This is a genomic window from Azonexus sp., from assembly GCF_049652925.1.
GTDB lineage: Bacteria > Pseudomonadota > Gammaproteobacteria > Burkholderiales > Rhodocyclaceae > Azonexus.
In genome coordinates this window covers 112,709-227,276 of the sequence record NZ_JBASFI010000012.1, presented here as the reverse complement: position 1 = coordinate 227,276, position 114,568 = coordinate 112,709, and the positions used below count along the sequence as shown (strand labels likewise).

The 114,568-nt window shown below is 59.4% G+C and carries 106 protein-coding genes, 4 tRNA genes and 1 riboswitch (2 of these 111 cut by a window edge); of the genes, 66 read left to right on the top strand and 44 right to left on the bottom strand.

Going from position 1 to position 114,568, the window contains the following annotated elements:
• The 3 genes in view from WBK19_RS05220 to WBK19_RS05210 are tightly spaced (each overlapping or abutting the next) and all read left to right on the top strand, a layout consistent with a single transcriptional unit that may run on beyond the window.
• Positions 1-642, top strand: partial view of an HAD family hydrolase gene (locus WBK19_RS05220; protein WP_511287603.1) — the 3' portion only. Its footprint begins 9 nt before the window's first position; the window shows 642 of its 651 coding nt (coding positions 10-651); the start codon falls outside the window, past its left edge; the stop codon is at positions 640-642.
• Complete coding sequence (locus tag WBK19_RS05215; protein ID WP_511287601.1) at positions 621-980, top strand: Rieske (2Fe-2S) protein; 360 nt, start codon at positions 621-623, stop codon at positions 978-980. The genes WBK19_RS05220 and WBK19_RS05215 overlap by 22 nt, the downstream gene beginning before the upstream one ends.
• Positions 973-1,935 carry a S49 family peptidase gene (locus WBK19_RS05210; RefSeq protein ID WP_511287599.1) on the top strand — a complete coding sequence of 321 codons (963 nt, stop codon included), beginning with the start codon at positions 973-975 and terminating at the stop codon, positions 1,933-1,935. Before WBK19_RS05215 ends, WBK19_RS05210 begins: the two co-directional genes overlap by 8 nt.
• Positions 1,936-1,938: 3 nt before the next feature.
• On the opposite strand, the gene WBK19_RS05205 is transcribed toward WBK19_RS05210, so the two are convergent.
• Both WBK19_RS05205 and WBK19_RS05200 read right to left on the bottom strand, forming a co-directional pair.
• A complete protein-coding gene (locus WBK19_RS05205; protein WP_511287597.1) occupies positions 1,939-2,646 on the bottom strand; it encodes an SAM-dependent methyltransferase in 708 nt (235 codons plus the stop codon).
• A complete protein-coding gene (locus tag WBK19_RS05200; protein WP_511287595.1) occupies positions 2,646-3,227 on the bottom strand; it encodes a Maf family nucleotide pyrophosphatase in 582 nt (193 codons plus the stop codon). Before WBK19_RS05200 ends, WBK19_RS05205 begins: the two co-directional genes overlap by 1 nt.
• Between WBK19_RS05200 and WBK19_RS05195 the strand changes: the two genes are divergently transcribed.
• The 9 genes from WBK19_RS05195 to WBK19_RS05155 all read left to right on the top strand — a co-directional run bounded on the left by WBK19_RS05195 (position 3,222) and on the right by WBK19_RS05155 (position 9,835).
• A complete protein-coding gene (locus tag WBK19_RS05195; protein ID WP_511287593.1) occupies positions 3,222-3,827 on the top strand; it encodes a YceD family protein in 606 nt (201 codons plus the stop codon). The two genes, WBK19_RS05200 and WBK19_RS05195, sit on opposite strands and share 6 nt — an antisense overlap.
• Before the next feature lie 18 nt (positions 3,828-3,845).
• Complete coding sequence (gene rpmF, locus WBK19_RS05190; protein ID WP_226405540.1) at positions 3,846-4,025, top strand: 50S ribosomal protein L32; 180 nt, start codon at positions 3,846-3,848, stop codon at positions 4,023-4,025.
• Positions 4,026-4,079: 54 nt separating this feature from the next.
• A complete protein-coding gene (gene plsX, locus WBK19_RS05185; protein WP_511287591.1) occupies positions 4,080-5,108 on the top strand; it encodes a phosphate acyltransferase PlsX in 1,029 nt (342 codons plus the stop codon).
• Positions 5,109-6,068, top strand: a complete 960-nt coding sequence (locus WBK19_RS05180; RefSeq protein ID WP_511287589.1) for a beta-ketoacyl-ACP synthase III — start codon at positions 5,109-5,111, stop codon at positions 6,066-6,068.
• 16 nt (positions 6,069-6,084) lie between these two features.
• Complete coding sequence (gene fabD, locus WBK19_RS05175; RefSeq protein ID WP_511287587.1) at positions 6,085-7,011, top strand: ACP S-malonyltransferase; 927 nt, start codon at positions 6,085-6,087, stop codon at positions 7,009-7,011.
• Positions 7,012-7,014: 3 nt separating this feature from the next.
• Positions 7,015-7,755 carry a 3-oxoacyl-ACP reductase FabG gene (gene fabG / locus WBK19_RS05170; protein ID WP_511287585.1) on the top strand — a complete coding sequence of 247 codons (741 nt, stop codon included), beginning with the start codon at positions 7,015-7,017 and terminating at the stop codon, positions 7,753-7,755.
• Positions 7,756-7,828: 73 nt separating this feature from the next.
• Entirely contained in the window at positions 7,829-8,065 is a 237-nt protein-coding gene (acpP, locus tag WBK19_RS05165; protein ID WP_066883607.1) for an acyl carrier protein, read from the top strand.
• Positions 8,066-8,137: 72 nt separating this feature from the next.
• Complete coding sequence (gene fabF / locus WBK19_RS05160; protein WP_511287583.1) at positions 8,138-9,373, top strand: beta-ketoacyl-ACP synthase II; 1,236 nt, start codon at positions 8,138-8,140, stop codon at positions 9,371-9,373.
• A gap of 24 nt (positions 9,374-9,397) precedes the next feature.
• Positions 9,398-9,835 carry a hypothetical protein gene (locus WBK19_RS05155; RefSeq protein ID WP_511287581.1) on the top strand — a complete coding sequence of 146 codons (438 nt, stop codon included), beginning with the start codon at positions 9,398-9,400 and terminating at the stop codon, positions 9,833-9,835.
• On the opposite strand, the gene nadB is transcribed toward WBK19_RS05155, so the two are convergent.
• Positions 9,810-11,390 (bottom strand): L-aspartate oxidase, encoded by a 1,581-nt coding sequence (nadB, locus tag WBK19_RS05150; protein ID WP_511287579.1) that lies wholly within the window; start codon positions 11,388-11,390, stop codon positions 9,810-9,812. The two genes, WBK19_RS05155 and nadB, sit on opposite strands and share 26 nt — an antisense overlap.
• Before the next feature lie 170 nt (positions 11,391-11,560).
• Here nadB and rpoE point away from each other — a divergent pair, with 170 nt between their 5' ends.
• Genes rpoE through nagZ form a run of 13 tightly spaced genes read left to right on the top strand, consistent with a single transcriptional unit; the run spans position 11,561 to position 21,705 of the window.
• Positions 11,561-12,160: an RNA polymerase sigma factor RpoE gene (rpoE, locus tag WBK19_RS05145; RefSeq protein WP_494649077.1), complete on the top strand. Its 600-nt coding sequence runs from the start codon at positions 11,561-11,563 to the stop codon at positions 12,158-12,160.
• A gap of 2 nt (positions 12,161-12,162) precedes the next feature.
• Complete coding sequence (locus WBK19_RS05140; RefSeq protein WP_511287577.1) at positions 12,163-12,597, top strand: SoxR reducing system RseC family protein; 435 nt, start codon at positions 12,163-12,165, stop codon at positions 12,595-12,597.
• Between the two features lie 24 nt (positions 12,598-12,621).
• On the top strand, positions 12,622-14,043 hold the full coding sequence (locus WBK19_RS05135; RefSeq protein ID WP_511287575.1) for a DegQ family serine endoprotease: 1,422 nt from the start codon (positions 12,622-12,624) through the stop codon (positions 14,041-14,043).
• Positions 14,033-14,278: a glutaredoxin family protein gene (locus WBK19_RS05130; RefSeq protein WP_511287573.1), complete on the top strand. Its 246-nt coding sequence runs from the start codon at positions 14,033-14,035 to the stop codon at positions 14,276-14,278. Before WBK19_RS05135 ends, WBK19_RS05130 begins: the two co-directional genes overlap by 11 nt.
• 59 nt (positions 14,279-14,337) lie before the next feature.
• The gene (gene lepA / locus WBK19_RS05125) at positions 14,338-16,128 is read left to right on the top strand and encodes a translation elongation factor 4 (protein WP_511287571.1); all 1,791 of its coding nucleotides are present in this window, start codon (positions 14,338-14,340) and stop codon (positions 16,126-16,128) included.
• A gap of 8 nt (positions 16,129-16,136) precedes the next feature.
• Positions 16,137-16,925 carry a signal peptidase I gene (gene lepB, locus WBK19_RS05120; protein WP_511287569.1) on the top strand — a complete coding sequence of 263 codons (789 nt, stop codon included), beginning with the start codon at positions 16,137-16,139 and terminating at the stop codon, positions 16,923-16,925.
• Between the two features lie 6 nt (positions 16,926-16,931).
• A complete protein-coding gene (locus tag WBK19_RS05115; protein WP_511287567.1) occupies positions 16,932-17,285 on the top strand; it encodes a DUF4845 domain-containing protein in 354 nt (117 codons plus the stop codon).
• A 3-nt stretch (positions 17,286-17,288) separates the two neighbouring features.
• Positions 17,289-17,957, top strand: coding sequence for a ribonuclease III (gene rnc, locus WBK19_RS05110; protein WP_511287565.1), 669 nt, complete (start codon positions 17,289-17,291; stop codon positions 17,955-17,957).
• Positions 17,954-18,838 (top strand): GTPase Era, encoded by an 885-nt coding sequence (gene era / locus WBK19_RS05105; protein WP_511287563.1) that lies wholly within the window; start codon positions 17,954-17,956, stop codon positions 18,836-18,838. Before rnc ends, era begins: the two co-directional genes overlap by 4 nt.
• Complete coding sequence (gene recO, locus WBK19_RS05100; RefSeq protein WP_511287562.1) at positions 18,835-19,563, top strand: DNA repair protein RecO; 729 nt, start codon at positions 18,835-18,837, stop codon at positions 19,561-19,563. Before era ends, recO begins: the two co-directional genes overlap by 4 nt.
• Entirely contained in the window at positions 19,560-20,315 is a 756-nt protein-coding gene (locus WBK19_RS05095; RefSeq protein WP_511287560.1) for a pyridoxine 5'-phosphate synthase, read from the top strand. The genes recO and WBK19_RS05095 overlap by 4 nt, the downstream gene beginning before the upstream one ends.
• Positions 20,312-20,689, top strand: coding sequence for a holo-ACP synthase (acpS, locus tag WBK19_RS05090; protein WP_511287558.1), 378 nt, complete (start codon positions 20,312-20,314; stop codon positions 20,687-20,689). Before WBK19_RS05095 ends, acpS begins: the two co-directional genes overlap by 4 nt.
• Complete coding sequence (gene nagZ / locus WBK19_RS05085) at positions 20,686-21,705, top strand: beta-N-acetylhexosaminidase (protein WP_511287557.1); 1,020 nt, start codon at positions 20,686-20,688, stop codon at positions 21,703-21,705. The genes acpS and nagZ overlap by 4 nt, the downstream gene beginning before the upstream one ends.
• Positions 21,706-21,758: 53 nt before the next feature.
• On the opposite strand, the gene efp is transcribed toward nagZ, so the two are convergent.
• Both efp and earP read right to left on the bottom strand, forming a co-directional pair.
• Positions 21,759-22,316, bottom strand: coding sequence for an elongation factor P (gene efp, locus WBK19_RS05080; RefSeq protein WP_511287555.1), 558 nt, complete (start codon positions 22,314-22,316; stop codon positions 21,759-21,761).
• Between the two features lie 39 nt (positions 22,317-22,355).
• Positions 22,356-23,447, bottom strand: a complete 1,092-nt coding sequence (gene earP, locus WBK19_RS05075; protein ID WP_511287553.1) for an elongation factor P maturation arginine rhamnosyltransferase EarP — start codon at positions 23,445-23,447, stop codon at positions 22,356-22,358.
• A 15-nt stretch (positions 23,448-23,462) separates the two neighbouring features.
• On the opposite strand from earP, the gene WBK19_RS05070 reads away from it, so the two are divergent.
• The 9 genes from WBK19_RS05070 (at position 23,463) to WBK19_RS05030 (ending at position 27,994) form a co-directional block, all read left to right on the top strand.
• The gene (locus tag WBK19_RS05070) at positions 23,463-24,110 is read left to right on the top strand and encodes a uracil-DNA glycosylase (RefSeq protein WP_511287551.1); all 648 of its coding nucleotides are present in this window, start codon (positions 23,463-23,465) and stop codon (positions 24,108-24,110) included.
• A 10-nt stretch (positions 24,111-24,120) separates the two neighbouring features.
• Positions 24,121-25,932 (top strand): excinuclease ABC subunit UvrC, encoded by a 1,812-nt coding sequence (gene uvrC / locus WBK19_RS05065; protein ID WP_511287549.1) that lies wholly within the window; start codon positions 24,121-24,123, stop codon positions 25,930-25,932.
• Between the two features lie 3 nt (positions 25,933-25,935).
• Positions 25,936-26,514 (top strand): CDP-diacylglycerol--glycerol-3-phosphate 3-phosphatidyltransferase, encoded by a 579-nt coding sequence (gene pgsA, locus WBK19_RS05060; RefSeq protein ID WP_511287548.1) that lies wholly within the window; start codon positions 25,936-25,938, stop codon positions 26,512-26,514.
• A gap of 55 nt (positions 26,515-26,569) precedes the next feature.
• Positions 26,570-26,645: transfer RNA gene (locus WBK19_RS05055), tRNA-Gly, on the top strand.
• A 55-nt stretch (positions 26,646-26,700) separates the two neighbouring features.
• Positions 26,701-26,774, top strand: a tRNA-Cys gene (locus WBK19_RS05050).
• 7 nt (positions 26,775-26,781) lie between these two features.
• Positions 26,782-26,857, top strand: a tRNA-Gly gene (locus WBK19_RS05045).
• 70 nt (positions 26,858-26,927) lie between these two features.
• Positions 26,928-27,013: transfer RNA gene (locus tag WBK19_RS05040), tRNA-Leu, on the top strand.
• 11 nt (positions 27,014-27,024) lie between these two features.
• Positions 27,025-27,486, top strand: a complete 462-nt coding sequence (locus tag WBK19_RS05035) for a DUF1178 family protein (RefSeq protein WP_511287546.1) — start codon at positions 27,025-27,027, stop codon at positions 27,484-27,486.
• 160 nt (positions 27,487-27,646) lie between these two features.
• A complete protein-coding gene (locus WBK19_RS05030; RefSeq protein WP_511287544.1) occupies positions 27,647-27,994 on the top strand; it encodes a phage protein NinX family protein in 348 nt (115 codons plus the stop codon).
• Here WBK19_RS05030 and WBK19_RS05025 read toward each other — a convergent pair.
• The 6 genes from WBK19_RS05025 to WBK19_RS05000 all read right to left on the bottom strand — a co-directional run bounded on the left by WBK19_RS05025 (position 27,988) and on the right by WBK19_RS05000 (position 35,697).
• Positions 27,988-31,083: an error-prone DNA polymerase gene (locus WBK19_RS05025; protein WP_511287542.1), complete on the bottom strand. Its 3,096-nt coding sequence runs from the start codon at positions 31,081-31,083 to the stop codon at positions 27,988-27,990. The genes WBK19_RS05030 and WBK19_RS05025 overlap by 7 nt on opposite strands.
• Before the next feature lie 18 nt (positions 31,084-31,101).
• Positions 31,102-32,571, bottom strand: coding sequence for a Y-family DNA polymerase (locus WBK19_RS05020; protein WP_511287540.1), 1,470 nt, complete (start codon positions 32,569-32,571; stop codon positions 31,102-31,104).
• A complete protein-coding gene (gene imuA, locus WBK19_RS05015) occupies positions 32,504-33,235 on the bottom strand; it encodes a translesion DNA synthesis-associated protein ImuA (protein ID WP_511287538.1) in 732 nt (243 codons plus the stop codon). The genes WBK19_RS05020 and imuA overlap by 68 nt, the downstream gene beginning before the upstream one ends.
• Positions 33,232-33,837, bottom strand: coding sequence for a transcriptional repressor LexA (gene lexA / locus WBK19_RS05010; protein ID WP_226405612.1), 606 nt, complete (start codon positions 33,835-33,837; stop codon positions 33,232-33,234). The genes imuA and lexA overlap by 4 nt, the downstream gene beginning before the upstream one ends.
• 67 nt (positions 33,838-33,904) lie before the next feature.
• A complete protein-coding gene (locus WBK19_RS05005) occupies positions 33,905-35,251 on the bottom strand; it encodes a deoxyguanosinetriphosphate triphosphohydrolase (protein WP_511287536.1) in 1,347 nt (448 codons plus the stop codon).
• 35 nt (positions 35,252-35,286) lie between these two features.
• Positions 35,287-35,697, bottom strand: coding sequence for an acyl-CoA thioesterase (locus WBK19_RS05000; RefSeq protein ID WP_511287535.1), 411 nt, complete (start codon positions 35,695-35,697; stop codon positions 35,287-35,289).
• Between the two features lie 87 nt (positions 35,698-35,784).
• Between WBK19_RS05000 and WBK19_RS04995 the strand changes: the two genes are divergently transcribed.
• Positions 35,785-37,431, top strand: coding sequence for an electron transfer flavoprotein-ubiquinone oxidoreductase (locus tag WBK19_RS04995; protein ID WP_511287533.1), 1,647 nt, complete (start codon positions 35,785-35,787; stop codon positions 37,429-37,431).
• 89 nt (positions 37,432-37,520) lie between these two features.
• The gene (gene fabI, locus WBK19_RS04990; RefSeq protein WP_511287531.1) at positions 37,521-38,318 is read left to right on the top strand and encodes an enoyl-ACP reductase FabI; all 798 of its coding nucleotides are present in this window, start codon (positions 37,521-37,523) and stop codon (positions 38,316-38,318) included.
• An 82-nt stretch (positions 38,319-38,400) separates the two neighbouring features.
• Here the strand turns inward: fabI and WBK19_RS04985 are convergent, their stop codons facing one another.
• From WBK19_RS04985 to WBK19_RS04975, 3 genes are all read right to left on the bottom strand, one after another.
• Positions 38,401-41,454 carry a PAS domain S-box protein gene (locus WBK19_RS04985; protein WP_511287529.1) on the bottom strand — a complete coding sequence of 1,018 codons (3,054 nt, stop codon included), beginning with the start codon at positions 41,452-41,454 and terminating at the stop codon, positions 38,401-38,403.
• Between the two features lie 190 nt (positions 41,455-41,644).
• The gene (locus WBK19_RS04980; RefSeq protein ID WP_511287527.1) at positions 41,645-43,531 is read right to left on the bottom strand and encodes a SurA N-terminal domain-containing protein; all 1,887 of its coding nucleotides are present in this window, start codon (positions 43,529-43,531) and stop codon (positions 41,645-41,647) included.
• Between the two features lie 93 nt (positions 43,532-43,624).
• Entirely contained in the window at positions 43,625-45,046 is a 1,422-nt protein-coding gene (locus tag WBK19_RS04975; RefSeq protein ID WP_511287525.1) for an aminotransferase-like domain-containing protein, read from the bottom strand.
• Positions 45,047-45,190: 144 nt separating this feature from the next.
• Here WBK19_RS04975 and WBK19_RS04970 point away from each other — a divergent pair, with 144 nt between their 5' ends.
• Positions 45,191-45,481, top strand: a complete 291-nt coding sequence (locus tag WBK19_RS04970) for a DUF2917 domain-containing protein (RefSeq protein ID WP_511287523.1) — start codon at positions 45,191-45,193, stop codon at positions 45,479-45,481.
• A gap of 6 nt (positions 45,482-45,487) precedes the next feature.
• On the opposite strand, the gene WBK19_RS04965 is transcribed toward WBK19_RS04970, so the two are convergent.
• A complete protein-coding gene (locus WBK19_RS04965; RefSeq protein WP_511287521.1) occupies positions 45,488-45,700 on the bottom strand; it encodes a hypothetical protein in 213 nt (70 codons plus the stop codon).
• A gap of 148 nt (positions 45,701-45,848) precedes the next feature.
• Between WBK19_RS04965 and WBK19_RS04960 the strand changes: the two genes are divergently transcribed.
• Positions 45,849-46,013, top strand: coding sequence for a hypothetical protein (locus WBK19_RS04960; RefSeq protein ID WP_511287519.1), 165 nt, complete (start codon positions 45,849-45,851; stop codon positions 46,011-46,013).
• Positions 46,014-46,186: 173 nt separating this feature from the next.
• Here WBK19_RS04960 and WBK19_RS04955 read toward each other — a convergent pair whose 3' ends face one another.
• The 3 genes from WBK19_RS04955 to WBK19_RS04945 all read right to left on the bottom strand — a co-directional run bounded on the left by WBK19_RS04955 (position 46,187) and on the right by WBK19_RS04945 (position 53,467).
• The gene (locus tag WBK19_RS04955) at positions 46,187-46,753 is read right to left on the bottom strand and encodes a rhodanese-like domain-containing protein (RefSeq protein WP_511287517.1); all 567 of its coding nucleotides are present in this window, start codon (positions 46,751-46,753) and stop codon (positions 46,187-46,189) included.
• Between the two features lie 131 nt (positions 46,754-46,884).
• The gene (purL, locus tag WBK19_RS04950) at positions 46,885-50,814 is read right to left on the bottom strand and encodes a phosphoribosylformylglycinamidine synthase (protein WP_511287515.1); all 3,930 of its coding nucleotides are present in this window, start codon (positions 50,812-50,814) and stop codon (positions 46,885-46,887) included.
• A 145-nt stretch (positions 50,815-50,959) separates the two neighbouring features.
• The gene (locus WBK19_RS04945; RefSeq protein WP_511287513.1) at positions 50,960-53,467 is read right to left on the bottom strand and encodes a PAS domain-containing hybrid sensor histidine kinase/response regulator; all 2,508 of its coding nucleotides are present in this window, start codon (positions 53,465-53,467) and stop codon (positions 50,960-50,962) included.
• A 177-nt stretch (positions 53,468-53,644) separates the two neighbouring features.
• Between WBK19_RS04945 and WBK19_RS04940 the strand changes: the two genes are divergently transcribed.
• The 9 genes from WBK19_RS04940 to WBK19_RS04900 all read left to right on the top strand — a co-directional run bounded on the left by WBK19_RS04940 (position 53,645) and on the right by WBK19_RS04900 (position 67,915).
• Positions 53,645-54,418, top strand: coding sequence for a DUF3348 domain-containing protein (locus tag WBK19_RS04940; protein ID WP_511287511.1), 774 nt, complete (start codon positions 53,645-53,647; stop codon positions 54,416-54,418).
• The gene (locus WBK19_RS04935; RefSeq protein WP_511287509.1) at positions 54,415-56,772 is read left to right on the top strand and encodes a DUF802 domain-containing protein; all 2,358 of its coding nucleotides are present in this window, start codon (positions 54,415-54,417) and stop codon (positions 56,770-56,772) included. Before WBK19_RS04940 ends, WBK19_RS04935 begins: the two co-directional genes overlap by 4 nt.
• Positions 56,773-56,774: 2 nt before the next feature.
• Positions 56,775-57,419, top strand: a complete 645-nt coding sequence (locus tag WBK19_RS04930) for an OmpA family protein (protein ID WP_511287507.1) — start codon at positions 56,775-56,777, stop codon at positions 57,417-57,419.
• Positions 57,412-58,095, top strand: coding sequence for a DUF2894 domain-containing protein (locus tag WBK19_RS04925; RefSeq protein WP_511287505.1), 684 nt, complete (start codon positions 57,412-57,414; stop codon positions 58,093-58,095). Before WBK19_RS04930 ends, WBK19_RS04925 begins: the two co-directional genes overlap by 8 nt.
• A 235-nt stretch (positions 58,096-58,330) precedes the next feature.
• Positions 58,331-62,584 carry a response regulator gene (locus WBK19_RS04920; RefSeq protein WP_511287503.1) on the top strand — a complete coding sequence of 1,418 codons (4,254 nt, stop codon included), beginning with the start codon at positions 58,331-58,333 and terminating at the stop codon, positions 62,582-62,584.
• Positions 62,585-62,873: 289 nt separating this feature from the next.
• Positions 62,874-64,358 (top strand): protein adenylyltransferase SelO, encoded by a 1,485-nt coding sequence (locus WBK19_RS04915; RefSeq protein ID WP_511287501.1) that lies wholly within the window; start codon positions 62,874-62,876, stop codon positions 64,356-64,358.
• A 57-nt stretch (positions 64,359-64,415) separates the two neighbouring features.
• Complete coding sequence (arsC, locus tag WBK19_RS04910) at positions 64,416-64,772, top strand: arsenate reductase (glutaredoxin) (RefSeq protein WP_511287499.1); 357 nt, start codon at positions 64,416-64,418, stop codon at positions 64,770-64,772.
• 90 nt (positions 64,773-64,862) lie between these two features.
• On the top strand, positions 64,863-66,368 hold the full coding sequence (gene glpK, locus WBK19_RS04905; protein ID WP_511287497.1) for a glycerol kinase GlpK: 1,506 nt from the start codon (positions 64,863-64,865) through the stop codon (positions 66,366-66,368).
• Complete coding sequence (locus WBK19_RS04900; RefSeq protein ID WP_511287495.1) at positions 66,365-67,915, top strand: glycerol-3-phosphate dehydrogenase/oxidase; 1,551 nt, start codon at positions 66,365-66,367, stop codon at positions 67,913-67,915. The genes glpK and WBK19_RS04900 overlap by 4 nt, the downstream gene beginning before the upstream one ends.
• Positions 67,916-67,977: 62 nt before the next feature.
• On the opposite strand, the gene WBK19_RS04895 is transcribed toward WBK19_RS04900, so the two are convergent.
• The gene (locus WBK19_RS04895; RefSeq protein ID WP_511287493.1) at positions 67,978-68,730 is read right to left on the bottom strand and encodes a Crp/Fnr family transcriptional regulator; all 753 of its coding nucleotides are present in this window, start codon (positions 68,728-68,730) and stop codon (positions 67,978-67,980) included.
• Positions 68,731-68,878: 148 nt separating this feature from the next.
• On the opposite strand from WBK19_RS04895, the gene WBK19_RS04890 reads away from it, so the two are divergent.
• The 4 genes from WBK19_RS04890 (at position 68,879) to WBK19_RS04875 (ending at position 73,334) form a co-directional block, all read left to right on the top strand.
• Positions 68,879-70,507: a methyl-accepting chemotaxis protein gene (locus tag WBK19_RS04890; protein WP_511287491.1), complete on the top strand. Its 1,629-nt coding sequence runs from the start codon at positions 68,879-68,881 to the stop codon at positions 70,505-70,507.
• Between the two features lie 55 nt (positions 70,508-70,562).
• Complete coding sequence (locus WBK19_RS04885) at positions 70,563-71,675, top strand: PAS domain-containing protein (RefSeq protein WP_511287490.1); 1,113 nt, start codon at positions 70,563-70,565, stop codon at positions 71,673-71,675.
• Positions 71,676-71,696: 21 nt separating this feature from the next.
• Complete coding sequence (locus WBK19_RS04880) at positions 71,697-73,019, top strand: putative bifunctional diguanylate cyclase/phosphodiesterase (RefSeq protein ID WP_511287784.1); 1,323 nt, start codon at positions 71,697-71,699, stop codon at positions 73,017-73,019.
• Positions 73,020-73,172: 153 nt separating this feature from the next.
• Positions 73,173-73,334 (top strand): hypothetical protein, encoded by a 162-nt coding sequence (locus WBK19_RS04875; protein WP_511287488.1) that lies wholly within the window; start codon positions 73,173-73,175, stop codon positions 73,332-73,334.
• A gap of 79 nt (positions 73,335-73,413) precedes the next feature.
• Here WBK19_RS04875 and WBK19_RS04870 read toward each other — a convergent pair whose 3' ends face one another.
• The 4 genes from WBK19_RS04870 to WBK19_RS04855 form a co-directional block, all read right to left on the bottom strand.
• Positions 73,414-74,013, bottom strand: coding sequence for a DUF4202 domain-containing protein (locus tag WBK19_RS04870; RefSeq protein ID WP_511287486.1), 600 nt, complete (start codon positions 74,011-74,013; stop codon positions 73,414-73,416).
• Between the two features lie 76 nt (positions 74,014-74,089).
• On the bottom strand, positions 74,090-74,722 hold the full coding sequence (locus WBK19_RS04865; protein ID WP_511287484.1) for a glutathione S-transferase family protein: 633 nt from the start codon (positions 74,720-74,722) through the stop codon (positions 74,090-74,092).
• Positions 74,719-75,087 (bottom strand): hypothetical protein, encoded by a 369-nt coding sequence (locus WBK19_RS04860; protein WP_511287482.1) that lies wholly within the window; start codon positions 75,085-75,087, stop codon positions 74,719-74,721. The genes WBK19_RS04865 and WBK19_RS04860 overlap by 4 nt, the downstream gene beginning before the upstream one ends.
• The gene (locus WBK19_RS04855) at positions 75,084-75,422 is read right to left on the bottom strand and encodes a thiosulfate sulfurtransferase GlpE (RefSeq protein ID WP_511287480.1); all 339 of its coding nucleotides are present in this window, start codon (positions 75,420-75,422) and stop codon (positions 75,084-75,086) included. The genes WBK19_RS04860 and WBK19_RS04855 overlap by 4 nt, the downstream gene beginning before the upstream one ends.
• 226 nt (positions 75,423-75,648) lie before the next feature.
• On the opposite strand from WBK19_RS04855, the gene WBK19_RS04850 reads away from it, so the two are divergent.
• Entirely contained in the window at positions 75,649-77,016 is a 1,368-nt protein-coding gene (locus WBK19_RS04850; protein ID WP_511287478.1) for a helix-turn-helix domain-containing protein, read from the top strand.
• A 55-nt stretch (positions 77,017-77,071) separates the two neighbouring features.
• Here WBK19_RS04850 and WBK19_RS04845 read toward each other — a convergent pair whose 3' ends face one another.
• Positions 77,072-77,296, bottom strand: a complete 225-nt coding sequence (locus WBK19_RS04845; RefSeq protein WP_226399327.1) for a CsbD family protein — start codon at positions 77,294-77,296, stop codon at positions 77,072-77,074.
• 401 nt (positions 77,297-77,697) lie between these two features.
• On the opposite strand from WBK19_RS04845, the gene WBK19_RS04840 reads away from it, so the two are divergent.
• From WBK19_RS04840 to WBK19_RS04825, 4 genes are all read left to right on the top strand, one after another.
• Positions 77,698-78,555 (top strand): hypothetical protein, encoded by an 858-nt coding sequence (locus tag WBK19_RS04840; RefSeq protein ID WP_511287476.1) that lies wholly within the window; start codon positions 77,698-77,700, stop codon positions 78,553-78,555.
• Positions 78,556-78,656: 101 nt separating this feature from the next.
• Positions 78,657-79,901: an exonuclease subunit SbcD gene (gene sbcD, locus WBK19_RS04835; RefSeq protein ID WP_511287474.1), complete on the top strand. Its 1,245-nt coding sequence runs from the start codon at positions 78,657-78,659 to the stop codon at positions 79,899-79,901.
• Positions 79,898-83,371, top strand: a complete 3,474-nt coding sequence (locus WBK19_RS04830; RefSeq protein ID WP_511287472.1) for an AAA family ATPase — start codon at positions 79,898-79,900, stop codon at positions 83,369-83,371. Before sbcD ends, WBK19_RS04830 begins: the two co-directional genes overlap by 4 nt.
• Before the next feature lie 188 nt (positions 83,372-83,559).
• Positions 83,560-84,408 (top strand): restriction endonuclease, encoded by an 849-nt coding sequence (locus WBK19_RS04825; protein WP_511287470.1) that lies wholly within the window; start codon positions 83,560-83,562, stop codon positions 84,406-84,408.
• Between the two features lie 154 nt (positions 84,409-84,562).
• On the opposite strand, the gene WBK19_RS04820 is transcribed toward WBK19_RS04825, so the two are convergent.
• On the bottom strand, positions 84,563-84,934 hold the full coding sequence (locus WBK19_RS04820) for a type II toxin-antitoxin system VapC family toxin (RefSeq protein ID WP_511287468.1): 372 nt from the start codon (positions 84,932-84,934) through the stop codon (positions 84,563-84,565).
• A complete protein-coding gene (locus tag WBK19_RS04815) occupies positions 84,931-85,128 on the bottom strand; it encodes a type II toxin-antitoxin system VapB family antitoxin (RefSeq protein ID WP_511287466.1) in 198 nt (65 codons plus the stop codon). The genes WBK19_RS04820 and WBK19_RS04815 overlap by 4 nt, the downstream gene beginning before the upstream one ends.
• A gap of 182 nt (positions 85,129-85,310) precedes the next feature.
• Here WBK19_RS04815 and WBK19_RS04810 point away from each other — a divergent pair, with 182 nt between their 5' ends.
• Positions 85,311-86,111 carry an alpha/beta hydrolase gene (locus WBK19_RS04810; RefSeq protein WP_511287464.1) on the top strand — a complete coding sequence of 267 codons (801 nt, stop codon included), beginning with the start codon at positions 85,311-85,313 and terminating at the stop codon, positions 86,109-86,111.
• A 94-nt stretch (positions 86,112-86,205) separates the two neighbouring features.
• Here the strand turns inward: WBK19_RS04810 and WBK19_RS04805 are convergent, their stop codons facing one another.
• A complete protein-coding gene (locus WBK19_RS04805) occupies positions 86,206-87,330 on the bottom strand; it encodes a beta/gamma crystallin-related protein (protein ID WP_511287462.1) in 1,125 nt (374 codons plus the stop codon).
• A gap of 189 nt (positions 87,331-87,519) precedes the next feature.
• On the opposite strand from WBK19_RS04805, the gene pssA reads away from it, so the two are divergent.
• Entirely contained in the window at positions 87,520-88,113 is a 594-nt protein-coding gene (pssA, locus tag WBK19_RS04800; protein WP_511287461.1) for a CDP-diacylglycerol--serine O-phosphatidyltransferase, read from the top strand.
• 400 nt (positions 88,114-88,513) lie between these two features.
• Here the strand turns inward: pssA and WBK19_RS04795 are convergent, their stop codons facing one another.
• The 8 genes from WBK19_RS04795 to WBK19_RS04760 form a co-directional block, all read right to left on the bottom strand.
• Positions 88,514-91,012 carry a sensor domain-containing protein gene (locus WBK19_RS04795; RefSeq protein WP_511287459.1) on the bottom strand — a complete coding sequence of 833 codons (2,499 nt, stop codon included), beginning with the start codon at positions 91,010-91,012 and terminating at the stop codon, positions 88,514-88,516.
• Positions 91,013-91,662: 650 nt separating this feature from the next.
• Positions 91,663-91,998 (bottom strand): hypothetical protein, encoded by a 336-nt coding sequence (locus tag WBK19_RS04790; RefSeq protein ID WP_511287457.1) that lies wholly within the window; start codon positions 91,996-91,998, stop codon positions 91,663-91,665.
• 209 nt (positions 91,999-92,207) lie between these two features.
• Complete coding sequence (gene msrA / locus WBK19_RS04785) at positions 92,208-93,545, bottom strand: peptide-methionine (S)-S-oxide reductase MsrA (protein ID WP_511287455.1); 1,338 nt, start codon at positions 93,543-93,545, stop codon at positions 92,208-92,210.
• Between the two features lie 84 nt (positions 93,546-93,629).
• The gene (locus tag WBK19_RS04780; protein ID WP_511287453.1) at positions 93,630-94,181 is read right to left on the bottom strand and encodes a GNAT family N-acetyltransferase; all 552 of its coding nucleotides are present in this window, start codon (positions 94,179-94,181) and stop codon (positions 93,630-93,632) included.
• Positions 94,172-95,290 carry a ribonucleotide-diphosphate reductase subunit beta gene (locus tag WBK19_RS04775; RefSeq protein ID WP_511287451.1) on the bottom strand — a complete coding sequence of 373 codons (1,119 nt, stop codon included), beginning with the start codon at positions 95,288-95,290 and terminating at the stop codon, positions 94,172-94,174. The genes WBK19_RS04780 and WBK19_RS04775 overlap by 10 nt, the downstream gene beginning before the upstream one ends.
• Positions 95,291-95,314: 24 nt before the next feature.
• Positions 95,315-96,115 carry an ABC transporter substrate-binding protein gene (locus tag WBK19_RS04770; protein WP_511287449.1) on the bottom strand — a complete coding sequence of 267 codons (801 nt, stop codon included), beginning with the start codon at positions 96,113-96,115 and terminating at the stop codon, positions 95,315-95,317.
• 20 nt (positions 96,116-96,135) lie between these two features.
• The gene (locus tag WBK19_RS04765; RefSeq protein WP_511287447.1) at positions 96,136-98,904 is read right to left on the bottom strand and encodes a ribonucleoside-diphosphate reductase subunit alpha; all 2,769 of its coding nucleotides are present in this window, start codon (positions 98,902-98,904) and stop codon (positions 96,136-96,138) included.
• Between the two features lie 160 nt (positions 98,905-99,064).
• A riboswitch (cobalamin riboswitch) is annotated at positions 99,065-99,267 on the bottom strand.
• 102 nt (positions 99,268-99,369) lie between these two features.
• Positions 99,370-99,729 carry a hypothetical protein gene (locus WBK19_RS04760; RefSeq protein WP_511287446.1) on the bottom strand — a complete coding sequence of 120 codons (360 nt, stop codon included), beginning with the start codon at positions 99,727-99,729 and terminating at the stop codon, positions 99,370-99,372.
• A 136-nt stretch (positions 99,730-99,865) separates the two neighbouring features.
• On the opposite strand from WBK19_RS04760, the gene WBK19_RS04755 reads away from it, so the two are divergent.
• Genes WBK19_RS04755 through WBK19_RS04745 form a run of 3 tightly spaced genes read left to right on the top strand, consistent with a single transcriptional unit; the run spans position 99,866 to position 102,088 of the window.
• A complete protein-coding gene (locus tag WBK19_RS04755) occupies positions 99,866-101,254 on the top strand; it encodes a 3'-5' exonuclease family protein (protein WP_511287444.1) in 1,389 nt (462 codons plus the stop codon).
• Entirely contained in the window at positions 101,254-101,718 is a 465-nt protein-coding gene (locus tag WBK19_RS04750; protein ID WP_511287442.1) for a CreA family protein, read from the top strand. Before WBK19_RS04755 ends, WBK19_RS04750 begins: the two co-directional genes overlap by 1 nt.
• A gap of 1 nt (position 101,719) precedes the next feature.
• Complete coding sequence (locus WBK19_RS04745; RefSeq protein WP_511287440.1) at positions 101,720-102,088, top strand: cupin domain-containing protein; 369 nt, start codon at positions 101,720-101,722, stop codon at positions 102,086-102,088.
• A 21-nt stretch (positions 102,089-102,109) separates the two neighbouring features.
• Here the strand turns inward: WBK19_RS04745 and WBK19_RS04740 are convergent, their stop codons facing one another.
• Positions 102,110-102,877 carry a class I SAM-dependent methyltransferase gene (locus WBK19_RS04740; protein WP_511287438.1) on the bottom strand — a complete coding sequence of 256 codons (768 nt, stop codon included), beginning with the start codon at positions 102,875-102,877 and terminating at the stop codon, positions 102,110-102,112.
• Positions 102,864-104,105, bottom strand: coding sequence for a BtaA family protein (locus WBK19_RS04735; RefSeq protein ID WP_511287436.1), 1,242 nt, complete (start codon positions 104,103-104,105; stop codon positions 102,864-102,866). Before WBK19_RS04735 ends, WBK19_RS04740 begins: the two co-directional genes overlap by 14 nt.
• A gap of 254 nt (positions 104,106-104,359) precedes the next feature.
• Between WBK19_RS04735 and WBK19_RS04730 the strand changes: the two genes are divergently transcribed.
• Positions 104,360-104,671, top strand: a complete 312-nt coding sequence (locus tag WBK19_RS04730) for a hypothetical protein (RefSeq protein WP_511287435.1) — start codon at positions 104,360-104,362, stop codon at positions 104,669-104,671.
• 36 nt (positions 104,672-104,707) lie between these two features.
• On the top strand, positions 104,708-106,177 hold the full coding sequence (locus WBK19_RS04725) for a DegQ family serine endoprotease (RefSeq protein ID WP_511287433.1): 1,470 nt from the start codon (positions 104,708-104,710) through the stop codon (positions 106,175-106,177).
• A gap of 36 nt (positions 106,178-106,213) precedes the next feature.
• Here the strand turns inward: WBK19_RS04725 and WBK19_RS04720 are convergent, their stop codons facing one another.
• Both WBK19_RS04720 and WBK19_RS04715 read right to left on the bottom strand, forming a co-directional pair.
• The gene (locus WBK19_RS04720) at positions 106,214-106,633 is read right to left on the bottom strand and encodes a hypothetical protein (RefSeq protein ID WP_511287431.1); all 420 of its coding nucleotides are present in this window, start codon (positions 106,631-106,633) and stop codon (positions 106,214-106,216) included.
• Between the two features lie 242 nt (positions 106,634-106,875).
• A complete protein-coding gene (locus tag WBK19_RS04715) occupies positions 106,876-107,286 on the bottom strand; it encodes a carboxypeptidase-like regulatory domain-containing protein (protein ID WP_511287429.1) in 411 nt (136 codons plus the stop codon).
• 200 nt (positions 107,287-107,486) lie between these two features.
• Between WBK19_RS04715 and WBK19_RS04710 the strand changes: the two genes are divergently transcribed.
• The 3 genes from WBK19_RS04710 (at position 107,487) to WBK19_RS04700 (ending at position 109,810) form a co-directional block, all read left to right on the top strand.
• Positions 107,487-107,669, top strand: a complete 183-nt coding sequence (locus WBK19_RS04710) for a hypothetical protein (protein WP_511287427.1) — start codon at positions 107,487-107,489, stop codon at positions 107,667-107,669.
• A gap of 406 nt (positions 107,670-108,075) precedes the next feature.
• On the top strand, positions 108,076-108,972 hold the full coding sequence (locus tag WBK19_RS04705) for a DMT family transporter (protein WP_511287425.1): 897 nt from the start codon (positions 108,076-108,078) through the stop codon (positions 108,970-108,972).
• A complete protein-coding gene (locus tag WBK19_RS04700; protein WP_511287423.1) occupies positions 108,962-109,810 on the top strand; it encodes a methylated-DNA--[protein]-cysteine S-methyltransferase in 849 nt (282 codons plus the stop codon). The genes WBK19_RS04705 and WBK19_RS04700 overlap by 11 nt, the downstream gene beginning before the upstream one ends.
• Positions 109,811-109,972: 162 nt before the next feature.
• Here the strand turns inward: WBK19_RS04700 and WBK19_RS04695 are convergent, their stop codons facing one another.
• From WBK19_RS04695 to WBK19_RS04675, 5 genes are all read right to left on the bottom strand, one after another.
• Complete coding sequence (locus WBK19_RS04695) at positions 109,973-110,668, bottom strand: UPF0149 family protein (protein WP_511287421.1); 696 nt, start codon at positions 110,666-110,668, stop codon at positions 109,973-109,975.
• A gap of 72 nt (positions 110,669-110,740) precedes the next feature.
• Positions 110,741-111,340: a nucleotidyltransferase family protein gene (locus WBK19_RS04690; RefSeq protein WP_511287419.1), complete on the bottom strand. Its 600-nt coding sequence runs from the start codon at positions 111,338-111,340 to the stop codon at positions 110,741-110,743.
• Positions 111,337-112,332, bottom strand: a complete 996-nt coding sequence (locus WBK19_RS04685) for an XdhC family protein (RefSeq protein ID WP_511287417.1) — start codon at positions 112,330-112,332, stop codon at positions 111,337-111,339. The genes WBK19_RS04690 and WBK19_RS04685 overlap by 4 nt, the downstream gene beginning before the upstream one ends.
• 1 nt (position 112,333) lies before the next feature.
• Positions 112,334-114,532, bottom strand: a complete 2,199-nt coding sequence (locus tag WBK19_RS04680; protein ID WP_511287415.1) for a xanthine dehydrogenase family protein molybdopterin-binding subunit — start codon at positions 114,530-114,532, stop codon at positions 112,334-112,336.
• A gap of 11 nt (positions 114,533-114,543) precedes the next feature.
• Positions 114,544-114,568, bottom strand: the 3' portion of a protein-coding gene (locus tag WBK19_RS04675) for a (2Fe-2S)-binding protein (protein ID WP_511287413.1). It continues 434 nt past the right edge of the window; 25 of the gene's 459 nt are visible here — the last part of the coding sequence; its start codon lies beyond the right edge, outside the window — the gene reads right to left on this strand; its stop codon occupies positions 114,544-114,546.

Below are 114,568 nucleotides of genomic sequence, written 5' to 3'. Positions count from 1 at the left end.
GAACTGGTTGTGTTTGACTGGGATGGCACGCTGCTCGATTCGGCTGGTGCGATCGTTCATGCCATCCAGGCGTCTTGCCGAGATCTGAACTTGCCTGTCCCGGACGATGCCCGGGCGCGCCATGTTATTGGGCTCGGATTGGCCGATGCTCTGCGTCATGCGGTACCAGACTTGCCGCCCGAAAGTACTCAGGCGATGGTCGAGCGCTATCGTTTTCACTATCTGGCCGGTGACCAAAACCTGACGCTGTTCGCTGGTGTGCCAGAGATGTTGCAACGCCTCAAGGCAGCCGGCCACATATTGGCCGTAGCCACCGGCAAAAGCAGGCTTGGGCTGGAGCGAGCGCTCGATCATTCGGGGCTGCGTCCATTATTTCAGGCCTCTCGTTGCGCCGATGAGTGTCATTCAAAACCGCATCCGCAGATGCTGCAGGAGCTGATGGCCGAATTTGGCATCTCTGCCGAGTCGACCGTCATGATTGGCGATACCTCGCATGATCTGCTGATGGCAACCAATGCTGGGGTCGACAGCTTGGCGGTAACCTACGGCGCGCATCCGCATGACCATCTGCTGGAGCACAAGCCGGTGACATGCCTGCAAAGCGTTGATGAGCTCGACCGGTGGCTGCAGAATTTCGCCTGATCTGCTCCAGTCACGAGGTCGCAGACGCCGGGCATGGATTTCGTTTTACGGTTGACCGCTACGGACGCGCCACCCCGGCTTTTGTCATCCGTTTTCGCGGGCAGGTGCATGCCTATTTAAATGAATGCGGCCACGTTCCAGCCGAACTTGACTGGCAGCCTGGGGAATTCTTCGACGATTCCAAGCTATACTTGATTTGCTCGATTCATGGCGCGCTTTATGCTCCTGAATCTGGCAGATGTCTCGGTGGCCGCTGTCAGGGGAAGGGTTTGAAATCCCTGAAGGTACAAGAGATCGACGGACAGATTTTTTTAGAGCAAGAAAACAATCATGGATAGCCCCCAACAGCCCAACAATGACTCCGCCTGGGAGCGGAAAACCCTCGAAAAACTGGTGTTTGCCGCTCTTGACGAGCAGCGAGCCCGTCGACGCTGGGGAATCGCATTCAAGACGCTAGGTTTCGTTTATCTTCTCGTCGTGTTGATTGCGGTCGTTGATTGGGGGGCTAACGCCGAGCACCAGGAACGCCATACTGCCCTGGTTAACCTCAATGGAGTCCTTGAGGCCAAGGGTGAGAGCAATGCAGAAAATCTCGTCGCTGCACTGAATAGTGCCTTCGAGGAGAAAAATGTTGCTGGCATTATCCTGCGCATCAACAGCCCCGGCGGCAGCCCTGTCCAGGCGGGGATCATCAATGATGAAATTCGTCGCCTGCGTGGCAAGCATCCGGACAAGCTTCTATACGCGGTAGTCGAAGACATGTGCGCCTCAGGTGGTTACTACGTCGCTGCGGCAGCGGACAGCATCTACGTCAACAAGGCCAGCATTGTCGGTTCCATCGGCGTGTTGATGGATGGTTTCGGCTTCACCGGTACGATGGATAAGGCTGGCGTTGAGCGCCGCCTGCTGACAGCTGGCGAAAACAAGGGTTTTCTTGACCCGTTTTCTCCTCAGGCGCCGCAACACAAGGCTCACGCCCAGACTTTGTTGAATGACATACACCAGCAATTCATCGATGTCGTCAAAACCGGGCGAGGCAAGCGACTCAAGGAAACCCCTGACATGTTTTCAGGTTTGATGTGGACGGGTTCTCAAAGCATCCAGCTTGGGCTGGCTGACGATTTTGGTAGTGTCGATTCTGTAGCCCGTGATGTCATCAAGGCCGAGAAAGTCCTTGATTATTCGGTCAAGGACAATATCGCTGAACGTTTCGCGAAGCGCCTCGGTGCCAGCACCTCTGCCGGTTTCTGGAAAGGCTTCTCAGAAAGCGCCGCTGGCGTCAGCCTTCGCTAGAAATTACGCCAGCAGCAGAAAAACAGTGGGACGCCGCTCTATTTCGGGCGGCGTTTCCTTTTTCCAGGCTGCTATGGAGCGTGTTAGTACGGACTCGCCTGGCAAAGTTAGATCGGTAGCTACGGTCAGGCGGGTGGTTGGCAGGCAGGACTGAAGAATGGCGTCAAACATGGCCCGGTTACGGTACGGCGTCTCTATGAAAATTTGAGTCTGCTGACGCTTTTTCGATTCGTTTTCAAGATCGCGTAGATTTTTCGTCCGCTCCGCTTCTTTGGCGGGCAGATAACCCTGAAAAGCAAAGCGTTGCCCATTCAGTCCGGATGCCATCAAGGCCAGCAAGAGCGAAGAGGGGCCAATGAGCGGGACGACACGAATATTTTCTGCTTGCGCCAGCGCGACGAGATTGGCGCCAGGATCAGCAACAGCCGGACAACCAGCCTCAGAAAGCAAGCCAACATCGTGACCGGCGCGTAATGGCTCGAGCAGGTGATCAAGTTGATTTGACTTGGTGTGCTCATTCAGCTCCTGAAGAAGCAGTTCCTGTAGGGGTAAATCGGTTCCTGCTGCCTTCAGGAAGGCTCGTGCTGTCTTGGCCTGCTCGACGACAAAATGCGTTAGTGGGCGGACGGTAGCAAGCACATTCGCAGGCAAGGACTTTTGCGGCTCAGTCGGGCCAAGTGGCACCGGAATCAAATAGAGCGTTCCGGTCATCAGAGGACCGCCACGCCCTGGTTGCGCAACATGTCGCACAGGGCAATCAACGGTAGCCCGACCAGGGCATTGGGGTCGTCACCACGCATGCTGCTCAGCAACGCAATCCCCAGGCCTTCCGACTTGGCAGAGCCCGCGCAGTTATAGGCTGGCTCACGGCGCAAATAATTTTCTATTTCTTGATCGTTTAACTGCCTGAAAGTAACGAGCGTTGGCACACCCCTAACTTCGGCCTCGCCAGTCCTGGCATTGAGCAGACAGAGTCCGGTAAAGAAATTGACAGTCTTTCCGGACAGGGCGCGCAACTGCTCAATGGCGCGTTCATGGGTGCCCGGTTTTCCATATATTTTCCCGTCGACCGTGGCAACTTGATCGCTTCCGATAATCAGTGCGTCGGGATATGCCGCGGCGACTGCCTTCGCCTTGGCTACTGAAAGTCGCAAGGCAATTTCCTCGGGGGTTTCTCCGGGGTGAGGACTTTCGTCTGTTTGAGGGTCGGCAACGTCGAATGGCAGTCCCAGTCGGCTGAGCAGTTCACGGCGAAATGGCGAAGTTGAGGCGAGAATGAGGTTCTGGTGCATGAAAAATCCGTTACAACAAAGCGTTGCAGTGAATACTTGAAGCAGCACTTTGTTTTGACTTGGAAAGCTAAAAATAATATCATTCAATGTTTAGGTCGGAACAGTTCAAGATTGAAAAGGATTTCGGACGCTTTCGCTTTTGCCAGAGATGGTCGTGTTCTCGAGGGAACGCTGGCCGTCGCTGATCTTGATCGCCTGCATGATTTGCTGGCGGAGGTGGATGGAGAGGTTACTTTCCGCCTGGCTGGTTTCAAGGGCGATAGCGGGGAACCCATGTTGCATCTGGTGGTATCGGGAGTGCTCCTGCTTGCCTGCCAGCGCTGCCTGGAAGCCGTGCCTTGTGATCTTGATGTCGACAGTCTTCTGGAATTAATTCCTGAGGGTGCCGAGTTGTCGCAAGATGAACTGGAAGACGATACCCGGGATTTCCTGCCGGTAGTGCGCGAACTGGATGTGATCGAGTTGGTTGAGGATGAAATCCTCCTTGGTCTGCCTGTAGCGCCACGGCACGAAAAATGTGGTTTACCTGGCGCGGCCAATGCTGGTGAACGGATCAATCCGTTCGCGAAGTTGTCCGCGCTAAAAGGTAAGCCGAACTGATTTTTTTGGAGTAAGAAAATGGCCGTTCAACAGAACAAAAAGTCCCCGTCCAAGCGTGGCATGCACCGTGCTCATGACTTCCTGACCGCCCCCCCGCTGGCCGTTGAATCGACCACCGGCGAAGCACATCTGCGTCATCACATTTCACCGGCCGGTTTCTACCGCGGTAAAAAAGTAGTCAAGGGCAAGGGCGAGTAATCGTTCAGTGAAGGGCAGGCGGTTCGTAATGGGCCGCCTGCCTTTTATTTTGCCATGACAACCCGCATTGCCATTGATTGCATGGGGGGTGACCACGGTCCGTCAGTGACGGTGCCAGCGGCCATTCAATTCCTTGCGGAGCATCCGTCAGCCAATCTCGTCCTGGTCGGTCAGGATGATGTTTTGCGCCCGTTGCTCGGCAGCCATGCCAACGATTCCCGCATTCGCCTCGTTCACGCCTCCGAAATCGTTGGTATGGATGAGTCGCCTGCACTTGCCCTGCGCAACAAGAAAGATTCGTCGATGCGCGTTGCCATCAACCAGGTCAAGGAAGGCTTGGCTGATGCCTGCGTTTCAGCCGGCAATACGGGTGCCCTGATGGCGATATCGCGTTTTGTTCTGAAAATGCTGCCAGGCATTGACCGACCTGCAATTTGCGCGCCTTTGCCTACCGTCAACGGCCATACGCACATGCTCGATCTGGGGGCCAACGTCGATTGCGGACCTGAGCATCTTTTGCAGTTCGGCATCATGGGGGCCATGCTGGTTTCGGCCATGGAGCACAAGGATCAGCCGACGGTCGGGATTCTTAATATTGGCGAAGAAGACATCAAGGGAAACGAAGTGGTGAAGGCGGCTGCTGCTTTGCTGCGGGCCTCCGATCTGAACTTCATCGGAAATGTCGAAGGCGATGGCATCTACAAGGGCGATGCTGATGTGATTGTTTGCGACGGGTTCGTCGGCAACGTTGCATTAAAGACGTCGGAGGGGCTTGCCCAGATGCTGGCTTCGTCTTTGCGCGGTGAATTCAAACGTAACTGGCTAACCAGAATTGCCGCATTGATTGCTATTTCAGTGCTCAATAATTTCAAAAAGCGTTTCGATCATCGTCGCTACAACGGCGCCATTCTGCTTGGCCTAAAAGGTGTTTCAGTCAAAAGCCATGGCTCAGCTGATGTCCTGGCTTTTGGTAACGCAATTTCCCGCGCTTACGATGCGGCGGAAAACCGCGTCCTGGAGCGTATTACCAACCGCTTGGCCCAAATGGCGCCGACTCCGGTTGTTGTCGTGGAGAGTGTCTGAATGTATGCACGCTTGAGTGGTACTGGTAGTTATCTTCCGGGCACCCCCGTTACAAACGATGATTTGGCGGCGCGCGGCATCGATACCAACGATGAGTGGATCATCACCCGAACAGGCATTCGCAGCCGATATCTGGCAAGCCCCGGCACAACATCCAGCGAACTTGGCTTGATCGCAGCGCAGCGCGCGTTGGATATGGCTGGCATTGCCGCAACTGACCTTGACCTGATCATTGTCGCAACATCCACGCCTGATTTTATTTTTCCCAGTACCGCCTGTCTGATACAGGCGAAACTGGGCAACAAGGGCGCTGCCGCATTTGATGTACAGGCAGTTTGCGCTGGCTTTACCTACGCACTTGGCATCGCGGAAAAATTTATCCGTTCTGGCAGCCACAAGAGAGCGTTGGTCATAGGCGCGGAAGTTTTCTCGCGCATCCTTGACTGGAACGACCGCGGAACCTGCGTGTTGTTCGGGGACGGAGCTGGCGCCGTGGTACTTGAAGCATCGGACAAGCCTGGAATCATATCTACGGCGATGCATGCTGACGGTAGTCAGAATTCAATCCTGAATGTTCCTGGTCAAATTTGCGGCGGCCAGGTTACCGGCGACCCCTTTCTGCGCATGGATGGGCAAGCGGTCTTCAAATTCGCTGTACGCGTTCTGGCCGACATTGCTGAAGAGGTTTGTCAGATTGCAGGCATTCAAACCGGTGATGTTGATTGGTTGATTCCGCATCAGGCCAATATCCGCATTATCGAAGCAACTGGCAAGAAACTGGGTGTTGACCGGAACAAAGTGATTGTGACGGTTGATCGTCATGGCAACACATCCGCAGCATCCGTGCCGCTTGCGCTAGACGAAGCTGTACGGGATGGACGTATCCAGCGCGGCCAAAAAGTCCTGGTTGAGGGCGTTGGTGGCGGTTTTACCTGGGGCGCAGCCCTTCTTGAATTCTGAACCAGGAGACGAAACGATGTCTTTTGCATTCGTATTTCCAGGCCAAGGCTCCCAGAGCGTTGGCATGATGGCAGCTTACGGCGACTCGACCGTGGTCCGTGCAACGTTCGATGAAGCTTCCGCAGCCTTGGGCGACGATCTCTGGGCGATGGTAGCCGAAGGGCCGGCCGAAACGCTTACCCAAACGGTAAACACCCAGCCGGTCATGCTGACCGCTGGTGTTGCAACTTGGCGCTTGTGGCTCGACAGAGGCGGCAAAAAGCCCGCAGTAGTTGCTGGTCACAGCCTCGGCGAATATTCTGCGCTGGTTGCTGCCGGCGTGCTTACGTTCAAGGATGCCGTACCGCTCGTTCGCTTGCGTGCTGCAGCCATGCAGGAAGCCGTGCCGGTTGGCACCGGCGCCATGGCTGCTGTGCTAGGACTGGACAACGCGGGGATCGTTGCCGCTTGTGCCGAAGCGGCGCAGGGCGAAGTCGTCGAACCAGTTAATTTCAATGCAAACGGACAAACCGTGATTGCTGGACACAAGGCTGCCGTCGAGCGCGCCATGGAGGCCTGCAAGGCCCGCGGGGCGAAGATGGCCAAGGCGCTACCCGTTTCGGCACCATTTCACTCTTCACTGATTCGCCCGGCGGCAGACAAGCTTGCCGCCCGTCTTGCCGAACTCACCCTGAATGCCCCGCAGATCCCGGTTATCAACAACGTTGACGTTGCCATTGAGAACGAGCCTGACCAGATCAAGGATGCTCTGATCCGTCAAGCCTACAATCCGGTACGCTGGGTCGAGACCATACAATCGATGGCAACGCTGGGGGTTACAACCGTCGCGGAATGTGGCCCGGGCAAGGTATTGGCCGGCCTTACCAAGCGCTGTGCGGATGGGGTTACTGGTGTCGCATTGTCCGATGCGGCTTCCATCGAAGCCAATATCGGCCTGGAGTAATCAATGCTGAAAGAAAAAATTGCTTTGGTAACTGGCGCGACACGGGGTATCGGTCGCGCCATTGCCCTCGAATTGGGCAAACAGGGGGCTACCGTAATCGGTACGGCAACCAGCGGTGACGGAGCTGGTAGTATTTCGGCCTATCTGACTGAGGCTGGTATCAAGGGCAAGGGTATTTCGCTGAACGTGTGCGATGTAGCGCAGACTGATTCGGTGCTCTCCGATATCGCCAAGGAATTTGGCGCCATCACCATTCTGGTCAATAACGCAGGCATTACCCGTGACAATCTGACCATGCGGATGGGCGACGATGAGTGGGATGCAGTAATTGACACGAACCTGAAGGCGGTTTTCCGCCTGTCACGCGGTGTCATGCGCGGCATGATGAAAGCCCGCTTCGGTCGTATTGTGAACATCACGTCGGTGGTTGGCTACTCTGGCAATCCCGGCCAAGCCAACTACTGCGCAGCCAAGGCTGGCGTCGCAGGGATGAGCCGTTCGCTGGCGCGGGAACTTGGTAGCCGCAACATCACTGTCAACTGTGTTGCGCCGGGCTTTATAGCTACCGACATGACGCATGCGTTGACCGAAGAACAGAAGCAGGCCATGCTGGCGACGATTCCACTGGGTCGCGCCGGTACGCCAGAAGATATTGCCGGCGCTGTCGGCTTTCTCGTATCCCCGGCTGCCGCCTATGTCACAGGCACGACAGTGCATGTGAATGGTGGCATGTTCATGGATTGATTTCCCGAAGCCTCGGCTTTTGGTAAACTAGTAATGTTTTTTTTCGTACCCCTGAGGGGAAGGAGTTTTTCTAATGGATAACATCGTAGAGCGCGTCAAGAAGATCGTCGCCGAACAACTGGGCGTGAACGAAGCGGACATCAAGAATGAGTCCTCTTTTGTGGACGATCTGGGCGCGGATTCCCTGGACACCGTTGAACTGGTCATGGCACTGGAAGAAGAGTTCGAGTGCGAAATCCCTGACGACCAGGCTGAGAAAATCACCACGGTCCAGCAGGCTGTCGATTTCATCCTCGCCAACAAGAAGTAATTCAATTCTCGTTGACTTAGGCAAGGCCGGCCCCCATGGCCGGCCTTGCTACTTTTGCTTTCGGAGTGCACCTTGGCACGTCGCAGAGTCGTAATTACCGGTCTGGGCATTGTTTGCCCAGTCGGAAACACCGTCGAAGAAGCCTGGCAGAATATTCTTGCTGGCAAATCCGGTATTGCCGCAGTCACCAAGTTCGACACCTCAACCTTTCCGGTCCAGTTCGCCGGTGAGGTCAAGAACTTTGACATTACCCAATATATTTCCGCCAAAGACGCACGCCGGATGGATGACTTCATTCATTTCGGCCTGGCCGCTGGCATTCAGGCAGTGCGAGACGCAGGACTGGATAAAGAAAACGTAGTTGATCTCGAACGCGTTGGCGTTGCCATTGGTTCTGGTATCGGTGGTCTGCCTCTAATTGAGGCGACCAAGGAAGAATACACCGCGGGCGGTGTACGCAAAGTTTCGCCATTCTTTGTGCCAGGTTCGATCATTAACATGATCTCGGGCAATTTATCGATCGAGTTTGGCTTCAAGGGACCGAATATCGCCCTGGTTTCAGCATGTACGACTGGTACGCACTCAATTGGCGATGCCGCACGCATCATCGAATACGGTGATGCTGATGTCATGGTTGCCGGTGGTGCCGAATCAACCGTATCTCCTTTGGGCATGGGCGGCTTCTGCGCCGCTCGTGCGCTATCGACACGGAACGACGATCCGACCACGGCCAGCCGGCCATGGGACAAAGATCGCGATGGATTTGTGCTGGGTGAGGGCGCTGGCGTCATGGTTCTGGAAGAGTACGAGCACGCCAAGGCCCGTGGCGCCAAGATTTATGCCGAACTGGTTGGTTACGGCATGAGTGCCGATGCCTATCACATCACAGCACCGAACATGGATGGTCCACGCCGTTCCATGGTCAATGCCCTCAAGAACGCCGGTATCGCGCCGTCCGACGTGCAGTACTTGAATGCCCACGGGACATCAACTCCGCTTGGCGACAAAAACGAGTCAGATGCCGTCAAGGCGGCTTTTGGCGACTATGCCTACAAGCTGGTCGTTAACTCAACCAAGTCGATGACCGGTCATCTGCTAGGTGGTGCCGGTGGTATCGAGTCATTGTTTACGGTCTTGGCTATTCACAACCAGATCTCGCCACCGACGATCAATATCTTCAATCAGGATCCGGAATGTGATCTTGATTACTGTGCCAATGTGGCACGGCCAATGAGTATTGAGTATGGGCTGAAGAACAACTTCGGCTTCGGCGGGACCAATGGATCGCTGGTTTTCAAGCGCATCTAAGTAATACAGGTAGGAAAACGAACGGTGCAGTTTCCGATCATCATCGGACTGCACCGTTCGCGTCTTCTGGATGCCATGCTTCTGACTGCTGTCATTTTGGCCAGTGCACCAATTCTGGGCTTACAGTGCTCCCCGTCAATACGTACGGGCTTGTTCTTTGCTGTCATGCTGCTGGCGATACAGGCATGGTACGCACTGACTCCGGCAATCAAGCAAATCCGGCTCGAAAGGAGCGGTGAGGTTTTCATTGCGCGAGTCGGTGAAAGTGATTTTATTCAGGCGATGCCCAAGCCTGGGGCGATCATTCACCCATGGCTGACTGTTATCCGTCTGCAAACAGCTGACGCTCGAACAGCAACGTTGATTGCCACGGTCGACCGGAAAAATAGTCAAAATTTAAGACGCTTGCGAATGTTTATGCGCTGGCAGGCGAGCTTCAGCGAGCCACACGACGACGCTTGAGCACGGTATTTTTTGCCTTGGCAGCCATTTCCGGAAAATCACGGGAGAAGTGCAGGCCCCGGCTCTCCTTGCGCTGCATGGCACAGCGAACGATAAGGTCTGCGGTGGCAACCAGATTGCGCAATTCAATCAGGTCGTGGCTGACCCTGAAATTGGCGTAGAACTCTTCAATCTCGCGTCTCAACAAGCCAATGCGGTGCTTGGCTCGCTTCAAACGCTTTGTCGTACGGACGATGCCGACGTAGTCCCACATGAAGCGACGAAGTTCGTCCCAATTGTGAGAGATGACAACTTCCTCGTCGGCATCGGTGACTCGGCTTTCATCCCACAACGGCAAAGACGGAAGTCTGGTGGCTTTGCTCGCCAGAATATCCTTGACCGCTGCTTCGGCAAAAACCAGACACTCGAGCAAGGAGTTTGAGGCAAGGCGATTGGCGCCATGAAGGCCAGTGCACGATGCCTCACCTGCGACATAAAGTCCGGCAACATCGGTCCGACCATGCAAGTCGCTAACAATGCCGCCGCAGGTGTAGTGTGCTGCAGGAACTACCGGAATAGGCTCCTGCGCAATATCGATGCCGAGTTCCTGGCAGCGGGCGTGAATATTGGGGAAGTGATTGCGAATGAAATCCTCTCCCTTGTGGGAAATATCGAGGAAAACGCAATCCAGGCCGCGCTTTTTCATTTCGAAGTCGATGGCGCGAGCCACAATGTCGCGAGGAGCCAGTTCGGCACGGTCATCGTGTTCCGGCATGAAGCGGGTGCCGTCTGGCAGGCGGAGCAGGCCGCCTTCGCCGCGAACTGCCTCCGAAATCAGGAAGGACTTGGCCTGTGGGTGATAAAGGCAGGTCGGATGGAACTGAATGAACTCCATGTTGGCAACCCGGCAACCAGCACGGTAGGCCATGGCAATGCCGTCACCGGTTGAGGTGTCCGGATTGGTTGTGTAGAGATATACTTTTCCTGCGCCGCCTGTCGCCAGCAGGGTGTTTGCGGCGCCGATGGTGACGACTTCGCCATCACGGTTGTTGAGGACATAAGCACCAAAGCAGCGCTTTTCGCCCGTGCCTAATTTGTCGCCTGTAATCAGGTCAATGGCGATATGGTCTTCCAGCACGGTAATGTTTTGGTTGGCACGAACTTTTTTGGTCAGAGTGTCCTGAACAGCCATCCCGGTTGCATCGGCGACGTGAATGACGCGACGGGCACTATGGCCGCCTTCACGTGTCAGGTGGTAGCCGGCATCATCCTTGGTGAATGGAACGCCTTGTTCGATAAGCCAATCAATAGCATGCCGGCCATTTTCTACGACAAAACGCGTCGCTTTTTCATCATTCAGCCAGGCGCCGGCGATCAACGTGTCCTGAATATGCGCTTCTATCGAATCACGACTGTCGAGGACGGCGGCAATACCCCCTTGGGCCCAGCCGGATGCTGAGTCTTCAAGGCTGCGTTTGCTGACCAGGACGACATTGCACTGAGAGGAGGCCAGTCGCAAAGCTGCCGATTGGCCGGCCAGTCCGCTACCAATGATGAGGACGTCAAATTTCTGCACGCTGTTCTCTGTAAGAGTTATTTTGCGTCAAATATAGCATGCAGAAAACGATTCATCCGGTTACAGATGGTCACAAATAGGGATAAATACCTATCGGCTTCGTGAAAATGGCTGCGCTATACTTGTGCCATAAAGAAAGCAACGACTAAACCCCAGGGAAAACGAGAGCCATGAGTGAGCGCGAGATCGATCAAATACTGGTCGAGCGGGCGCAAGGCGGAGATAAACACGCCTTCGACCAGTTGGTGAGCAAATACCAGCGCAAGCTTGGTCGATTGCTGTCGCGTTTTATTCGCGATCCGGCAGAAGTCGAAGATGTTTCCCAAGAGGCATTCATCAAAGCCTATCGCGCCCTGCCTTCGTTTAGAGGCGATAGTGCCTTCTATACTTGGCTATATCGCATCGGTATCAATACGGCCAAAAATTATCTTGTATCACAAGGCCGGCGAGCACCGACGACCACCGAATTTGACAATGACGAAGCTGAGACGTTCGAAGATGCATCGCAATTGCGCGACATCAATACCCCTGAAAGCCTGCTTCTCACCAAACAAATTGGTCAAACAATCAATGCAGCCATGGATGCGCTTCCGGAAGAGTTGCGGACAGCTATCGTATTGCGTGAAATTGACGGCATGTCTTATGAAGAAATCGCCGGCATCATGGATTGCCCCATTGGCACAGTTCGATCGCGGATATTTCGTGCCCGTGAAGCAGTGGCTGGAAAGTTACGCCCTTTGCTTGATACGGCCTCTGACAAGCGCTGGTAAGTATGAGTACTGATCAAACGACTATCCAAGCCATTATCCGTTCCCTGGATGGCAAGTGGGCACACGTCGAGGTAGCGCAGGGGGGTTGCGGACGATGCCATGAAAAAGGTGGGTGTGGCGGCCAGCATCTTACCCAGATGTTCTGCAGTGGTCCCAAAACCTATCGGGTCGAAAACACAATCGGTGCTGATGTTGGTGATCGGGTAATGATCGCAGTCGCGGTTGGCAGTGTGAGTCGTACTGCGAATTTGGCCTATATCTTGCCGTTGACCGCAACAATAGCCGGGGGGGCACTGGGTGCATTGTTCGGAAGCGACTTGAGTTCGATGGTTGGAGCTGGAGTTGGGCTGAGCGCTGCATTCCTTTATGTCATTGCCCGCTCGCATCGCAATACTGGAAATCTGACCGAACGCCCACATATCATTTCCCGTTCCTGATCGAATCCAGAGGTTATGTCGTCCATGAAGCGCCTGATTGCCTTTTTCTTCTTTTGGTTTATTGGTTCGTTTGCCGTTGCCCAGACACGTGGTCTGCCGGATTTTTCCGAACTGGCTGAAAAGCAGGGGCAGGCTGTCGTCAATATAAGTACAACCCATATCATGCGCGGGCAGTCGCAGGCGATGCCGTTCCCCTTCGACGAGAGCGATCCCGCATTCGAGTTTTTCAAGCGGTTTATCCCGCGGAATCCCGGCGGAGGAGTGCCGCGTGATTTCGAAAACAAGTCACTTGGTTCCGGCTTCATCGTTAGCGGTGACGGTTACATTTTGACCAACGCCCACGTAATTGACGGTGCAGACGAGGTGACGGTACGCCTGACTGACAAGCGGGAATTCAAGGCAAAGACGATCGGTGCTGACAAGCGGACAGATGTCGCTTTGCTAAAAATCAATGCAACTGGTCTCCCGGTCGTCAAGCTGGGTGATCCAGCACAACTGAAGGTTGGCGAATGGGTCGTCGCAATTGGGTCCCCTTTCGGTTTCGACAATTCGGTGACTGCTGGCATCGTGTCTGCAAAAGGGCGCTCTTTGCCGCAGGAAAACTATGTGCCATTTATTCAAACCGATGTTGCGATCAACCCTGGCAACTCGGGAGGCCCGCTGTTTAACATGCGAGGGGAAGTCGTAGGCATCAATTCGCAAATTTACAGTCGCAGCGGTGGCTACATGGGGGTTTCCTTTGCCATTCCCATCGATGTGGCCATGGAAGTCCAGAACCAGTTGCGTAGCTCGGGCAAGGTTAGTCGCGGTCGATTGGGTGTCGTGATTCAGGAGGTCAGCAAGGAGCTCGCCGAATCGCTGGGGCTGGGAAAACCGATAGGCGCGGTAGTTAACTCCGTAGAAAACAACGGCCCGGCTGAAAAAGCAGGTATTGAAGCCGGTGACGTAATCCTTAAGTTCGACGGAAAGACTATCAACAATTCTGCGGACCTTCCCCGCATGGTGGGTATCACTAAGCCGGGGACCCGTTCCACCGTTCAGGTCTGGCGCAAAGGGGCAACCCGTGAAATCAGCGTTGTCATCGGCGAGGTTCCCGATGACAAGCTCGCTAGCGCAAAACCGCAACGCAGTGCCAAGTCCGCGGAGCAACCGGCAAATCGCCTTGGTCTTGTGGTTAGCGAATTGACAGCTGATCAAAAGCGCGAATTGAAAATGAATTTCGGCTTGTTGATCGAAGATGTTCGCGGTACTGGCGCACGTTCGGATTTGCGTCCTGGTGACATCATCATTGCTGTTATCAGCAAGGGGGCGACGACCGAGGTCAAAACAGTTGATCAGTTCAACAAGCTTCTCGCCATGTTCGAGAAAGGCAGCAATGTCACATTGCTGATTCGGCGTGGTGAGATGCAGACTTTCATTACCATCAAGGGGTTGAATGGCAATTGAGTTAACCCTGATGAGTCGCGGTTATTGCCACCTCTGCCACGACATGGAGGTGGCGCTCAAGCCTATCGCTGAAGAATTCGGTGCCTCTATCACCGTGCTTGACGTTGATGCAGACCCAGTCCTAGAAGCAAGCTACGACGAGCTGGTGCCGGTACTGCTGCATGGCGACAAACAGCTTTGCCATTACTTTCTTGATGAAGCCAAAACCCGTGAATATTTGGCTGGAATCCGCTAAAATCGGGGGTCTTCTGAAAAGGGAAGGGCGCGGGACGGCGCCCTTTTTTACTGGCATCAATGGATCATATTAGAAACTTCTCGATCATCGCGCATATCGACCACGGCAAATCGACGTTGGCCGATCGCATCATTCACCTCTGCGGCGGTCTTTCTGACCGCGAGATGGAAGCTCAGGTGCTCGATTCAATGGATATCGAGCGTGAGCGCGGTATTACCATCAAGGCACAAACAGCATCGCTCCGCTATAAGGCACGCGATGGCAAGGTTTACAACCTGAACCTGATCGACACACCAGGGCACGTCGACTTTTCCTACGAAGTCTCACGCTCATTATCGGCCTGCGAAGGTGCTTTATTGGTGGTTGACGCCTCGCAGGGTGTCGAGGCACAGACTGTGGCCAACTGCTACACGGCTCTAGAATTGGATGTTGAGGTGGTGCCGGTCTTGAACAAGATCGATTTGCCATCCGCCGATCCGGAAAATGCACGGCAGGAAATCGAAGATGTCATCGGTATCGACGCATCCGAGGCTGTCCTCGCTTCTGCAAAGACAGGTCTTGGGGTCGAGGATATCCTGGAGGCCGTTGTCGCACGTATTCCTCCGCCCAAAGGTGACCCGGACGCGCCGCTCAAGGCATTGATCATTGACTCATGGTTCGACAACTATGTCGGCGTCGTCATGTTGGTGCGCGTGGTCGATGGCGTGTTGAAACCCAAGGACAAGTTGTTATTCATGGCCACCGGCGCGCAGCAGTTGTGCGAGCAGGTTGGCGTATTTGCTCCCAAGTCAGAGTCGCGTGATGCATTGCGCGCAGGTGAAGTTGGTTTCGTTATTTCTGGTATCAAGGAACTGCAGGCCGCCAAGGTAGGCGATACGATAACCAAGATGGACCGCAAGGCTGCCGAAGCGCTACCTGGCTTCAAGGAAATCAAGCCGCAGGTTTTCGCCGGTTTGTATCCAATTGAATCCAACCAGTACGACTCACTGCGTGAATCGCTCGAAAAACTCAAACTCAACGATGCCTCGCTGCACTACGAACCAGAAGTCTCCCAGGCACTTGGTTTTGGTTTTCGCTGTGGCTTCCTTGGCTTGCTTCACATGGAAATCGTTCAGGAACGTCTGGAGCGAGAGTTCGATCAGGATTTGATCACCACTGCTCCTACGGTGGTTTATCAGGTTGTTATGCGGGATGGCTCGATCGTCGAGGTTGAAAATCCGGCCAAGTTGCCAGATATCACCAAAACGGAAGAGGTGCGTGAGCCAATCATTACGGCCACCATTTTTGTGCCACAGGACTATCTGGGCAACGTTATAACTCTATGCAATCAAAAGCGTGGCAATCAGGTCGACATGCACTATCACGGGCGGCAGGTAAAGCTGGTCTATGAAATGCCGATGGCTGAAGTTGTGATGGACTTCTTCGACAAGTTAAAGTCTTGCTCGAAGGGCTATGCATCCCTTGACTACGATTTCAAGGAATACCGCGCCGCCGATGTTGTGAAGCTGGATATCCTGATCAATGGCGAAAAGGTGGATGCCTTGTCGCTCATCGTGCACCGTGCCAATGCGCAATATCGCGGTCGTGAATTGGCAAGCAAAATGCGCGAACTCATCCCTCGCCAAATGTACGACGTAGCCATTCAAGCTGCGATCGGCTCACACATTATTTCGCGCGAGAACGTCAAGGCGATGCGCAAGGACGTGCTCGCCAAGTGTTATGGCGGTGATATTTCCCGCAAGAAGAAGCTGCTGGAAAAGCAAAAAGCCGGCAAGAAGCGTATGAAGCAGGTCGGCAGCGTCGAAATTCCGCAGGAAGCGTTTCTAGCTGTGTTGCGCGTCGATAACTGAGAATAGCGATGAATTTTGCCCTGATTCTGTTTGTGCTGCTGGTCGTCACTGGCGTTCTGTACGCGGTGGATATCCTTAAATTCCGGAAGCTACGGGCCCAAAATGCCAAGGAGCCACTCTGGGTGGAATGGGGTGCCAGCTTCTTCCCTGTGATTCTGATCGTTTTCGTACTCCGATCATTTCTTTTCGAACCCTTCAAGATCCCGTCCGGATCGATGATTCCGACCCTGCTGGTTGGTGATTTTATCTTGGTGAACAAGTTTACTTACGGCATTCGTCTACCTGTAATCAACAAGAAAATTATCGACATGAACTCCCCGCAGCGGGGTGATGTCATGGTTTTTCGTTATCCGGAAGATCCATCGCTTGATTACATCAAGCGGGTTGTAGGTCTGCCTGGTGACACCATTACATACCAGAACAAGCGACTGACCATCAACGGGCAACCAGTTCCGACCCAAAAGGTCGGAGACTATCTGCATCCGGAGCGACTTTATTACTCAGAGCAATTCCTTGAGAAATTGGGAGAGGTCGAACATCGCGCTCTGAACGATGCTGATGCCCCGGCTTTTATTCCGGATGCAGCTCGCTTTCCGCACCGTGAAAATTGCACTTACAATGCTGCAGGCGTGAGTTGCAAGGTGCCGGCTGGCCACTATTTCATGATGGGCGACAACCGCGACAACAGCCGTGACAGCCGCGCATGGGGTTTCGTTCCAGAGGCAAACATCGTTGGCAAAGCGTTCTTTGTCTGGTTGAATTTCAGTGATTTCAGCCGGATTGGTTCATTCAGGTAAGGGGATATGATGAAATATCAACGCGGCATTGCCCTCTCCGGGCTGATGTTCTGGAGCATCGTTCTCATTCTGGTTGCTGTGCTGGGCATGAAAGTCACACCGACTTTCATTGAGTATCAGAAAATTGTTAAAGATATCAAGGCGACTGCCGCCAAAGCCGGACCTGACTCAACTGTCGCTGATATTCGCAAGTCGTTCGATAAGTTTGCGGAAGTGGACACACTCGATTTCAAGGCCAGCCAACTGGATATCACGAAGGAGAACGGCAAGGTTGTTATTTCCTTTGAGTACGAAAAACGCATTCCTCTCTTCTGGAACGTCAGCCTGCTGATCGACTACAAGGGGTCGACTGCGGGATAAGGCATGTCAGCGTTGTCTGTCGCTCATCAACTTGGCCACTCGTTTTCCGACCCGCTTCTCCTTCGGACCGCGCTGACCCATCGCAGCTTTGGGGTGCCAAACAACGAGCGCCTTGAGTTTCTCGGTGACGGCATTCTCGATTGCGCCATTGCAGCCGCACTGTTTCACCGTTTTCCGGACCTGCCAGAGGGCGATCTTTCCCGATTGCGAGCAAATCTGGTCAATCAGGATGCTTTGCACCAACTGGCTGTTGGCCTGAATATCAGCGATGCCCTGCGACTTGGTGAGGGCGAACTGAAAAGTGGAGGGGCGCTGCGCCCATCCATTCTTGCTGACGCACTGGAAGCTTTGTTCGGCGCCATTTATCTCGACGCTGGCTTCTTGGCGGCACAGGCTGTCATCGACAAGCTCTACGCGCCGTTGCTTGCCAAGCTGAAGCCCGGTGAGTTTCAAAAGGATGCCAAAACCCGTTTGCAGGAGTGGTTGCAGGGGCGCAAGAAGCCATTACCTCGCTATCAACTGCTCGAAGCCACTGGAGCAGCCCATGAGCAGCGCTTCGAAGTGGCCTGTGAAATCGAATCTCCTTCCATGCGAACGGTCGGCCACGGCTCAAGCCGACGTATCGCCGAGCAGGTTGCAGCCGACAAGGCTCTGAAAGAACTCAACGCATGAAAAAATTCCGTTCCGGATACATCGCCATCGTCGGTCGCCCCAATGTTGGAAAATCGACTTTGCTCAACAAGTTGATCGGCGAAAAAATCAGCATCGTCTCGCGCAAAGCACAGACCACGCGTCACCGGATTACCGGCATCCTGACCAAGGATGACGCTCAGTTCGTTTTTGTTGATACCCCGGGGTTTCAGACGAAATACTCGAATGCTCTGAACCGGGCGATGAATCGCGGCGTTACGCAAACGTTGAGCGATGTTGATGTCGTTATTTTCGTCGTTGAGGCTGGTCGTTATGATGCCAAGGACAAGGCTGTCGTTCGCCTGTTGCCCAAGGACCGGCCGGTCATCTTGGTTGTCAACAAGACCGATTTGCAGAAGGATCGGGCAGCCTTGCTGCCATTCCTGGCCGAGGTTGCTGCCGATCACGATTACGCCGCGGTCATCCCGGTCAGTGCTGCCAAGGGGCGGCAAACCGAGGACCTGCTGAATGAAGCCAAGAAACATCTGCCCAACGATGGATTGATGTTCCCGGAAGATGACCTGACCGATAAGAGCGAACGTTTTCTCGCTTCCGAATATATCCGCGAAAAGGTCTTCCGCCTGCTTGGTGACGAACTGCCGTATGCCACCGCAGTCGAAATTGAGCGATTTGAAACCGAAGGCGACTTGCGCCGGATTTTTGCTGCTATCGTTGTTGATCGTGAGGGGCACAAGGCCATCGTGATCGGCAAGGGTGGGGAACAGCTCAAGCGCATTGCCTCTGAGGCGCGGCAAGACATGGAACGCCTGTTCGGCGGCAAGGTTTATCTTGAAATCTGGGTCAAGGTAAAGTCGGGCTGGAACGATGACGAACGCCTGCTGAAGAGCCTCGGCTACGAATGAACCTGCGCAGCAAAGTCGACGGCCAGCCGGCTTACGTTCTGCACAGCTATCCCTTTCGGGAAACCAGCCTCATTGTTGAAGTATTTTCCCGCGATTTCGGGCGGATGGCCTTGCTGGCACGCGGCGCGCGCCGACCGCGTTCAGCGATCCGGGGGCTGCTCATGGCCTTTCAGCCCATTGAAATCGGCTGGGCCGGCAAGGGCGAAGTGCTGACCCTGATGAAAGCTGAATGGCTGGGCGGGCAGCCCTTGCTCTCCGGCGAGGCACTGTTCTGTGGCTATTACCTCAACGAACTGCTGATGCACCTGTTACCGCGCGAAGATGCGCATGAGCAGCTATTCGCCCACTACACCAAAATGCTGGGCCGACTGGCGGCCGATCCGTCGGGTAAAGTCCGCGAGGCAGACTTGCGCAGCTTCGAAAAAGCCCTCCTGCAGGAACTGGGCTATGGCCTGACGCTGAATCACGATAGCGCTGGCAACCCGATCCAGCCCGAAGCGTTTTACACTTACCGCATGGAACAAGGGCCGGTGCGCCTTGAACACGAAGAGGCAGCGTCCCAGATTGTTATTGGCAAGACCTTGCTCGATCTCGATGCCGAGGACTTTTCCGACTCGCGCTCGCGTTATGAAAGCAAGGCCTTGATGCGCACGCTGATGGCCTATTACCTGGCTGGCAAGGAACTGGAAACACGCAAGATATTCAAGGAGTTGCAAGAGCTATGATCGAACTTGGCGTCAATATCGACCACGTGGCGACCATTCGCCAGGCCCGCCGGACTTACGAGCCCGACCCGGTCTGGGGCGCCGCCGAAGCCCACCTCGGTGGGGCTGATGGCATTACCGTGCATTTACGGGAAGATCGCCGCCATATTCAGGATGCCGACGTCCGTCGTCTGCGTGAATCGACTCAAATCAAACTCAATCTCGAAATGGCGGCGACCGATGAAATGGTCGGCATCGCCTGTGCCCTGAAGCCCGAGATGGCCATGCTGGTTCCCGAAGGGCGGCATGAAGTGACGACCGAAGGCGGGCTCGACATCATTGCGCAGGAATCGCGCTTGAAGGATGTCATCTCGCGCCTGGCCGATGCCGGCATCGTGACCAGCGTATTCATCGATGCCGATATAGCCCAAATCGAAGCGGCTGCCCGGATTGGCGCCAGCGTCTGCGAAATCCACACCGGTCCCTACGCTCATGCCTTCTACGACAAGGGAAGAGACGCAGAAGCGCCCGCCGTGCTCGCCGAACTAGAAAAGGTTCGCGTCGCTGGGCAGGCTGTTCGCCAACTGGGCATGCGTTTCAATGCCGGGCATGCGCTGAATTATTACAATGTCCAGCAGATAGCCCGCTTGGCCGGCATACGCGAACTGCACATTGGCCACGCCATCATCAGTCGCGCCATTTTCGTCGGCCTGCGCGAGGCGGTCCGCGAAATGAAAGTCCTGATGCGCGAAGCAGCGAATTCGCCCGAATGATTTACGGGATCGGCACCGACATCATCGCCGTTGCCCGTCTGCGCGGCATGTGGGAACGGCATGGCGACAAGGCGCTGGGGAAACTGCTAGCGCCGCAGGAAATGGAAGATTTCGCCAAAGCGGCTGACAAAGGCCGCTTTCTCGCCAAGCGTTTTGCCGCCAAGGAAGCCTTCAGCAAGGCGCTGGGCACCGGTGTGCGCCCACCGGCCACGCTGACGGCGATTGCGGTCGGCCATGACGATCTTGGCAAGCCGGAACTGCACTTCCACGGTCAACTGGAAAAAATGCTCAAAAACAAAAACCTGATCGCTCATCTTTCGATCAGCGACGAAGCCGAATACGCGGTCGCCTACGTCATTCTGGAGCACGCATGATGCATTTGCCGCTTGGCCCGCTGATGATCGACATCGCCAGCACCGAACTGACCGACCTCGACCGCGAACGCCTCTGCCATCCGCTGGTTGGCGGCATCATCCTTTTTTCCCGGAACTATGCCGATCCGGAACAGTTGTCGGCCCTGACCGCAGCCATTCACGCCCTGCGCACACCGGCGCTGCTGATCGCCGTCGATCACGAAGGGGGCAGGGTACAGCGCTTCCGAGACGGTTTCACCCGTTTGCCGGCGATGGCCGCGCTGGGCAAGCTCTGGGATGACAATCCGGATACGGCGCTCGCCGCGGCATGCCAAGTCGGTTACGTGCTGGCAGCTGAACTGCGGGCCCGAGGCGTCGACTACTCCTTCACGCCAGTCCTCGACCTTGACTATGGCCCATCTCGAGTTATCGGCGACAGGGCCTTACATCGCCAGCCAACCGCCGTCATCGCATTGGCTGCCGCTCTTGGCGAAGGCCTGGGATTGGCCGGAATGGGAAGTTGCGGCAAACATTTTCCCGGGCATGGCTACGTGATTCCTGATTCGCATGTCGAACTGCCGGTCGATGATCGGGCGCTGGAAGTCATGCAGGAAGACATCCTTCCTTACCGGCAACTATCACTCGATGGCATCATGGCAGCCCATGTTATTTACAACTGTTTCGATTGCAATACAGCTGTATTTTCAAATAAATGGATAAGTTATTTGAGAAATGACATCAAGTTTAACGGGGTGGTTTTTACCGATGATTTGTCGATGGCCGGCGCCGGCGTGGTCGGTGGCATGCTGAGTCGTGTTGAGACAGCCTACAACGCCGGCTGCGACATGTTGCTGGTGTGCAATGCGCCGGATGTCGTCGGCGATGTGCTCCAAAACTGGAAACCGGAAATCGATCCGCTGCGCGGACGGCGGGTCGAGGCATTAATTCCCCAATCTTCCGCCAAGGACTGGGAATCGTTGCAATCAGATAGCTTATATATCGCCGCCCAGCAGACCATCGCAAAACTGATGGCCTGAAATGCATTCGGGCAGCCGAAGCTGCCCGAATAAAACACCAAAGAAGCCGCAGATTACTTCACGCGGTTCTTGTATTCGTCGGTACGGGTGTCGATTTCGATCTTGTCGCCAATACTGACGAAAGCCGGAACCGGCAGTTCGAAACCGGTCGCCAGCTTGGCCGGCTTCATGACCTTGCCGGAAGTGTCGCCCTTGACGGCCGGCTCGGTGTAAATAACCTCGCGCACCACGCTGTTCGGCAGTTCAACGGAAATAGCTTTGCCGTTGTAGAAAACAACTTCGCAAGCCAGGCCATCTTCCAGATACTTCAGGGCGTCGGTCATGTTCTCGGCTTCGACTTCGAACTGCTCGTAGTCGGCATCCATGAACACATACATCGGATCGGCAAAGTAGGAGTAGGTGACTTCCTTCTTGTCGAGAATGACCTGTTCGAACTTGTCGTCAGCCTTGTAAACCGCTTCGGAAGCGGCACCTGACAACAGGTTCTTGAGTTTCATTTTGACAACAGCGGCATTGCGGCCAGACTTGTTGTATTCGCTCTTCTGAACGACGAGCGGGTCGGCACCGACCATAATGACGTTGCCGGAGCGGAGTTCCATTGCGGTTTTCATTCGGGATTCTCTAAGGTCAGAAAAAGGTATAACGTTCGATTATACCTTGGCAGCACAGAAATTGACGAGTGCAGTGGCCAAATCGGGCTTAGAAGCGAGCTTTTCGGCCCATTCCCCGTTGTGGCGGGTAATGGCGCTCCTGCTGTCTATGAAACCCTGCCAGGCCGATGCGATATTGCGGCCAAGATTCCATGCGACAAACATCCGGCGCAGGACGGTTTTCATCTGCTCATCCAGTCCTTCGCTATAGAGCCCGAGAAACGCCTCGAGCTTGGTCAGATGCGCGCCGTCGTCCTGCGGGTAAACGTGCCAGACAAACGGTTTGCCGGCCCACTGGGCACGCACAAATGAATCCTCGCCACGCACGAAATTGATGTCACAGCGCCACAGCAATCGATCGAAATCATCGATCGGCATGAAATGAATCGGCAGAATCAGCGCGTTGCCGAGTTGCCACGGTCCGCTTCCGCCCAAATGAGCCTGTACCGCCGCCAATGGCTTGCCTGGTGGCACATGGCAGACAAGGGGAATAGCCGAATCGCGGAAAGCGTCCAGCAAAGCGCCAACCGGGGCCTTGTCATAGCAAAACAGGCTGACTTCCAGCGAATCGTTAGTCGGAGTAGCCGCAATACAGCGATCACGCTCGGCAAACAAGCCGTTTTCCCGCAGCAACCCACCAGTCTTTGCAGAAAACCCCGGGAAAAAGAAATATTTGATCAAGGGAAGGGTGGGGTGGGGCGACGCCATGCCGTGACACTCCTCAGCCCAGGACTCTGCGCTCAGGTATTCGAGGTTGATCCAGCACGGTTTGGGCGAGCATTGGCTCATTGCCGCCAGATACGCCTCTGGAAGCTCGCAAGCGAAGGCCTCGATAACGACATCCGCCGAGCAGTCGACCGCAGCATCCTCAACCCAGTGACAAATTTCAACGCCCTGGTACGACTGCCTTGCTTTCATTGGATCCACGGACGGACACAAGGGCTGCAGGCTGGACAGATCATCGACCCACAAACGTACCTCGCGGCCGTGCTCGGCCACCAGTTGCCTGGCAAGACGCCAACAAACCCCGATATCGCCGAAGTTGTCGATAACCCGGCAAAAGATGTCCCAATGAAGCTGCATGGCCGCCATGCTAACATCTCCGCCATGTCAAGATTTCAAGATCCCACCGGCTGTACAGCCTGCCCACGACTGGCCGAGCACCTTGCCAAAATTCGTCAGCGCGACCCCGACTGGCACGCCCTGCCGGTTCCAGCCTTTGGCTCCCTTGATGCAGAACTGCTTGTTGTCGGCCTTGGCCCCGGCGAAAAGGGCGCCAACCGGACTGGCCGCCCCTTTACCGGCGATGTGGCTGGCGAACTGCTGTATCCCGCCTTGCACCGTTTCGGCTTCGCCAGCGAACCCGGCCCGTTGGGCGCTGACCACTGGGCCAATCCAGCCATGCAATTGAGCAACTGCAGGATCACCAATGCCGTGCGCTGCCTGCCGCCTGCCAACAAGCCAACAACGGCTGAAATCCGACAATGCAACAGCCATTTGAAGAACGAACTGGCCGCGATGCCCAGACTCAAAGTCATCGTCGCCCTTGGCGCAATCGCCCACCAGGCGCTGCTCTGGGCCTACGGCCTCAAACTCAAGGAATTCACTTTCGGCCACAACGTCTGCCATGCCTTGCCGGACGGTCGAATTCTCGTCGATAGCTACCACTGCAGTGGCTACAACTGGCGCACCGGCCGGCTTTCCCGCGAAAGCTTCGAAGCGGTGTTTGCCGGGGTCAAAACCCGCCTCGCCTGAACCCTGCACGATGAGCTTCGACGCCAAGGCTTTCCTGGCCACGCTGACTGAATTGCCCGGCGTCTATCGCATGCTCGACGCCAACGCCGCTGTTCTTTACGTCGGCAAGGCCAAGAACCTCAAAAAACGGGTTTCGTCGTACTTTCGGGAAAATGTATCCAGCCCGCGCATCGCGCACATGGTCAGCCAGATCGCCACCGTGGAAACCACGGCAACGCGCACCGAGGCTGAAGCGCTGTTGCTTGAAAACAACCTGATCAAGTCGCTTTCGCCGCGCTACAACATCCTTTTTCGCGACGACAAATCCTACCCCTACATCGTTCTGACCAAAGGCGAATTCCCGCGACTTGGCTTCTTTCGTGGCAGTCCGGATCGCAAGGCCGACTACTTTGGCCCCTATCCGTCGAGCTGGGCCGTGCGCGACAGCATCCACCTGATGCAGAAAATGTTTCGCCTGCGCACCTGCGAAGATTCGGTTTTCTCTAACCGCTCGCGGCCATGCCTGCTTTACCAGATCAAACGCTGCAGCGGACCATGCGTCGGATTGATCTCGCCGGAAGACTACGCAACGGACGTTCAACTCGCCTCGATGTTCCTGCTTGGCAAACAACAGGAAGTCTCAAAACGCCTGAATCAGGCAATGGAATCAGCTTCCGCACGCCTCGCCTTCGAACAGGCTGCGGTATATCGGGATTTGATTCAATCGCTCCGCCAGGTACAGGAAAAACAATTTGTTTTCAGCAGCAAGGGCGAAGATATGGACATCCTGGTCGCCCAAAAGGAAGCAGGGCAGCTGTGCGTCAATCTCGCGATGGTCCGCGGAGGGAGGCATCTCGGTGACCGCCCATTTTTCCCGATTAATGCCGGCGAATCCGAGCCGGCCGATGCTTGTGCCGCCTTCATTCGCCAGCACTATGCCATCCACCCGGCGCCTTCGCGCCTGCTGATTCATCCCTTGCCAGCGGAAGATGAGCCGGGGGAAACTGAAGCGGTGTTGGCTGAACTGGCTGGGCGGCCGGTTCCGGTGATGCAGGCGCGCAGCCTGTCGCATAAAGCCTGGGTCGAGATGGCGCTGCAGAATGCGCGACTTGCCATCCTGGCGCGAAGCCAGGCGACGGCGCAGCAGGAAAAACGACTTGTGGCCCTGCAGGAAGCCTTGCAACTGGCCGAACCCATTGTTCGAATTGAATGTTTTGACATCAGTCACACGATGGGCGAGGCCACCGTTGCATCCTGTGTGGTCTACCAGGAAAACCGCATGAAAAACGCCGACTACCGGCGTTTCAACATTCGCGACATCACGCCCGGCGACGACTATGCGGCCATACGCCAGGCCGTCAGTCGGCGTTACGACGGCATTGCAACCGGCGAGGGTGCGGCGCCTGACCTGATCCTGATCGACGGCGGCAAAGGGCAGGTCGCTTCCGCCTTTGCCGCCCTGGCCGATCTCGGCCTGAGCCATTTGCCGATGATCGGCGTCGCCAAAGGCGAAGGGCGCAAGCCAGGACTGGAATCACTCGTTTTCCCGGATGGCCGGGAGCCGTTACAATTGCCGGCGCAACACCCCGCGTTGCACCTGATTCAGGAAATACGCGACGAAGCTCATCGTTTTGCCATTACGGGCCATCGGGCTCAGCGCGGCAAGGCACGGAAAACCTCAACACTGGAAAGTCTGCCGGGCATTGGACCGGCCCGCCGCAAAGCGCTGGTTGCCAGATTCGGCGGCCTGCCCGGCGTACTCGCCGCCAGCCCCGAACAACTGTCCGAAGTGCCGGGCATCAGCCGGGATATGGCCGACAAGATCCATTCCGCATTACACTGAACCATGCCCTTCAATCTGCCCATCCTGCTGACCTGGCTTCGTATCGTGGCGATACCGCTGCTGATTGCTGTTTACTACCTGCCGGCAGACTGGGCTACCTTGCACGAGCGTGATCTCGCCGCAACATCCATTTTTGTGGCGGCGGCCCTGACCGATTGGGCTGATGGCTATCTGGCGCGAAAACTTGATCAGACTTCGGCCTTTGGTGCCTTTCTCGACCCCGTCGCCGATAAGTTGATGGTTGCCGCGGCATTGATCGTTCTCGTTGAACTGGGCAGGACCGATGCCATCGTCGCCAGCATCATCATCGGTCGCGAAATCACCATTTCGGCGTTGCGCGAATGGATGGCCAAGATTGGCGCGGCAAAAAGCGTCGCTGTGTCGATGCTCGGCAAGATCAAGACAGCAGCTCAAATGCTGGCCATTCCGATCCTCCTTTATTACCAGCCGCTGCTTGGTGCGGATATGAAAAGATTCGGTAACTGGTTGATCTGGATAGCAGCCTTGCTTACGCTCTGGTCAATGGGCTACTACCTGCGCATGGCTTGGCCAGAAATTGCAAAACGAACGGCAGAAAAGTAGGGGGCTAATGTTGACAATTCCCTTGTGTCGCCTATAATGCGCGCTCTGTTTCAGCGCGGCAGTAGCTCAGTTGGTAGAGCGATACCTTGCCAAGGTATAGGTCGAGAGTTCGAGACTCTTCTGCCGCTCCAGTTTTCAGGTTAAAGCCACTGGCTTTAACCAAGTTGTAAAAGACGTTTTCGGTTAGGCGCGATAGCAAAGCGGTTATGCACCGGATTGCAAATCCGTGTAGGTCGGTTCGACTCCGGCTCGCGCCTCCAAGGTTTTGCGGCAGTAGCTCAGTTGGTAGAGCGATACCTTGCCAAGGTATAGGTCGAGAGTTCGAGACTCTTCTGCCGCTCCAAATAGAAAAGGGAAAGCGCTGGTCGCTTTCCCTTTTTTCATATCGGGCGCCGATATAATGATTGCACCCAGCCCGGGTGGTGAAATTGGTAGACACAAGAGACTTAAAATCTCTCGCTCTTTGAGTGTACGGGTTCGATTCCCGTCCCGGGCACCACGATTGAACACATGATCATCTACGACCTTAACTGCGACAACAATCACCGGTTTGAAGGGTGGTTCCAGAGTGCCGGCGCTTTTGAAACCCAGCTTGAGGACAGGCTTGTCTGTTGCCCGCAATGCGACAGCCACAACGTCCGGCGCGTACCGTCCGCCGTCGCAATTTCTGGACATCACGTCGAACCGGCCAACGAGTCGCCGGCCATTTCCTTAAAAGCGCCTACCAGTACCGCACTGATGCCGGTCGGGACACAAGCCATGGCGCTTTATCGCCAGCTCATTCAGACCATCGTCAATCATAGCGAGGACGTTGGCAATTCATTTGCCGATGAGGCACGCAAGATTCACTACAACGAAGCACCGCAGCGGCCGATTCGCGGCCAGGCTAGCGAAGACGAATGCGATGAACTGCGGGACGAGGGCATCCAGATTCTGAATTTGCCAATGCCGAAGGAAGAGGATCTGAACTGATCCTCTTTTTTGCTTCTCCATGTAATTTTACATAATACAAATTATGCGTGATTCGGAGTATAGCAAATTGGCATGATGGAATAATTTTGATGGTTATCTCGTTAACTGTGCATTGGCTGAATTGCCGGAGCACATAAACTTTCCAAGGAAAGGAAACTTGATGAGGGTCACCAGTCTAGAGGGTGCGTTGCTCGATTTCTGGGTTGCCAAATCGGAGAATCTGAAGCTGTTGCCAGAGACTCCTGTAGATGGGCAATTCCACGTCAATGGCAGCGGCTACTGGCATCCCAAGACGTATCGCCCGTCCAGTGACTGGTCTCAGGGCGGCGCGATCATTGCCAACGATTGGTATGCCATCGAGGATGCCCTGATTGAATGGTTCGGGCTCAACTGGCCGTTTATCAAGGCGATTACGGATACCCCGCTGAAGTGGCTGATGCGGGCCTATGTAAAAACCAAATTCGGCGACGAGGTTGAGGACGTCGAAAACGTTTTACCCGGTCAGTGAAAATCCCGGCTCGATGTTTCGAGCCGGCCCAGCCAAGCTGAAAGGTCGACCAGTCGCTTGGCGACCAGATGAATGACTTCGCCTTCGATCTGCAACTGCCCATAGATGCCAAGCAGTGTCGCGCCGAGTAATTCCCGGCGTTGTTTTTCGACCAGTTGGGGATGGACGACGACATTGACCAACCCGCTTTCATCTTCAAGCGTGACGAAAACGATACCGGTCGCTGTTCCTGGTCGCTGACGACCGACGACGATGCCGGCGGCACGGATCAGGGCGCGATGGCCGGCGGTTTTCAGGCTGGCGGCCGTGACGAAGCGGCGTTCGGCCAGATGCTGGCGGAGCAGCGCCAGAGGGTGACGGCGCAGGGTCAGTCCGAGGCTGCAGTAATCGGCGATCAGGTTTTCGGCTTCGCTGGGCATCGACAGTTCAGCATCCGGTTCGCTGATCGTTGTGCCCGTGAAGAGATCGCCCTGCACGGCTGCTGCTGCTTTTTCCACGCCAGCCGCCCAGGCCGCTTGCCGACGGTGGCCGGCCAGGCTCTGCAAGGCGTCGGCAGCAGCTAGCTGATCAAGGTCGCGGCGTTGCAGGCCGGCGCGGGCAGCGAGATCTGCGATGTTTAAAAATGGGCTTTTTTTCCGGTTGACCGTGGCAATGCGCTCGGCCACCGCCTTCGAGAAACCGCCGATCTCGCGCAAGCCGAGGCGGACGGCGCCGGCATCATCGATGATGCTGTCCCAGTCGCTGACCGTAACGTCGGGCGGCAAAACGGTGACGCCATGGCGCCGGGCGTCCTGAATCAGCATCGACGGCGAGTAGAAACCCATCGGCTGGCTATTGAGCAGGCCGCACAGGAAGATGGCAGGATGATGGCGCTTGATCCAGGCTGAAACATAGACGAGCAGCGCAAAGCTGGCGGCGTGCGATTCGGGAAAGCCATATTCGCCGAAGCCCTGGATCTGCTGGATGATGCGCCGGGCGAAGCTTTCCGGCAGGCCGTTGGCGGCCATGCCGGCAAGCAGTTTCTGCTCGAATGGTTCGAGGCCGCCCTTGCGCTTCCAGGCGGCCATCGCGCGGCGCAACTGGTCGGCTTCGCCGGGCGTGAAGTTGGCGGCAACAACAGCCAGTTGCATGACCTGCTCCTGAAAAATCGGAACGCCGCAGGTGCGTTTAAGTACCTCATCGACGGCTGGCGAGATTTTCTCGATGCGTTCCCTGCCCTGCCGCCGCTTGAGGTAGGGATACACCATGTCGCCCTGGATCGGCCCGGGCCGGACGAGCGCCACCTCGATGACGAGATCGTAGTAGCGGCGCGGCTTGAGGCGTGGCAGCATGGCCATCTGGGCGCGCGACTCGACTTGGAAGACGCCCATGCTGTCGGCGTGGCAGAGCATTTCGTAGGTTTTCGGGTCTTCGGGGGGGATGTCGGCCATCTGCCACGGTCGACCGGAAATTTCGCTCAAAATTGAAAGCATGCGGCGGATCGCCGAGAGCATGCCGAGGGCCAGGACATCAACTTTCATGAGGCCGACGGCGTCGAGATCGTCCTTGTCCCACTGGATCACCGTGCGTTCGGGCATCGCCGTGTTTTCGACCGGGACCAGCCGGGCGAGCGGCCCGCGCGACATGACGAAGCCGCCGACATGCTGGGTCAGGTGGCGGGGAAAACCGCGCAACTGCCCGGCGATCCACAGCCATTTTTCGACGCGCGGCGAAGCCGGGTCGAGGCCCTGTTCGGCGAAACGTTCGGGCAGTTGTTCGCGTTTGTCCCACCAGGCCAGCGATGCGGTCAGGGCGTCGATCCGGGCCGTCTCGAAACCGAGCACCCGGCCCGCATCGCGTAGCGCACCCTTGGTCCGGTATGTGATCAGCGCCGCGGCCAGCGCCGTCCGTTCGCGGGTGTATTTTTGGTAGATGTAGGCGATGACCTCGGGGCGGCGTTCGTGCTCGAAATCGACGTCGATGTCCGGCGGCTCGCCGCGCTCCTTCGAAATGAAACGCTCGAACAGCATGCCCGAACGATCCGGGCTCACTTCGGTAATCCCCAGCGCGAAGCAGACGATCGAATTGGCCGCCGAGCCGCGCCCCTGGCACAGGATCTCGACACTGCGGGCAAAGCAGACGATGTCGTACACCGTCAGGAAATAGGCTTCGTATTTGAGCTCGGCGATCAGCGCCAGCTCATGCTCGATGCGCTGTCGCACATCGTCCGGAATCCCGCACGGATAACGGCGCAGCAAGCCGCGCTCGGTTTCGTGGCGCAACCAGGAGGTCGGCGTATGGCCGGCTTCGACGATTTCCTCCGGATATTCGTAGCGCAATTCGTCGAGCGAAAAGCTGCATAGATCGGCAATCTTCAATGTTTCGGCCAGCAGCTCCGGCGGGTGGAGGCGCGACAGGCGCAGACGCGTGCGTACATGGCGCTCGGCGTTGGGAAACAGCGCGTAGCCGGCGTCGAAAACCGTCGTTTTCAGGCGCAATGCCGTCAGCACATCCTGCACCGGCCGACGGGCCTTGATGTGCATGTGCACGTCACCGGCAGCCACCAGCGGCAAACCGCAAGCCGCGCCGAGCACCTGCAGATCGGCCAGTTTGGCCGCGTCGTCCGGCCCGGCGTGTAGTTCAACGGCAATCCAGACGCGGCCGGGAAAATGTTCGGCCAGCCAGCGCCCGTCATCGACCGTTGCCGCCTCGCCCGGCACCCACAGCACGAGGCAATCGGGCACCGCGCCGTTCGGCGAGACGACATTGAGGTCATGCCGTTGCAGCGCATAAGCTCCTTTCTCCGCCCGTCGCCGGGCCAGCGTGATGAGCGCCGAAAGGTTGCCGTAGCCCTCGCGGTTTCTAGCCAGAAAGATCAGTTTCAGGCCATCAAGGGTCGTCATTTCGCTGCCGACTATCAGTTTCAGCCCGGCCTGTTTGGCCGCCTGATGCGCCCGGACGATACCGGCCAGCGAACATTCATCAGTCAGCGCCAACGCCGCGTAACCTTGTGCCGCAGCCTGTTCGATCAGTTCAGCCGGATGCGAGGCACCGCGCAGGAAAGTGAAATTGGAGAGGCAATGCAGCTCGGCGTAATCGGGTAACGACATGGTTTCACCCGCACCGGCTCAGGCGAACAGGCCGTGCAGAAACCAGCCGTCGGCGTTCCTGAAAACCCAGGCCCACTGGCCGAGGGGATTGCGGGCGACAAAATAGTCGCGCCGCACATCGCCAGCCGCCCCGCCCTCGCCTTCGTCCCACCAGCCGCTTTCCAGCCGCTCGGCCCGCGACAGCAGCTTGAGTGGACCATGCCATTGCGGGCTGCCGGCCCGCTCGGCCAGCGCCTGCGGCGTCGGCAGAAGCCACAACGGGCGGGAAGGACTGCTGTCGGCTGCCGCCTTGCCTGTTTTTTGCACTTCCACGGTCGACCGGAAAAAACGGCCAAAATTGAAATCGACTTCATGTGCCCGCGTCGCGCATTCGGGTCGGTAATCGGCCATCTCGCCCAGCGCCTGCACCGCCCCTTCGCCCAGCCGGGCGCGCAGACGTTCCAGGCAGGCCAGCGTGCCCTCGCCGGCCGTTGCCTGCTCGAACAAATGGGCGCTGGCACCGGGCTTGTCGACCAGCTCGTCGGCCTGCAAACGCAGGGCTTCGACCGGCGCCTTGAGGTTCAGCCGGGAAAGATGCTCGCGCAGCAGACGGACGAAACGCCCTTCATCAGCCGCCGGCTCGGCAAAGTTGAGCGCTAGCACCGTCGGCGGCCCGTCGTCGTGCGTCAATTGCAGCGAACAGCGACGAACCAGCAACTGCCGACCATGCAGCCAGCCGGCCAAAGCCGCGAACAGGCGCTGGCCGGCAAAAACCAGCGCTTCGGCATGCTCGACACGCGATGGCAGTTCGATATCGATGGCGAAACTTTCCGGAAAAACGAAGGATTTTCGCGGATCGGGCAGATCGCCCCAGGCGCGCAGCAGATCGTCGACCGGCCCGTTGCCGATGCGCCGCCGCAAACCGGCGCCGGGCAGTTTTCGCAGATCGCCGAGCTGCCGCAGGCCAAAGGACTCCAGCCGGTTCGTCACTTCAACCGGCCAGCCGGGAATGGCGCAGGGCAAGGCGGTCAGGGCCGAGTGCATGGCGGCCGGTTCCGCATGAATCTGGCTAGCCCCCATCCGTGCCAGCCAACCAGCCCCGAGCGGCGTTGGCGCCACCGCCCAATGGGTCGAATAAGATTGTTCGGCGCAACCGGCGAGCACCGCCGTAATGATCGCTTCTACACCGCCGAACAAACGCAGGCAGCCACCGATTTCGAGCAGCAGCGACTCCGGCGACACCAGGCTGATCGTCGGCGTAAAGCGCCCGGCCCAGCAGGCCAGACTTTCCAGCGCCTGTTGTTCGCGGGCCGCGCAACGTTCGAAAACGCTTAGCCCGGGCTGCAGGCCAAGCGCCGTCGACAGCTTCTGGCCAGCACAAACACCCGCCGCCACCGCCTCGGCATCGCCCACCTGCACTCGCCCGCGAGCGACGACCGCGCTAGGCGACTGGCGCAGCGGCAGGGCCTCGAGCGGTAACAAGGGAAAGTGCAGGGCCAGCCACAGCACGCGAAGGTCTCCCGGCGAATTGAACAGGACGAGGTATGGATAAGGTGAGCGGCCGGGAAACTGGCCGGCCACGCCGCTTGATGATGCGTACTGACAACGCGCTGTTGCCGTCTGCTGCATCCAACACTACACGCAGCGGTGCCGGCGACGGCACCCCGGCGGCTGCGGTCGACCGCCATAAACAGGCAAAAACCGAACGCCCCTCGGCCGCGACCTGCAGCCGGCGCAAGGCGCGGGCATTGATGTTTGCTTCCGGCCAAGCCAGCACGCCAGCAAAACCACCGCTGGCCAGCAGTTGTTCAACGCACCAGCCAACGCTTTTGCCAGCCTTGACGACGACCAGCCTTTCCAGCGCCAGACCGGCTGCCGCCCAGGCCGGGGCATGCGGCAGCCACGGCGGCGCGACGAGTGCCAGCCAGCCGCCGTCGGCCGACAAGCGGGCCAGCGCCGGCAACAGCAGGCTCATTTCGCCGACGCTGCTGCGGTCGACGAGGATTTCGGTCAGATTGCCCCGCGGCCAGCCACCACCCGGCAGTTCGGCATCAAGTTCGGCATGGCCGCTCGGGATCGCGCTTTCCGGCAGCGAGGCCAGCGTGTCGCCGCGCCAGACATCGCCCCGGGCCAGCACATCCGCCAAGGCAACCGGCAACGGCTGGGTGTTCATGACAGCTTTGAAACGGCTCCGCGAATCAGGCCGACGGCGATGCCTTCGATGGCAAACTCGACCTCTCCGGGATTGACGATGATCGGTTGAAAATCGGGGTTTTCGGCGATCAGCTCAATAAAGCCATCGCGGTGTTGCAGACGCTTGACGGTGACTTCCTCGTCGATCCGGGCGACGACGATCTGCCCGTCGCGTGCCTGGTTGGTCTTGTGCACGGCGAGCAGGTCGCCATCGAACATGCCGATATCGATCATCGACGTTCCGCGCACCTTGAGCAGGAAATCAGCTTTGGGCGAAAACATGCTGGCATCGAAGGCGTAACGGCCCTGGACGTTTTCGACGGCAAGAATCGGCGAGCCGGCGGCGACGCTGCCGATCAGCGGCAGGCCGAGCTGTTCGACGAGCCGGATACCGCGCGCCGAGCCTGGCTCAAGAACGATGGCGCCCTTCTTGGCGAGCGCCTTGAGGTGGTCTTCGGCGGCATTCGGCGAAGCAAAACCGAAGGCGCTGGAAATTTCCATGCGCGTCGGCGGCGCGCCGAGCACTTCCAGCGTGCTTTTGATGAAGTCGAGAATTTCCTGCTGACGTGGCGTGAGTTTCATGGCCGGCCTCCGCTAAAAACCAATGACTGTATTTTTGTACAGTAACCGATTTTTGGCAAGCGAAAAATCAGGTCGGCAGATCGAAACCCTTTAACTTGCGGAACATGTCGACGGCGTAGGAGTCTGTCATCCCGGCGACAAAATCGGCCACTTGGAGCAGGCGAATGTACGGGTCGGCATCCGGCTCGCCACCGTGGCCGAGGAACTGCGTCGGCAACAGCTTGAGCAGCATGCGCTCGCGGGTCGTGTAGCGAGCGTGCCCAGCCCTCGCCTCGACCGCATTGGTAAATAACCCGAGCAAGGCGCCGAGCACTTCGAAGCCGGCTGTTTCAATTTCCAGCGCTGGGCGGGCGGTATAGATGGTTTCCTTGGCCAGCTTGAGAATGGCCTGCAGAGGATGGGCGATGGGCGAGCTTTCGAGCAGTTCATCGTCAAATTTGCCGCTCAGGATGGCGTCTTCGTTTTCGAGAAAGACTGCCGCGGCGCTTTCGAGCAGGCAACCGATGGCCTTGGCGCGCAGGTATTCGAGGCGCTCCTTGGGGTCATGCAGGCGATCGAGGCGGCTACCGTTGATCGTGTTGCCGGCCAGATCGGCGAGCAGGCATTCGGCATCCTTGTAGGGCACGAAGCCGAGCCGTGCGGCGTCTTCGAGATCGACGATGAGGTAGCAGGTGTCGTCCGCCACTTCGACCAGGAACGCCAGTGGATGACGGTGCCAGGCGGTATTTGAAATTCGCTCGATTAATCCGGTTGACCGTGCAACTTGCTGGAAATTATCGGCATCCTGCTGGAAGAAGCCGAATTTCTTGCCGCTCTTGCCATCCAGATCGGTATCGAGATGCGATGGGCGCGGGTATTTGGTAAAAGTCGCCAGCACCGCACTGCTCAGTTGCAGGCCACCGGGATTGGCCGGGCTTTGCAGCCGGCTGACGATGCGAAAGCCTTGCGCATTGCCTTCGTAGCGCTCGAAGTCGGCTTTCTGGGCTGGCGTGAATTCGTGGCGATCAAGCAAGCCGGAATGGCGGAACCACTCGCGGATGGCATCCTCACCGGCGTGGCCGAAGGGTGGATTGCCGATATCGTGGGCCAGACACGCCGCCGCAACGATGGCACCAAAATCGCCCGATTCAACGTGCTGTAGGCCGTGCCGGGCGATGATCTCGCGGCCGACCACGGCACCCAGCGAGCGGCCGACACAACTGACTTCCAGGCTATGCGTCAGGCGGGTACGCACGTAATCGCTCTTCGAGAGCGGGAAAACCTGCGTCTTGTCCTTCATGCGCCGGAAGGCGGAGGTGAAGACGATGCGGTCGTAATCCTGCTGGAAGGCCGTGCGCTCGGCCGTGCCGGGCGCCTTGCCGGCCCCCAGGCGTTCGCTCGACAGCAGTTTTTCCCAGACTTTTCGTTTGCCCATGCTCTTTTGTTTCGACGATGCGATGGGCTGCGAGTTTACTCCGCTTCGAGCAAAGCCCGCACGTGATCGGGCAAAGGCACCGACTTTCCGGTTTGCGTATCCATCCAGACTACTTTGGCGGCACCCTCGGCAAAAATGCGCTCATCGCCTTCGATGCGCATTTCGACGTAGGTTTCGCAACTTGAACGGCCAATCGCGCCGACAAAGGTGCGCACCTCGACGGTTCCCGGGTAATTCATCGGGATCAGGAAGGTGCAACTGGCATTGATGATCACTGGCCCGGCACCGCCCGGACGGACGGGGATGTTCATTTCCTCGACCCACTCGACCCGCGCCTGCTCCATGTAGCGGAAATAGACAGTGTTATTGACATGCCCGTAGGCATCCATGTCGCCCCAGCGGATGGGCATTTTTGTGACGTGAATCAGCTTTTTCTTGTGGTTCATATACTTGAATACTAGAGTGGGGTTGATCAAAATATTTCCATACTGTACCGTATTGAAATCAAGTCAACAATAAAATCAGGAGACATCATGCAGCGCGAATCCATGGAATTCGACGTCGTCATCGTCGGTGGAGGCCCGGCTGGCTTGGCCGCGGCGATCCGCCTGAAACAACTGGCGGCGGAAAAAGGCACCGATCTGGGCGTCTGCCTGATTGAAAAAGGCGCCGAAATCGGCGCCCATATTCTTTCCGGTGCCGTCATGGATCCACGTGCCCTAAGCGAGTTGCTGCCCAACTGGCAAACAGACGGCGCACCGCTCAATGCCCCCGTTTCCGAAGACCGTTTTTTCATCCTTTCTGAAAACGGTGCCACCAAGATGCCGAACAGCCTGCTGCCCGACTGTTTCCACAACGAAGGTAACTACGTCATCTCGCTCGGCAACGTCTGTCGCTGGCTGGGCGAACAGGCCGAGGCGCTGGGCGTCGAGATCTATCCGGGCTTTGCCGGTGCCGAAGTGCTGTTCGATGAAAACGGTGCCGTCAAGGGCGTCGCCACCGGCGACATGGGGCGCCTGCACGATGGCTCGGAAGGCCCGAATTTTCAGCTGGGCATGGAACTGCACGGCAAATACACCTTCTTCGCCGAAGGCTGCCGCGGTCATCTCGGCAAGCAGCTAGAAGCGAAATTCAATCTGCGTGACGGCGTCGATCCGCAAACCTACGGCATCGGCCTCAAGGAACTCTGGGAAATCGATCCGGACAAGCACCAGCTTGGCCTGGTCATTCATAGCGGCGGCTGGCCGATGCAGCCGGATACTTACGGCGGTGGCTTCCTTTATCACCTGGAAAACAACCAGATCGCCGTCGGTTTCGTTGTCGGCCTCGGTTACAGCAACCCGCATCTGGCGCCCTACGAAGAGTTCCAGCGTTTCAAGACGCATCCGGAAATCCGCAAGTTCCTCGAAGGCGGCAAACGCATCGCCTACGGCGCCCGCGCGCTGACCGCCGGCGGCCTGCAGTCGCTGCCCAAACTGACTTTCCCGGGTGGCGTGCTGATCGGCGACGACGCCGGCTTTCTCAACGCGGCCCGTATCAAGGGCTCGCACTGCGCCATCAAGACAGGCTCGCTGGCAGCAGAAGCCTGTTTCGAAGCACTGGCTGGCGAGCGCCAGCGCGACGAATTGACCACCTACCCAGAGTCATTTAAAAACAGTTGGTTGTACGATGAACTTCATAAAACACGTAACTTCAAACCGTGGATGAACAAGGGCCTGGCACTCGGTTCCATCATGTTCGGCATCGACCAGGTGGTGCTGCGCGGCAAGGCGCCATGGACACTGCATAATCGCACGCCGGACCACGCCAAGCTCAAACCGGCGGCAGAATGCGAGCCCATCGTTTATCCCAAACCGGATGGTGTCATCACCTTCGACCGCCTGTCCTCCGTATTCCTTTCCAGCACCAACCACGAAGAAGACCAGCCCTGCCATCTGCAATTGAAGGATGCCAGCGTGCCGATCGCCGTCAATCTGGCGCAATACGATGCGCCGGAGCAGCGCTTCTGTCCGGCCGGGGTCTATGAAATCCTGCGCGACGAGAGCGGTGCCAACCCGCGTCTGCAGATCAATGCGCAAAACTGCGTCCATTGCAAAACTTGCGACATCAAGGACCCGACGCAGAACATCAACTGGGTGGTGCCGCAAGGCGGCGAAGGCCCGACTTACCCGAATATGTAAGCCCAAACCCGGAAACCGTGTTCGCATAACGCGAATCACTGTTTCCCGGTTTATAATCCTGCGGCTAAACCCCTTAGGGAGAACAACACATGGGCTTTCTCGCCGACAAAAAAATTCTGATCACCGGACTGCTGTCCAAGCATTCCATTGCCTATGGCATTGCCAAGGCCTGCCACCGTGAAGGCGCTCAACTCGCTTTCACGTACCAGACCGAGCGTTTCGAAGACCGCATCAAGAAATTCGCTGCCGAATTCGGCAGCGATATCACTATTCCCGTTGACGTCGCCAGCGACGAGCAAATCGATAACCTGTTCGTCGAACTGGCCAAGCACTGGGACGGCCTCGATGGCCTGGTTCACTCCATCGCCTACGCCCCGACCGAAGCCATCGAAGGTGATTTCCTGAACGGCATTTCGCGCGAATCCTTCCGCATCGCCCACGAAATCTCGTCGTACAGCTACCCGGCACTGGTCAAGGCCGCCCGTCCGATGATGCAGGGCCGCAAGAGCGCCGCGCTCGCCCTCTCCTACCTCGGCGCCGAGCGCACCATGCCGAACTACAACACCATGGGTCTCGCCAAGGCCAGCCTCGAGGCGGCCACGCGCTACCTGGCCTTCTGTCTCGGCCCTGAAGGCATCCGTGCCAACGCCATTTCGGCCGGCCCGATCAAGACCCTGGCGGCTTCAGGCATCGGCAACTTCGGCAAGCTGCTCGCCTACAACTCGCACAATGCCCCGCTACGCCGCAACGTGACCATCGATGAAGTCGGCAACGCCGCGGCCTTCATGCTGTCCGATCTGGCCAGCGGCATTACCGGTGAAATCCTCTACGTTGATGGCGGCATGAACACCACCGCGCTCGGCAACGCGGACCCCCTCCCTGCCTGACAAATTCGTGCGACCGTGGATTTCCACGGTCAACCGAAAAAAAGGGCCAAAAACGTCGACCAGTTAATTCTGGCCGACGTTTTTATTTTGGCAGCCTGCTCGCAAGATGCAGCCTGATGACGCTGGCCAGGGTATCGATATCCACCGGTTTGGCGACATGGTCGACCATGCCCGCGGCCAGGCATTTTTCACGTTCTTCGTTGAAGGCGTGAGCGGTCTGGGCAATGATGGGAAGCTCGGGGAAGGCCGCTGATATCCGGCGCGCCGCTTGGTAGCCGTCCATTTCCGGCATCTGCAAATCCATCAGCAAGACATCGTAAGCCGCCCGCCCATCACCAAGCACCTGATCGACCGCCTCCTGGCCGTTGCTGACCATCACGACACGAGCACCGGCCTCCTCCAGCACCTCCTGCAACACCTGCTGGTTGATTTTTTCGTCCTCTGCAACAAGGATGGAGATTCCCGCCAGTGACTTCTGATCGAACGGTGAGGCGCCCTGCCCGGTATCGGCCTGAATCTCAGTGACCTCCGGCTTGATGTAGGGGAAACGGAATTCAACGTTGGTCCCGACACCATGTGTGCTGGAAACTTGGATATCGCCATTCATCAACTCGAGAATACGTTTGCTGATTGCCAGACCAAGACCTGTTCCGCCGAATTTTCGGCTGGCCGATGCATCGGCCTGCTGGAAGGGGTTAAACAGTGCTTCAAGCTGCGTAGCGTCCATACCGATCCCCGTGTCGGCAACCTTGAATACCAGCCAGCCTTTTTCGAGCGAAAGTGACAGCCGGACATGGCCGGCAGCGGTGAACTTGACAGCGTTGGAAAGGATGTTGAGCAGCACCTGGCCCATGCGCAGTGGGTCGCTGAGACAGGTATGCGGCAGATCCGGGGCCAACTCAACCTGCAGATCGAGCTGCTTGGCCTCGGCCCGATCACGAAGCAGATCAAGCGAGTGCTCGACAATCTCGGCAACTACGACCTCTGTCTGTTCGATGCGCAGCTTGCCGGCCTCGATCTTCGAAAAATCGAGAATGTCATTGATAACGCCGAGCAAGCGGTTGCCCGACAGCTCGATCTTGGCAAAGGCATCACGGGCCTTCTCGACATTCTGGACGTTGCGGTAACCGATCTGGGCAAAACCGAGGACACCGTTGAGTGGCGTACGGATTTCGTGGCTCATGTTGGCCAGGAATTCGCTCCTCACCCGCGCCAGGTTTTCCGCTGCGACCAGGGCCTGCTCCCTGGCCAAGGCGGCAGCACGCTGGATGCTGACATCGACGAAACTGGTCACCGCACCGACGATCACGCCATCCTGAAGCATGGGATGGGTGGCATACATCACCGGAATGGGATGACCATCGGCGTGCCAATAGACCTCATCGTCGACGCGAACGTTCTGCCCGAGCTGCAAAGCGTTGTAGCTACGGCACTCGGCAGCCGGGTATGGCGAACCATCCGGCCGGCTGTGGTGGAAAAGCGCATGCGCTTTGCGGCCAATCAACTGCTCGGCGGTATAGCCCAGGATCGTACAGGCAGCCGGGTTGATGAAGGTGATTATTCCGTCGCAATCAATTCCGTAGAGACCATCGGCACTTGATTGGAGAATATGGCTGGAGCGCGCCTCGGTCTGCATGAGCTCGGAGGTCCGTTGCTGGACCAGCCCTTCCAGGTGACGTCGGTGCTGTTCCAGCTCCGCCTCGATTTTCTTGCGCTCGGCGATTTCCCTGAAGACATTGACTGCCCCGGTGATTTCTCCATCACGCTCAACGGGCGATACCGTAAATTCGACCGGAAAAGACGTCCCGTCCTTGCGCCAATACAGACTATCGCTGACGTGTCGACGCAAACCATCCCGCAGTGTCTTGAAAACCTCGCAATCCTTGCTGGCGAAAGGGTTTCCCTCGGTATCGTGGTGATGCGTCAAGGCATGGAGATCGAGGCCAACACCCTCCTCCGCATTCCAGCCAAACATTTTTTGCGCCGCCGGGTTGACGAAAACCACCTTGCCATCGAGATCAACCCCGCAGATGCCTTCAGCTGCCGACGAAAGGATCAGTTCGCTTTGCCGCCACGCAGCTTCAGTTGCGCGATTAGATGCCTCCAGTTTGGCGGTGTATTCGGCATCCTGTCGAATGAGCGCTTCCTGGTCGGTCTCGCTCCGTTTCCAGCCACGACTGATCAATATCGTTGAAATCAGGGTCACCAATAAAAACAACCCGCTCAGCCCGACGATACCCAGCGACTCATTGCGCCAATCCTCGAGGTAATCGTCATCAGCCAAACCAACGACTAGATAGAGTGGATGGTGATCTACGCGGCGAAAATGAAATGTTCTGGAGATCCCGTCCACCCCTGAACGGGTATGGTACTGGGCGGCACTTTTATCGGTGTCGAGCAAGGCTCGCAACTCGGCGGACGGACTGCTGCGACCGACTGTGGCGCCTTGGGAGTCCGCTTTGGTGTAGCGGGCAATCAGATTGTTTTTGTCCCACAAGCCGACATTTCCACGCAACCCAAGATCCACCTTGGAAAACATGGCAATAAAATTATCGACGGAAATCGCCACATGAACATCACCGGCAAATGAACCATCAGGGCTGTTGATACGACGACCGAGTGTAATCATCCATTTTTCGGCCGCCCGCCCCATAACCGGCGCCGAAAAGACCAGGCCGGCATCCGGATCATCGCGCAGGAGGATAAATTGAGGACGATCGGCAATGCTGACATTGCGTATCTTCACGTCATTGACCGCATAGCGGATGATGCCTTGGGCATCAACAACGCGCAGACCCAGCGCTTCCGGAATAAGGGCATCCTGACGGGCGATGAAAGCCTCCAGCGCCTTCTGGTCGATCCCTCCGCCAGCCATCTGTCGCGTAACCTCGTCGCTGACTATGTGCAGCGAGATATCGATCTTGCTGATAAAACCGGCAAGGCTTTCTTCCAGAATTCTCGAGTAATTTTCGGTCAGGGTAACCGCCTCGGCTACCTTTTCCGCACGATTTTGCTGGATCACCAGAACGGCCATGCCGATCACGAACAGATTGACCAGGCAGACGCCAAGCCACAGCAAGCGAATATAGCCATGACGCTTCTTTACAGATGCGACCAAGCCTGGATCACCCGTCATACACGTTCCTGAGCAGTTACGTTCCTGGGCGCTCATTCCAGAAAGCCGGCAAACCCGCCTCCCATGAGCATCTACCTACTTGAGGAGAATAGCACCCCCCTTATGGACTGCCTACAGGGATTGAATTCAACAGCCATCCACAAACGAAAAAACGGGCCGCAGCCCGTTTTTATACATAAACCGCTGCTTGTTATTTGTCTTTCAACTCCAGGGCGGCCTGATTGACCTCAACCTTGTAGCGGCTGCGCAGGGCTGCCAGATAAAGCTGAACCTCTTCCTGAGCGGCCAGATTACCCAGTTGCTTGAGCATTCCCTGCTTGCTGGCATCGTCGAGTTTTTCGCCCGCCAGGACCTTGTTCAGCTTGAACAGCGCGTAGCCAGTTCCCGGCAGTTCGACGCCGGTGTAGGACGGCAGCTTGCCGGTTTCCATGCGGAACACGGACTGGGCTACAAGCGGCGGCAGTTGGCGGGCTTCCATGCGCGATACACTCCTGGCAGCGCCCCAGGCCAGCTTGTCCTCACCCTTCTTCAATGCTTCCAGGCGCGCTTCGCCATCCTTGCTGGCCAGAACCTGAGCTTCCTTGTTCTTGAGCAGGATTTCGATATTGGCCTTGACGCTGTCGAACGGCTGCAAGGCCTTAGGCTTGTAATCGACCAGACGCGCAGCAACCAGCGTATTCGTGGCGATTTCTACGGCTTCGGTATTTCGGCGATTCTTGACGGAGTCTTCCGAGAACAGCGCGGCCATCAGCTTTTCGTTACCGAGCACGCCATTGGCCGGGTTGGCCTGACGAGCCAGCCATTCGGAAGATTTGATGGCCAGTTTGAATTTCTCGGCAACCGGCTTGAGGCTGTCCGACTGTTCATAGACCATATTGCTGAAGGCTTCAGCGGCTTCGGCAAACTTGCGGGAACCGGCTGCTTTCTTCAGTTCAGCCTCGATTTCGCCGCGCACGTCGGCCAGCGGCTTTTCCTTGGCGGCGTGGATACCGGTCAGCTTGATGATGTGGAAGCCGAAATCAGACTCGACGACGCCGGAAATCTCGCCTTCCTTGAGGCTCATGGTGCTGTCCTCGAAGGCCTTGACCATGGCGCCACGCCCGAAGAAGCCGAGGTCGCCGCCCTTGGAGGCTGAACCAGGGTCGTCGGAGTTCTTCCTGGCCAGATCGGCAAAGGCAGCGGGATTCTTGCGAACTTCAGCAAGCAGTTCTTCGGCCTTCGCTTTTGCCTTGTCCTTGCCGAGCTTTTCCGCGGCGATCAGGATGTGGCTGGCGCGACGCTCTTCCGGTTGCAGGAAGCGGTCCTTGTGGCCGTCGTACCAGGCCTTGATCTCGGCCTCGGTGACGGCCAGCTGGCTGGCGATGGATTCCATCGACAGCACGACGTACTCGGCCTTGGCCTGTTCGGGCACTTCGAACTGTTTGGCGTTCTCGTCGTAGAATTTTTTGCCGGCATCGTCAGCCAGCTTGACCTTGCCGAGGTAACTATCGAGGTTCAGGCGATATTCCACGACCTCACGCTTTTCGGTCTGCAGGGCCAGCACACGGTCGGCGACGGAGCGGGAAACCACGCCGGATTGACCGATGGCACCCGCCAGTTGCTGCAGCGTCAAGTCCTGGCGCAGTTGCGCCTCGAAACCGGCCGGCGACATGCCTTGAGCGCGCAACGCAGCTTCGTAGCGTTCGACTGAGAACTTGCCGTCCACCTTGAATGCCTCAATAGCGCCGATCGCCTGGCGTATGGCATTGTCGCCAACAACCATGTTTTTCTTGCTGGCCTCGATAACGAGCAGGCGCTGGTTGATCAGGTCGTCAAGAATCGCCTTGCGGGCTTCTGGGTTTTCCAGCATTTTGGGGTCAAACTGAGCGCCCATCTGCGTGCGCAGGCGCTCCTGCTGTTCGCGCAGGGTCTGCTGGAACTGTTGCTGGGTAATCTTGACGTCGCCAATCGTGGCCACATCGCCGCCGGAGCCGTCGCTGCGCATGTAGGAATCAACGCCGAAAAAGGCGAACGGCAGTGTGATCAGCGCCAGAAATACCTGGACGATTCTTTTGTTGTTGCGGACTGCGTCGAACATAAGGAGAAAAATCCTTCGAATGCGTTCAAAAAGGCAAAGCCAGCTTGCCCAAAAGGCCGAATGATACCGTAGTTTTCCTGGCCTCCCGTTGCTTTAGGCACCAGAAAAGATCGCTCCCAGGCGGCGCACGGCGTCTTCGATTGCCGGCGTGTGCGGGTTGCCGCAATTGAGACGCAGACAGTTGCGATACATTCCGCTGGGCGAGAACAGATCGCCCGGCACGTAGGCCAGGTTTTCGCCGATGGCCCTTTGGTAGAGTCGCGTGGTGTCGATGTTTTCCGGCAGCTCGACCCACAGGACGAAGCCGCCCTGCGGTTGGGTGATGCGAGTCGCCGCCGGAAAATAGCGACTGACCGCCAGCCGCATTGCTTCAACCTGATGCAGGTAGGCACGGCGCAGGGGGCGTAGATGACGCTCATAGGCGCCGGATTCGAGATATTCGGCGAGCACGTGCTGGGTAATCGGATTGGTACCGCCGCTGGTGATGGTTTTATGCAAGGCAATGGCCGAGTGATAGCGCCCGGCCGCGACAAAGCCGATGCGCAAGGCTGGCGACAGGCTTTTCGAGAACGACGAACAGAGCATGACGTTGCCGACCTTGTCGAATGCCTTGATCGGCCACGGCCGTTCGTTGCCGAGGTGGAGATCGCCGTAGATGTCGTCTTCGATCACCGCGACGCCGCGTGCCGCGGTCAACGCCGAAAACAGCCGTTTTCTCTCGTCCGGCATGACGCAGCCGAGCGGATTGCTGCCATTCGAGACGATCAGACAGGCGGCGATGCCACCATTGCGCGTCGCCAGATCAAGCGCTTCGACCGACATCCCGGTGCGCGGATCGGTCGGGATTTCCAGCGCCTTGAGACCGAGCGTTTCGAGCAATTGCAACATCAAATAATAGGCCGGCGACTCGACCGCCACGGTGTCGCCGGGCTTGGTCACCGCCCGCAAACAAAGGCCGAGCGCTTCGGTGCACGAATTGGTGATGACGAATTCCTCGGCCGGCAACGGCCCACCCCAGGCCAGCGAACGACGCACCAGCTGGCGGACCAGCGCCGGCTCGTCGGTATTGATGTGGCTGCCGCCTTCGAGCAACTTGGGATGGCGCCGGGCAACACCGGCATACAAACGCTGCAACGCGGCGACCGGCAACAATTCGGGGGCCGGCAAGGCGGCGGCGAGCGGCGCGATGCCGTTTCTCGCCCCGGCGCGCAATACGCTGACCAGCCGTTGCGAAATATCGACCGGAATCGGCTCATCAGGCGTTGAGCGGGCCACCGGCTCGGCACGCGTGGCCTTGGCGCGTTGGACGAAAAAACCGGACTGCGGCCGCGCTTCGACCAGGCCGCGATCCTCCAGCAGACGTAGCGCCTGGACTACGGTCGACACGGAAAGACGACGCTGGCTGGACAAACGCCGCACCGACGGCAAGCGGTCGCCGTGATCCAACACGCCGCTGGCGATCATTCCGGTCAATTCAGCCGCCAGTTGCTCATAGCGCAACAGTTCTTCAGCCATCGGACACCTGTACAGTTAGGGTCAGCAACGACCGGTACAGTTTTGATTTACACACACTGTATTGGTCACAATTTAAATTTATTGCAACTGTACCACCCGCTATCCGGAACCTAAAATTTCTCCACGAACAATGCGGAGAGCGCCATGACAAGCCATCGGGTTTCGGAGGAAATATGCCTGCAACCGGGCCGCCCTATCCGCCTCAATGACGCCGCCGGTACGCGAGTCCGCTGCCTGCGCGGCACGATCTGGATTACCGTCGCCAACGAGCCCGACGACGTATTTCTCGGGAGCGGGCAAAGCTACCTGATTTCCCGCAATGGCCTGAGTCTTGTCGAAAGGATAGGCAACAGCAGCATTCAACTGGAGAGACGGCAACCAGGCAGATGGTTCACTGGCCTGATCCGGCGCCTGACGAACGGGCCAGGTCGGTGACGGACCTCAGTCGAACAAATCCGGTTCCATCGGCAACAGGTTTTCCCGTTTGACGGTCAGGCGAACGGGAACGCCCTGCTTGCCGATCGCCTCAACCACCATGCGCCCGGCCGAGGCTTCGGCCACCACGCGGACATTGCGCGTCGACTGACGGGTGCGGCCACGGTAGGTAACCAGCGTTCCGGCGGGTGGATACCAGGCTGATTTTGGGCGCGACATCGTGGGCCTTTCATCCTCGACGAGTGGTCAGAGCCTACCGCGGAAAAAAGATTTTTCTAATACTGTACATCCATACAGCTTTCGGCTATTCTGCACTCAAACGCGCATCACTGTTTATCCATACAGTTACTCAAAAGGAGTCGCCATCATGAAACGTCTTCAACAATGGTTCGATCTGATTGCCGGCATTTCCCACGAAGAACATGCCCGCCTGGAGCGTGCCAGAGCCATCTTCGGCGCCAGCGGCCCGAACGTCGAGCAGTTGCAGATGCCTGCGTGCTGGCGGCGGAGCGCCCGTGTCGTCATCCAATGAGAGCAGACACGCCGCTGTTTTTGTTATTGGGCAAATTTCCGGTTGACCGTGAAAACCGACAAATCCCTGATTAAAGAGGCTTGCCACGGTCAACCGGAAAAAATGGCCTAAAACAAAAACGGAACTCCGCAGAGTTCCGTTCTGTTAGCCGAAAAATACTGGCTGGAATGCGTTCAGAAATCGTCCTTGACGATCGGGAAGCCCAGCGCATCCCAGTCGAGCATGCCGCCGCGGTAGTAATAAATCTTGTCAGCCGGGAAACCATCGCGAACCATTGCGTTGATGGCTGACGGGCTCTGTGGGCAGACCGGGCCGTTACAGAAGGCATAGACTTTCTTGGCCTTGCTGCAGTCCCACTTGCCGGCCTTCTTGGCGCAGCCCAGCTCGTCCATGCGGCCGGAAACCAGGGTGTAGGGGATGTGATACGAGTTGGGGATGGTGCCTTTGATCCGGTCGTCCGGCTCACGCATGTCGACAATCAGCGCATCCTTGTCGTTCATCGCGTGGAGAATTTCGATTTCGGTGACCGGATGGACGCCGGGAACCGGAATCAGCGGCTGCAGCCAGCCCTTGTTCTTGGCGCATGGCGTCATCGTGCGGGTAATGACGAACGGCCCATTCTTGGTCTGCACGACGAACTGCTTGTCCTCGCCGATGATGCGCAGCAATTCCTTCTCCTGAGCGGAAGCGCCCATGGACACGGCAACGATCCCGGCAGCCAGCAAAATTTTCTTGATCATACGACTCCTCCATTGCTATTAGATTTGGCAACCACCATTTATAAGTGATTGCGTATATTGTAATTTAACAATGTAGTTCTGTAAAAAAGAAAGGCGACCCACAGGTCGCCTTTTCCTATTCTTCCGGTCGCTTAACCGACCCAGCGCCGCGCGTTGCGGAACATGCGCATCCACGGCGAATCCTCGCCCCAATTTTCCGGGTGCCACGACATCTGCACGGTACGGAAGACACGTTCCGGGTGCGGCATCATGATCGTGAAGCGGCCGTCAGCCGTGGTCACCGCCGTCAGGCCGTTCGGCGAACCGTTCGGGTTGTACGGATAGATCTCGGTCGGCTCGCCCTTGTTGTCGACGTAGCGTACGGCCGACAGCACCTTGGTCTTGTCGTCGGCGTTGTCGAACACCGCCCTGCCCTCGCCGTGCGAAACGACGATGGGCACTTGCGAGCCTTCCATGCCGGCGAAGAAGATCGACGGCGATTCGAGGATTTCGGTCATCACGAACCGCGCTTCGAACTGCTCGACCTTGTTGCGACGGAAAGCCGGCCAGTTTTCGGCGCCAGGGATGATGGATTTCAGCGCGCTCATCATCTGGCAACCGTTGCAGACGCCGAGAGCAAAGGTGTCCTTGCGATTGAAGAAGGCGGCGAATTCGTCGCGGCAGCCGTCGTGCATAAGAATGGTCCGCGCCCAGCCGAGGCCGGCGCCGAGCACATCGCCGTAGGAGAAGCCACCGCAGGCGACCAGGCCCTTGAAGTCCTTGAGACTGACGCGGCCGGCCAGAATGTCGCTCATATGCACGTCAACCGAAGCAAAACCGGCGCGGTCGAAGGCGGCAGCCATTTCGTAATGGCTGTTGACGCCCTGCTCGCGCAGGATGGCGACGCGCGGCTTGGCGCCGAGTTCGCGGTAAACCTGGGTGAAATCGTCCTGTGGATCGAAAGTCAGCTTCGGCGTCAGGCCGGGGTCGGCGACGTCGAGAATGCGGTCGAATTCCTGCTGGGCACAGCTAGGGTTGTCGCGCATGGCCTGCATCTGGTAGCTGGTCTCCGACCAGGCACGCTGCAGGTCGACACGCTTTTCGCGCAGCACGCGCTTGGCGTTGCGGGTGACGCGGATTTCGTCCCACTCGTTCATCGTGCCAACGAAATGGTAGGGCACACGCAGGGCGCGCAGGATCGGCGTGACCTTTTCGCGGTCGGCGCGGCGAATCTGGATCAGGGCGCCGAGTTCTTCGTTGAACAGGGCGCGCACGATGTTCTCGAAATCGCGGCCAGCCAGCAGGTTGGTCAGTTTCTCGGAACCATCGACATCGCCGGCCCCAGCGTCGTAGCAGATGCCGTCGAGATCGAGCGAAACGCCGCGGCGCGTGGCAAAGGCCATTTCGCAGGCGGCGACAAACAGACCACCGTCGGAACGGTCGTGGTAGGCGAGCAGCAGGCCATCGCGATTGAGTTTCTGCACGGCATCGAACAAGCCCTTGAGCTTGGCCGGTTCATCGACATCCGGCGCATCGCTACCGGTGGCGTTGTAAACCTGGGCCAGACAGGAGCCGCCGAGGCGGTTCTTGCCCAAGTCAAGCAGCAGCAGTTCTGTTTCGCCCTGATCGACGGCCAGTTGCGGCGTTTTGGTCTTGCGTACGTCGTCGACCGCAGCAAACGAGGTGACGACCAAGGAGAGCGGCGACACGACCTGCTTCTTGACGCCGCCATCTTCCCAGGCGGTACGCATCGACAGCGAATCCTTGCCGACCGGGATCGACACGCCGATGGCCTTGCACAGATCGGAAACGGCTTCGACGGTGTCGAACAGGCGGGCATCTTCACCAGCGACGCCGCACGGCGCCATCCAGTTGGCCGACAACTTGACCTTGGCCAGTTCGCCGACATCGGCAGCGGCCAGGTTGGTCAGCGCTTCGCCGATGGCCATGCGGCCGGAGGCAGGTGCGTCGAACACAGCGAGCGGCGTGCGCTCGCCCATGGCGAAGGCTTCACCGAGGTAGCCCTGATAACCCATGGTGGTCACGGCGACGTCAGCCACCGGCACCTGCCACGGGCCAACCATCTGGTCGCGAGCGGTCATGCCGCCGACCGAACGGTCGCCGATCGAGATCAGGAAGGTCTTGTCGGCGATGGTCGGCAGACGCATCAGACGATAGGCCGCGTCCTTGAGTTCGATGGCCGTCGCATCGAAAGAGACGAAAGTTTCCGGTTCGTGCTTGACGTCGCGGGTCATGCGCGGCGGCTTGCCGAGCAGCGCTTCCATTTCCATGTCGACCGGATTGACGCCGAAATGCGCGTCGGTAACGGTCAGATGGCCGTCGCCAGTCGCTTCGCCGACGACAGCGAACGGGCAGCGCTCACGTTCGCACATGGCCTGGAATTCGGCGATGCGGTTCGGCGGGATGGCCAGCACGTAGCGTTCCTGCGATTCGTTGGACCAGATTTCGGCCGGCGACATGCCCGGCTCTTCGGTCGGCACCTTGCGCAGATCGAAAATGGCGCCGACGCCGCCCGAATGGGCGAGTTCCGGCAGGGCGTTGGAAACGCCGCCGGCACCGACGTCATGCACCGACAGGATCGGATTGTTCTTGCCCATCTGCCAGCAACGGTCGATGACTTCCTGCGCACGCCGCTGGATTTCCGGGTTACCGCGCTGCACCGAGGCGAAATCGAGGTCTTCGGCATTCGAGCCGGCCGTCATCGACGAGGCGGCACCGCCACCGAGGCCGATCAGCATGCCGGGGCCGCCCAGCTGGATGAATTTCGTGCCGACCGGGAAGGTTTCTTCCTTGAACGACTGCTCGGCCTGGATGGAACCCAAGCCGCCAGCGATCATGATCGGCTTGTGGTAGCCGCGGACCGTGCCGGCGACATCCTGCTCGTAGGTGCGGAAATAGCCGGTCAGGTTCGGGCGGCCGAATTCGTTATTGAAGGCGGCGGCACCAATCGGGCCTTCGAGCATGATGTCGAGGGCGGAAGCGATGCGCGACGGGCGGCCGTAGGCGTGTTCCCAGGGCTGCGGCGCATCCGGCAGATTGAGGTTGGAGACCGAGAAACCGCACAGGCCAGCCTTCGGCTTGGAACCCTTGCCGGTGGCGCCTTCGTCGCGGATTTCGCCGCCGGAGCCGGTGGAGGCACCGGGGAACGGGGAAATGGCCGTCGGGTGATTGTGCGTCTCGACCTTGGTCAGGATGTGGGTCAGCTCTTCCTTGTAGCTGTAGCCACGGTCGGCATCTGGGTAGAAACGCTGGATGGTCGCGCCTTCGATGATCGAGGCGTTGTCGGCGTAGGCCATGATCGTGCCTTGCGGCGCGGCGGCATGGGTTTCGCGGATCATCCCGAACAAGGTCTTGTCCCTGGCCTGCCCGTCGATGACCCACGAGGCGTTGAAAATCTTGTGGCGGCAATGTTCGGAATTGGCCTGGGCGAACATCATCAGTTCGACGTCGGTCGGGTTGCGGCCGGCCTTGGTGAACACGTCGAGCAGGTAATCGATTTCGTCATCGGACAGGGCCAGGCCGAGCGAACCATTGGCGTCGACCAAAGCGGCCTTGCCGCCGGCCAGTACGTCAACGGTATTGAGCGGCTTCGGCTCGAAATGGCGGAACAGTTCGCTGGCGGCGTCGAAGCCGGGCAGCACGGAATCGGTCATGCGGTCGTGCAGCAGGCCGGCGACGGTTTTCTTTTCCTCGGCGCTCAGCGCGCGGCCACCCTTGACCACGACGTGGAAGGCGATGACGCGTTCGATGCGCTCGATGGCGTCGAGGTCACAGTTCCAGGCAATGTCGGTGGCCTTCGACGACCACGGCGAAATGGTCCCGATGCGCGGGGCGACGAGAAACAGTTCGCCGGCATCGGAACCAGCTGCCTTCTCTTCCAGCAGCGTCGCCAGCTTGGCGCGCTCGTCGGCATTCAGGGCGCGCTTTTGCGCCACGACATGCCAGTAATCAGCCACCACGGCTTCGATGTCGGCGACGGCTGCCGTCAAGCGGTTGGTCAAGCGTTGCAGACGGAAGGCGGAAAAGGCGGCGTCGCCCTTGAGGCAAAGAATGTCGGCCATGGGGAGTGTGGTCTGGTTAGGCGGAGAGGCCGGCATTATACCCGAGGTGGCGGTGGGTGCCGGCTCGGTATGGCACCTGGCAACGGCTGCGGCCGACTTTAATTTTGAGCCGTTTTTCCGGTTGACCGTAGCAACGGCGGCAGACTTACCTGCCCCGTTCCAGCCACTTGAGCACGCTCGCAAAGAGCGTGTCCGGGACCACCGGCTTGGCGATGAAATCATTCATGCCGGCAGCGAAGCAGCGCGCCTTGTCTTCGGCAAAGGCGTTGGCAGTCATGGCAAGGATCGGGGGATTGTCGCCGGGCGACAGTTGCCGGATGCGCCGGGTCGCTTCCAGGCCGTCCATCCGGGGCATCTGCATATCCATCAGGATAAGGTCGTAACCGTTCTTCTCGGCCAGCGCCAGCGCCTCCAGGCCGTCGTTCGCCACATCAACCTGCAAACCGACATCGCTCAACAGCGCGACGGCGATTTCCTGGTTGATTGGCTCATCCTCAGCCAGCAATATCCGCCGCCCGGCATAAGTCCGCAGCAGACTTGCTTCCGCCGTCTGCGGCATGGCGGACGCCACCCCGTTTTTGGTGCCAGCCCCTTTCTTGAGCCTGACTGTAAACCAGAAAGTGCTACCGACTCCGATCTCGCTGGTGAGGCCAGCCTCACCGCCCATCAACTGGGACAGTTTTTTGGTGATAGCCAGCCCCAGGCCGGTACCGCCGTAGCGGCGCGATATCGAATCGTCGGCCTGGGCGAACGAGGCAAATAAACGTTCCTGTACCGCGGGCGGAATGCCGGGCCCGGTATCATCCACTTCGATACGGACGCGAACACAGTCGTCGTCCTCGTCCTCCTGCAGGACACGCAGCGTTACGCCGCCGGTCTCGGTAAATTTGATGGCGTTGCTGGCGTAATTCAATATCGCCTGTTGAATCCGCGTCGGGTCACCAAGTAGCGCATGGGGCAGCGATTGCACATCACAGCGCAGAATCAGGTTTTTCGCGTGCGCCTGCTCCGAGAGCATGGAGGCAACGTTGGCGGTCAGCGCACCCAGATTGACTTCGCTTTCCTCGAGAACAAACTGGCCGGCTTCGATCTTCGACAAATCAAGGATGGCATTGATGATTTCGAGCAGATGTCGCCCGGCCAGGTCGATTTTCTCGAGCTTTTCAGCCTGCCCGGGCTGCACGCCCGAGCGCTTGAGCAGATGCACCATTCCGGTAATGGCGTTGAGCGGCGTCCGTATCTCGTGCGACATGTTGGCGATGAAGGAACTCTTCGCAACATTGGCTGCTTCCGCTGCTTCCTTGGCGACAGACAGGGCCGCAGTGCGCTGGACGACCAGGTCTTCGAGGTGCAAACGATAGGCAGCCAGTTCGGCTTCCGCCGCCTTGCGCCCGGAAATGTCTCGGGTGACGGCCAGGAGCAGTGTCTGGCCGTTGTCGGTCATTGGCACGGCATGGGTCTCCAGCCAGCGCCGACCGCCCTTCAGGCCACACACCTCAAACTCCATTTGCACGGCAGCCCCGGCCAGCACCTTGTGGTGCATGTCAACAAAAGCATCGCGGTATTCCGGAGCAACCAGATCGAGCATCGGCTGGTTGGCCACCTGTTCCAGTGAGTCGGCCTCGATCATCGCCAGTCCGGCCGGATTCATCTGGAGCAAACACCCCTTTGCATCAAGCATCTTGATGCATTCCGGCTCGTTATCGATGATGGTGCGCAGCCGGGACTCACTTGCCGCGACATCGATCAACGCCTGCCGGCGTTCGGCATCAATGCGCGCCAGTTCGATCCGGGTTTCGGAGAGCCAGCCGAGCACACTGTCTTCCATCCCCGCGGCAACCCGAACGGGGGTCGAAAAATCACCCTGCCCGAGACGGGCGATGCGCCCATGCACCTCATCCAGCGAGCCGCCAAGGCTGGTCCGCAAGGCCTGGTAGGTACGCCCCACAGTCAGCAGCAAGAGCAGCCCGAACAAGATGAAAACCCCTCGCATCAGCAAGGCAAAATCTTCCGCATCACGCACCATTTTTTGCGTGCGCCCCACCAACAGTTCGTGCAGTTCGCTCATCGGCCGCATGATGTCGGCCTTGGCCTGATGATAAGCGGCATCGTTCAACATCTGGCTGGCCTGCAAGCGAACCCCGTCACTGATCGGCGCGGCGGATTCGACCAGCGCCATGGCGGCGAATTCGGTGCGGGTCAGGTTGTCCGAATTGGCTTTGGCCTGTGCCAGCTTGGCGAATTCCGGCTCGGAAAAACTGGCCTGACGCATCATGTCGAGCAGGGAAATTTGCTGCCCGCTCGACGGACGCGGGCGCCGGTCATCCGCGCCCACCATGTCCCAGTAGATATTCTGGTAATCCACCGGGCGAGGCTTGCGGCCATCGCGAATATCGAGGATTTCCTGATAGTGCTGCTTGAACAGTGGATCGCCGGTAATTACATAGCTGCGCACCATGCGCGTCAGGTCATCGGACGATTGACGCAACTCCTGCGCCATCCAATAGGAACGTACGCGGAGTTCGTTAGCCTCGTCGATCCGCTTTTCCGAACGCACATAAAAGAAGAAGACGACGACAAACGTGACGAACACGACCAGCATCAGCCAGAGGCTTCGGGAAAATCGCGAGGGATTGGTAATGGCAGAAATCATGTTTTTATTCGTTCTCGGCTAATCATACCCGCTCGCAACGGCACGGTGCTTGCTGAAAACCTCACCAACAGGGCTGACGCAGCAAACTCCCAGAAACGGCAGAGCGGAGACCGCTGACCGCGGCGCAAAGTTGTAGTAGCCTTGCGACCCCTTTCGACGTCGAACCAGGTCATGATCATGACGCGTGAATTGCAACGCGCCACCTTCAATCGCTCTGCCCTCGTCCGCGTCCTGTCCGACACCCTCCCGGAAGTCCCTGATCCGAAATACGATTTCGGCGAACGGCTCGGGCAGTGGCTGGACTTTTCGGATGCGCTGACGCTGTTTTCGGTCCTCAATAGCGAGGCCGGCAGCGGTGCGTCCATCGCTTCGGCAAACAGCGACTTGCCGGCCCAACTGGCCCGCGTCCGCCGCAACCTGAGCGATTCGATCCACAACGATGGTGTTTTCAGCGCCGATTCGGACACCCCGGCGCGCATCCCGTTCCCGACCCCGCTGCCCAACGCCACGCCGGAAAGCGCCGCCGATTATTCGCCCTACCACCGCTACTACCTCGCCCACCAGCGCGACATGAACAGCGCCATCACGGCCCTGCGCGCCAATGCCCGCAAGGCGCTGGCCAGCCAGTCGGCGGCGGGCAAACAACTGGCCGACCTCGACGCCGCCTTCGAAAAGTTTCTATTCACCCGCGAGCGCAACCTGCTGTCGAACATCCCGATCATGCTCGGCAAGCGCTTTGACCAGCGCTACGCCGAACATTGCGCCGCCCTGGCCGACGACAGCGCCGACGATCCGACCACCTGGACGCAGCCGGGCAGTTGGCTCGAAGCCTTCTGCCAAGACGCCAAGACCATACTGCTCGCCGAACTGGAGCTGCGCCTCAAGCCGGTCGCCGGCCTGATTGCCGCACTCGGCAGCCCCAGCGAAACCAAGGAAACAAAGCCTCAATGAACCGTAACCTCAGTCTCTTCGCCTTCATCCTCGGCCTGTTCGCCGTCGTCTGGGTCGCCATCGGCTACATCGGCGGCCACACGCTGGCCTTCACCGTCTCGTGCATCATCGCTGTGGTCTATATCGCCGGCGCCCTCGAAATGCGCCGCTTCCACGACAACAGCACCGCGCTGTGCAAAGCGCTCGGCAACATCCCGAACGACATCGGCCACCTGGGCGAATGGCTGCAACAGGTGCCGGCCGCGCTGCAGAACGCTGTCCGCCTGCGCATCGAAGGCGAGCGCATCGCCCTGCCCGGCCCCGGCATCACGCCATACCTCGTCGGCCTGCTGGTCCTGCTCGGCATGCTCGGCACCTTCCTCGGCATGGTTGTCACGCTGAACGGCGCCGTGCTGGCGCTGGAAAGCACCACCGACCTGCACACCATCCGTTCGGCGCTCGCGGCGCCGGTCAAGGGGCTCGGCGTTGCCTTCGGCACCTCGGTCGCCGGCGTCGCCACCTCGGCCATGCTCGGCCTCATTTCCGCCCTGTGCCGGCGCGACCGCCTGCAAGTCGGGCAACTGCTCGACAGCAAGATTGCCAGCGTGCTGCGCGATTTCTCGCTCAGCTACCAGCGTCAGGAAACCTTCAAGGCTCTGCAGGCGCAGTCGCAAGCGCTGCCCGAACTAGTCGGCAAACTCGACGCCATGATGAACCAGATGGCCGAACAGAGCCGCCAACTCGGCGACCAACTACTGGCCGGGCAACAACGCTTTCACGAAGAAGCCAAGGGGCTGTACACCGGCCTGGCAGAGTCCGTCGACCAGTCGCTAAAGGCCAGCTTGCGTGACAGCGCAACGGTCGCCGCCGAGACCATCCAGCCCGTCGTCACCGCCACCATGGCGAGCATCGCCGACGAAACGCGCGGCCTGCACGACAAGCTGTTCGGCACCGTCGAAACGCAGCTGGCGGGCATCGCCGGCCAGTTCACGCAAACCGTAACCACCGTCAGCGACACCTGGGCGCAAGCCCTGAGCCACCACGAACAGGTCACCGCCACCCAGCACCACCAACTGCAAACCGCACTCACCGCCTACGCCGACACCTTCGAGCAACGCTCAGCCGCCTTGCTCACCTCGGTTGAAAGCACCCAAGCCAAGCTGCAGGCCGACGCCGCGCAACAACAAGCCGCGCTGGCCGAAACCACCGCCACCAGCCAGCAACAACTGGCCGCCACGTTGGCCAGTCAGTTCGGCGGCGTCACCACCCGCCTCGATCAGGCGGTCAGCCAGGTCGCCGACACCTTCGGCGAACGCACCCAGGCGCTGCTCACCTCCATCGACGCCAGCTACGCCGCTTTCGCCCAGACCACGCAGGCCCAGCAGGCAGCGATCAGCGAGCAGGTCGCCAGCCAGCTCGACGGCATCGCCCAGCGTTTCGACGGCGCCGTGCAAGCGGTTTCCGACAACTGGACCGGCGCCCTGGCCAAGCACGAACAGGCCAGCGACCGCCTGACGCAAGCGCTCGACAAAACGCAAAACAGCCTCGCCGACACCTTCGCCCAACATACCACCGCGCTGCTCTCTGACATGCGCGCCACCCAAGCCGACTGGCAACGCGATTGGGCGACCGGCGAACAGACCCGCCAGGCCAGCTTCACCGATGCCCTCACGGCGATGGCCGGCAAGCTCGAAGCGCAATGGCAACAGGCCGGTCAGGCAACGCTAGCCCAGCAGGAAAAGATCACGCAAACGCTCGGCGACACCGCCCGCGACCTCGTCGCCGCCCACCAGCGCCAGGCCGAAACGACCATCGCCGAAGTCACCCGCCTCATGCAGACCGCCGCCGAAGCGCCCAAGGCGGCGGCCGAAGTCATCGGCCAGTTGCGCCACGAACTGTCGGCGAGCATGGCGCGCGACAACAGCCTGCTCGAAGAACGCAGCCGCATCATGGAAACCTTGGGCGCCCTGCTCGACGCCATCAACCACGCCTCGACCGAGCAGCGTAGCGCCATCGACGCGCTGGTTTCTTCGTCGGCCGACCTGCTCGAACGCGCCGGCAGCCAGTTCGCCGCCAAGGTCGAGAGCGAAGCCGGCAAGTTGGTCGAGATCGGCACCAGCATCACCGGCGGCGCCCTCGAAGTGGCCAGCCTGGGCGAGGCATTCGGCACTGCGGTCAAGCTCTTTGCCGAATCGAACGACAAGATGATGGCGGCGCTGCAACGCATCGAAGGCGGCCTGACCAAGTCGCTGACGCGCAGCGACGAGCAGCTTGCCTACTACGTCGCCCAGGCGCGCGAAATCATCGACCTCAGCATCATGTCGCAGAAGAAGATGGTCGACGACCTGCAACGTGTCGCCGGTAGCGAGGCATAACGATGGAAGACATCGACGCCAGCGTCGACCACAGCACGCCCGTCTGGGCCGTCTTCGGCGACCTGATGGCCGGCCTGCTCGGCGCCTTCGTGCTGATCCTGGTCGGCGTGCTCGGCGTGCAACTCGAACTGGTCACCAGCCTCGAAAGCGAAATCCAGAAACGCCAGCAGGAAGAGCAACGCCGCGAAGCCCTCGAAAAGGCCCTGGCCGGCCCGCTCGCCTCGGGCCGCGTAACGCTCAGTAACGGCAAGATCGGCATCAGCGGCAACGTGCTTTTCGCGCTCAACTCCGACCAGTTGCAGCCGGAAGGCAAGCAACTCCTCAAGAGCCTCTCCCAGCCCATCGCCGCCTATCTCGGCGCCAGCGAACAGATGCTCATGGTCAGCGGCTTCACCGACGACATGCCCGTGCGCGGCAGCAACAGCCGCTTCGCCGACAACTGGGAACTCTCGGCCCAGCGCGCCCTGACCGTCACGCGCACGCTGATCGAGGACGGCGTACCCTCATCGTCCATCTTCGCCGCCGCCTTCGGCGCGCAACAGCCAGTCGCCGACAACGCCGACGCCGACGGCCGCGCCCGCAACCGCCGCGTCGAAATGGCGCCAGTGCCCAAGTCGCGGACCAACGGCAAGGAAGGCAATGGCTGAAACGGGTGACATCCCGGCCCAACTCGACGCCCTGCGCACCAGCGGCGCCGCCGACCGCGACCCCGTCCGCTTCGCCTACCTCGAAGCACTAAGCCGCCGCGCTGCCGCGCAACCGGAAACCATTCGTCAGGCGCTCAACGCCAAAATCAGCGCCGCCGCCAGCGAGCTTGTCAGCCGCCTGGCTCCTGCGCCGACCGAAATTGCCCCGACAAACGCCACCAGCCCGCTGGCCGATCTGCTTGCCTACATCAGCGTCCAAGCCCACGACCAAACGGGCACCATGCAGCCCGCCAACGAGGCTTCCACGGTCAACCGGAAAAATCGCCCAAAATCGAAATCCGCCCCGGCCGGCCCTCGCCCGCAAGGCCCCGAACTCAAATCCGTCGCCATCTTCCGCAACGAGTGGTCGAAGCTCAGCACCGAGCAACAACTCACCCAGACCCTCGCCCAGGCCCCCGAAAACGCCGGCCCCATGAACTCCCAGCACCTCGTCCTGCGCAGCCTCGAACGCATGCGCGACATCGCGCCGGACTATCTGCAGGCTTTCATGTCCTACATCGACACGCTGATCTGGCTCGACCATGCCGACCCGACCAAGCCAGCAGCCGGGCGATCATCGGCTGGCGATGGGGAGAAAAGACCGAAACCTGCAAAGCGAAGTACGGCCAAGCGGTAATCGCGTCTTCGTTTCAGTCACAACCCGCAGCAGCAACTCAAGAAAGTAAGTATCGCTCGGTGTGATCGCAAATTTTTGCGTTCGGTTGGCAATTGAAAAACCGAGAAACGGATAGGCGAAACATGACTCGATTATTTTTGTTATTTATAGTGATATCCCCAATATCCGCACCTTTACAATTAGTGCTAGCCTTGCTCGACTCATACTTGGCCAAGTAACAAACAGGGGGCGCCGGATGGAATCAAATGGCCGGAAACGGATAGCAGACTACTGGGATTCGCTGCGAGTCCAGCTGACTTTCGGTGTGTTGGTTCTTCAGGCCGTTTGCCTCGCATCGCTTGCGATGATTGCCGAGAGCCAGCTCAAGAGCAGTTTTCTCGATCAGTTGCAGGTGCAGCAAGAAAGCAATCTCGGGTTGGTCAGCAACTGGATCAATCACGGCGTAAAGGAGCGTGTCGGGTTGCTGCAGGCTGTGGCCGAAAGTCTGTCACCCGAAGACTGGACGAACCGCGACACCGTCCAGCACCACCTGTCCAGCCAGCCCAGTATCAATCGTTTCTTTGCGCGGGATGTCTATGTTATTTCGGCAAAAGGAACCCGGATTGCCGAGATTCCGCAGCGCCAGAAGGTCAATACGGATTACAGCGCAGCACGTTATTTCAATCTCGCCATCCAGACGCGCCATCCGGTCATCATGCCGCTTGTCGGACGATTTTCCGGACGTCCGAATCTCATCTTTGCGGTACCTGTGCTGGACAAGGCGGGGGCCGTTGTCGCGGTTATTTGCGGCTCGGACGACCTTGGCTCGGGCAGCCAGTTCTATATTTCCGATTTTGCCCATAACGGCCCGTCTGGCGGCTATCAGGTCATCTCGCTCGACGAACGTACCTATGTCGCCAGCACCGATGCAGCGAAGGTTTTGACGAAGGTTTCGGCGGAAGCAGCCGACCCGCTCATGCAGCGCAGAATCAACGAGGGGTTTACCGGTGCCGGGCGGTCGATGGATGAAGCAGGTAACGAACTGATCTCCCATGCGGCGATCATCAAGGACATCAAATGGCTGGTGGTGGCCTACGTCCCCGTCAGGCAGGCGCTCGCTCCCCTGGAAGACCTTACACAAACCATCTGGATTGGTGCCATCCTGGCCATGCTCATCACCGGCATTGTGGTTCTGCGACTACTGAACAGTCAGCTCAAGCCACTCGAAAACGCAGCAACAAAAATTGCCGGCCTTCTGCCAAACAAGGAACTGATAGAGCTACCCGAAAGCGGGAGCCGGGAGATTCGCACCTTTCTGCAGCATTTCAACCGCCTTCATCAGGTCATTCGTGAACAGTTTCTCGCCCTGCAAAACGAGCGGGACCACCTGGAACTGACAGTCAATCAACGAACCGAGGCGCTGACCGCAAGCGAGCAATTCACTCGTGCGATCACCGATGCACTGCCCAGCATGATTGCCTACTGGGACACCGAATTGCGCAATCGTTTCGCCAATCGCGCCTATCTGGACTTGTTCGGCAAGACGGCGGAAGAGATCAATGGCATGCAAATGCGTGAGTTGCTTGACGAAGAGGCCTTCCGCTTCAGTGAAGCGCAGATGCGGGCCGCACTGAACGGCGAACGACAATGTTTCGAGCGTTCCTTGGTGAATAACGACAAATCCGCCAGGCATTTGGTGGCCCATTACATTCCAGACGGACAACCGGGATCGGTCAGAGGGGTCTTTGTCCTGCTCTACGACATCACCGAACTGAAAGCAGCCGAGCAGCAGATCCAGCACCAAGCGGACGAACTGGATGACTTGTATAACCACGCACCTTGCGGCTATCACTCGCTGGATCAGCATGGCTTCATTCAGAAAATCAACGACACTGAACTGGCCTGGCTGGGATACACCCGCGAGGAACTTGTCGGGCAACGGAAAATTACCGAGTTTCTGACGCCTTCGGCAGTCGAGACATTCAAACAGAACTTCCCGATAATCCGCGCCGGGGAAGCCATACGCGAATTGCCACTGGAATTGATATGCAAGAATGGCCGCACCCTAGCCGTGCTGCTGTCGGCATCGGCTGTCCTCGATGACGCCGGCCGGTTTGTTTCTACGCGTTCAGCAATCATCGATTATTCACAACTGCGTCGGCAGCAGGAAACGCTGGGGCGGGTACTGGCCGCCTCACCGATGGCGGTTCGCATTGCCCGAGTCGAAGACCACCATATCCTGTTCGTGAATAAGGCATTTTGCGATCTGGTGCGCAGAACCGAAGAAGAGATGAATAACGAGGAGGTAAGCCGCTACTACGCTGATCCAAATGTATTCGACGAAATCCGCGCCACTCTCGCCCGTGGCGAGTCGGTCCTCAATCGTCTGGTCGAAATTCGCTTTCCGGATAATCCGGAAGAACCGCATGTTTGGGCCATGGGCTCTTACATGAACATCGATTACGAGGGAAGTCCAACTGTCCTCGCCTGGTTCTTCGACGTTACCAAACTGCAGGAAGCGAAGTCCGACGCTGAGGCTGCTACCAGGGCAAAAAGCGCATTTCTGGCCAACATGAGCCACGAAATCCGGACACCGATGAATGCCATTATCGGCATGGCGGAGTTGGCCCTGGCCACCGATCTGAGTGCCCGGCAGCTCAACTATATTTCGAAGATCAAATCGGCGTCGGAAAGCCTGCTCACCATCATCAACGACATCCTCGACTTTTCGAAGATCGAAGCCGGCAAACTCGAAATGGACCAGACGCCCTTCGTGCTCGAGTCCGTTTTTGATCGTCTTTCGAGTGTGGTTGCCCTGCGAGCAGAGAACCAGGGAATCGAGCTCTACTATGATATTGATGAAGATTCGCGCCTGCTGGAGGGAGACCCGCTGAGGCTGGGACAGGTTTTAACCAACCTGGTCAGCAATTCCCTGAAGTTTTCAACCGGTGGCAACGTCATCGTCAAAGTCAGAACCACGACGCTCGGTGAGGATGATCTCGAACTTCACTGTTCGGTCAGTGACCAGGGCATTGGCATGAGCGAAGAACAGGTTGGCAGGCTGTTCGATCCGTTCACTCAGGCCGACTCCTCGACAACGCGTCGTTTTGGCGGAACGGGGTTGGGGCTATCGATCAGCCGACAGTTGGTCGAACTGATGGGCGGGCGAATTTGGGTGGAAAGCGAACTGGGACATGGGAGCACCTTCCATTTCACGGTTCGTCTCAAAATCCTCGGCCCCGATCGGCGTATCGGCCTTCGCGAATTCGGTTTGGGCCTTGCCGAGCAGGCACAACGTCCGGTGCTGATCGTCGACGACAATCCTGTCTCGCTGAACATACTGTGTCATCTGACCAGTCAGCTGGGCCTGAGGGCAGAGTTAGCCGCCAGCGGCTACGAGGCGATCCGGAAAATGGATGTCGAGACGCCGTCGGACTATTTGTTATGCATCGTCGATTGGCGCATGTCGGGCATGGATGGCATCGAAACCATCCGGAAAATGCGCGCCATCTATGCCGAGCGCAACAAGCGCGCGCCAAGGGCTATTCTGATCACGGCCTATAGCCACCACAGCGAGCTTGACGGCGTTGCCGGTGAAATCGACGGCCTGCTCAGCAAGCCGGTTTGCGCCCGCCATCTATATGTTGAGTTGGCCAACCGTCTGGGTATTTCCACTCCGGAATCACCTCCGGTCGAACGGCGCAAGGTTGCCGCGCGGCAATGGTCGCGCTTCAGCGGCCTGGACATACTGATTGCCGAAGACGTCGAAATCAACCGTGAAGTCATTGGCGAGCTTCTCGCAAACGCCGGGCTGACGGCTCGCTTCGCGGTGAATGGGGAGGAATGCCTGAAAGCCGTATCCGAAAAGCGCCCCGACGTTATTCTGATGGACGTCCAAATGCCGATCCTGGACGGCTACATGACCACCAGGCGGCTACGAGAACAATCCGAATATATCGATCTGCCAATCATCGCGCTGACCGCCAATGCGCTGCTCGAGGAGAAGGAGCACTGCCTCCGGGCAGGAATGAATGGCCATATCGCAAAACCAGTCCGGATGGAGCACTTTTACGAGCAGCTGGTCGCCTGCATGCCAGACTGGCGGCCCAGCGCGCCATCCCCAAAACCTCCGGAAGTTCATCGCGACGACAGCGATACCGGGAACGTGCCCTACCCTGAACTTCCCGGGCTCGACGTGGCGGTCGGATTGACCCATGTCGGCAAAATGTCCCTGTACCTGCGGTTGCTGGCCAAGTTTCGCGATACGCACGGCGCGGTATTCGAAAAGGACTTTATCCAGGCGAGAAATGCTGACGACTGGGGAACGCAGTTGCGGATGGCCCACTCCTTGAAAGGTGTCGCCCGCACCTTGGGCGCTTTTGACCTTGGCGAAGCGGCGGCGCAACTCGAACGCGCTGCCGACGCAAAGGATGGCGACGCATGCGCGATATGTCTGGCGCAAACACTGGCCCAGCTGCACGTGGTGGTGGACACCTTGCGGAGCATTTGAATCGCGACACTTGCCTTCTCTGCCGCGATAGACCAGCGAAACGGGCTGCAGCACGAACTCCAGCCATGGAAGCAATAAGCCTTTGTCGTCTTTCCACGGTCAACCGGAAAATTTGCCCAAAATTGAAATATTCCGGCTTGCCCGCTCCCTTGCCATTCGCGGCCGCCAGGGAACCAAACCCACCCATTAGCATCGAAATTGCTTGAAGCGGTGGCCGCAGCGAGATTTGCGACAAAATCCCCGCCGACCGCGATTTTTCCCGCAAGCCAATCTTCCTTTGATGATTTCAATGAACGCCCCTGCGCCACATTTTTTTGCCTTCGACAACTCCTATGTCCGTGACCTTGAGGAGTTCTACGTTCACTGGAAGCCGACGCCGGCGAGCAAGCCGGTCCTGATCCGCCTGAACGATGAACTGGCCCGCGAGTTGGGGGCCGACCCGGTGGCACTGGCATCGCCGGAAGGAATCGAGATACTGGCCGGGAGTCGCGTGCCGGAAGGTGCAGAGCCGATTGCGCAAGCCTACGCCGGCCATCAGTTCGGCCAGTTTTCGCCGCAACTGGGCGATGGGCGGGCCTTGTTGCTTGGCGAGGTCATTGACCGCCACGGCGAACGCCGCGACATTGCTTTCAAGGGCTCCGGCCGAACGCCGTTTTCGCGCAATGGCGACGGCAAGTGCGCTCTCGGGCCGGCCTTGCGCGAGTACATCATCAGCGAGGCGATGCACGCCCTGGGCATCCCGACGACGCGCTCGCTGGCCGTGGTGGCGACCGGCGACATGGTGCGCCGCGACCGCGCCCAGCCCGGCGCCGTGCTGACCCGCGTCGCCGCCAGCCATGTCCGCGTCGGCACCTTCCAGTTCTTCGCCGCCCACCAGGGGCCGGAACAGGTCAAGCGGCTGGCCGATTACGTCATCGCCCGCCATTACCCGGCGCTGGCCGCCAGCCCGCAGCCCTACCTCGATCTGCTGGCCGCCGTCGGCGAGCGGCAGGCCGAACTGGTGGCGCGCTGGCTCGGCGTCGGCTTCATCCACGGCGTCATGAACACCGACAACATGACGCTGTCCGGCGAGACCATCGACTACGGCCCCTGCGCCTTCATGGAAACCTACAGCCCCGGCACCGTCTTCAGTTCCATCGACAGCGCCGGCCGCTACGCCTACGGCAAGCAGGCCGGCATCGCTCGCTGGAATCTGGCGCGACTGGCCGAAACCCTGCTGCCGCTCATCGACACCGACGCAGAGCGCGCCGTACAGGCCGCCACTGCCGTCATCGATGCCCTGCCCGAACGCCAGGCTATCCACTGGCTACGCGTTTTCCGGGCCAAATTGGGCATCGACGAAACGGGCGATGCCGAAGCCGACCGCGCCCTGATCGACGACTTCCTGCGCATCCTCAAGCAAAACCGCCTCGACTTCACGGTCGCCTTCCGCGCCCTGTTTGATTCGGCGGCCGGCGATACCACGCGCCTCAACACCCTGATGGCCGAAGCCACCGACTTCGCCGACTGGCATAGCCGCTGGCAAGCCCGCCAGCCGACACGTCCGGCCGACCTGGTGGCTGCCATGAAGCAAGCCAATCCCTGCTACATCCCGCGCAACCACCGCGTCGAAGCTGTGCTTGATGCCGCCGTCGATGACAATAATCTGGCCCCCTTCGAACGCCTGCTCGCCGTCATTCGCGCTCCTTTCGACGAGCGTCTGGCCGACGCCGAATACGCCGAGCCGGCACCAACTGATTTCACCACCGGCTACATGACCTTCTGCGGCACCTGAGTCGATTGCTACGGTCAACCGGAAATTTTGCCCAAAATTGAAATCCCCAACCGCTCAATGAACATGACCATCACCATCTACCACAACAACCGCTGCGGCAAATCCCGCGATACCCTCACCCTGCTCAAGGAAAAGGGCATCGAACCGGAAATCGTCGCCTACCTCGACACCCCGCCTGATGCCGCCACGCTGAGCGGCCTGCTCAAGAAGCTCGGCTTCGCCGACGCCCGCGCCCTGATGCGCAAGGGCGAAGCCGAATACAAGGAACTCAATCTGGCCGACCCGTCGCTGTCGCAGGACGCGCTGATCGACGCCATGATCGCCAACCCAAAGCTCATCGAGCGCCCCATCGTGGTCAACGGCGGCAAAGCCGCCCTCGGCCGCCCGCCGGAAAACGTGCTGGCGATTCTGTAAGCCTCGACGAATTCCGACGGCGCGGGAAAGCCCTGCCAAGCCCGCGCCTGGCCGGTTATACTGGCCGCACAACGTTTGCCGGAGTTCGCCATGCCTGCACCTTCCGAGCAGTTCGTCCTCGCGCTCGACCAAGGCACGACCAGTGCGCGCGCCATCCTGTTTGACCGCCGGGGCAACATCCACAGCCTCGCCCAGCAGGAAATCGCCCAGCACTACCCGCAACCCGGCTGGGTCGAGCATGACGCCGATGAAATCTGGACGGCGCAGCTCGCCGTCGCCCGTGCCGTACTGCGCGACAACGGGATTGTGGCCACCCAGATCGCCGCCGTCGGCATCACCAATCAGCGCGAAACCACCGTGCTCTGGGATCGCGCCACCGGCCAGCCGTTGCACCGCGCCATCGTCTGGCAGGACCGGCGCACCGCCGGCATTTGCGACGACCTGACCGCCGCCGGCCACGCCGACCTGTTCCAGCAACGCACCGGCCTCGTCCTCGACGCCTATTTTTCCGGCACCAAGCTCAAGTGGTTGCTCGACCACATCCCCGGCGCCCGCGCCAGGGCCGAGCGCGGCGAACTGGCCTTCGGCACCATCGACAGCTGGCTGGCCTGGAAGCTGACTGGCGAGCACGTCACTGACCCGTCAAACGCCTCGCGCACCCTGCTTTTCGACATCCACCGCCAGTGCTGGGACGATGAATTGCTGGCCCTGCTCGACATTCCCTCCGCCCTGCTGCCGCGCCTAGTTGCCAGCAGCGGCGAAATCGCGACGCTCAAGGCCGAGTGGCTGGGCGCCGCGATCCCGCTGGCCGGCATGGCTGGTGACCAGCAAGCTGCCACCTTCGGCCAGGCCTGCCTCGACATCGGCATGGCCAAGAACACCTACGGCACCGGCTGCTTCCTGCTCATGAACACCGGCGCCCAGCCCATGGCCTCGCGGCATCGCCTGCTCACGACAGTCGGCTGGCAGCGCAACGGCCAAACCACCTACCTGCTCGAAGGCAGCGTCTTCATGGGCGGCGCCACCGTGCAATGGCTGCGCGACGGCCTCGGCCTGATCGCCAGCGCCGGCGAGGTCGAGTCACTGGCCGCCAGTGTGCCGGACAACGGCGGCGTCTACCTCGTGCCGGCCCACACCGGCCTCGGCGCGCCTTACTGGGACCCGACCGCGCGCGGCGCGCTGTTTGGCCTGACGCGCGGCACGACCCGCGCCCACATCGCCCGCGCTGCCCTCGAAGCCATCGCCTTCCAGAGCGCCGAGGTGCTGCAGGCCATGGAGAATGACGCCGGCCAGCCGATCAGGGAAGTCCGCGTCGATGGCGGTGCGGCCAGAAACGACCTGCTCATGCAGTTCCAGTCCGACCTGCTCGGCGTGCCCGTGGTGCGGCCGAAAGTCACCGAAACTACTGCCCTCGGCGCCGCCTACCTGGCTGGTCTGGCCGTCGGTTTCTGGCAGGACGAAGCCGAACTCACTGCCCTGTGGCAGGCCGAACACCGCTTCGCTCCGTCGATGGCCAATGACCAGCGCGAAGCCTTATTCGCCAACTGGCACCGCGCCATCCAGCGCACCCTCGGCTGGGCCAAAGCCGAGTCATGACCAGCCGCGACGACAAGCTCGCCGCCCTGCGCGATCAGCGCCCGTGGGACGTCCTGATCATCGGCGGCGGCGCCAGCGGCCTCGGCGCGGCGGTCGATGCAGCAGCGCGTGGCTATCGGACGCTGCTCGTCGAAGCCCGCGATTTCGCCTCCGGCACCTCGATGTGCAGCACCAAGCTGATCCACGGCGGCGTGCGTTATCTTCGCCAGGGCGACATCGGCATGGTCCGCAACGCCCTGCGCGAACGCTCGTACCTGCTGCGCAACGCACCGCACCTCGTCCATCCGCTCGCCTTCATCATCCCGGCGTGGAATCAGATCGACCGGCTGATGTTCGCCGCCGGCCTCAAGCTCTACGACCTGCTCTCCGGCTGCCACAACCTTACCGCCTCGCGCAGCCTGAACCGGCAGGAAGTCCTCGCCGCCCTGCCCGGTTTAAAAAGCGCCGGCCTGTGCGGCGGCATCCGCTACTGGGACGGCCAGTTCGACGACGCCCGGCTGGCCATCACGCTGATGCGCACGGCGACCGACCTCGGTGCCACCTGCCTCAACTACCTGCCAGCGACCCGCCTGCTCAAAACCAATGACCGCGTCACCGGCGCCGTCCTGCGCAATACCGAATCCGGCGAGGAATTCGAGGTCAGCGCCCGCGCCATCATCAACGCCAGCGGCGTGCACGCCGACAGCGTGCGCCAGTTGGACGATGCAAAAGCCCAGCCGTTGCTAACGCCGAGCCAGGGCATCCACCTCGTGTTCGATGCCGATTTTCTGCCCGGCCAGCAGGCGCTCATGATCCCGAAAACCGAGGACGGCCGCGTCATGTTCGCCATTCCGTGGCAAGGCAAGGTGCTGCTCGGCACAACCGACACCCCGCGCCCGGAATTGGAGCAACTCGATGACCCGCAGCCGCTGGAAGAGGAAATCGACTTCCTGCTGCGCACGGCAGCTGGCGTCTTGACCCGACCACCAACCCGGGCCGACATCCGCAGCGCCTTCGCCGGCCTGCGTCCGCTGATTCACCCAGACAACACCGACGAGAAAAACACGGCAGCCTTGTCGCGCGAACACGCCGTCCTGATCAGCCCGAGCGGCCTGATCACCCTCGCCGGCGGCAAATGGACAACTTACCGGCTGATGGCCGAACAGGTCATCGACCGGGCCATTGAAGTCGCCGGATTAAACGCCGCGCCTTGCCCGACCCAAACGCTGCAATTGCATGGCTACACAGATGACCCCGCCAGCAACGCCTACGGCACCGACGCCCTCCTACTCGCCGCCTTTCCCGGCCACGACAGGCTGCTTCACCTGAAACTGCCCTACACCGAAGCCATGATCCGCTTCGCAATCCGCCACGAAGCTGCGCGGACGATCGAAGATGTCCTGGCCCGCCGAACACGCGCCCTGTTCGTAGATGCAGTTGCCGCCGATGCGACTATCGAACGGATTGCCGAAATCTTTGCTGAAGAACTGAGCCTGTCCCCCGAGCATCTGGTAACAATGATCGAGGCAGCGCGGACCCATGCCCGAATGTTCAGGCTAAGTTCCTAGGGCCATTCGGAAGATCGATAACCAACTCGTAGTCGCTCCACCGTCGAAACCGAATCAATGATTCAAGTTTTATCGATTGGAGCGACAACCGACTGGTCATCAAGCAGCACTCCTTTCGCCTTCCACAACAATCGGTCCTGCTCTGCCTTGATTGTGAAATAGCACCCGCAAACCCGCTTCTCCATTCCCCGTCGATCAAGCAATGCAATGCGACCACGTTCATAGTGAATCAATCCGGCCTGGCGCAACCTGACCGCAATCTCGGAAATGGCCGCACGGCGTACTCCGAGCAAGTTGGCTATTGTTTCCTGGGAGAGCTCCAGATAGTTGAAGGGCAAGCGGTCAAAACGCGACAGCAGCCAGCGACATAGTTGTTGCTCCAGCGAATGGTGGCTTACGCACACAAGCGTTTGCGCCATTTCTGACATTAACCCCAACGTGTAGCGCAATAGTGTCTTCTGCATCGGGCCAGCGCAACGGAACTCGCTTTTCAGATGTTCTCCGCTTAAGCGGTAGGCGTATCCAGGGTTCTGCACAATAGCCCGACTCAACGTGCTCTCGCCTTCCAGAAATGCCGCAACGCCGACCACGCCGTCATTTCCGACCATGCCTATCTCGACCATGGCGCCATCGTCCATTTCATAGACCAGAGAAATGACTGCGCTGGTTGGGAAATAGGCGTACTCAATTGGCGTTCCCGGCTCGTAGAGGCAGGAGCCTGGCGGCAACAAAATCAATTCAAGACAAGGAGTCAGCCGCCTGAGTTCTTCTGCCGACAAAGTGACAAGCAGGTGATTCACATGATGTTGGCGCATTGCTACTGACATGATTTTTGGGCGTCGCGAGAGGGGCGCATAAAGATTAGATGATGAACTAAAACAATTTGATGTTATGTACGTTTTCGGACAGACAGGGTTGCAAGCTTGCAAATAGCATTAGTTCCAAATTCAAGGGGAACTGGAAATGAAAGAGAAAAACAATCTGCGCATTTCGACGCGCATGCAGATTTTGACTGGTCTGACACTGATCGGTTTGATTGTGCTCTGTGTAGCGGCCTTGATGCAGCTCAAAGGCACGATGCTGGATGATCGCAAGCAAAAAACGCGAAATCTGGTAGAAGTGGCAACCGGGACGCTAGCTTACCACCACAAGCTGGCTGCCGATGGAAAATTGTCGGAGGACCAAGCAAAAAGTGCGGCGCGCGAGACCTTGCGCGGGCTCCGCTACGACACCAGTGACTACTTTTTCATCATCGACACCAACGCCAATTATGTCCTGATGCCACCCAAGCCAGAATCCGAAGGCAAGAATGCAGCAGAATTCAAGGACGCCAACGGCAAACTGATCTTCCAGGAGCTTATTGCCGCAGGCCAGCGGGGCGGCGGTTTTGTTGATTACGTCTTTCCCCGGCCGGGCCAACAAAAATCCGAACCAAAACTTTCTTATGCCACCAGTTTCACGCCCTGGGGTTGGGTGTTGGGTACCGGTATTTATATCGACGACGTGGAAACTGAATACTGGAAAGGCGTAGTGTCCCTCGGTGGCATTTCTTTTGTCCTGCTCGTGGTGCTCAGCCTGATCGCCTGGCGAGTCAGTTCCGGCATCCTGAAACAACTGGGCGGAGAACCAGCCGAAGCAACGGCTGTGATGCAACAAGTAGCTGCCGGCGACCTGACGGCAGCCGTTGGCAAACGGCCTGAAGGTAGCCTCCTCCACGCCTTGGGTACCATGGTTTCTTCGCTGCGCGAACTGGTCAAGGAAATCAATGTGGGCGCCAACCAGGTGGTGCAAAACGCCGAACAGATCAGCACCGCGTCCCGGGAAGTCAGCATCGCCGCCGACCACCAGTCCGATGCGACATCGGCCATGGCCGCCGCCATCGAGGAGCTGACCGTCAGTTCCAACCACATTTCCGAGAGCGCCAACGAAACCGAGCAGGATTCGCTGGCCGCGATGACCGAAGCCGGCGAAGGCAGCCAGCGGGTCGAACAGGCGACCGTCGCCATCCAGAAAATCGCCTCTACCGTTGCCGAAGCCTCCAGGCAGATTCACGAACTTGAAGATCGTACCAAGCAGGTCTCTTCAATTGCCAACGTGATCAAGGATATTGCCGGACAGACCAACCTCCTCGCCCTCAATGCGGCCATCGAGGCAGCCCGCGCCGGCGAACAGGGGCGTGGTTTTGCCGTCGTGGCGGATGAAGTGCGCAAACTTGCCGAACGGACGTCCTCAGCCACCATCGAGATCGAGCAGATGATCGTTGGCATTCAAAAAGACACCATCGGCGCTGTGTCGGCCATGAACTCGGCGCTACCCGAAGTCGAGCATGGGGTGGAGCTGGCCGGTTCTGCCTCCGATTCCCTGCGCGCCATTGAGGCCGGAGCCGGCCGCACGCTCGGACGAGTCCGCGAAGTAGCCGATGCCACCCGTGAGCAGAGCGCGGCGAGTACCTCCATCGCCCAGCGCGTCGAAACCATTGCCCAGATGGTTGAAGAAACATCCTCCACAATCCGTGGCACGGCGGAAACAGCCAACCAGCTGGAACTGATTGCTCAAGGGCTGAAAGCACAAATCGGGCGCTTTCAGATTTAATGTCGTCCTCGCAAATTGGAGCGGCTGACGGCAGGAACGACATGAGCAACAAGCAATGAGCAACAAGCGTAGTGACGATGAATTGCAGCGTTTTGCCGCGGCAATGGAAACCATTGATGACAGCATTTTTGTTGTCGACCGCGCCAGCATGCGGCTTATCCATGTCAACGATGCAGCATGTCGTTTCCGTAACCAGTCACGCGAAGAATTGCTTGCCGTCGAATCCTGGGTGTTGGCTGGGATGTCGCGGGCCGAACTTGAAGATGCCTACGATGCGCTCATCACCGGTCGTTCGGATGCAACCCCTCTGGAAACTCAGCGCATAGGCAAGGATGGCGCTGCGGTCTGGGTCGAGATACGGCGCCATGCGCAACTACTGGAAGAGGGCTGGACCATTGTCGTCATGGTCCGCGACATTACCGCACGAAAGCTGGCTGAAGCGGCGCTTCATGCCAGCGAAGCACGGTTTCGCAATGTATTCGAGAGAGCCTATACCGGACTGGCGATCGCCGACCTGTCGGGAACACTGCTTGAAGCCAACGAATGCCTGGCTCACTTGCTCGGTTACACGCGGCAAGAACTGGTCGGAATGAACATCGGCCGCTTCACCCACCCTGATGATCTGGCAGCCGAACGCGCCTTTCTGGAAGAAATTGAAGCCGGAAAACGCGACGTCTACCGAATGGAAAAGCGCTATCTCTCGAGGCAAGGCGACCTGCTCTGGGTTGATTTGCTGGTCACGGTCGTTCCGGATGAGCATGGAAAACCGGTCGAAACGATCGGACTGATCCTCGACATTACGGATCGCAAACGTGCCGAGAGGGAACTTCGTATTGCCGCCACCGCTTTCGAATCGGATACGGCAATGTTGGTCACTGATGCCGATGGCCGCATACTGAAAATCAACGAGGCAATGGCCGAGAGCAGTGGTTATACGGCCGATGAAGTTGTCGGTCGGACACCGAAGCTGTTCCAGTCTGGTCGCCATGGTGAAGACTTTTATCGCGACATGTGGAAAACCATCCGCCGTACGGGTAGATGGCAGGGAGAGGTATGGGATCGGCGCAAGAACGGAGAGATCTATCCGAAATGGCTGACCATTTCGGCAGTCGTCGGCACCGATGGCCATGTAACCAACTACATTGGTAGCCATTACGACATTTCCTAGCAAAAGAAAGCCGAAGAAAAGATCGAGGCGCTGGCCTTTTTCGACCAGCTTACTGGCTTGCCAAATCGAACCCTCCTGCTTGATCGATTGAAGCAGGCGAAGACAGCGAGTAGCCGTAGCGGCCGTTATAGCGCCCTGCTTTTCCTTGATCTGGACAACTTCAAAACGCTGAACGATACGCAGGGCCATGACATTGGCGATGCGTTGATAAATCTGGTAGCGCAGCGCCTGAAAACCTGCGTCCGTGAAGTGGATACCGTGGCCCGCCTGGGCGGCGACGACTTTGTCATCATTCTGGCCAGTCTGAGCGAGCGCGAGGCCGAGGCTGCGATGGCTACCGAATCATTCGCCGAAAAGATCCTGGCCTCTGTAAACCAGCCCTATCAACTCAACAATGCATCTCATCACTGCACAGCGAGCATCGGCGTCACCTTATTCAAAGGGAGGCAGACTCCGGTTGAAGAACTCATGAAGCAGGCCGATCTCTCGATGTACAAGGCCAAGGCGGCGGGCCGCAATACCTGTCATTTCTTTGACCCGGCCATGGAAGTCGCAGTCAGGGAGCGCGCCGCGATGGAAAAGGATTTACGCACGGCGCTCGATGACCAGCAGTTTCTCCTCCACTACCAGGCCCAGGTAACGAGCGAGCAGCGCATGATCGGAGCCGAAGTGCTGGTCCGCTGGCAGCATCCGCAACGTGGCATGGTATCCCCGGCCGACTTCATTCCATTGGCCGAGGAAACCGGCCTGATCCTGCCGCTCGGGCACTGGGTTCTGGAAACTGCTTGCATACAGCTGGCAAGGTGGGCCTGGCAATCCGAGTTTGCTGCTCTGACGATTGCCGTGAATGTCAGCGCCCGGCAGTTCCGCCAGCCGGGCTTTGTCGACGAAGTGCTGGCGGTGCTCAAAAATACCGGGGCAAATCCGTCGCGACTGAAACTGGAACTGACGGAAAGCCTGCTTGCCCACGATGTCGAAGAAATCGTCGAAAAGATGTTTGCGCTGAAAGCCAAAGGCATTGGTTTCTCGCTCGATGACTTCGGCACCGGCTATTCCTCGCTCTCCTACCTCAAACGCCTGCCGCTCGACCAGCTCAAGATCGACCAGTCCTTTGTCCGCGACGTCCTCATCGATCCGAATGATGCGGCAATCGCCAGGACCATTGTTGCCCTGGCCGACAGCCTGGGGCTCGGGGTCATCGCCGAAGGGGTCGAAACCGCAGCGCAGCGCGACTTTCTGGAAGCTGCCGGCTGCCATGCCTATCAGGGCTATTTCTTTGGTCGTCCGTTAGGACTCAAGGACTTCGAGAAGCTGGCGACGCGCGTTCCGATGTCGATTCAGTAGCAAGCGTTTCCGATGGCCGATGACGGCGGGCGACGGTGACTTCTGTCCGGACGTTTTTCCGGTAGCTCGTCGCATAGCTCATTGGCGCAACGGCATGGCAATAGCCTAGAATGAAAAGAGGACAGCTTTGCAACAAGCCCAACGGAGCGTTCAGTGTTACAAGCCATTCTTGACAATTACCTGCTCCTTTCAGCGCTCATCCTGATATTCCTGTTCGCCGTGCCGGCGCTGATCTTGCGCGGCCGCGGCGTGCGGGATCCCTCCCAACCGGAGCGCCGCAGCGAGCCACGGCCGGGCACTGACCGTCGAGCCTGAGCCGCGCTCAGGAAAACAGCAATTTCATTTTTGGCCATTATTTCCGGTTGACCGTGGCAACCGGATGCCAAGCCCGCGATCAGCCTTCGGCCACCGCTTTCAGTATCAACGGCACCAGTGCCTCGGGCAGCTTGATGCCGCCGGTCGTCACGAAGGCATGGGCGGCATCGGACATCTTCTTCCACGTCTTGCGGATGATGCCGAGCCACTTTTCTTCGGTGTAATCAGCCTGCTGGCCGGCAAAACCGAGCATGTAGTGCTCGATGAAGACGAGGCAACTGACGTCTTCCAGCATCTGCGTATCGGGGTTGGTTTTTAGGCCCACCTTGCCAACCGCCGCCTTGACCTGCTCGATCATCGCCTCGTCGTACCCGGCCTGGCGCATCAATTCGCCCGCCGTGTCGGCGTGGAATTTATAGAGCCCGGTGCGCCAGGCAAAGTAGCCAGGTTTGCCAAGCGGATAGCTGCTGCGCGGCACCGTCCACCGTTTTATGTGCTGGGCACGCACGGCAAGCTGGGCAACTTCGCTGGCGTCCGGCGCAAAACGGCCGATCATCTCGGTCATACGCTGGGCGTAGAGCAACTCTTTCGGCTGGCCGTCGTCCTGATTGGGATCTTGCGCGTTGGCGGCGTCGAACAGGGCGATGGTTTGGGTAAAGCGTTCCGGGTTGGTGATCATTGAATCTCTCGGGCGGTGTGCTTGTCAGGTCAGAAAAGATGCAATGTAACAGGGCTTTCCCGGACCAGAGCAGCGCTCAGCGCAGCACCGACGCGTAGCCCTCTTCCGCCAGCACCTGGCGCACAGCCGGCCGGGTCAGCATCCGGCGGTAATGGGCCTCGCAGTTTTCCGGCAACGGAATGCCGATGCGGTCGGCCCAGAACTCGACGTAGAACAGCGCAGCATCGGCAATCGTGAAGTGATCGACAACGTATTGCCGCCCGGCCAGTTCGCGATTGACGATAGCGAATGCCTTGTCGATGATCTGCCGGCCCTGGGCTTTGACCGACTCGTGGTCCGAACTGCTCGGCGCGAAGCGCTCTGTGGTGAAAATCCGGGCGAAACCTTGCGTGTGCAGCGTGTGCACGGCGTAGTTCATGACGCTGAGCACCTGCACCTCGTCCTTGATGCTTTCCGGCAGCAGCTTGCGTTTCGGGTAGCTGCGCGCCAGCCACCAGGCGATGGCCGAAAACTCGGTGAGCGCCGTGCCGTCATCGAGAACCAGCGCCGGAATGCTGCCCTTGGGGTTGATCGCGGCGTAGTCCTTCTTGTACTGATCGCCGGCCAGCAGATTGACGACATAGGCCTCGAAAACCAGACCGCATTCTTCGAGCAGGATGTGGATGCCAGTCGAGCACGAACCCGGCGTCATGTAGAACTTCATGGTCATTCGTTTTCTTCCTCGATAGCCATGCCGGCGAACAGCCCTTCCTGGCGGATCATGGTCTTGAAAGCCTTCATCACCGGGCGGGAGAGCGTTGTTTCAGCCAGCACGCGGGTTTCGTAAATGAAATTCTTGAGTGCCTCGCTCGACTCGCGCCGGGCATCGGCGATCAGGGTATGGAACTCGTCGCCAAAACGCTGGCCGGGCCTGTCCTTGACCGCGTCGTAGAGCGCTTCCATGACGATCTTGTCGACGCTCCCCATCTTGCATTTGCCGTCGACGATCTTGAGCATGACCGTGGTGGCGCAATCGACATCGCTCGGCGACAGCGGATGCGTCTGCACCCAGTCGCGAACACGCGCTGCCGTCATGCCGCAACCGGCGTGGCCAGGGCGGCGGCCAGAGCCTCGTAGCCGCCATCGACGCTGAACACGTTCGAATAGCGGAAATCGATGAACATCTGGGCGAAAATCTTGCTGGCGTTACCGTGGTAGCAATAGATCACCACCGGTGCCTCCTTCGGCAGGCGTTTCATCCAGGCCAGCAGGCGGTTTTCGGACAGATGCGCGGCACCATCGAGATGCGCCTTCTGGTAGTTGGCCATGTCGCGGACGTCAAAAACGAAGGGCGGCGGCTCGGAGCGCAGCAACGAGATGGCCTCACTGGCCGAAATGCAGCGGAAAGCGGGTTTTTCAACGGTATTCATGGTTGGCGGAGGTAAAAGGCAATAAACCTTCCGATGCAAGAGCGATGCCACCCGCCGAAATCCCGGAAAGCCGCTATTTGCGGTTCTTTGCCGGCATACCGAAAGCGAAAGTTGTTGGCTTCGCGACAATCACCGAAGGCAAAACCCACCAGAACCAAACGTCCCCGGTCGCCTCTTTTCCGGTTAGGCTGTCCCGACTGCCGCCGGCAGTCCACCAAGGAGCGCCATGCCCACCGCAACACGGCCTGAACAGCGGCAGAATCAGCTTCTGGCCGGCCTGAGCCTGGCCGAACAGACCCGGCTGCACGACGACCTTGAGCTCATATCGCTCGATGCCGGCACGGTCCTGCAGAACGCCGGCGAGTTGCTGAGCGACGTCTATTTCCCGATCAGTTGCGTCATTTCGCTGATCGCCACCACCCGCGAAGGCGCCGCCACCGAACTGGCCATGGTCGGCAACGAAGGGCTGGCTGGCATCTCGGCGGTTCTCGGCGATGAATTGTCCAGCCACAAGCTCGTCGTCCAGGGCGCCGGCGATGCCTATCGCCTGAAAGCCGAAATCCTGCGCTGGGAACTGGCCGAGGGCGGCCGCCTGCAACAAATGGCGCTGCGTTACGCCCAGGCCCTGATGGTGCAAACGGCACAGGCCCTGCTCTGCGCCCGCCACCACAGCGTCGAACAGCAGTTGGGCCGCTGGCTGCTGCTCTGCCTGGATCGGCGGCAGGACAACCGGATCGCCATGACCCAGGAGCGCATCGCCAGCCTGCTCGGCCTGCGCCGCGAGGCGATCACCGACGTTGCCGGCAAGCTGCAGGCAGCCGGCCTGATCCGTTACGCCCGCGGCCAGATTGACGTCCTCGACCGGCCGGCGCTCGAGGCACGCGGCTGCGAGTGCCATGGCGTGGTGCATTTGGAATTTGAGCGTTTTTTCCGGTCGACCGTGGCAGCCGACTTGCCCAGCCGCTTGCGCCCGAATCCGGCCACCCTGCGCCATCGCGCCGAGGCCCGCTGGCGCGAACAGCCGGACAGCGCGCCGGAAGACCCGAGCGAAGCCGCCCACTTGCTGCATGAACTGGAAATTCGCAAGATCGAGCTGGAAATCGACAACGAGGCCCTGCACGAAGCCAACGACCAGGCCGACGCACTCAGCGAGCGCTACGCCGACATCTACGACTTCGCGCCGATCGGCTACTTCACGCTCGACGCCCAAGGCAACATCCTCGACCTCAATCTGGCCGGCGCCATTCTGCTCGGGCTCAAGCGCTCGCAGAAAAGCCGGCATCGCTTCATCAATTATCTGGCGCCTGAGTGTCAGGCAGCTTTCACCGAGTTCGTCGGCAAAGTTCTCGCCGAGAAAAAAAGCGGCTTCTGCGAGATTACGCTGATGGCCAGCGCGCAACGCCCGGCATCAACACTCAGGGTCGAAGCAGTCCCTGATGAAGAAGGCACCGAATGCCGGATGGTGCTCATGGACATGACCGAACAGCACAGTGCGCTAAGGGCGCTCAAGCATTCGGAAATTCGCTACCGGCAGTTCATCGACGACCTGCCCGTTGGCAAGGACGCCGCCGCAAAGCCGCCTAACGACAACTGACCTGCGCTTGGCCGGACAACAACGGCGAACGCCGTCGCCCGGCCATCAAGGCTGATCAGGCTGCGACTTTGGGACGCAGTTCCTTGGTGTGCTTCTCGAAGCCCGCGACCTGATTTTCGGCTTCTTCAGGGGTCACTTCATAGAGTTCCTGGACCTGGCTGACCAAAACTTCGCGCTTGCTGTCGATGACAGCCAGTCGGGCATTGTTGATCTTGCCCCAACGCGACTTGATCTTCACGCCAACCGACGTCCAGCCTGCTGCATCAATATCCCAGCTCATATCCGACTCCTTGTATTCGGCCCCCGGGCGAAATTGCCCGGCGCCCGCCCCGACCACAAAGCAGATCGGAAACGACAACCGGAATGTCTGTTGGGCGTTCCGGGATGCGAAACCAAGACTAGTTGGCGGCATCAACGCCGTCTGCGCGATTTCGCGCTTAGGGCGAAAATCGCCGGCCGACGGCACAAGCCGGGGCTTGTGCCGTCAACGGCCAAAACCGGGCTTTTTTCCGGTCAACCGTAAAAATTGCCGCTCTTCCTTACCTCGCTGAGGCCCGCCACGGCGGCCGAAATCCATTGCCGGACAAGGCCCGGCACCAAAACCCGGAGATTCATCCAGCATGGCATCGATATTGCGGTTGCACTCCACTACGAGCAGAACATTTTGACGGGAGGACAACCATGAGCATCACGGCCATCGCATCTTTTTACGGCTCCAGCGCAGCAAGTGCAGTGCGCAGCACGAGCGGCAGCGCGGCAAGCAGCCAGAGCAAGGCAAGCACGGCAACGAGCGAAAGCACGACAGTGAGCATCTCGAACGAAGCCCGCCAGGCGGCTGCGACCGAAAGCCGGTTCGCCGTTCCGGAATCCGTTCGCCAGGCGGCACTGGCTGAATTAAACAGGGTTTTTCCGCAGGACATCCTCGACGAAGCGCAGGCCCGCCTGCAGGCCAACCAGGGCATAAGTGGCAGCACCAGCGCCACGCCGGGCCTGGGCAACCTGCCCCTGCTGCCGGAAAACGCGGCGCTCCTCGCCCAAATCAAGAGCGAAATGCACGCCGCCCGCGCCGCCAGCACCGAAGGCATGACCAACCTGACGCCCTACGTACAGCTGATCCATGCCGTGCAGACAGAAGGCTGGAAAACGCCGATGACGATGGCCGACGCGCAGCGCGAAGTCGACATCGCGGCGGCCATGGACAGGCTGACGCCGGCGTCGAACGAAGCGCCGCTGAGCGAAGCTGAACAGTTACAAAAGATCAATGCGGCAATGGCGCAAATCCAGCAAGAACAGGCCGGAGAAATCCCCGACAAATGGAAGCAGCGCTGGCAGGAAGCAAACCTGAGCATGCCGGAAACGGCCACCACAACCTTCCCGCAATCCATCTGGCTCGGCCTGGCCAAGGCCGCCGGGATAGGCGAAGACGAGTTCCTCGCCAAGGCGCGCGAACTGGCCGGCAATTATTCGGGCAACAGCTTCCTGCAAGCCGTTAAAAGTTTTGTCAGCGAACGCTACACCGCAAGTTCCGGCACGACGTAGACCTGCGGAGGCTGCGCCGGCCAGCCGAACGCGAACAATGCCCGCTGTGGCGACGGTGCTTTGCCGTTTAAACTTCGCCCTTTCCATTTCAGCCGGCCAGCATGCGCCTACTTCACACCTCCGACTGGCACCTCGGCCAGCACTTCATGGGCAAGAGCCGGCAGGCCGAGCATCAGGCGCTGATTGCCTGGCTGGTCGACCAGGTGGAAGCGCAGGCGGTCGATGCGGTGCTCGTTGCCGGCGATATTTTCGACACCGGCACGCCGCCCTCCTACGCCCGCGAGTTGTACAACCAGCTCGTCGGGCAGCTGTACAAGGCCGGCGTCCCGCTACTGGTTCTCGGCGGCAATCACGATTCGCCGGCCACTCTCGGCGAAAGCCGCGAACTGCTCGCCCACCTGGGCACCACCGTCATCGCCGCGACGCACGCCGACCCGGCCACGCAAGTCATCGTCCTGCCACAGCGCAACGGCCAACACGGCTGCATCGTCTGCGCCATCCCCTTCATCCGCCCGCGCGACGTACTGCAAAGCCAGGCCGGGCAAAGCGCCGAAGACAAGCAGTTGTCGCTGCAAACGGCCATCCAGGAACATTACGGTGCCGTCTTCGCGGCCGCCGTCGAACGCCAGAGCGTCTTTGCCGCCGAACTTGGCCCGAATTTCGGCCGCCCGTTGCCCATCATCGCCACCGGCCACCTGACCACGGTCGGCGCCAGCACCAGCGAATCGGTCCGCGAAATCTACGTCGGCGCCCTCGAAGCCTTCCCCACCGGCGCCTTCCCGCCAGCCGACTACATCGCCCTCGGCCACATTCACCGGCCGCAGAAAGTCGGCGGTCTCGAACACATCCGCTACTGCGGCTCGCCCATCCCGCTCGGCTTCGACGAAGCCAAGCAAACCAAGGAAATTCTGCTCGTCGATCTCGACAGCAACGGCCTCAAAGCCGTCACCGTCCTGCCCGTGCCACGCTTCCAGTCCCTGGTCGCCGTCAACGGCAATCTCGACACGCTGGCTGGCGCCATCGGTGCCGCAGCCGCCCAAGGCACGCGCGAATGCCCGGCCTGGCTCGAAGTCACCGTCGCCGAAGACGACTACCTGGCCGACCTGCCGGCCCGCATCGAAGCGCTCACCGAAGGCTGGCCAGTCGAAGTCCTGCGCATCCGTCGCCAGCGCGGCAACGCCGTCGCCAGCCTGGCGGCAGAAGCCAGCGAAACCCTGGACGAACTCAGCCCGCACGACGTCTTCGCCCGCCGACTGCAGCAGGAGGAACTCGGCGAAGAACTGCAATCCGCCCTCAACGAACGCTACCGCGCCGTCGTCGCCAGCCTGCAGGAACAAGAAGCATGAAAATCCTCACCCTGCGCCTGAAAAACCTCAATTCGCTCAAAGGCGAATGGACCATCGACTTTACCAAGCCGCCGTTCACCGACAACTGCCTGTTCGCCATCACCGGCCCGACCGGCGCCGGCAAATCGACGCTGCTCGACGCCATCTGCCTCGCCCTCTACCACCAGACGCCGCGCCTGAAGACCATTTCGGCCTCCGACAACGACATCATGACGCGGCACACCGCCGACTGCCTGGCCGAGGTCGAATTTGAAGTAAAGGGCGCCGTCTACCGTGCCTTCTGGAGCCAGCGCCGGGCCCGCGACAAGATCGACGGCGCGCTGCAGGCACCCAAGGTTGAATTGGCCACTGGTGACGGCACCATACTGAGCACGCAGACCAACGACAAACTCAAGCGCATCGCCGAAATCACCGGTCTCGATTTTCCGCGTTTCACCAAGTCCATGCTGCTCGCTCAGGGCGGCTTCGCGGCCTTCCTCAACGCCAGCGCCAACGAACGGGCCGAGCTACTCGAAGAACTGACCGGCACCGAGATTTACGGCGAGATTTCGCGCAAGGTTTTCGAACAGGCGCGCGATGCCAAGAGCCAGCTTGACCAGCTCAAAGCCCGCGCCGACGGCATGGAACTGCTCAGCGATGAACAACGCGCCGCCATGCAGCTCGAAGTCGGCCGCCTGAGCACACAACTCACCGACGTCCAGCACCGCCACCAGCAAACCCAGGCCCAGCGCCAGTGGCGCCTCGATCTGGCGCAGAGCGAGCAGGAAGTCAAAACCGCCGAAAGCAAGCTGCAGGAAGCCGACACCGCGCTGACCGCCGCCGCCCCTGACCTCAAAAAACTCGCCGACAGCGAACCGGCCGAAGCCCTCAAGCCCCTGCACCAGCAATGGCAACAAGCTGACGCCGCCTGCCGGCAAAGCGAAGCTGAACTCAAGGCCCTGCACGCCGACCGCGAAACACGGCAAGCCGAACAACTCGCCCGGCACCAATCCGCCAGCCAATTGAGTGCCCAGCTCGCCGTCCAGACGCAGCAAGCCCTGCAACAAAGCCAGCGCGAAGCCAAAGAACTCGACGACTTCTGCGCTGCCCAGCCGCAACGCGCCCAACTCGGCGAACACCTCGGCGTCTGGCGCCAGCAGTTTGAGCAGCGAGCCAAGCTGGTCCGCGACCTCGTCACCCAGCAGCAGGCGCAGCAAAAACTCGCCCGTGAACTCGCCGAAACCGCGCAGCAGATCGAAAAACAGACTGCTACGGTCAACCGGGAAAAAGAGGCAAAAACCAAATCCGACGCCGCGCTGGAAAAAACCCAGACCGAGCAGAATCAGCGCCTCGCCGGCCAAACCCTGGCCGAACTGCGCCAGCACTGGCAACAAGAACAAGCCGACCTGAATCGCTGGCAACAACTCGAAGCCCTCGCCCAGCGCCGCCGCGAACTGGCCGCCCAACAAACGACGCAAACCACGCAACTGCAGCAAGCTCAGGAAAAGATTGCGGCCCAGGAAAAAGGCCTGACCGCCCTGCGCGAACAGCACAAGGAACTCGCCGCCCAGGTCGCCGACAAGCAAAAGCTGCTCGACCAGGAACGCCGCATCCAGAGCCTCGAAGCGCATCGCCGCCAACTACAGCCGGACGAGGCCTGCCCGCTGTGCGGCGCGCACGACCACCCGGCCATCGCCGCCTACGCCGCGCTCGACGTTTCCGCCACCGAAACCGCCCTCAAGGAAAAACAGGCAGCGCTCGACGCCCTTGTCCAGAAAGGCCAGCAAGCCAAGGCCGAACAAGCCGCCACGCAGGCCACACAAAAAGAATGGCTGGCCCAGCAAACCCGGACCACGCAGGAAGCAAGCCGCCTGCAAACAGAATGTGCCGAACTGCTCGCCGGCCTCGCCAACGCTACGCCGCTTGCGGACAGCGCATGGCAGGAACCCGAAACCATCGCCACCGCCCGCAGCACCGCCGAACAATCGCTGGCCCGGCTCACCCAGCGCCAGCAAGCCGCCGATCAGGGCGAACAAGCCCTGAACGCCGCCCGCAAAACTGCCGCCGACGCCGCCCAAACCCTGCTTAACGCCAGCAACCAGCTCAATCTGCTGCAACAGACCGCGCAAACCGGCCAGCAACGCCAAACCGAAATCGCCAAATCCACGCAGGCACTGGTTGAGGAACAAGCCGAACTCGACGAAAAACTCAGCGCCACGCTGACCGCCGCCGGCTACGAAATCCCCGCCGAACCCGCCGCCTGGCTGCAGGAACGCGACGGCGAGTGGCAGCACTGGCAACAAACGCAGAAACGCCGCCACGAACTCGCCGAAACCATCGTCAAACAACAGGAACAATTCAACGCCGCGCAGGCCCAGGCAACGCACTGGTCAGAACAACTGGCCAACCTTCGCTTGCCACGGTCAACCGGAAATATCGGCCAAAATCAAAATCCCGAAACCATCACCGACGATCCCGCAACCGCCCTCGCCCGCTGCGCCGACGCCATCGTCGAGCTAACCCGCCAACTCGCCGCCCAACAAGGCCGCCAGGCACAAATCGACACCAATCTCGCGCAACAGCAAAAAGCCCTCGCCGAAGCGACCACCGCCTGGCAAACCGCCCTCGCCACCAGCCCCTTCGCCGACCTTGCCGCCTACAGCGCCGCGTTGCTGCCGGCCGAAGAACGCCAGCGCCTGCAGCAAATCAAGGAAACCCGACAACTGGCGCAGCAACAAGCCGCCGCCGTCCTCAAGGCCGCCAGCGAAAAGCTGCTCTGCCTGCAAACCACGCCACCACCGCGCGGTTCAGTCGAAACGCCGATCCCGCCGCTCCCTGAACTCGAAGCCGCCCTCGCTCAGCTCGAAACCCACCGCCGCGAACTCAGCGAACAACTCGGTGCCCAGCGCGCCCTGCTCACCCGCGACGAACAAGCGCGCCAGAATCAGCAAGCGCTATTCGCCCAGATCGCCGCCCAAACAACCGAAAGCGACCTCTGGCAACGCCTCGACAGCCTGATCGGCTCGGCCAAAGGCGATAAGTTCCGCAAATTCGCTCAAGGCCTCACCCTCGACCACCTGCTCCACCTCGCCAACAGCCACCTTGCCCGCCTGCACGGCCGCTACCTGCTGCGCCGCAAAACCACCGGCGAACTCGAACTTGACATCGTCGACAGCTGGCAAGGCGAAGTCGCCCGCGACACCCGCACCCTCTCCGGCGGCGAAAGCTTTCTGGTCAGCCTGGCCCTTGCCCTCGCCCTCTCCGACCTGGTCAGCCACAAAACCAGCATCGACTCGCTCTTCCTCGACGAAGGCTTCGGTACCCTCGACGCCGACACCCTCGAAATCGCCCTCAATGCCCTCGACACCCTCAACGCCAGCGGTAAGATGATCGGCGTCATCAGCCATGTCGAAGGCATGAAGGAACGAATTCCGGCGCAGATTCGGGTTGAGAAAGGCGGCGGGGTTGGGTATTCGCGGTTAAGGATTTAGACGGCGGACACCAATTACTGTCACTTTCCCCGTCGCCTACAGCGATCAATCGCGTAAATGACGTTTAGTATTTCAAAACCCGAATGTCCCTGACCCTTTTACTTCGATCGTCATACAATAGTTTGCTTTTCACCTGAGTATGGCTGGACTTTGTAGCCCCTCTTTGCCCACATCTCACCAGTACAGTTATGTCCATTCCAGACTATCAAACTTTGATGCTCCCATTCCTTCGGATTGCCGGAGACGGTGCTGAGTATCGCTTCCGCGATGCAATTGAGAAATTAGCTGTGGAATTTAGCCTCTCGGACGACGAGCGGAATGTAATGCTTCCCAGCGGCACAGCCCCCATGTTTGACAATCGAGTTGGCTGGGCTCGAACCTACCTAAAACAGGCTGGTCTGATTGAGTCTAGGAAACGGGGCTTCTTCCATATTACTGCTCGAGGCAAAGAACTGCTGGCTACTCATCCAGCTCGCATAGATAACAGCACTCTTGAGGGATATCCTGAATTTATTGCGTTCAAATTACGTAGAGGTGAAGAGAGATCCTCTCCTAAATGTTCGCAGGAGTTGCTAACGCTAGACGAGCCACCTCTCCAAATCGCTACACAATCAGACTCGACTCCAGAAGAACTTTTCTCTCAGGCATATCAAAGACTACGCAGCAACCTCGAGTCCGAACTATTGGAGCAGGTCAAGGTAGTCACACCAGCATTCTTTGAGCGTTTGGTTATCGACTTACTCGTTGGTATGGGATATGGAGGCTCCAGACACGATGCTGGAAAGGCGATTGGCAGAAGCGGCGATGGAGGCATCGATGGCATCATCAAAGAAGACAAACTTGGTCTAGATGCGATTTTTATTCAAGCAAAGCGTTGGGAGGGCACTGTAGGTCGCCCAGAGATTCAGAAATTTGCCGGGGCTCTTCAAGGGCAACGTGCCAATAAAGGTGTGTTCATCACTACATCAAATTTCTCAAGGGAAGCCGAGGAATATGCCTCGATCATCTCTTCTAAAATCATCCTCATCGATGGCTAACAACTGGTCTCCCTGATGGTTGATCACAATGTGGGTGTGTCTCCAGTAAGCAGATTTGAACTCAAGAGAGTAGATTCCGATTACTTCGAAGGAAACAGCCTCTAGACCACGAAAGATCGGCAGCAGGCTGCGCCCACAACGACAAGACCTTCGCTCAATGCACCACGTTTTCCACCAACCCCAAGCCGGTGGCGGCGGCCAGCAGCCGTTTATCACGAGTCCACAATGCGGTGCCCGGCGAGAGGCGCACTGCCGCCAGCAAATGCGCGTCGATGTAGCCGATGCCCATACCGTAGAGGGTATTTTGCTCGATGAAGCTCAGTACTTCGCCTTCCGTGGCGACCGGCGCTTGCGGCAAATCCTGTAGGGCGCCGAGGATTGCAACGCGGTTCTGCAGACTACCCAGGGCCAATTCGCCGATCACGAAGGGATGGGCCAGCACCTGGCCCTGATTGAGCAGTTTGCTCAGGCGTTCGTTGCGCTGGCGTAGATGGTCAATCCAGATCGAGGTGTCGACCAGGATCATGCCGGTTCCGTCTGGCGCCTTGGTGCGTTGTCGAGCTGCGGCTCGGAACCACCGAGCAGCGCCAGGCGCTTGGCGCTTTCGCGTTGGATCAGCGCGCGCAGGGCTTCGCGGATCAGTGCGGTTTTTTCCGAAACACCAGTCAAGGCATGGGCCTTGGCAAGCAAATCATCGTCGAGGGCTAGCGTCGTGCGCATGGTGTTCTCCTTTTCTAATACACATTAACAATAGCATCATATGATGATGCTTTCTATGCTGTATTTTGCCTAAAATTGACCGAAAGTAATCGAACGACAACAAATAGGTCCGTGTTCATTGAGAATCCAAATTACTCTGACCTCCTAATCCGCTGACCCCATTTTTTTCCAAGAAGATACAGATGCCCGCGAAAACCCCGGTCATTCACCACCACCCCGCCCGCCAGCCAAGTACCAAGCCGCCGTTGCTCTTCGTCCATGGCGGTTACAGCAACGCCGCGCTGTGGGGTGTCCGCTTCATTCCGTATTTTCAGGATCTGGGTTACGACTGCTACGCGCTTGAGCTTTCCGGCCACGGCAGTCGCCCGGCGGATCGGGCGCATCTCGACGATTTCGGCCTCGACGATTACGTCGCCGATCTGGCGGCTGCCGTTGCCAGCCTGTCCGAAGCGCCGGTGCTGATCGGCCATTCGATGGGCTGTCTCGTCAGCCAGCGTTTTCTCGAACGGGGCACTGCGCGGGCCGTGGCTTTTCTGGCGCCGGTGCCGCCGACCGGAACGGCTGGCACGGCCAGCCGCTTCGCGCTGACCATGCCGGATTTCTTTGCCGAGTTGCCGAATGCGGTCAACGGTACGGCCAGCGAAAAAACCATGCGCACCATGGCCAGTGTCTATTTTTCGCCGAGCATGGCGCCGGAGGAAACCGTCGAGTACCTGCCGCTGATCCAGCCTGAATCGGAAAAAGCGGTTGCCGAAATGCTGACCGCGCCCTTTCGCATCGCCCGTGGCCGTGCCCGCATTCCGGCGCTGGTCATGGGCGGTTCGGCCGACCAGGTTTTCCCGGCCTCCATGCTATTCTTCACCGCTGCTTCGTGGAATGCCAAAACACTGATCATCGAGGGGGCTGGCCACATGTTGATGCTCGACCCGCAATGGCCGGAGGCTGCCGGGAAGCTTGAGGCATGGCTGGAAAGCCTCGCCTGAGGCCGGCTTCTGGCGGCTGAAGCACGAGCGAAATGAAAAATGGCGCAGATCCGATCAGCGCCACTTTTTTAACCCTGACTACGCTGCCAAACGCTCACGAACGAGGCTCGCCACGCTCATTGACGGTGATGGTTTGTCCCGGTGGATTGGCCATCTGGACGCGATGTTCCTGGTCACGGAAGACGTAGGAAACATCCCAGTAGTCAGGGCGTCCGGCGCTTGAGGCATTGGTGCAGCGTTGCACATCGCGGGTCTGTGCCGATGTGTCGCCGCGCCCGATATTTGCCCCAAGCAGTCCTCCGGCGACAGCTCCGGCCGCCGTGGCGAGATCCTTGCCGTGGCCGCCACCGACCTGATGGCCGAGTACGCCGCCAATGACGGCGCCGGCGATGGCTGCCGGGATGTTGGCGGCAGTGCGTTCCGGGGCAATTTGTTCCCGTTCGACCCAGCAGCGCTGATCAGGCGTTCCAACAACGGCGCGGACCGAGGTGACGTTGGCCTCGTATAACCGCTCGTTGTTGCGCCGGCGACTGTCGTAAATCGGCGGCGGAGGTGGGGCATAGCGCTCATCTTCAATGCGCGCGTCGAGGAGAACTTCCTTGACGGACGAAATGCGATCATTCAAGCCCATCGCTGCCAGTGAGGGATAGCGGCCGGGTCGCAAGACAACGCAGCGGCCGGTGAATCCGGCATTTTCGCAAACCTCCCAACGATGGTTGAGCACGATGGCAGACGAGGCGCGGTCATTGAAGCCCTGGCGCGCAAAGTTGATGACCCGTTCCTGGGTTTTGAACGATCGGCCGGCAAAGCCTTCCTGTTCAAAGAAGGTAATTTGCGGAACTGCATTGTCCCTGGGCGCCGCGATGGGGACTGGCGCATATCGTTTTGCCGCAATACGGGCATTGGGTTGTATCGGTTTGACCGACGAAACGCGTTCATTCAAGCCCATTGCCGCCAGCGATGGATACTCGCCGGGTCGCAAGACAACGCAGCGGCCGCGAAACCGTCGGTCTTCGCAGACCTCCCAGCGCTGGCTGCTGACGATGACCGACGAAGCGCGGTCATTGAAACCGAAACGTTCGAAGTTGGCGACTTGCCGGCCGGTGGAAAACGATCGCCCGGCGAATCCTTCGCGCTCGTAAAAAGTAACGTCAGCAACAGCCGCCGTACTGATCGCCAGGCAAGCCATGGCAAGGATGTTTCTCAATCTGGAATTCATTGATTTCTCCGGTTCAAGTGCTGGCAGACAGCAGCTTCTGAAGGCAACCATAGCGCCGTGTGACGGGGCGGACTGTGTGGCAACGCACAGAGTCCGCGGGCTAAAATGGGCATCGTGTATCGACCGCACCGAACAACGCTCAACCCATTGGCAGCCATGACAACACCCGGAAAACCCAAACCGTTTGCGATGATTCGCGAATTTCAGCTGGCCGACTGGTTCACGCTCGGCAATGCCATCAGCGGCGTTGGTGCGCTGTTTTCGACCATGACTTATCTGCAGACCGGGGATATCAGGCACATCGATTTCGCCTGCGCCCTGCTCGTTGCGGCGCTGATTTTTGACGTTCTGGATGGCCGGATCGCCCGCTGGCGGCAAAAGACATCGGATATCGGCCGCGAGCTTGATTCCCTCGCCGACATCATTTCCTTTGGCGTGGCACCAGCGGTGATGGGCTACGCCCTGGGCATGAACGGACTTTTTGACCGTATCGTCCTAGCCTATTTTGTCGCCTGCGGCGTCTCGCGGCTGGCCCGCTACAACGTGACGGCGGAAGAGCTCTCGGCTGGTGGCGACAAGGTTAAATACTTTGAAGGCACGCCCATTCCAACCTCGCTGCTGATCGTTGGCGTCCTGTTTATCGCCGCATCAATGGGCGCCGTCGGCGGCGCTCTATGGTTCGGCGAACTGACGCTGGCCGGATTCAAGCTGCATCCGCTGGTCCTCATGTTCGCCTTGTCCGGCTCGCTGATGATCAGTCGAATCAGGGTTCCCAAGCCGTAAGGCGCTCAAATCGCAATAGCTGTTCAGGCGAGCGACCTCCACGGTCAACTGGAAAAAATGCCGAAAAGCTAAACCAATCAAGCCGACCAGGCTGGGTTGTCGTTTGAACAGAACAACAGCAACATTTTCCTGGCTCTGGCCCCATGGCCGCCTGTTTCTTCCCGGAATGGCCTTGGGTGGCGATTCTCGGGGGTTCTTTCGGATGCGTTGCTGCTTTTCGGTTGGCGCCGTTTCTCATGGAGCGCTCAAACAAGGCATCGGCAAAGGATAGCCAGCCCTGATCGCAGCCAGCACGGTGCTTGGGTTGGCGTATATTTTCCCGGCCTGAGCCAAGCTCAGCAGGCTGCTTTAACTGCCACCGCCAGCTCGCTGTATCAGCAACATCACGTCGGCGATGGACTTAAGCCGAAATATCGATCAACGCATCGTTCGCGCCGGCATCGAACCCTTGCAGAAATTCCTCAAACTCCAGCAGCGGCATTGGCCGGCCGAACAGGTAGCCCTGGTAATTCAAGCATCCGACGCTCGCAAGGAAGCGCCACTGGGCTTCGGTTTCGACGCCTTCGGCGATGACATCCAGACCGAGACTGTTGCCTAGCGCAACGATGGTTTCGGCAATGGCTGCGTCGTTGGGATCGGTCAGCACATCGCGCACGAAGGACTGGTCGATCTTCAGCTGGTTCAAGGGAAGGCGCTTCAGATATGCCAGCGACGAGTAACCGGTACCGAAATCGTCCAGCGAGAAGCGGATGCCAAGTTGCTTGAGTTCTGCCATCCGGCCAATGATGGCCTCGGTGTCTTCCAGTAGCATGCTTTCGGTCAGTTCCAGCTTCAGTCGCTTGGCCGGGGCGCCGGTTTGGAGCAGGAGATCCCTGAGTTGCTCCGTGAATTTGGCCTGCCTGAATTGACTGGCGCTCACGTTCACCGCCAGGGTGAGCCCAGCGGTTGCCGGCTGTTGTGACCAGGTGGCCAGCTGCCGACAGGCTGTCGCCAGCACCCAATGGCCGATGGGGACTATCAACCCGGTTTCTTCGGCGAGGGGAATGAAGCTGGCCGGCGAAATGATTCCCCTTGTCGGGTGCACCCAACGCAGAAGGACCTCGCTACCGGTCGGGCGCCCGAATTGATCCATCTGAACCTGAAAACACAGGTGGAACTGTTGTTCGTCGATGGCCTTGCGTAATTCGGTCTCAAGGGCGGCCCGATGCGTTACGGCGGCCTGCATTTCGGGGTCGAAGAATCGCAGGGTATTACGCCCGGCAGCCTTGGCCTGGTACATGGCCGTGTCTGCCCGCCGCAGCAGTTCCTTGGCCGTGAAGGTCGTGCCGTCGAACTGCGCAATGCCGATACTGGATGCACAGCGGTAGTCAATCGAGAATCCCTCAGGGCCCCGGACGAGGCTGAAGGGATGATTCAACTGGGCCTGGATGTTGCCCGCGATCAGCTCGGCCTGAATGGCACCGTCCGCGGCACCGTCGATGTCCTCAAGAATGACCACAAACTCGTCGCCGCCCAGCCGTGCCGCAGTATCTCCCTGGCGGATACAGGTTTTAAGACGATTGGCCACCTCAACCAGCAATTGATCGCCCACCTCATGACCATGGGTGTCATTGAGGTACTTGAAGTTATCGAGATCGATGAGCAACAGGGCGCCATGGCGATTCCGCCGGGCACTGCCGATCAACACTTGTTCCAGTCGATCGAACATCAGTCGCCGATTGGGTAGATGGGTCAGCGAATCGTAGAAGGCCAGCCGATGGATTTCCTCTTCGTTTCGCTTGCGCTCCGTGATGTCCTGATTGAAGCCGACGATCCCGATGGTTTGACCATCTACCTTGATCGGTGCGACGAGATTGTTGAAGATGCGTGTCTGGCCATCGACCTGATATTCGACTTCCTCTTCGACCACTTCGCCTTGGTATACGCGTCGGTTGTTCTCCTGCCACAGGGCCAACTCTTCGGGGCTGACACCGCTATCCTCCGGGCGCTTGCCCAACAGGCTGCCCCAGTGCTCGACGACCAGCGCGTTCTCCATGATGCAGCGGCCTTCGAGGTCACGAGCCCAATATTCGACTGGGGTGTTGTCGACGATGGCGCGCATCAGCGACTCGCTTTCCCGCAAGGCGTGCTCGGCGTTCTTGCGGTCGGTGATGTCGCGTGACAGGACGATGAAGTGCGGCAGATGGTCGCCAACGGATGCCTTTTGCGCCACAGACAATTCGAACCAGCGAGGTCCTTCGGGAAGATCCAGATGGAATTGAAAACCGGTGGATATCCCCTTCTTCATTGCTTCGTGCAGAGACTGGATACAAATGGCCGCAACATCCGGAGGCAGGATGTCATGTACTGTCTTGCCGACCATGTGGCTCGGAGAAGCTGCCAGAAATTCCGACTGCTGCGCATGGCAATCGAGATACCGCCCCTCGAGATCAAGTTCGAACATCAGGTCGGGCAGTGCCTGCAGGGTTGCGGCAAACTTGTTTTTCACGGCGACCAGTTCGAGCTCCTGGCGCTTGCGATCGGTGATGTCCGTCGCCACACCAGCCAGGGCGACAATCTGCCCCCCTTTGTCGGGAAGCGGTTGCCGGACTACCCAGTAGCACCGCTCGCCACCGTGGCCGGCATCGGGCAACGAAATCTCGTAGGCGGCAGGCTCGCCGCTCGCCATCAACTTTTCGCCGCAAGCCTGCATCCGGCAAGCCAGTTCGCCGTCGAACAGATCGCTGTCCTTGCAACCGAGGATTTCCGAAACAGGCCGCCCCAACATGTTGCCGGCCATCTCGTTGGCGTAGATATAGTGGCCGTTCAGATTCTTGATGAAAACGGGTGCAGCCAGCTTGTCCAGCAGCGCCTGATGGGTAACCACCTCATCCGTCGTCGTTTTCTGTAACAACCCCATCAATCTGCCTCACATGTTGGATTTAACCTGAATACTCGCAGCCGAGATTTCGCAATTTTGAAATACTCTAAGGTCGTTTTTCAGAATTTATTGTACGTTTTTTAACGATTTGCCTGACATATCCCATTGGGTTAGCAGGCAAGACTCGGTGTGTCACCGACAAATCCCAGTCATTTCCAAAGTCTGATTGGGCTGCGCTGCAGCGCTATTTCAGCCGGCGCCATGTCGTGAAAATTGACTGTCCGGACAAAAATCATCCCAATGGATTTGGCCGGGTCCAACAGGCAGACCATTGATTCGTTTTATTGTTTATTGCTTTTTGCTACTGAATAAGAAGCGATCCCGTCACAACCCTGGACGGACATGACCCGTGAACAATCCCCATCCAACTGAAAGACGCCTCAACAAAAGCCGGCAGGAGCTCGAACAGTAGTATTCTGGCGACACCTCACCTGCCGAGATTGCGCCCATCCCGAATTTGAGACGGAGTGGTGACCGATGCGTCAGCGAACGACGCAAGGAAAAGCTTGGCCCTCCGCCTGGTGTCGCCGAACGGCGCTTTCATCCGGAGTGGCGAGGCGCTGTATTTCCCCTTTTCAACAACTTCAAGAAGAAAGCTGAAATCCTGCTGGTTCAGCCAGCAGGATTGCTCACGCCTCGCCGTTATGCACCGCGCTCAGGCGCTCCGAGACGTATTCGCCACGTGCCGTCGAGTTGTTTTCCTGTCCGTTCTTGGCGCACCAGGCGAAGAACTCTTCGGGAACAATCTGGTATTCCAGGGCCAGCACGCCGGAGCGCTGGAAGTTGCGGCGGGCCAGAACGGCCATCGCCTTCCATTTTTCGAACGATTCCTCGAAACAGTCGGGATCGACGGCCGTAGCCTTGACCTCGGCCCAGGTTTCCGGGGTGTACCAGGTGACGCCGATGACCAGCGACTGAGTGCGGCGCTTGGCCTTGATGCTTTGGTAGAGGGTGGGTTTTCTCATGATCGGGATAGGCGGCAGGAGTTATTGACGAAAGGCCGACAGCCAGCCAGAGAAATTGGCCACTGCAAGGCACGTCATTAAGCTACAGGTCGCTATCCGGACACAAGTCCTGCGCGGCTGATTTTTGCAGCGGGTTGCTAAATCGGCCGGCCGATTGCCGTCACCTTTTCCCGGGTTGCTTTAGCGCCGTTTGGTCGTTCGCACGAATCTTACGCCCCCTTGTCCGGGACAAACTTCAGTACATTGCCGTTGATGCAGTAGCGCTTGTGGGTCGGTGGCGGGCCGTCGTCGAAGACGTGGCCAAGGTGGATTCCGGAGCTGGCGCTGCGCACTTCGACGCGCTTCATGCCCATGCTGATATCTTCATGCAGGGTGATGGCACCGGGTAGCGGGTTGAAGAAGCTGGGCCAGCCGGTGCCGCTCTCGAACTTGGTATCGCTGCGGAACAGCGCGACGCCAGTGATCGGATCGACGAAAGTGCCGGGGCGTTTTTCATCAAGGTTGGAGCCGGTGCCGGGGCGTTCGGTGCCTTGCTCGAAGGCGATTTTCTGCTGCGCCGGGGTGAGCAGGTGGAAGCCCAGCCATTTCCAGAAACGCGGCGTTTCGCCGCTGTAGCCGGTGTAACGCGAGACCTCCTTGCCTTTCTCGAAGAGCACCATGGTCGGCGTCGCAAACAGCGCCTTTTCCAGAGTCCAGCCGGCCGGCGGCTCGGGGTTCAGGGTGCTGACGACGGCTACCGGCGATTTCCAGTGGTCGAGAACGTCGGCCTTGAATTTACGGCAATAGGCGCAGTCTTCGCCTTCGAAGACGATCAGCTGACGCTCGAAGTTGAGGGTTTTGGCATCTAGCCGAGGTACCTTGACGGCCGCTTTCGGCATCGGCGTGGCAGCGGCGCCGGCGACCGGGTATTTGACGCCCGTGCCACCCAGGCCGCAGTAGCCGTTCGGGTTTTTCTGCAGGTAATCCTGATGGTATTCCTCGGCCGAAAAATACTTTTTAAGGGGGGCGATTTCGCTGGTGATCTTGCCTTGGCCGGCCGCGCTCAGGGCGCCTTGATATATGTCGCGGGTTTTAAGGGCGATGGCCTGCTGGCTATCGCTGTTGGTGTACACCGCGCTACGGTAGTTGGTGCCGACGTCATTGCCCTGGCGGTTGCCTTGCGTCGGGTTATGGCTTTCCCAGAACTGGATCAGCACTTTTTCGACATCGACCTTGGCCGGATCGAAAGTGACCTTGACCACCTCAGCATGGTTGCGCTGGGTGGTCTTGCCCCATTGCAGCATTTTTTCGTGGGCCAGCACCGCATCGTAGGTCCCGGCAATGTCGCCGTTGGCGTAGCCGCTTTCAACATCGAGGACGCCGGGAATGGCCGACATGCGCTTTTCGGCGCCCCAGAAACAGCCCATGCCGAGCACGATGCTCTCGGTAACGGCTGGCATGGCTGTTTTGGCCGCCTTGGCGGCGGCTTCGCCATCAGAGCAGCCAGCGATCAGAAAACTGCAGGAGATGGCCAGGATAAGTCCTTGAACGAGTCCTCGGGGTGACATTGCTTGCCTTTCGCTGGCGATGGAGGCTGATCGGACCAATACGCCCGATCACCGCCTTCCGCCTATGGTGGACGGTCTGATTTTTCAGTGGTTCCCATTAGTCGCTGGCAAGGGGGATTCCTTACAGATTGATTGAAAACCAATGAATTTCCCTGACTGCGGTAACTGGACACGCACCCGTGGATAGCCCGCACCTTCCGTCATCGCATAGCCCGCACCTTCCGTCATCGCATAGCCCAACCCGGCGCAGATGTGGCGCGCCGCCGGGTGGCCGGTGGCGAGATGGATTTCGCGCATGCCGCCGGCCGATGCGGCGGCCAGCGCAGCGCCGAAGAGCAGCCTGGCCCGGCCTTGGTGACGCCATTGCGGCAGCACGCTGGCGCCCAGTTCGGCAACCGCCCCGTGCACCGCCAGATGGATGAAGCCGGAAAGCCGGCCATCCGATTCCTGCGTCGCCAGACAAAGATCGCCGGCGAAATCGATCCGCGCGACGTAGGCGACGATGCCGGCATCCGACAGCGCGGTGGCGAAACGGCCGTAGCGGTCGTCAGCACTCAGGGCCAGCAGATGTGCCAGCACCGCCGGGCGGGCCGCCGTCGTCAGCCGGCGGGGCTTGCCATCGCCACTCAATCCCAAGCCAGCGCCCCACCCGTCTGATACTCGGTGACGCGCGTTTCGAAGAAGTTTTTCTCCTTGCGCAGATTGGCCTGTTCGTCGAGCCAGGGCAGGACGTTTTCGGCACCGGGGAAAGGTTCGGCGACGCCGACTTGCCGCGCCCGGCGGTTGGCGATGAAGCGGAACTGCTGGACGTGCAGCTCGGCGTTGTAGCCGAGGATCGGTTCGCGCAGGATGTAGCCGGCGTAGGCGCTTTCAGCTGCCTCGGCTTCGTCCCACAGCTCGCGCAGAGCGGCCGGGTCGAGCGTCAGGTTTTCCTCGATCAATAGTTCACGGATGACGCGGATGCCGAAGGCGCAGTGTAGGACCTCGTCGCGCATGATGTATTGCAGCTGCTCGGCGGCGCCTTTCATGAGGCCGCGCCGTTGCAGCGCGAAGACGGGGGTGAAGCCGTTGTAGAACCAGCAGCCTTCGAAGATCACGGCGAAGAAGAAATAGGACAGCGCGAATTCGTGCAGGTTGGCGCGGTCGGTGAGGTCGAAATCGGCGCGCATGACCCGCTCCAGCCGGCGATTGGCGAGCGCGATCTTGCCGTGAATCTCGGGTACGACGCGGTAGCGGTTGTAGATTTCCTGCTGGTCGAGACCGAGGCTTTCGATGCAGTGCTGGTAGGTCCAGGTGTGCAGCGCTTCTTCATAGACCTGGCGGGCCTGGTAGATCTGCAATTCGGGTGCGCTCATCTTTTCCATGACGGCCAGGCCGATGTTGCGCATGGCCAGGATATCGGAGGTGGTCAGGTAGGCCAGGACGTTTTCAAAAACGTGGCGCTCGGCCGGCGACAGTTTGTGCTGGTAGTCGTGCACGTCCTGCGCCATGCCGATTTCGAGCGGCGTCCAGTGATTGCGGTTGGCCTTGAGGAAAAACTCCCAGGCCCACGGGTACTTGAAAGGGGCGAGCTGGTTGATGTCGGCCTTGCCGTTGACGATGCGTTTGTCGGCGGCGTTGGTTGGGGCCAGGCTTGCCGCGGCGGTTTCCATTTTTGGCGAAAAATTCCGGTTGACCGTGGAAACAGGCAGGCTGGCTGGGGCTGCAGGTGAATCCCAGTCGTCAAAGCGAAAAGCTGCGTTCATATTGTTCTCTCGTGAAAAGGGTGGTCAGGCGCCGAAGGCAGCCATCGTTTGCCGCAACTCTTCAAGCCCCTTGAGCAGATCGGGGCCGGGATGGGTGAAGTACTCGCCGGTCAGCGGCAGGATGGGTATGCCCGGCTTGGCGATGGCCGGGTTGCAGCTTTCACCACGCCGGCTTTGCAGGGCAAAGATCAGATCGGGCTGGCGCCGGCCTATCCAGGCGGCGACATCGCCATCCGGCGCGTCCGGCTTGAAGTTGCGGATGCTGTCGTGGTCGGCCACAACCTCGAAGCCGGCGGCGGAAAAGACGTCATGCAGCGTCGTGCCCTTGCCAAACGAATACGGCGCATTGCTGCAGGCCGAGAGGATCAGTGCGCGACGCTGGCGACTATCGACCGCCGTCGCGGCGCGCCAGTCGGCGGCGAATTTGTCGACGCGACGGTCAATGTCGACGACACCAGCAGCCCGGCCGATGTCGCGCAACATCGCCTCGACCCCGGCCATGCCGCGAAAACCACCGACACGCAGGGCCTTGGCGCCGGACGGCGTCGCCTCAGTCACTTTGGCGACCGGCGTCCATTCGGAAAAGATGACCAGATCGGGCGCCAGCATGTCGATCACTCCGGCATCCGGGTCGATGACGCCGCCGGTATCCGGCCGCGCCAAGGTGTCGTAACGGCTAACGCCGACAATGCAGTCGCTCAGCCCCAGCCAGTCGAGGGCGCGGCTGATGTAGGGCGACTGACTGACGATGCGCGGGCAGTCGGCGGCTTCGGCGAGGCCGGCCGAGAGGGCCAGACAGAGCAAGGCAACATGGCGGAATTTCATAGTTTTCCTGCGAACTGGATTCATTGGCATGCCTCGCACTCCGGGTTGTCAATCGAGCAGAACTTCGGCTCTTCCGGCCCCGCAGCCTCGTCGCGCCCGCCCGCTTTCTCGGCCTGGCTGGCGCCCAGCGTGCGCAGGTAGTAGGTCGTTTTCAGGCCGCGCAGCCAGGCCAGTTTGTAGATTTCATCGAGCTTCTTGCCCGAGGGCAGTGCCAGATACAGGTTGAGCGATTGCGCCTGGTCTATCCATTTCTGGCGCCGGGCTGCGGCTTCGATGAGCCACGCCGGGTCGATCTCGAAGGCCGTCGCGTAGCGCGCCTTGAGTTCGTCCGGCACGCGCTCGATGCGGGCCAGCGAGCCGTCGAAATACTTGAGATCGGCGACCATGACTTCGTCCCACAGGCCGAGCGCCTTGAGGTCGCGGACCAGCGCTTCGTTGACCACGGTGAACTCGCCTGAGAGGTTCGATTTGACGTAGAGGTTCTGGTAGGCCGGCTCGATGCTGGCCGATACGCCGACGATGTTGGAGATAGTCGCCGTCGGCGCGATGGCGACGCAGTTGGAATTGCGCATGCCATGGCGGGCGATACGTTCTTCAAGCCCCTTCCAGTCGAGTCTGGAATCACGATTGACCTCAAGGTGGCCACCGCGTTCGTGGGCTAAAAGCTCTAGGGAATCGAGCGGCAGGATGCCCTGATCCCACAGGCTGCCGGCAAAGCTCGAATAACGGCCGCGCTCGCGGGCCAGTTCGCTCGAGGCCGAGTAAGCGTGATAGCAGACGGCTTCCATGGTTTTGTCGGCGAATTCCACCGCCGCAGTCGACGCGTAAGGCAGGCCGATTTCGTACAGGCAATCAGCAAAACCCATGATGCCGAGGCCAACCGGCCGATGCCGCAGGTTGGCGTTGCGCGCCTTGGGCGTGGCGTAGAAATTGATGTCGACGACGTTGTCGAGCATGCGCAACGCGGTGGTCACGGTGCGGGCCAGCTTGGCCTGATCCAATGCGCCGTCCTTCAGATGCGCCAGCAGATTGACCGAGCCGAGGTTGCAGACCGCCGTTTCCTCGTCCGAGGTATTGAGCGTGATCTCGGTGCACAGGTTGCTCGAATGCACGACGCCGACATGCTGCTGCGGCGAGCGCAGATTGCAGGCATCCTTGAAAGTGATCCACGGATGGCCGGTTTCAAACAACATGGTCAGCATCTTGCGCCAGAGCTGGACGGCGGGGATTTTCTTGTGCAGCTTGATCTGTCCGGTGGCGACCTGCGCCTCGTAGCCGACGTAGGCCGCCTCGAATTCGGCGCCGAACTTGTCATGCAGATCCGGCACGTCAACCGGCGAGAACAGCGTCCATTCGGCGTTGTCCATCACCCGTTTCATGAACAGGTCGGGAATCCAGTTGGCGGTATTCATGTCGTGCGTGCGCCGGCGTTCGTCGCCGGTGTTCTTGCGCAGATCGAGGAACTCCTCGATGTCGAGATGCCAGGTTTCGAGGTAGGCGCACACCGCGCCCTTGCGCTTGCCGCCCTGATTGACGGCGACCGCCGTGTCGTTGACCACCTTCAAAAAGGGAATCACGCCCTGGCTCTGGCCGTTGGTGCCCTTGATCCGGCTGCCCAGCGAGCGCACCGGTGTCCAGTCGTTACCCAGGCCACCGGCGTATTTCTGCAACAGCGCGTTTTCCTTGATGCTCTGGTAGATGCCTTCAAGATCGTCGGCGACGGTGGTCAGGTAGCACGACGACAGTTGCGAATGCAGCGTGCCGCTATTGAACAGCGTCGGCGTCGAGCACATGAAATAGAAACTCGAAATCAGGTCGTAAAACTCGATGGCGCGGGCCTCTCGGTCGATTTCGTTGAGTGCGAGCCCCATCGCGACACGCATGAAGAAAATCTGCGGCAACTCGATGCGGCGCCCTTCGATGTGCAGGAAATAGCGGTCGTACAAGGTTTGCAAGCCGAGGTAGCCGAACTGCAGGTCGCGCTCGGGCTTCAGGGCGGCGGCCAGACGCGGCAGGTCGAAGCTGGCGAGGCGCGGGTCGAGCAACTCCGCGGCGATGCCCTGCTTGATGAAATTTGGCAAATATTCCGGGTTGACCGTGGCAAGCTCATCCAGCTTCACCGGCCGGCCGAGCACTTCGCGCCCCAGGCTGGCCAGCAACAGGCGGGCGGTGACCTGGTTGTAGGCCGGCTCGCGCTCGATCAGCGTGCGCGCGGCAAGGATCAGCGCCTGGTAGACATCAGCCAGCGGCACCCCGTCGTAGAGATTTTTCAAGGTGCTCTCAAAGATGGTTTTACCCGAAACCACCTCGCCAAGTCCGAAGCAGGCAGCTTCGCAATTCCTGAGCAGCAAGGCGCGATCAAGCGGCTGACGCACGCCGTTATCGAGCACATGGAGTTCGATAACAGCGGGCTCGTCCCCATGGCTGGCCGCCCGCTCACCGGCGCGGCGCTCGCGGTAGAGCACGTAGGCGCGGGCGACGTCATGCTCGCCAGCGCGCATCAAGGCTAGTTCAACCTGGTCCTGGATGTCCTCGATATGCACCGTGCCGCCGTCGGGCAGGCGGCGGGTCAGCGAATTGACCACCGTCTGCGTCAGGCGGCCAACGACCTCACGCAGACGCGACGACACCGCGCTCTGGCTGCCCTCGACGGCAAGAAAGGCCTTGCTCAGCGCGACGGCGATCTTGTCGGCGTCGAAGGCAACGAGCGCGCCGTTGCGGCGGATGACCTGCAGGGCAGCCACCGCGAAGGCGTTAGCGGCTGAAAGAGACTGGACATTGGATGGCAAGGCGATTCTCCGTATTGGGGGGCGGAGAACCGAGTGCGAGACCAGCCGGCGCACGCAGGCCAGCGCTGCGGAGACAAGCCCGGCAACGACTGGACACGACGGACAAACGGCAATGAACCACGCAAAAACCTCTCGTCAGGGACACCCCGCCCCAAAAACATGAAAGAAATTTGTCGTGGCAGGTCTCCTGGCTCTCGGTTCCTTGCGTTTCACCCGCCTTCCCGGACGCATCCAGTGGCATGTGTTGGCGAAACGCTCGCCGATTACAGTTGCGGGGGCAGCCCCGGAATTCAGACCTTGCGGCCTGGCACCGGATTCCCGTTTTAATCCCCGGAAAGGGAACCATCAACGGGGCGGAGTCTAGCCAAGCCGCTCAGGGCATGTCAAGCAGATAAATAACTAGATGTAGTAGTCAACTGCCTAGACGACACCTAAATAACGGAAAACTTCAACCGAATTGACGACTCAGTCACGGACCACATGCAGCTCCGGGGGGCGTTTCGCGGTCGCCTGTTGATCCAGCTTCGCCTGGACAAGCTGAAGGGTTACCATGTCCATCCGACTGGTCTGGATCGAGTCGCGGACCACGGCAGCAACGATCTCGGCGACCATGACATCGCAACCGGTATCGACGAAATGCTTGAAATAGATCAGCGTAATCCGCGCCCAAGCCGCCGGGCTGATCTGGACGATGAACTCGTTGCGAAAGCTGCGCTGCGCACTTTCCAGGCACTCATCGACCAGGCGACCCACGTCGCTCTCTAGTGGCGGCGCCAATAGCGCCAGGCTGGCGCAGATCTGGTCTCTCAAATGATCAAGGTTCATGCCGAAGGCCCTCCCCGATTCAGAAGCATTCCTAACGTCGACCAACAGCCCGGCAGGAAGTTCGGGCTCTGCGACGCGGCGGTGCCGGCCGTAAAGTCGGCTATCATCGTCAGGCTTTAGACCTCATCCCTGCCCCATGCATCCCCTAGCCTTCGTTGACCTCGAAACCACCGGCGCCACCGCCACCCATGACCGCATCACCGAAATCGGCATTGTAGAAGTCGACGCCGACGGAACCGTTCGCGAATGGCAGCAGCTGGTCAATCCCGGTATGCGGATTCCGCCCTTCATCGAGCAACTGACCGGTATCAGCAACGACATGGTGGCCGATGCGCCGCCGTTCGAGGCGGTGGCGGCGGAAACGATGAAGCGGCTGGAAGGCCGGCTATTCATCGCCCACAACGCACGTTTCGACTATGGCTTTCTCAAGAACGAGTTCAAGCGCCTCGGCATCACCTTCCGCGCCTCGGTGCTATGCACCGTCAAGCTGTCGCGCACGCTGTTTCCCGAGCACAAGCGGCACAACCTCGACAGCCTGATCGAGCGTCATGACCTGCAGGCGGAGGCTCGGCACCGGGCGCTGGCCGACGCGCAGTTGATCCATCAATTCTGGCAAAAAATTCGGGTTGACCGTAGCAACGAGCAAATCGAGGCCGCGCTCAAGGCGCAGAACGCCCACCCCAGCCTGCCGCTGCATCTCGACGCCGGGATCATCGACGAATTGCCGGAAGCACCCGGCGTTTATCTCTTCTACGGTGAAAACAACCTGCCGCTCTACGTCGGCAAGGCCAAGGACATCCGCCAGCGCGTGCTCTCGCACTTTGCCGGCGACCACAGCGCCGCCAAGGAGATGGAACTGGCCCAGCAGGTCAAGCGCATCGACTGGATCGAAACGGCCGGCGAAATCGGCGCCCTGCTCAAGGAAGCGGCGCTGGTCAAGCAATTGAAACCGACGCACAACCGCCAGCTACGCAAGAATGACGAGGCCTGCACGTGGACGCTGGTCGATGAAGGCGAAGGCTGGCTGCGCCCTCAACTCATGGCGCTGGCCGACATCGAGGCCGGCCTGACCTGCGCCTGCTACGGCCTGTTCAAGACCAGCAAGGAAGCCAATACCGTCCTGCGCACCCTGGCCGAATCGCACAACCTGTGCGACGTGCTGCTCGGGCTGGAAAAAGCCAAACCGGGCAAGCCCTGCTTCGGCCACCAGCTCCGGCGTTGCAAGGGGGCCTGCGTCGGCGCCGAGCCCTACGCCAAACACACGGTTCGCCTGATATCCGCCCTCGTCGGCCTCAAACTCGTCGCCTGGCCCTTTGCCGGCCCCGGGCTGTTCCGCGAGGGCGACGAAATCCACCTGATCGAGGGCTGGCGCTACCTCGGCACCGCCGCCTCGGACGAAGAACTGCACGCCCTGCTCGACAGCCCGCGCCCGGCCTTCGACCGCGATATCTACAAAATCCTGACCAAATACGTCGGCAAGCTGATTCCGTTATCATCGACCCGACCATCCCGAACGGAACCATAATGAAAACCGCCGCCGCCCTTGTTATCGCCACCCTCTCGGCTTTCTCCCTGCCCGCCGTCGCCGAAGAAATCGGCTGCTCGACCACCACCTGGAAGCTGATCGGGGCCAATCACCGGGTCTGCATTTACGCCTACGACGATCCGAAGATTCCCGGCGTCACCTGCCACGTCAGTCAGGCCCGCACCGGCGGCGTCAAGGGCAGCTTCGGGCTGGCCGAAGATCCGTCGCAGTTCTCTCTGGCCTGCCGCCAGATCGGTCCGATCACCCTGCCCGCCAAGCTGTCGGAAGACGAAATCGTGTTCAGTAACGACACCTCGATTTTCTTCAAGGAAACCGATGTCCATCGCTTCTTCGACCAAAAGCGCAACGTCCTGATTTACATGGCGATCAGCCGCAAGATCATCGAAGGCGCCCCGGCCAACGCCATCTCGACCGTGCCGATCCAGCCGTGGGGCGGCAAGTAAGGTGAAAACCTCGCGCGACGCGATCAGCCCCTACATCACCAAGGATGGCTCGGAAATCCGCGAATTGCTACACCCGGCCCACCACGGCGCGCGAAACCAGAGTCTGGCCGAAGCGCTGGTGCCGGCCGGCTGCACGACCTTGTTGCATCGCCATGAAGTGACCGAAGAGATTTACCACGTCACCGGCGGCACGGGAATCATGACACTGGGCGCTGAAAAATTCCCGATTGGCCCCGGCGACAGCGTGCTGATCTCGCCCGGCACGCCGCATTGCGTGGCGAACACCGGCGAAACGGCGCTGGTCATTCTGTGTTGCTGTGCGCCGGCTTATTCGCACGGGGATACGGTTTTGCTGGAAGCATCGGCGTAGGAAATACGCCGACGGTTGGCGTCAGCCCGGCTTCTTCAACCATTCCGGCAGTGTTGCCGAAAGCTGACTCCCCTCGCCCGCCAGTTCACGCCGCTCCCCGACAAACAGGTAATACGGTGCCTGAACGCCCGGCAGGTAGGGAACCGGCGCCCGCAGCTCAGCTGAAAACTGCTCGACGAACAAACGCCTGAGCATCGCCAAATGCTCGCCCGACAGATGCACGCCGTCATGGCCGAACCACTTGCGCCAGAAGGCGTTGCTCAATCGGCCGCCGGCGGCCGGCAGATGAAAATCGACAACGCCGATGCGCCCACCCGGGGCCAGCATGGCCTGGGCATTGGTGATCACCCGCGACCAGTCGGGAATCATCGTCAGCGCATACGACATGAAGACGAAATCGACCTGCTGATCGGGCTGCCAGGTCGTCGCATCGGCCTCGATGACCCGGATCCGCTGATGGCCGGCCGCCCGCTGACGCGCCACGTCGAGCAAGGCCGGACAAAGATCGACCATGTCGAAACTGGCGAACTGGCCGGCCCGGGCACCGATCCGCAGCAGGCTGCTGCCCGTGCCGCAACCGAGTTCGGCGACCCGGGCGCCGGCCTGCAGACTCAGGCGCTGGATCAGCTCCTGCCGGCCGTGCAGCAGGCGTTCACGAAATGCATCGTAACGGTCGGCCTGCGGTGCATAGAAAGCCTGCAGGCGTTCGGCGTGGCTGCCCGAATTCGGCTGGCCACGCAGCAGGCGCCAGAGAATCCGGGCGTCGGCCGCCAGATCAGCCGCGGCCATGTTCCGCCAGCTGGGCAACGACAAACCCAGCGTAGGTGTGCACACGATCATCGCCTTGCAGACGAGCGGCGAGTTCGGTCTCGTAATTGAGCATTTCCTTGAGTGGCTTGTGCTGCGGGCCGGCCGTCACCCAGTCGAGGAACGGCGGATTGGCGTGGGCGCTGCGCAACAGCAGCCGGGCCTCGGGCGCCGCCCGCTCGAAGATGGCGTTCCATTCTTCGATCAGCGCCGCCGGGTAGTAGCAGCTCATCCAGTCCATGTGGTCGAGCAGCACGAAGCGCGTGATCGGCTCGTCGCCGGCCTGCAGGAACTCCGTAACGGTACAGGTGTGCGGCTCGATACAATCGACCAGACCACCCTTCAGCGCGTTGAAGTTTTCTTCTTTCAGGTAGGACGGGCAGCAGTCGCGGGTGTAGCTGCCGGTCAGATAGACGCGCCAGAAGTAGTTTTCACTGACCGGCAGGTTGCGAAAAACGTATTCGATGGCGTCACGGATGAAGCCCGAAACGCCGCCCGGATGCTGGCCCTGGACCAGTCGGCGCTGCGGATGCGGCACACCGAGCAGGCTCATCGTCAATTGGCGGTTGAGCACCCAGTTGATAACCGGCGTCCACAACTCGCTGGCGATCTTTTCGTCGTAAATCTGACGTTGTTCGACCAGATTGGTCGAGGCAAACAGTTCCGTAACGCGCTGCGCCAACGCCGGCCGCATGCGGAAATAGGTACGGAACCCACGCGCCACAAAGCCGGCCAGGCCATGAAAATAGAAGCTGCCGTGACGGCTGCAAAACCAGTTGAAACGGCGATCCCAGTAGGTTTTGGCGAAATCGGACAGTTCGGCCCGCAACTGGTGACGGTAAATACTCTTGATGCCGGGATGAAAGCCGCTGCCGAAAATGGCGAAGAAATCGTCGAAACCGAGCTTGCGGATACCCGCCATCTTCAGTTCGAGCAGCGCGTTCTGGCGCGGGTTGGCGTCAATCGCATAAACCTTGGCAGGCCCTTTCAGCGCGTAATCGAGCGCATTGCAACCGGCGCTGGTGATCACCATCACCGTGTCCTGCGGCCCGAGGTGCAGGGCCTGGCGGTCTACCGCCGGGTCTTCCCAGCAGGTGTTGTAGACCAGCGAACGCGAATAGAGCGCATCGAAAATCTTCTGGTCGATGCGGTCCTTGAGGGTCAGATTGAGAGCGGGTACGGCCAGGTTCTGCGGTGCGGGTGCGTTCATGTCGGCGCGGGTCGGTTTGGAATTTCCCGAAATTAAGCGTCGCGTGTTACGACCCCATGACAAACGGCATTTGATCGCACATCGAGCACGCATTCCAGCCCGCTGCCGATTTCAATTTTTGCCCTTTTTCCCGGTTGACCGTGGGATTCAGCGCCCAGTCAAAAATTGATACAAATCGTCGCAAAAACACCCATCGAAAATACTTCAATCGGGGCAAAACTGCGGGTCTACTGATTTTGCAAAAGGAGTGACCGATGCAGACTGATCCCCATTGGCAAGAACAGACCCTTGCCCGCTTCATACTGGCTTCCCGCCAGCACCTCGGCCTCATGCAGGCCCCCGCCAGCTTCAGACCGCCGCGCCGCATCGCCGGATCGACCCGCAAGCTGTTGCGCTCGCTGGTCGTCGCCAGTTCCCTCGGCGCCTTGTTCGGCACCCCTGCATTCGCCAGCGAAGCCAGCCGCGAACCGGCCAAGCGCAGCCCGAACGAACACGACACCCGGGTCAAAGCCGATGACCACGTGGCCCATGCCAACCGGCTCTCCCTCCACGGCCGAAATCGCTGATCAATATTCCCCAAACCCACTCAACAAGAGGTAAGCATGAACCGTAATTCATTGAAGATGACCGTCGCTGCCGTCGCCATCACGGCAGCCCTCGGCGGCGCCTATTCGCTAGGCCAGATCGCGCCCCTCGGCAGCGCCAATGCCGCCACCCAGCCGACGGCAGCGGTCGTCGCCGCACCGGCCGTCAGCGTGGCTGTTCCCAACGGCCTGCCCGACATGCGCAGCATCGTCGCCAGCAACGCCCCGGCCGTCGTCAATATCAGCGTCACCGGCACGCGCAAGACGGCGGCCACTGGCCCCGACCTCCAGCAGATGGACCCGAACGACCCGTTCTTTCAGTTCTTCCGCCACTTCCGCGGCCAGATGCCGGAAAACAACCAGCCGATGCACGGCCTCGGCTCCGGTTTCATCGTCACGGCCGACGGCACGGTGCTGACCAACGCCCACGTCGTCGACGGCGCCGAGGAAGTCACCGTCAAGCTCAACGACAAGCGCGAATTCAAGGCCAAGGTACTCGGTCTCGACAAGGCTAGCGACGTAGCCGTGCTCAAGATCGACGCCAAAAACCTGCCGACGGTGAAGCTTGGCACCTCGCTGCAAACCCAGGTCGGCGAATGGGTGCTGGCCATCGGCTCACCCTACGGCTTCGAAAGCAGCGCCAGCGCTGGCATCGTGTCGGCCAAGTCGCGCAACCTGCCGGACGGCAACTACGTGCCATTCATCCAGACCGACGTCGCCGTCAATCCGGGCAACTCCGGCGGCCCGCTGTTCAACATGAACGGCGAAGTAATCGGCATCAACTCGCAGATCTACTCGCGCAGCGGCGGTTACCAGGGTCTCTCCTTCGCCATCCCCATTGAAGTGGCGATGAACGTCGAGAAGCAGATCGTCGCCCACGGCAAGGTCCAGCGCGGCAAACTCGGCGTCAGCATCCAGGAAGTCAATCAGTCGCTGGCCGACACCTTCGGCCTGTCCAAGCCGGCCGGCGCCCTGGTCGCCTCCGTCGAAAAAGGCAGCCCGGCTGCCAAGGGCGGGCTGGAACCGGGCGATGTCATTCTCGGCATCGACGGCAAAACAATCGAAAGCGCCGGCGAATTGCCGGCCGCCGTCGCCACCAAGATGCCCGGCGAATCGGCCCGCCTGCAGGTCTGGCGCAAGGGCGAAACACGCAACATCGACGTCAAGGTCGGCAGCTTCGGCGAGGAAAAAGTGGCATCGAGCGAAGCCCCATCCGCCGACAAAGGCCGCCTCGGCGTAGCCGTCCGCCCGCTGACCCCGGAAGAACAGCGCCAGGCAGAGGTCAAAGGCGGCCTGCTCGTCGAACAATCCGGTGGCCCAGCCGGCCGCGCCGGCATCCGCCCGGGCGACATCATCGTTTCAGTCAATGGCCAGCCAATCGGCGATATCGACCAGCTGCGCGGCATCATCGCCAAATCCGGCAAGAAAGCCGCCATCCTCATCGAACGGGGCGACTCGCGGATATTCGTGCCAGTCGATCTGGGTTAAACGTCAAAAAGGCCGTTCATCCGAACGGCCTTTTTTCTAGGCGTTACCCGCGCCCTTCCTGTGCGCCTCGGCCAGAAGTTCTCTGGCAACCTCCTGCGCCATCATCAACGTCTCTTCCGCATCTTCCTTTGCCACCCGAAGGGTTTTCGCTGCAGCTTTCTGCGCCACCAACAGGGTTTCCTGTGCCGTTTCAGACAAGGTACCAGCAACCGCCGCTACTGAAGATAGTGCCAGTGCGACAATCGCCTCGGCTGCTATAACCGCCCGCGCCGTTGTCTCAGCTCGTTTTGCCAGCTTTTCCGCAGCTATTGCGGCATCCAGGGACATCTGCCTGTTTTCCAGGTCATACGCCAAGGCTACTGCGCCATCCCCGCTCCCGAGGCTGGCATTCAGGCTGAGGGGAATTGCGATTTCCTGTACTGGCGTCGCGACATCTGTTTCTGGGTAAGTTTTCATACCGCCTCCGGTCATTTGTTTTTCATCTGTTCGCCTGGTATCTCAAGAAATGGCGGATACGGCAGAAATGTAGGGCAATCATAAAGTGCTGTATGTGCGCCAGCGCACAGGTCCGCAGCAGGTGATTTCCAGAGAAAAACAGCTAACAGCCGGATTTGTGGCGATGCCACTGACAAAGAGCTAGCGCCGCCATGGCAGGCGCCAGCCCTCTCAGCTACTACTTCCGTTTTAGCGCATGTCGGTCACCAGCGAAAAACGCCCTCATATCTACGCTTTTCGCTGATCGACAGCTTTTTTTGTTGCTGCTGCCCGTTCATCGAAACCTTGATCACATAGCTGCCAGGTGGCAACTGAGCCAGCAGGAACGGGCCTGCCGAATTAGCTTCAAGAACCGCCTCACCCTTGGGATTGAGCACGACCACATCGACGCTCCCAAGATAAGAACCATCACGCTCGGAAAAAAGAAGCTTCAGATTGAAATCCCGTTCACGCAAGCGGATTTCATCCCGCTCCTCGTCACCGATACCACCGCTGATATAGGTGACATTTCCAGAGTGTTTTTCGACAAGGGTGAAAGCATCACCTTGTGCCAACACCTGCGAAGGCAGCAAACAAGAGAGCAGCAGATACATGAGGAAAAAGAGTTTTGTCATGACAATCACCTTTTCATTCAAACGCACAGTTAAAGCGTAGCCTGCTGCGGCAATTCGTCAAATATTCTCCCGGAGACAAGCCGGTCAATAGGCAAAAAAACGCCCCGGTCCTACCGTCATCCGGCAACCACCGTAAAATATCCGTAATAAATAACTGTTAGAGTCTGAACATCTGGAGACAATGACCACACGGATTTCAAATGACAAACAAAATTGAAGAACTTCGCCAGAAGGCGATTCAGTTGTGTGCCGAGCACGGTGTTACGGTGCGCTCCTATGGGCAAGCCTGGTGGTTGGTCGGCAACGGAATAAATCGCGTCGTAGCCGAACTGGCGGGACTCTGCCGCACCGACATCACCCCGCTGTCCATCGCCGAGCGCTAGGCGTGCCCCAAGAGCAGCCACAACAAGCCCCAATCATGCCGACCGGTTCGACACCCAGCCAGGATTGGCACGCCAGGCAACTCGCCCAAGCCCAACAACAAAGCGGCGATCTGTAATCGGCATTTTCATGCTGAAACCGGGATGTCCTGAGGAGTTTTCAGCGACACATACCCTGACTGAGTATTTCAGCATTTCCAATCGAGGTACGGCACCAACTGCCTCGTCGTGCCCAGTCCGCCTCTCCTCTGTTCGCCCTCTTTCGGATGACTGGCATAAAGTACATCAGCCAGTTGTGACAATCGCAAAGCGGTAGCTTTCTGCGCGCAGTGAAAGTGCGCAAGAATCGGATTGATGTAGCGCCAAGCAATCATCTATTGTTCCGGCATCCTTGCTACCGGATGCCGCCATGAACACAGCCAGTCTTGTCCGCCTACTGCTTCTGTCTGCCATATGGGGCGCTTCGTTTTTGTTCATGCGAATTGGCGCCCCTGTTCTGGGGCCGTTGCTGTTGATTTTCGCGCGTGTAGGGCTGGCTGCACTATTTTTGCTGATGATGTCCTTCTACCTCAGGAAGTCCTTGGATGCCCCGCACCACTGGAAGCAGTACCTTATGCTCGGGCTATTCAACTCGGCACTGCCATTCTTCCTTTTCGCATATGCAGCCCAAACGGTTTCTGCATCCTTGCTTTCAATCCTCAATGCGACGGCGCCAATATGGGCGGCGGCTATCGGAGCGGTCTGGCTACGGTCTCGCCTTTCTCCCAAAGCATTTTTGGGGATGCTGCTCGGGGTGAGTGGAGTCAGCCTGCTGGCCGGGATAGAAACAGTCACGTTGCCGGAAGGGGGGACTCTGGCAATTGCTGCCGGCCTCGGAGCAGCCTTCTCATATGGCATCGCTACCACCTATACAAAAGCAGCCAAATCCGTTGAACCATTTGCCAACGCTCATGGCAGCATGTGGGCGGCAACGTTGATTCTGGTGCCACTTACCCTACAAGCATCACCGATACAGGCGATGCCCCCGCTACATGTTGTTTTTTCGGTCGCCGCTCTCGGCATCGTATGTAGTGGAATTGCCTATCTGCTTTACTTCCGGCTGATCGCTGATATTGGCGCGGCCCCCGCACTTACCGTGACCTTTCTCATCCCCGTTTTCGGCATTCTGTGGGGTAGCGTGTTTCTCGGAGAGCATGTCGGCTGGCATACCTTGGCAGGCAGTCTAACGATACTGACAGGCACAGCCTTGGTAACCGGCTTTTCCATCTCGTCAGTACTACCCAGAAGAGGGCAACATGCGGCCTGACAACCTCGAACAGACACGGCAATATGCGCTCGTTGCTCGCGTGATCGCATATATTCGGGAAAACGCTAGGCAACAGCCAACATTGGAGCAGATCGCAGAAGCGGCCCATGTCAGCCCATTTCATCTGCAAAGGCTGTTTGCCGAATGGGCTGGAATATCGCCAAAGCGATTCCTTCAGTATCTGACCAAGGAGTACGCAAAACAGAAGTTGATCTCGGCGCACGATGTATTGACCGTAACCGAAAACGCCGGGCTAAGCAGTACCAGCCGCTTGCATGACTTGATGGTGACATGCGAAGCCATGACTCCCGGAGAAATCAAAGCAGGCGGCGATGGATTGGAAGTCACCTACGGCTTCGCCTTCTCCCCCTTTGGTGAAGCTGTTGTCGGTTGGACCAAGCGAGGGATTTGCCACTTCGCGTTCTCCATAGCCAACCACGATGCGATGAAGTCCGAGATTGTTGCGTATTGGCCGAACGCGAAAGTCAGTCGGGATGATTTGCAGGCCCAGCATTTGCTGCAGGACATTTTTCCCAGCACACCTTGCCGTGGCAGGGTGCATCTGGTCTTACGCGGGACAAACTTCCAGATAAAGGTATGGGAAGCACTGATACATACCGAATTCGGACGAGTGACATCGTATCAACAGCTCGCCGAACGAGCCGGATGCCCTCGGGCGCAACGCGCCGTTGGAACCGCCCTGGCAGCAAACCATATCGGCTTCCTGATTCCCTGCCATCGCGTGATCCGTGAAAGCGGCGATGCAGGCAACTGTCGCTGGGGAACAGAGCGCAAGCTCGCCATGCTTGCCTGGGAGGCAGGCAGGACAAATCAATGACGAGGGTTACGCGACTACCAGCTAACTAACGACAGATAAATCGAGTGGCTAACTGGCTGCTTGTGGCGGATGCAGAAGTTGTCCCGCCCGGAAAGACAAAAGCCCCTTTCGAGGCTTTTTGCGCTACTGCTCATGCCGGGGGTAAAGCCGGCAAGACCTCGATCAGTTCAGCTTTTCCGGGCTGCCGCAGCACTGCTTGAATTTCTTGCCACTGCCGCAGGGGCAAGGATCGTTGCGGCCGGCTTTGTCGCCTTCGCGCTGGACTGTGCCGCCGGTTCTCTTGTTGCGCCAGAAGTTGTACAGCGTCTGGACGATGACCGGCAGGTTTTCTTGAATGTCGGCGACCAGACGGGCTTCTTCGGCGGGCGGGAACCAGCGTTCGCCGTTTTTTTCGGCGTCTTCCTTGAGCATGCCGTTGAGCACGAACATGGGTTCGAGCAGCTCTGACAGATCGTCGGCATGCTTGCCGGCCATTTCGTACCAGTCGCCGGCCAGACCGGCGCCGAAGACGTAGGAATCGGCCCAGGCTTCGTAGTCATATTCGGTGCAGGCTTCGTCCAGCGGATAGAGCACCGGGGCAATCGTTTCATCGGCCAGCAGCGCGGCGGCGAGGTCGTTGTTCAGACGCATGAGCAGTTCGAGTGCGGCTTCGACATCCGGGTTGCCGCCGGCTTCGAGGCCCTTGCCGAGCGCTTCGGTCAGCCAGATGGCCGGGGCTACCGGCTCGGGAGCGCTGACGACGGCGCACAGCATGGCTTGAATCTCGTCGAGGCGCATGGCCTCGCCCTGGAAAACGTCGGATTCGAGCAGTTCTTCAAGCCGGTCAAGATCGGCATCGGTCAGGGGTGTTGGGTTCATCGCTTTGGTCCTCGGCAATTGCAGAATGATAGCCCAGAACCGCCCTGCCCGCAGCCTCTGGCTGCTATCTGGCTACCCCAAAATGACGCCAGCCAGACTGCCCGTCGCTTCGATTTGCTGCGGCACATCAATATCCTTGAGCACGCCGGGATCATCGACCGGGCAAAGCACCAGCGATGCCGGATCGGCGTAGAGAATGGCCTTGCCTCCCTGGTCGCCGGTCAGTGCCAGTAGCGCGGCAAAATGGTCGGCGGCGAAGCCGACGGGGTGGCCCATTTTCCCGGCGAATACCGGCCGGGCCATGCCGGCGCCGTCCTGCAAGGCGTGAACAACGGCGTGGTAACTGGCCGGCTGGATGTAAGGCATATCGGCCAGCGCGATCAGCCAGCCGGCGGCATCTTTGCTTGCTGCGACGCCGCTGGCCAGGCTGTGGCCCATACCCTGCTCGGCCGCGTTGCAAACGATAGTTTCCAGTCCTTCTGCCTCCAGCAGGGCGGCTAGTGCCGTATCGTCGGGCCGGATAACGACGATGGCGCGGGCACAAACGGCAGCCAGATTCCGCGCCGAGGCGAATGCCATCGGCGTGCCGTCGGGCAATGGATGCAGCCGCTTGTCGGCACCGAAGCGCCGGCTGCTGCCCGCCGCCAGCAAAATGCCGACAATCTGGGTCATGCGACCCGGCAGGCGTAGGGATCGGCGACTTCCACGGTCAACCGGAAATTTTGTCCATTTTTCGAAGCGGTCATTTCGGCCAGGATGGAGACGGCGATTTCGGGCGGTGTCCGGCTGCCGATGGGCAGGCCGACCGGGCCGTGCAGGCGGTCGACCTCGGCCTGCGACAGGTCGAAATACTGCAGCAGGCGTTCGCGGCGTTTACTGTTATTGGCCTGCGAGCCAAGTGCGCCGACGTAGAAGGCCGGCGACTTGAGGGCTTCGAGCAGCGCCAGGTCGTCGAGCTTCGGATCGTGGGTCAGCGCCACCACGGCGCTGCGCGGATCAAGGCTGAGTTCGGTCACCGCATCGTCGGGCATCGCGGCGATGCGCTCGGTGCCGGGGACATCCCAGCCGTCGGCGTACTCGCTGCGCGGGTCGCAAATGTAGACGCGATAGCCGAGGGCCTGCGCCATGGTCGCGAGATAGCGCGAAATCTGCCCGGCGCCGATGATCAGCAACCGCCAGGCCGGGCCGTGCAGCGTGACCAGCGTTTCGCCGTCCCATTGCTGGCTGTCGCCGGCGCTGCCGCCTTCGAGGCTGACCGCACCGGTCGCCAGTGCGACCCGCCGATGCACCAGTTGGCCGGTGCCAATGCGCAGGGCGAGTTGTTCGAGCAAGGCGGCATCCGGCGCTGGTTCAAGCACCAGTTCCAGCGTGCCGCCGCAAGGCAGACCGAAACGATGCGCCTCGTCAGCCGTCACGCCATAACGCAGCAGGCGCGGCGCACTACCAGTGAACTCACCGGCAGCAGCACGATGGATCAGGTCGTCCTCGATGCAGCCGCCGGAGACCGAGCCCTGCACCTGCCCGTCGTCGCGCAGGATCATCCAGGCGCCCGGCGGCCGAGGGGCTGAACCCCAGGTCCGGGCGACGGTGATTAGCGCGAAGCGATGCCCGGCCGCTGCCCATTTGCGGGCAGCGTCGAGTACCTGCGTATCCAGGCTGTCCATCTCAGGCCACCAGCTCGGCGGTATTGAACGGCATCTTGTGCAGGAACTTGCCGGTTGCGGCGGCGATGGCGTTGGCCACGGCCGGGGCCAGCGGCGGCACACCCGGTTCGCCAATGCCGGTCGGGGCAGCGGTTGACGGCACGATATGAACCTCGATCTTCGGCATGTCGCCGATGCGCAGCAGCGGGTAGCCATCGAAATTGCCCTGCTCGACACGGCCTTCCTTGAGCGTGATTTCACCACTCATGGCAGCTGACAAAGCGAAACCGACCGCCCCTTCGACCTGCGAACGGATGTTGTCCGGATTGATCGCCGTGCCGCAATCCACCGCACAAACCACGCGGTCGACCTTGATCGAGCCATCTTTCTTGACCGTCACTTCGGCCACCTGGGCGACAAAGGAATTGAAGGATTCATGCACTGCCACACCCCGGCCGCGCCGCTCGCCGGCTGCACCCTTGAGCGGCGTTCCCCAGTTGGCTTTCTCGGCCGCCAGCTTGAGCACGCCGGCGTGCTTGGGATGTTCGGTCAGCAATTCGAGACGCAGGGCCACCGGATCCCTGCCCATCGCCGCCGCCACCTGATCGAGGAAAACCTCGGTCGAGTAAGCCGTGTGCGACGAACCGACCGAGCGCCACCAGAGCACCGGCACGCCGATGTCGGTCGGCGTGTGCAGATCGACCAACAGGTTGGGAATGGCGTAGGGCAGATTGGAAGCACCTTCGACCGAAACGTGATCGATGCCATCCTTGACCAGCATCGCTTCGAACGGCGAACCTGTAATGATCGACTGGCCGACCAGCCGGTGATGCCAGCCGACCAGCTTGCCGCTGCCATCGAGCGCCGCTTCGAGCGCGTGGTGGAAAAGCGGCCGGTAGTAGCCGCCGCGCATATCGTCCTCGCGCATCCAGACCAGCTTGACGGGCGCTTTGCCGTTGATCGCCTTGACGATGTGCGCCGCCTCCAGCACGTAATCCGACTGCGTACAGGCCCGCCGTCCGAAACTGCCGCCGGCGTAGAGCATGTTGAGCTTGACCTGCTCCGGCTTGAGGCCGAACAGCGCGGCGACCCGGCCCTGGTCGACAGTCTGAAACTGCTCGCCATTCCACACTTCGCAGCCATCGGCCTTGAGGTGGACGACACAATTCATCGGCTCCATCGCGGCATGGGCGAGATAGGGAAAATCGAAGGAAGCACTGACCACCTTGGCGGCGCCGGCAAAGGTTTTTGCTGTGTCGCCGGTCTGCTTGGCGACCAGACCCGGCTTCTTGGCCATTTCTTTGTACTGGGCCAGGATTTCATCGCTGCCCAGCTTGAAAGCCTTGCTGTCGTCCCAAACGACCGACAGTGCATCGCGCCCTTTCTTGGCGCTCCAGGTGTCGGAGGCCAGTACGGCAACGCCTTGCGGAATCTGCACGACATCGACGACGCCCTTGATCGCCTTGGCCTTAGTCGCGTCGAAGGACTTCACCGTGGCGCCGAACTGCGGCGGATGGGCGACCACGGCAACCAGCATGCCGGGCAGGAAGACATCCTGCGTAAAATGCGCAGTGCCGTTGGTCTTGGCCGCGCTGTCCTTCCGCTTGGCCTGCTTGCCGATCAGACGAAAATCCTTCGGGTCTTTCAATTTGACCTCGGTCGGCACGGTTTCCTTGGCGGCATCAAGCGCCAGTTCGCCAAAGCTGGCCTTGCGGCCGCTACCGGCATGGCTGACCACGCCGTCGCGCACGACAATCTCCGCCGCCCCGACATTCCAGCGTTTGGCGGCAGCCGAAACCAGCATGGCCCGACCGCTTGCCCCGGCCTTGCGCATCTGATCCCACGAATTGGCCATCGCCGTACTGCCGCCGGTGCCTTGCGCCGGGCCCCAGAAGGTGTTGTTGTAGCGCTTGGCATCGGCCGCGGCGCCTTCGACGCGAACGTGCGCCCAGTCGGCATCCAGCTCGTCGGCCAGGATGGTGGCCAGGCCGGTGTAGGTGCCCTGCCCCATTTCGAGGTGCTTGGACATGACGGTCACGCTGTTGTCGGCGCCGATGCGCAAAAAGGCATTCGGCTCGAAGGCTGCCGTGCTTGCTGCGACAACGCCCGACTTTCCGGCGGCCCCAGCAGCCATCACCGGCAGGCAGAAGCCCAGTGTCAGGCCGGCGCTGCCTTGCAGGAAACGGCGGCGGCTGAGGTTTTCAATAATGATTTCGGACATGTTCAGACTCCTCAGGCCAATGCCTTGGCGGCTTCA

Bases quoted from the DNA above. Each gene is read 5' to 3' on its own strand.
- WBK19_RS05210 (WP_511287599.1), top strand. From the start codon at position 973: ATGGATAGCCCCCAACAGCCCAACAATGACTCCGCCTGGGAGCGGAAA.
- WBK19_RS05205 (WP_511287597.1), bottom strand. From the start codon at position 2,646: ATGACCGGAACGCTCTATTTGATTCCGGTGCCACTTGGCCCGACTGAG.
- WBK19_RS05200 (WP_511287595.1), bottom strand. From the start codon at position 3,227: ATGCACCAGAACCTCATTCTCGCCTCAACTTCGCCATTTCGCCGTGAA.
- rpmF (WP_226405540.1), top strand. From the start codon at position 3,846: ATGGCCGTTCAACAGAACAAAAAGTCCCCGTCCAAGCGTGGCATGCAC.
- plsX (WP_511287591.1), top strand. From the start codon at position 4,080: ATGACAACCCGCATTGCCATTGATTGCATGGGGGGTGACCACGGTCCG.
- WBK19_RS05180 (WP_511287589.1), top strand. From the start codon at position 5,109: ATGTATGCACGCTTGAGTGGTACTGGTAGTTATCTTCCGGGCACCCCC.
- fabD (WP_511287587.1), top strand. From the start codon at position 6,085: ATGTCTTTTGCATTCGTATTTCCAGGCCAAGGCTCCCAGAGCGTTGGC.
- fabG (WP_511287585.1), top strand. From the start codon at position 7,015: ATGCTGAAAGAAAAAATTGCTTTGGTAACTGGCGCGACACGGGGTATC.
- acpP (WP_066883607.1), top strand. From the start codon at position 7,829: ATGGATAACATCGTAGAGCGCGTCAAGAAGATCGTCGCCGAACAACTG.
- rpoE (WP_494649077.1), top strand. From the start codon at position 11,561: ATGAGTGAGCGCGAGATCGATCAAATACTGGTCGAGCGGGCGCAAGGC.
- WBK19_RS05140 (WP_511287577.1), top strand. From the start codon at position 12,163: ATGAGTACTGATCAAACGACTATCCAAGCCATTATCCGTTCCCTGGAT.
- WBK19_RS05135 (WP_511287575.1), top strand. From the start codon at position 12,622: ATGAAGCGCCTGATTGCCTTTTTCTTCTTTTGGTTTATTGGTTCGTTT.
- WBK19_RS05130 (WP_511287573.1), top strand. From the start codon at position 14,033: ATGGCAATTGAGTTAACCCTGATGAGTCGCGGTTATTGCCACCTCTGC.
- lepA (WP_511287571.1), top strand. From the start codon at position 14,338: ATGGATCATATTAGAAACTTCTCGATCATCGCGCATATCGACCACGGC.
- lepB (WP_511287569.1), top strand. From the start codon at position 16,137: ATGAATTTTGCCCTGATTCTGTTTGTGCTGCTGGTCGTCACTGGCGTT.
- WBK19_RS05115 (WP_511287567.1), top strand. From the start codon at position 16,932: ATGATGAAATATCAACGCGGCATTGCCCTCTCCGGGCTGATGTTCTGG.
- rnc (WP_511287565.1), top strand. From the start codon at position 17,289: ATGTCAGCGTTGTCTGTCGCTCATCAACTTGGCCACTCGTTTTCCGAC.
- era (WP_511287563.1), top strand. From the start codon at position 17,954: ATGAAAAAATTCCGTTCCGGATACATCGCCATCGTCGGTCGCCCCAAT.
- recO (WP_511287562.1), top strand. From the start codon at position 18,835: ATGAACCTGCGCAGCAAAGTCGACGGCCAGCCGGCTTACGTTCTGCAC.
- WBK19_RS05095 (WP_511287560.1), top strand. From the start codon at position 19,560: ATGATCGAACTTGGCGTCAATATCGACCACGTGGCGACCATTCGCCAG.
- acpS (WP_511287558.1), top strand. From the start codon at position 20,312: ATGATTTACGGGATCGGCACCGACATCATCGCCGTTGCCCGTCTGCGC.
- nagZ (WP_511287557.1), top strand. From the start codon at position 20,686: ATGATGCATTTGCCGCTTGGCCCGCTGATGATCGACATCGCCAGCACC.
- efp (WP_511287555.1), bottom strand. From the start codon at position 22,316: ATGAAAACCGCAATGGAACTCCGCTCCGGCAACGTCATTATGGTCGGT.
- earP (WP_511287553.1), bottom strand. From the start codon at position 23,447: ATGGCGGCCATGCAGCTTCATTGGGACATCTTTTGCCGGGTTATCGAC.
- WBK19_RS05070 (WP_511287551.1), top strand. From the start codon at position 23,463: ATGTCAAGATTTCAAGATCCCACCGGCTGTACAGCCTGCCCACGACTG.
- uvrC (WP_511287549.1), top strand. From the start codon at position 24,121: ATGAGCTTCGACGCCAAGGCTTTCCTGGCCACGCTGACTGAATTGCCC.
- pgsA (WP_511287548.1), top strand. From the start codon at position 25,936: ATGCCCTTCAATCTGCCCATCCTGCTGACCTGGCTTCGTATCGTGGCG.
- WBK19_RS05035 (WP_511287546.1), top strand. From the start codon at position 27,025: ATGATCATCTACGACCTTAACTGCGACAACAATCACCGGTTTGAAGGG.
- WBK19_RS05030 (WP_511287544.1), top strand. From the start codon at position 27,647: ATGAGGGTCACCAGTCTAGAGGGTGCGTTGCTCGATTTCTGGGTTGCC.
- WBK19_RS05025 (WP_511287542.1), bottom strand. From the start codon at position 31,083: ATGTCGTTACCCGATTACGCCGAGCTGCATTGCCTCTCCAATTTCACT.
- imuA (WP_511287538.1), bottom strand. From the start codon at position 33,235: ATGAACACCCAGCCGTTGCCGGTTGCCTTGGCGGATGTGCTGGCCCGG.
- lexA (WP_226405612.1), bottom strand. From the start codon at position 33,837: ATGAAACTCACGCCACGTCAGCAGGAAATTCTCGACTTCATCAAAAGC.
- WBK19_RS05005 (WP_511287536.1), bottom strand. From the start codon at position 35,251: ATGGGCAAACGAAAAGTCTGGGAAAAACTGCTGTCGAGCGAACGCCTG.
- WBK19_RS05000 (WP_511287535.1), bottom strand. From the start codon at position 35,697: ATGAACCACAAGAAAAAGCTGATTCACGTCACAAAAATGCCCATCCGC.
- WBK19_RS04995 (WP_511287533.1), top strand. From the start codon at position 35,785: ATGCAGCGCGAATCCATGGAATTCGACGTCGTCATCGTCGGTGGAGGC.
- fabI (WP_511287531.1), top strand. From the start codon at position 37,521: ATGGGCTTTCTCGCCGACAAAAAAATTCTGATCACCGGACTGCTGTCC.
- WBK19_RS04985 (WP_511287529.1), bottom strand. From the start codon at position 41,454: ATGACGGGTGATCCAGGCTTGGTCGCATCTGTAAAGAAGCGTCATGGC.
- WBK19_RS04980 (WP_511287527.1), bottom strand. From the start codon at position 43,531: ATGTTCGACGCAGTCCGCAACAACAAAAGAATCGTCCAGGTATTTCTG.
- WBK19_RS04975 (WP_511287525.1), bottom strand. From the start codon at position 45,046: ATGGCTGAAGAACTGTTGCGCTATGAGCAACTGGCGGCTGAATTGACC.
- WBK19_RS04970 (WP_511287523.1), top strand. From the start codon at position 45,191: ATGACAAGCCATCGGGTTTCGGAGGAAATATGCCTGCAACCGGGCCGC.
- WBK19_RS04965 (WP_511287521.1), bottom strand. From the start codon at position 45,700: ATGTCGCGCCCAAAATCAGCCTGGTATCCACCCGCCGGAACGCTGGTT.
- WBK19_RS04960 (WP_511287519.1), top strand. From the start codon at position 45,849: ATGAAACGTCTTCAACAATGGTTCGATCTGATTGCCGGCATTTCCCAC.
- WBK19_RS04955 (WP_511287517.1), bottom strand. From the start codon at position 46,753: ATGATCAAGAAAATTTTGCTGGCTGCCGGGATCGTTGCCGTGTCCATG.
- purL (WP_511287515.1), bottom strand. From the start codon at position 50,814: ATGGCCGACATTCTTTGCCTCAAGGGCGACGCCGCCTTTTCCGCCTTC.
- WBK19_RS04945 (WP_511287513.1), bottom strand. From the start codon at position 53,467: ATGATTTCTGCCATTACCAATCCCTCGCGATTTTCCCGAAGCCTCTGG.
- WBK19_RS04940 (WP_511287511.1), top strand. From the start codon at position 53,645: ATGACGCGTGAATTGCAACGCGCCACCTTCAATCGCTCTGCCCTCGTC.
- WBK19_RS04935 (WP_511287509.1), top strand. From the start codon at position 54,415: ATGAACCGTAACCTCAGTCTCTTCGCCTTCATCCTCGGCCTGTTCGCC.
- WBK19_RS04930 (WP_511287507.1), top strand. From the start codon at position 56,775: ATGGAAGACATCGACGCCAGCGTCGACCACAGCACGCCCGTCTGGGCC.
- WBK19_RS04925 (WP_511287505.1), top strand. From the start codon at position 57,412: ATGGCTGAAACGGGTGACATCCCGGCCCAACTCGACGCCCTGCGCACC.
- WBK19_RS04920 (WP_511287503.1), top strand. From the start codon at position 58,331: ATGGAATCAAATGGCCGGAAACGGATAGCAGACTACTGGGATTCGCTG.
- WBK19_RS04915 (WP_511287501.1), top strand. From the start codon at position 62,874: ATGAACGCCCCTGCGCCACATTTTTTTGCCTTCGACAACTCCTATGTC.
- arsC (WP_511287499.1), top strand. From the start codon at position 64,416: ATGAACATGACCATCACCATCTACCACAACAACCGCTGCGGCAAATCC.
- glpK (WP_511287497.1), top strand. From the start codon at position 64,863: ATGCCTGCACCTTCCGAGCAGTTCGTCCTCGCGCTCGACCAAGGCACG.
- WBK19_RS04900 (WP_511287495.1), top strand. From the start codon at position 66,365: ATGACCAGCCGCGACGACAAGCTCGCCGCCCTGCGCGATCAGCGCCCG.
- WBK19_RS04895 (WP_511287493.1), bottom strand. From the start codon at position 68,730: ATGCGCCAACATCATGTGAATCACCTGCTTGTCACTTTGTCGGCAGAA.
- WBK19_RS04890 (WP_511287491.1), top strand. From the start codon at position 68,879: ATGAAAGAGAAAAACAATCTGCGCATTTCGACGCGCATGCAGATTTTG.
- WBK19_RS04885 (WP_511287490.1), top strand. From the start codon at position 70,563: ATGAGCAACAAGCGTAGTGACGATGAATTGCAGCGTTTTGCCGCGGCA.
- WBK19_RS04870 (WP_511287486.1), bottom strand. From the start codon at position 74,013: ATGATCACCAACCCGGAACGCTTTACCCAAACCATCGCCCTGTTCGAC.
- WBK19_RS04865 (WP_511287484.1), bottom strand. From the start codon at position 74,722: ATGACCATGAAGTTCTACATGACGCCGGGTTCGTGCTCGACTGGCATC.
- WBK19_RS04860 (WP_511287482.1), bottom strand. From the start codon at position 75,087: ATGACGGCAGCGCGTGTTCGCGACTGGGTGCAGACGCATCCGCTGTCG.
- WBK19_RS04855 (WP_511287480.1), bottom strand. From the start codon at position 75,422: ATGAATACCGTTGAAAAACCCGCTTTCCGCTGCATTTCGGCCAGTGAG.
- WBK19_RS04850 (WP_511287478.1), top strand. From the start codon at position 75,649: ATGCCCACCGCAACACGGCCTGAACAGCGGCAGAATCAGCTTCTGGCC.
- WBK19_RS04845 (WP_226399327.1), bottom strand. From the start codon at position 77,296: ATGAGCTGGGATATTGATGCAGCAGGCTGGACGTCGGTTGGCGTGAAG.
- WBK19_RS04840 (WP_511287476.1), top strand. From the start codon at position 77,698: ATGAGCATCACGGCCATCGCATCTTTTTACGGCTCCAGCGCAGCAAGT.
- sbcD (WP_511287474.1), top strand. From the start codon at position 78,657: ATGCGCCTACTTCACACCTCCGACTGGCACCTCGGCCAGCACTTCATG.
- WBK19_RS04830 (WP_511287472.1), top strand. From the start codon at position 79,898: ATGAAAATCCTCACCCTGCGCCTGAAAAACCTCAATTCGCTCAAAGGC.
- WBK19_RS04825 (WP_511287470.1), top strand. From the start codon at position 83,560: ATGTCCATTCCAGACTATCAAACTTTGATGCTCCCATTCCTTCGGATT.
- WBK19_RS04820 (WP_511287468.1), bottom strand. From the start codon at position 84,934: ATGATCCTGGTCGACACCTCGATCTGGATTGACCATCTACGCCAGCGC.
- WBK19_RS04815 (WP_511287466.1), bottom strand. From the start codon at position 85,128: ATGCGCACGACGCTAGCCCTCGACGATGATTTGCTTGCCAAGGCCCAT.
- WBK19_RS04810 (WP_511287464.1), top strand. From the start codon at position 85,311: ATGCCCGCGAAAACCCCGGTCATTCACCACCACCCCGCCCGCCAGCCA.
- WBK19_RS04805 (WP_511287462.1), bottom strand. From the start codon at position 87,330: ATGAATTCCAGATTGAGAAACATCCTTGCCATGGCTTGCCTGGCGATC.
- pssA (WP_511287461.1), top strand. From the start codon at position 87,520: ATGATTCGCGAATTTCAGCTGGCCGACTGGTTCACGCTCGGCAATGCC.
- WBK19_RS04795 (WP_511287459.1), bottom strand. From the start codon at position 91,012: ATGGGGTTGTTACAGAAAACGACGACGGATGAGGTGGTTACCCATCAG.
- WBK19_RS04790 (WP_511287457.1), bottom strand. From the start codon at position 91,998: ATGAGAAAACCCACCCTCTACCAAAGCATCAAGGCCAAGCGCCGCACT.
- msrA (WP_511287455.1), bottom strand. From the start codon at position 93,545: ATGTCACCCCGAGGACTCGTTCAAGGACTTATCCTGGCCATCTCCTGC.
- WBK19_RS04775 (WP_511287451.1), bottom strand. From the start codon at position 95,290: ATGAACGCAGCTTTTCGCTTTGACGACTGGGATTCACCTGCAGCCCCA.
- WBK19_RS04770 (WP_511287449.1), bottom strand. From the start codon at position 96,115: ATGAAATTCCGCCATGTTGCCTTGCTCTGTCTGGCCCTCTCGGCCGGC.
- WBK19_RS04760 (WP_511287446.1), bottom strand. From the start codon at position 99,729: ATGAACCTTGATCATTTGAGAGACCAGATCTGCGCCAGCCTGGCGCTA.
- WBK19_RS04755 (WP_511287444.1), top strand. From the start codon at position 99,866: ATGCATCCCCTAGCCTTCGTTGACCTCGAAACCACCGGCGCCACCGCC.
- WBK19_RS04750 (WP_511287442.1), top strand. From the start codon at position 101,254: ATGAAAACCGCCGCCGCCCTTGTTATCGCCACCCTCTCGGCTTTCTCC.
- WBK19_RS04740 (WP_511287438.1), bottom strand. From the start codon at position 102,877: ATGGCCGCGGCTGATCTGGCGGCCGACGCCCGGATTCTCTGGCGCCTG.
- WBK19_RS04735 (WP_511287436.1), bottom strand. From the start codon at position 104,105: ATGAACGCACCCGCACCGCAGAACCTGGCCGTACCCGCTCTCAATCTG.
- WBK19_RS04730 (WP_511287435.1), top strand. From the start codon at position 104,360: ATGCAGACTGATCCCCATTGGCAAGAACAGACCCTTGCCCGCTTCATA.
- WBK19_RS04725 (WP_511287433.1), top strand. From the start codon at position 104,708: ATGAACCGTAATTCATTGAAGATGACCGTCGCTGCCGTCGCCATCACG.
- WBK19_RS04720 (WP_511287431.1), bottom strand. From the start codon at position 106,633: ATGAAAACTTACCCAGAAACAGATGTCGCGACGCCAGTACAGGAAATC.
- WBK19_RS04715 (WP_511287429.1), bottom strand. From the start codon at position 107,286: ATGACAAAACTCTTTTTCCTCATGTATCTGCTGCTCTCTTGTTTGCTG.
- WBK19_RS04710 (WP_511287427.1), top strand. From the start codon at position 107,487: ATGACAAACAAAATTGAAGAACTTCGCCAGAAGGCGATTCAGTTGTGT.
- WBK19_RS04705 (WP_511287425.1), top strand. From the start codon at position 108,076: ATGAACACAGCCAGTCTTGTCCGCCTACTGCTTCTGTCTGCCATATGG.
- WBK19_RS04700 (WP_511287423.1), top strand. From the start codon at position 108,962: ATGCGGCCTGACAACCTCGAACAGACACGGCAATATGCGCTCGTTGCT.
- WBK19_RS04695 (WP_511287421.1), bottom strand. From the start codon at position 110,668: ATGAACCCAACACCCCTGACCGATGCCGATCTTGACCGGCTTGAAGAA.
- WBK19_RS04690 (WP_511287419.1), bottom strand. From the start codon at position 111,340: ATGACCCAGATTGTCGGCATTTTGCTGGCGGCGGGCAGCAGCCGGCGC.
- WBK19_RS04685 (WP_511287417.1), bottom strand. From the start codon at position 112,332: ATGGACAGCCTGGATACGCAGGTACTCGACGCTGCCCGCAAATGGGCA.
- WBK19_RS04680 (WP_511287415.1), bottom strand. From the start codon at position 114,532: ATGTCCGAAATCATTATTGAAAACCTCAGCCGCCGCCGTTTCCTGCAA.